Source organism: Streptomyces melanogenes (assembly GCF_014649795.1).
In the GTDB taxonomy this organism is placed as follows: Bacteria; Actinomycetota; Actinomycetes; order Streptomycetales; family Streptomycetaceae; genus Streptomyces; species Streptomyces noboritoensis.
The window spans coordinates 114310-229652 of the sequence record NZ_BMTS01000010.1 but is presented as its reverse complement, the minus strand read 5'-3'; the positions used below and the strand labels follow the sequence as shown (position 1 = coordinate 229652).

Below are 115343 nucleotides of genomic sequence, written 5' to 3'. Positions count from 1 at the left end.
GTTCGCGCCCGCGCACCGGCAAGCCGAAGAGGGTGTCTGCTCCAGCGAAGGGGGGCGCGGCGACCGCCGTGAAGAGGATGTTTGTGGCTCCGGATCCGGGGCTGTTGCGACTGAGGGTCTCCGTACGGGCCGTCCTGGGCATCGGCCTGGCGGTCACCGCCGCCGAGCTCTGCGGGATGTCCCTGCCCGCCTCCATCACCGCGGGCCTCGCAGCCCTCCTCGTGCTCTTCACCGTCGGCGACGCCACCGTCCGGGGCCAGGCGCTCACCACCGCGCTCCTGCCGGCCGTGGGCTTCCCCGTCCTCGCCCTGGCCACGGCGCTGCACGGCACCCCGCCGCTGCGCGACACCGCCTGGCTGGCCGTGGTCTTCGCGGGGGTCTACGCCCGCCGCTGGGGCCCGCGCGGCCACGCGCTCGGCATCTTCGGCTTCATGATGTTCTTCACCACCCAGTTCCTGCACGCGGTCCCGGCGCAGCTGCCCGAGCTGTACGGGGCGATCGCGCTGGCGATCGCCGCCTCGGCGCTGGTCCGCTTCGGCCTGTGGTGCATCGAGCGGCGCACCCCGCCGCCCGCCGCCCCGGCCCCGCTCAGCGGCCGCGGCCTTGCCCGGCCCACCACCCGCCAGGCCTTCCAGGCCACGGCGGCCTGCGCCATCGCGGTCGCGGCGGGCCAGTTCCTCTCCCACGAGCGCTGGTACTGGGCCGTCGGCACGGCCTGGTGGATCTTCGTGAACACCGCGTCGCGCGGCGAGACCCTGGTCCGCGGCTTCCGCCGGGTCCTCGGCACGGTCGCGGGCATCGCCGCCGGCCTGCTCGTCGCCCTGCCCCTGCACGGCGCCCCCGCGCCGACGGCCGCGCTGGTCGCGGTCTGCGTCTTCGGGATCTTCTATACGGCGGCGCCCTCGTACAGCTGGATGATGTTCTTCGTAGTGTCAACCGGGCGGACCGCGAGGGGGGCGGGCCTGAGGCGTGTTTTCGCAGGTCAGGCACGTCTTTCTTGGCGTCGCTCGATGTGCTGGTGCGGGCGTCTTCGGCAGTCTGTGGGTGGACGGATGCTGACCCTTTGCTGACTTTCCTGACTGTCTATCAGTTTCGTGGGTTGATCGTTTCGGGTGTCAGGGGGATGTCGTGCTGAAGCGGGTGTTCGTCGCGCCGGATCCGGGGCGGCTGCGGTTGCGCAGTGCCGCGCGGGGTGTGCTGGGTGTCGCTTTGGCGGTGACGGTGTCGGATCTGGCGACGCATTCGCTGCCGGCAGCGATCGCCGGCGGCCTCGCCGCGCTTCTTGCTTTGTTCACGGTGGCCGATCCGTCGGTGCGCGGGCAGGCGGTCACGACGGCTCTGCTGCCGGTGGCCGGTTTCCCGGTGCTGGCTCTGGCGGCGGTGCTGCACGAATTCCCGTGGGCGCGGGACGGGGCTTTTGTCGCTGTCCTGGGCGCGGGGATGTATGCCCGCCGGTGGGGGCCGCGAGGGCATTCTCTGGGGACGTTCGCGTTCATGATGTTTTTCGCGGCGCAGTTCCTGCACGCGGTGCCGGGTCAGCTGCCGGAGCTTTACGGGGCGGTGGCCCTTGCCCTGGTGGCGTCCTCGGCGGTGCGCTTCGGCCTGTGGTGCTATGAGCGGCGGCTGTCGCCGGCCGCTGTCGCGGTGGTGGCGCCGGGCGGTACGGGTCTGGCCCGCGTGACCACGCGCCAGGCGGTCCAGGGAATGGCGGGCGGGGCTTTCGCTCTGCTGGTGGGGCAGTTGGTGTCGCACGAGCGCTGGTACTGGGCTGTGGGTGCGGTGTGGTGGATCTTCGTGAACACCACCTCACGCGGCGAGACCCTGGTGCGGGGGTTCCGGCGCGTCCTGGGGACCGTGATTGGTATTGCTATCGGTCTGGTGATTGCTGTTCCGCTGGATGGGGCCGGTGCTCCGACCGCGGCGCTCGTCGCGGTCTGCGTGTTCGGCATTTTCTATACGGCTGCGGTGTCGTATACGTGGATGATGCTGGCGGTGACGGTGATGGCCGGGCTGCTGTACGGGCTGCTGGGGGTGCTGAATCCGGGACTGCTTGCTCTGCGTGTGATGGAGACGGGGGTGGGTGCGCTCGGCGCGGCGCTGGCTGTGCTGTTGGTTCTGCCGGTGACCACGCACGCCACCACCGACGCGTGGATCCAGCGCGCCCTGCACTGCGTCCACGCCTGCACGTCTGAAGCCGCGGCCCGCCTGGCCGGCTCGCTGACGGCGGATCCGGCCCGGTATGTCGCTGAACTGGAACTGCTGCTGGGCCGGGTGAGGCTCTCGGTGGCCCCGCTGGTACACCCGTTCACCCCCCTGCGGGCCCGTAAAGCGCGGGCCCGTCAGGTGATCGAATTGCTCGACAGGTGCGCCCAGGAGGTGCGGGGCCTGGCGTCGGTCGCGGCGGATCCGGATGCTTCCCACGACGCGAGACTCGCTGCTGCCTGTTGGCGGGTTGAGGCAGCGGTGAAGGCACTGACCACGCCCGAAGCAGCACGAAGCGAGATCGACGCCCCTGTTGCCGCACCGCATCCTTCCGGCGGAGAACTGGCTCTGGCGCATCTACATGGCCTGGAACAGGCACTGAAAGCACTCGCCGTACCCTTGCGCGGCCCTGTCGCTCCCGCCTGACGGCCTGCATGTGACGTTGATGCTCGCCTGCCTGACCGCAGATTCTTCGTCTGCTGGTGGTACCAGGGTGATCGTGCTTCTGAACTGCGATGACAGGTGAAATCGCCTGACGCAAACGAGTTGGTCTGCCCCTGGTCCGGATCTTGGCCGGTCACACCTGTGAGCGAAGGAGGCGTCCCTCCGGTCCCACATGGCACAGGTAGGCAGAGGTGTCTTATGGCGCCCCCGTGGCCCAGGTCGGGAGCGTTTGCCCTGGTTGTGGCCTTGTGGTTCAGGTGCGTCGACGCTGTTCGTGACACGCGTGTGATGTAGCCCCTGTCGGCCTGTTCCCGCGGGGCCCTGGTGGGTCGGCCTGGGCAAGGGAGTCAGTGCGCTCGACACGCTCGGCCCGGATCCCGACGAGGTCGGCTTCCGCCGCTTCCCGTGGTTGGGCGTTGCCCCTGGCCTGCTCGACTTCCTCACGGGGGCTCGAGTTACTTCCGGCGTCCCGATGCGCCCGTTTGTCCTTCAAGTGGATGGGAGCTGGCGCTCGGCGGGGTGGCCTCAAGGGGCGGTTGACCTTCATGTGAGACAAACCACCACGTAGCGCGTATCTGGGTGGCTCGGATCCATGTTGACCTAAGTACGGCATGAAGCTTAACTGCATACGCAGTTAAGAATTTCATGAGATTTAGGGGTGGGTTCGTGGGGTTGGGGTGGCTGCGTCCTGCACGCAGCACGAAGAAGAGAAGATCGCTTGGAGTTGTATCGGGAACGGCCGCAGCTGCCGCGCTGGCCTCTGTGTCAGTCCTCACGCTGCCCGCCGCCGCAGACAACGCTCGGGGGCTGGACGCTCCGCAGGCGACTACGGGTGAACGGGGCGCAGCTTCCGATGAACCCGTTGAGGTGGTGTCCGAACGCACGGCGTACTCCACTACGTTTGCGAATCCGGACGGCACGTTCACGCTGAAGCAGTCGGCGATTCCTCAGCGAGTGCGCGACAAGGGCGGGGCGTGGCGAGACATCGACACCACGCTGGAGCGTAGAGCCGATGGCTCCATTGCTCCCAAGGCTGCAGTAGTCGACCTGTCGTTCTCAGGGGGAGGCAGCGGGAAAGGATTGATCCATCTCGGCAGCAAGCAGGGTTCGCTGTCGTTCAACTGGGTGAACTCGTTGCCGAAGCCAGCGCTGGACGGCCCGACGGCCACATATCCCGAAGTGCTCAAAGGGGTGGATCTGCAGCTGACGGCAACGCCCGAGGGCTATCGAGAGGTGCTGGTCGTCAAGACCGCCGAGGCCGCTGCGAATCCAGCGTTGAACCAGGTCGCAATGTCCGTGAGTGGTGACGGCCTGACAGTTGCGCCGGGTGCCGGCGGGGGTCTACGTGCGGTTGACGAAGACGGCAATAGCGTTTTCGGCGGGCCGGCCGGGTTGATCTGGGACTCGGCGGGCGAAAGCAAGCCGGCCGCGCGGCAGTTGGTGCGCGCTGCGGTAGCCGGTGCAGTCGAGCCGGGCACAGACAGTCTTCCGGAGTCAGCTCATCCGGACGATGGCGACGCGAGCGCTGTGATGCCGGTTCAGATCCAGGGCAATAGCGTTTCGGTCAAGCCCGATTTGGCCCTGTTGAGGGGGAAGGAGACGGTGTACCCGGTCTACATCGACCCTTCTGTGGGAGCTCAGCTGACCGAGCGAACGGTGCTCTCGTCAGACGGGGACCGCTTCTACAACTTCGACGGCGACTCCTACGGGGTGGGACACTGCAGTCGTTCCGGTCCGTACTACTGCACTGTTGGCGCCAATTACACCAACCGCATGTACTTCCAGTTCGCCCCGGGCAGTCTCATCGGCAAGTACGTTCTGAACGCTTCGTTCCGGGCATATGAGACATGGTCGTTCGACTGTAATCCGCACTGGCTTGAACTGTGGCGCACCGACAACATCTCGGAAGGTTCGCGCTGGCCCGGTCCTGCGGCCAGGGACATGATGGGCGACCGCAATGTTTCTGCGGGGCGTGGCGACAACTGCAGTCCGGCGCAGCCAGATTCGTGGGTCGAGTTCAGCGACAATCCAGCGGAGTCGAACGAGAATCTGACGCCTACCGTGCGCTCGTTCGCGGAGGGACGGTTCTCCAAGCTCACGTTCATGTTGCGTGCCGCCGACGAGGGCGATGCGTCCGCATGGAAGCGGTTCACCAAGAGCGCCACACTTCAGGTGACCTATGCGGTCAATCCGGGGTTTCCCACACGCTTCGGAGTCATTCCGGGGGACGGCACGACTGTCTATTGCTCTACCAACCCGCTGAACCCCACTGTTGTGACGCGCACCGACCCGCTGGTGCAGGCAGCTGTCGAGGCGAACACCCAACCGGCATCCGGTGAGTCCCGTGGCTCGCTGCGCGGTCACATGGTGGTTGAGCGGCCGGATGGCAAGGGGGGTTGGACGTATCACTGGAGTGTCTACACGCCCGATTCGGGTTACGACGCCGACGGGACAGTGCGATCGAAACGGACGGTTTCGCTGACGGACGGCGTGACCTATCGGATGCGGGCGCGGACGCTTTCGTACTACTTCCCCGACAGTCGGACCGAGTACCTTCCGGGGTCGTTCACACCCAACTGCTACTTCAGAATCGACGCGACCGCACCCAAGGCTCCACGGATCACCCTTGGAGAGCACAGCGAGTACACGCAGTGCGGCGAGGTGTGCGAAGGAAAGGGCCGCCCCGGGCAAGCCGGTGAATTCATGCTGGCCCCGAACGCCGCTGACAAGGACATCAAGGGCTACCGGTGGCGACTGCTCTCCGAAAGGTCGGCCCACGAAGAGTCCGGTTCAAGCGTCACGATCCAACCGGTACCGACACTCTCCGGCACGCAGGTGCTCACAGTGGAGGCCAAAGACGTGCGCGACCGGTGGGGAACACCGTCAGAGTTCGCATTCAAGGTGGCACCCACTCCAGGGCCAGTAGGTCGGTGGTCCTTCGCGGACGGTATCCCGGGTTCGACCATCACAACCGCCGTCGATAGTGCGACGGAAGGCATCCGGCACCCTGCCACCTTGCACCCCAATGCGGGCAACACAGCGGCGACCTGGTCCGTGATGGGCAGACGCGGGACAGACGACTACTCGCTGCGCCTCAACGACGATGTGACCGATCCGGCCAAGCAGACTGGATACGCCGCAACGGACGCGCCAGTCCTCAATACGAAAAGCTCCTTCACCGTCTCGGCATGGGCGTTTCTGACCGACGCCTCCAAGACATCAGTGGTGGTCTCCGCTCCGGGCAACTACGGCTCGGCGTTCCATCTCTACTACTCGGCGGGGCTGAAGCGTTGGGCTTTCAATCGGATAGCCGCCGACGCCCCCAACATCGACTACGTCCGCGCGCTGGGGAACACGGAGAACCCACCGATCAACGTATGGACTCATTTGGCGGGCGTCTTCGATGACAAGGGTGATACCGACCCGAAGAACGACACCATCCAACTGTTCGTCAACGGGCGTCCGCAAGGCAACCCTGTCAATCTCTACCAAGCGAACCCCGCCTACACTCCGACGGTTTCCACAGAAGGAACGCTCTTTGGCCGCTCGAAGCTCGGGGAATACTTCACCGGTCGAATCGATGAGGTCGCTGCCTGGCAGACGGCCCTGACGCCGGACGCGGTTCGGGGGGACAGCGCCCTGGCCCAGGAAGGCGTGCCCTTGACCGAACTCGTCGGCTATTGGGACGCAGGCAGTGCGGTGTCGGGCAAAGTGCCGCAGAAGGCCCCGTATCCCGCAGGGGGAATGGCGCTTTCTGCTACAGGGACAGCAACCGATCCAGATGAGCCCGCCGTATCGCTGGACGGTCAGGCAGGTTTCCTCTCCACCTCCGGTCCCGTCGTGGATGAGACGGGCTCCTTCACCGTGACTGCCAAGGTGAAGCTGGACAAGGCGAAGCTCGATTCCAAGCCGCTCGGGTACCGGGCTCAGGTCTTCGGCCAAGCTGCCGCGACCGGCAGCGAGTCGTCCTGGTCCCTGTGGGTCGAGAAGATCGACCCGGACAAGGACGGTGTAGCAAGCTACCTTTGGCGCTTCGGCCGCACCGCGACCGATGCCAATGGCAAGGTGATCGGAACGGCTTCCGTACCTTCGGAGAACGAAGCGGTGCTGGACACGTGGGTGCAAGTCACCGGTGTTTTCGACGGCACTGAGGAATCCGAGGCCGGGTTCGGCAAGACCCATCTGTACATAGGGGCCACTGACCAAGCGGCGGATGGCCAGTCTGCTTTTGCCATCCCCGGCCAGGGCAACGGCGTGCTGGCCTCCGGCCGTGGCTCTGCTGGTGGCACCAGCGGTTACTACCTGCCCGGCAAGGTCGGCGAACTGCGCGTCTGGACTGGCGCGATGAGCGCGGAGCAGGTCAATACGAAGGTCCTGGGAACTCCGGGCGCCGAATAGTCCTCACGCCGGGGCGGTCGCACTTCGCATGTAGCCGCCCCGGCGATGTCTGGCGCGCACAGACGCGCCCCTGCAACACCTTCATCACGTATGCCCCAAGCCCAGCCGAGGGCATCGTCACGCATGCCGCGACAGGCGGCACCACCGAAACGGATGCAGATGAACCGGTTCACGCCGGCCGTCGGAAGAATCGGCCGGAACAGATCACGCACCAGAGAATGGCAGGTGCGACACATAGCAGCCATCGCGGGATTCGCGATGCTTCCGGGGCTTATGACCCCAGCGGCGATGGCTGTCGACGCGGACCCGCTCGGCAGGCCGATGCTCGGGGCCCCGCACTCGGACAAGGTCTCGCCGTTCGCCGCGAAGGTGAACAAGGAGACCGAGGCTGTCATGAAGAAAGCCGAGGCCGCCGACCGCGAGGACGCGGCTCGCGCCAGGGCGGAGCAGGGCAGGACGGTGACCTGGCCGACGGCGGGGAGCGTCACGCTGACCAGCGGCGGGAAGGCCACCGCCACTCCGGGATCACTCCTGCTCACGCTCACCCGGCCCGGCGCTACCAAGCGACAGCAGGTGGCGGCCGAGGCTGTCGGGGTAAGGGTCCTCGATCAGCAGCAGGCAGCTGGGCTGGGGGTGAACGGCGTTGTGCTGTCCGTTCAGGGCCCGCCCACTGGAGGCAACGCCGAACTGGGCATCGACTACGGCAAGTTCGCCTCGGCTTACGGTGGTGACTGGGCGGGCCGTCTCCAGGTGGTCCGGCTGCCGGACTGCGCGCTCACCTCGCCGTCCGAGGCCAAGTGCCGCACCCGCACCCCGCTGGAGTCCACCAACCACCGGGGCAGCAACCGCCTCGACGCCAAGCTGACCTTCAACTCGACGCCCGCCAAGGCGAAGGGCGTCGCGGCTGCGTCCGGGCAGACGATGGTGCTGGCGCTGACGGCCGGGACCAAGTCCGGGTCGGGTGACTACAAGGCGACCCCGCTCGCGGCCTCGTCCACGTGGGAGGCGGGCGGCTCGTCCGGCACCTTCACCTGGTCGTACCCGCTCAGGGTCCCGCCGGCGGCGGCCGGCCCGAAGCCCGATCTGAAGATCTCCTACGACTCGGGCAGCGTGGACGGGCGTACCGCCTCGACCAACAACCAGGGCACGGCCATCGGCGAAGGCTTTGACCTCACCTCCTCCTACATTGAGCGCAAGTACGGCTCCTGCGACGACGACGGGCAGAGCGACAAGTTCGATCTGTGCTGGAAGTACGACAACGCCTCGCTCGTCCTGAACGGCAAGGCCACCGAACTGGTCAAGGACGACACGAGCGGCAAGTGGCGGCTCAAGGACGACGACGCCTCCGCTGTCACCCGCTCGACCGGTGCTGCGAACGGCGACGACGACGGCGAGTACTGGACGGTCGTCACCGGTGAGGGCACCAAGTACGTCTTCGGCCTGAGCAAGCTCGACGGTGCCACCGACGAGCGCACCAACTCGACCTGGACGGTTCCGGTCTTCGGCGACGACAAGGACGAGCCGGGCTACGCGGACGGCTCCGCTTTCGCCGATCGCTGGAAGCGGCAGGCATGGCGGTGGAACCTCGACTACGTCGAGGACACCCACGGCAACGCCATGTCGTACTGGTACACCGCCGAGACCAACAACTACGACCTGCTCGGCGACGACACCACCGGCAACCGCTACATCCGCGGCGGCTACCTCAACGAAATCCGCTACGGCCAGCGCGCCGGCTCTCTCTTCAAGGGCGCCGGAGGACCCGCCGCCTCCGACAAGGTCGTCTTCAGCTACGCCGAGCGCTGCCTGGCCTCCGGCACGGGCTGCGACGAGCTGACCAAGGACAACCGGGACAACTGGCCCGACGTCCCCTTCGACGCCGTCTGCAAGGACGACGGCAAGTGCACCGGCAACGCGGGCCCGACGTTCTTCACCCGCAAGCGGATGACGGCCATCACCGCCTACGCCTGGAACCAGGCCGCCACAACGCCCGACTACGCCAAGGTCGACTCCTGGTCCCTGACCCAGCGCTACCTCGACCCGGGCGACACCGGCGACGCCACCGACCAGTCACTCTGGCTGGACCAGATCCGACACACCGGCCAGCACGGCACAGACATTGCCCTCGACCCGGTGAAGTTCGGCCACGAGTACTACCCCAACCGCGTCGACGGCACCACCGACGACATCCTTCCCCTCAACAAGCCGCGCCTGCGCACCATCACCTCCGAGGCGGGCGCCCAGACCACCGTCAGCTACCTGCCCGCCGACTGCACCGCAGGGCAGACCAAGCCGAAGCTGGATTCGAACACCAAGCGCTGCTACCCGGTCTACTGGTCACCCAACGGTGGCAAGGACCCCATCCTGGACTGGTTTCAGAAGTACCCCGTCCAGGCCGTCACCACGACCGATCCGCACGGCGGCAGCGAGCCCGTCGAGCACAGCTACAGCTACTCCGGCGGCGGTGCCTGGCACTACAACGACGACCCGCTGACCAAGGAGAAGGAGCGCACCTGGTCGATCTGGCGCGGCTTCGGCCAGGTCACCCACCTCACCGGCGCCTCCGACCACACCCAGTCCAAAACCGTCACCGCTTACCTCCGAGGCATGAACGGCGACCGCGTCCTGGGCACAGACGGCAAAACCATCGACCCGGACAAGAGGAAGTCCGTGAGCGTCACCGGCATCAAGGCCGAGGCGATCGCCGACGACGACCAGTACGCCGGGTTTGCACGGGAGACCGTCACCTACAACGGGGCGCAAGAGGTCGGCGGCCAGATCAACGACCCCTGGTCCAAGCGCACCGCCACCCAGCACAAGTCCTACGCCGACATCGAGGCGTACTACGTCCGCACCGGCGCCACCCATGCCCGCACCAACATCACCAGCAGCGGCACCCCCAAGGACCGCGTCCGCACCACGGTGACCCACTACGACGACTACGGCATGTCCTACATGGCCGAGGACCAGGGCGACGACGCCGTCACCGGCGACGAGAAATGCACCCGCACCTGGTACGCACGCAACGACGACCTCGGCATCAACTCTCTCGTCTCTCGCTCCCGTACCTTCGCCACCCGCTGCGGCATCCCGGAGACCCGCGCCGACCTGCCCACCGACCCCAGCCGCCCAGGCGACGTCATCTCCGACACCGCCACCGCCTACGACGACGCCACCACCTGGACCGAGACGCAGAAGCCCACCAAGGGCGAGGCGAAGTGGACCGGACGCGCCAAGGGATACGGCGCGGACACCCAGCCCAGCTGGCAGAAGGTCACCACCAGCGACTACGACACGCTCGGCCGCGTCACAGCGGTCTACGACACCAACGGTCTGAAGAACGCCGCGACCGCCTACGTCCCGGCGGCAGCTGGCCCGCTCACGTCATCGGCTGTCTCCAACGCCAAGGGGCATACGGTGACGACCGCCGTGGACTTTGCCACCGGTGCGCCGACGAAGGTGACCGACCCGAATGGCAAGGTCACCGAATCCGAGTACGACGGCCTCGGTCGGATCGCCAAGGTGTGGCTGGCCAACCGCCCCCGCTCGCTAGGCAAGACACCCAACTACGTCTACGAGTACAGCGTCACCGCAGCCGATCTGCCCTGGGTATCTACCGCAACCCTGAAGGGCGACGCTTCTGGCTACAACACCACGTACGAGATCTACGACGCACAACTGCGCCCCCGGCAGGTCCAGACACCATCGCCCGTGAGCGGCCGAGTCATCTCGCAGACCCTGTACGACGACCGGGGACTCGCTGTTTCGGCTCAGTCGGACATCTGGGATGCAAAGAACGCACCGAACTCAACGTTGGTGGCAACCGACGGCGGTCAGGCTCCGGTGGAGACAGACACCACGTACGACGGCGCGAACCGAGTCATCAATGCGGTCACGAAGAACCACAACATCACTCGCTGGATAACCAAGACGAATTACAGCGGTGACACGGTTACGACCACTGTTCCCAAGGGCGGTCAGGCGACAGCCGTGGTCACCAATGCACTTGGTCAGACGGTCGAGAGGCGTGAATACTCTGGATCGGAGGCATCAGGCGCGTCGTACACCACTACAGCCTTTACATATACCCCGGGCGGAAACCAGGCGACCATTACTGGTCCGGACAAGTCCAGATGGTCATACGATTACGACCTGTATGGGCGTCAGACCAGTTCCACCGACCCGGACAAGGGTAAGAGCAGCACTTCCTACAACGAATTGAACCAGGCGGTCAACACCACCGACGCCCGGGGTAAGACACTGCTCACCGAGTACGACTCCCTCGGCCGTAAAACGGGCCTTTGGGACGGCACCAAGACGGACGCCACCAAGCTGGCTGCTTGGACCTTCGACGCCCTGGCCAAGGGGCAGGGGGACACTTCCGAGCGCTACGAGAACGGAATTAACCAGGCCACCAGCAAGAGCTACGTTCAGAGGGCCACCGGTTACGACAACCTGTACAAGGTCACGGGCAACTCGCTGACCCTGCCCGACAGCGACCCTCTTGTGGCTGCGGGTGTGCCCAAGATGTTGGCGTTCAGTACGGTCTACAACCTGGACGGCACCGTCAAGCAGTCCGGCAGCCCGGCGGTTGCCGGTCTTGCATCCGAGGTCGTCTCCTACACGTACGGGAATTTGGGCCAGCGGCTCACCTCCAAGGGGACAACCGGCTACCTCCAGGGAGCGCTCTACTCTCCTCTCGGTGACCTCCGCCAGCTGACCCTCGGCACTGACCCGACAGCGCCCAAGAGGGCCTACCTGACCTATGACTACGAGGATGGCACCCGCCGCCTGGCGCACTCGTACGTCACTGACGACGTCCACAGCTATAAGCCGCAGGATCTGACCTTTACTCAAGACGACGCGGGTAACGTGACGTCGATCTTTGATAGTTCCGCCCAGGGGGGTACGGGCAAGGCAGACAATCAGTGCTTTGCTTACGACGGGCAGCGCCGCCTCGTCGAAGCCTGGACCCCCAAGACGGCCGACTGCGTGACCGGTGGCCGGACTGCCACCAATATCGACGGTGCGGCTCCCTACTGGACCAGCTACACGTATAACGATGCGGGCCAGCGCAAGACAGAGACACAGCACGCGACGGCAGGCGAAACGACAACGGCGTATGAATACGGCACCGCGGCAAGCCAGCCGCACCCGCTGAGCCGGACGACGTCCGGAAGCAAGACCAGCACGTACGCCTACGACAAGACGGGCAACACCACCAGCCGCCCCGGAGTCCAAGGCCAGCAGTCCCTGTCGTGGGACAGCGAAGGAAACCTCACCTCGACATCTGAACCAGCTGCAGGTAACAAACCCGCCCTAGCAAATAGCTACCTCTACGACGCGAACGGCGCCTTGCTCATTCGCCGGGCCACGGGCGGTGATGGTGAGACCGTCCTCTACCTCGGCTCGACTGAAGTCCGCCTCACCGTCAAGGGGAGCGCAAAGAGTCTAGCCGCCACGCGCTCTTACACCGCCGGCGAACAGGTGATCGCGGTGCGCACCGTCAACGCCGCAACCGGTGTCACCAAGCTCAGCTTCCTCGCTTCCGACCACCACGGCACGGGCACGCTCGCGCTCGACGCCACCACCTTGGCAGTGACGAAGCGCTATACCGCCCCCTTCGGCGGTGCCCGTGGCCCGGCCTCCAGCGCATGGCCCGATGACAAAACATTCCTGGGTAAAAGCTCTGATCAGTCAACAGGGCTAACTCACATCGGCGCCCGCGAGTACGATACGAACACCGGCCAATTCATTAGTGTGGATCCTGCGCTGGAACTCAACAAACATCAATCCCTTAGCGGATACGCGTACGCGGAGAACAACCCGGCCACTTTGTCTGACCCGAGTGGGCAGGGGTCATTCTCCTGTCAGATGGGGGTCTCCTGCGGCGAACAGGCGACGTTCATCGAGTCGCACAATGCCCCTGACCTTCCATCGGGTGGCACCTGGGAATCGACATACTCTGATTTCCCCAAGAGGAATGACCCACCCTTCCTGAAGGCTTTTGCCCCCATGGTCGACTCCCCGTACCTGAATACGGGCAGCCTTCGTGAAATCTTGTCGCGGCCAGTTTTCGGCATTATCGACGAGGGTGATTATAATGGGTGGGAGACTTCGCGTGGACTGTTCCTTGGGTGGCTGTGGGGTGGCGGGTATCCGCTCGGGTCGACCCAGACATTCAGGGGCGGTGACAAGTTCACTGAAGTTCTCGCCGGGGATGAGACGATCACTAAAATGAGGTGGAAGCTCCTTCTGCAGGCTGTAGCCCACGGCATGGATGCCGAGGGGGCCAAGAAAGACATCGCATTCTCTCACCAGGATAAAGGCCCCGAGCCTGGATCGCCTTGGTATAAAGCCAACAGCATCCGAGGCGCTGTCAGCGACGTGGCGGGTGTCCTAACCAATGGAAAACTGGGAACCAGCAACTATGCGGATGCGTTCCTTGGAACCTATTCCGGCACGGCGCGGATCAAGTCGGTCGACCCGAAGAACGGCACAGTACGGATTAAATTCACTGCAACGAATTTGTCTGACTGGAATTCGGCGACGCATGTGATCCCGAGAAGTTGGAATCCTTTGTTCGAGAAACAGCACGGCCAGGCTGTCACGGAGAATTTCTCCTGGGAGGAGAATCTCCCGCTTGACTGTCGGGTGGAGTAGGGTCCACCTGAATGTACATTCTGGGGAGTGGTAGAATCCTCTACCACTCCCCAGAACGCCCTGGAATTATCTTGGAGGTACGTGTGAGGTTTGAGCGTCGCATTTTTGTATCCGCAGGCGTGCTTTTGGCTGCGGCTAGCCTGGCCGCATGTGGGGGCGGCCAGAGAGAGAAATCGACCACGGCGGACTACGTGAATGTCCTGGGTAGCTGGGTTTCGAAGAGTGGAGGTGAAATATCTTTCAAGAAGAACGGAACCTTCGAGGCGAAGTCGCTGATGATCGACTCCCAGCTCTTCACTGCCTGCCCGTCGGGAGCGACTACAGGGACTTGGGGGTTTTTCAAGTCTGATGGGGACATGGATTATGTCTCCGCCGATGCTAAGTCAGGTAAAACGATAGGCCTGACCTTCGATAAGGTTCCGCAAGGGCAATGTGGCGTGCGGGTGAATTTTGTCAAGGACGGCTCTGTGTTCTGCCTTAGTGACGACCCGGAAGTCTTGTGTAGCACGAAAGAGCGCTTCACCAAGAGGTGAACCTGACATTTTCTGTGAGATTGCTTAAGGTCTGTGGGATGGATTCGGCGGTACACAGTGAGGAGCGCCGTAATAGTTAAAAGCGGTTTTCCCTCCGCAAGTTAGCCCTGAGATACCTCTGCCCTGTGAGACCGTAGTGAGAGCCTATGTGGGCCTGTGGCTGTATCCTCATGAAGCTTGGCACAGTTCAGTCCGTAAACGAGGCTCCCCGCTGATGGGCGGCTCCCGCACGTCGCCAGTTGGCCGGTGCGCTTCAGAGTCCTAAAGGACTGCCGCGCCGGGTGGGCGGAGCGTCATCTGGCGTCGACATGGTTTAGCTCGACGCCGTGCACGCAGGTGCGCGGTCGGTCAGCTCCAGGGTGCTCAGGTACCCGCCGGAAGGTCCAGCCAAGGAACGCCTCGTCGTGCTGGTCGGCTCGGCCGCGAGCCAGCGGTCCAGGGTGATCTCGCGCTTCATGCGGGCGCCGTGCACGAGGGCCGCGAGCAGGTGGCGGTGCGCGAGCCGTGCCGGGACTTGCCGTCCACTGTCAGCGCCCGCAGTCCGGCGCCCGGTTCGAGTTGGCCCGCCAGCCAGCCGCCAAAGGCCAGAGTGAACGCCCAGTGTGTGAGCCGGTGTGGGGGCACGCTGCGACCTAATAGGAGGGCCCGGGCCCGAATTCCGATTAGCTGTTCGTGGCCTCAGCTGATCGCACGATCCCGGTCTTCGGAGAGAGCTGTACGGCTCGCGTGTCGAGGAGAGGGTGGGCGTGCGGGAGGCTCGGGCACGATCATGAATGACCTGTCCCAGGCGGTCGATGCTCACTCTGGCGAATGCGGCGGCGGAGCCCTCTGCCTGTGGATAGGGCCTGAGGCCCCGAGCCATGAGGTGGGAGTCATCCGCCGCCGTTCACTGCTCGTGGCAGAACGCGAAGACGGGCCAGACGACCAGGGCCGACCGAACCGCGGAACGAACCTGCCAGGTCATCCGGATCTGCGACTGGCACGATGTTCCCGTGCTGGCTGATCCGGTCTGTCAGTGGGCCGATTGGCGGGCGACGCGGTTTTGGCATGTGTGCCCCAAAGCGCCGCCGCCGAAATATGATCCATTTGCCAACCACGGCCGACCTGCAAGGGGAGTTCCGGCGCAAGGATGCCGAGCCGATGCTGACTTTTTGCTGACCTCGGACGTGTCGCACGGCCCTGACCTGCGGCAACTCCGAATGACAGTTTGATGATGTTCTTCGTCACCGTCATGGCCGGACTCCTCTACGGCCTGCTCGGCGTGCTCCACCCCGGGCTGCTCCTGCTGCGGTTCGAGGAGACCGCGGTGGGCGCCCTCGGCGCGGCGGCGGCCGTCGCGCTCGTCCTGCCGGTCACCACGCACGCGGCGACGAACGCCTGGATCCAGCGCGCGCTGCACTGCGTGCGCGGCTGCACCAGCGCGGCGACCCGACGGCTCGCGGGGGACGAGAGCGCCGACCCCGCGCCGCACGCCGCCGAGCTGGAGCTGCTGCTCGGGCGCGTCCGGCTCGCGCTCGCGCCGCTCGTCCATCCGCTCAGCCCGCTGAAGGGCCGCAGGTCACGGGCCCGGCAGGTGATCGCCCTGCTCGACGACTGCGCCCGCGAGGTGCGTGGCCTGGCCGCCGTGGCCGCCGATCCGGCCGCCTCGCACGACGCCCGGCTGACGGCCGCGTGCGACCGGGTCGAGGCGGCGGTGGAGGCCCTGGTGACCCCGGCGGCGCGCGCGTGCACGGCGACGGCGGCCCCCGCGCCCGCCTTTGAGTCGCACCCGCACCACCACCCGGCGGCCGAGGCGGCCCTGCGCCATCTGCACGCCCTGGAGCACGCGCTGGCCGCCCTGGCCACGCCGCTGCGCACCTCGCCGAGGGCTCCTGCCCTCACGGCAGCCTGACCCGTCCGCGACACGGTCGGCCCCCCACACCCGCCAGTTGGTCTAGACCGCCTGCTACGGTCGCCGCAGTCGGCGCCGGGCCCAGCCCCGGCGCGCAGTCGCGCGGAGAGGGGTAGCACGGTGGCCGAGAGCAGCGCCGGGCGGGCATTCATCGGGTCGTTCACCACGGCGGGCGGGAGGGGCGTGACCGTCGCCGCCGTGGACCCGGCGACCGGCGCGCTCACCCCGCTCGGCGCCACCGACGCGCTGCCCAACCCCTCGTTCCTGGCCCTGTCGCCCGACGCGACCGTGCTGTACGCGGTGGGCGAGAGCGAGCCCGGCACCGCCGCCGCCTTCGACGTCACCGGCGACACCCCGGTCCCGCTCGGCGAGCCCGTCCCGGTGGACGGCGCCGCCCCGACCCACCTCGCCCTCGCCGCCGGCCACCTGGTGACCGCCAACTACACGTCGGGCAGCGTCACCACGCTCCCGCTGCGCCCCGACGGCCGCCCGGGCCCCGCCGCGTACATCCTGAAGCACCACGGCTCGGGCCCCGACCCCAAGCGCCAGAGCGGCCCGCACGCCCACCAGGTGCTGCCCGACCCGAGCGGGCGCTGGCTGGTCAGCGTCGACCTCGGCACCGACTCCGTACGCGTCTGCGCGCTCGACCCGGCGACCGGCGTCCTGCGCCCGCACGGCGAGACCGCGCTGCGCCCCGGCACGGGCCCGCGCCACCTGGCCTTCCACCCCGACGGCCGGCACGCGTACGTCCTGAACGAGCTGGAGCCCACCCTCGTCGTCTGCCGCTGGGACGCCGTCGAGGGCGTCCTGGAGCCGCTGGGGGAGACCCGGGTGATCCACGACGGCGTGACGACCGAGACGTTCCCCTCCGAGGTCGTCGTCGCGCGCGACGGCCGCTTCCTCTGGGTCGCCAACCGGGGCCACGACTCCCTCGCGACGCTCGCGCTCGACCCGGACGGCGAGCACGCGGCCCTGGTGGCCACCGTGGACTGCGGCGGGCGCTGGCCGCGCCATCTGACCCTCGACCCCGCGGGCCGCCGCCTCTACGCGGCCAACGAGCGCTCCGGCGACGTCACCTGGTTCGACCTGTACGAGGAGAGCGGCATCCCGCGCCGGACCGGCTCCGTGCCCGCCCCCGCGGCCTCGTGCGTCGTCTTCGGCTAGGCCGCGCACACGCGAAGGGCCCGCACCGTCATCGGGTGCGGGCCCTTTCGCGTCACGTGTACGCGTGCGAGTACCGGTACGTCAGTGCACCGGGGAGCCCTGCGGCTGCGGCGTGATGCCCAGCGCGGCCGCGTACTGCGACAGCACGAGCTTGCCGATCGCCGGGTAGGCGCCCAGCGGCTCGGCGGCCAGGCAGTCGGCCTCCTTGGCGGCGGCGTCGAGCAGCCCGTCCGCGACCTCGGGGCCGATCAGGTACGGGGCGACCGCGAGCTGCACCGAGCCGGAGCCGCGCAGCTGCTCGGCCATGGCGGCGATGGAGCCCTCTTGGTCGAGCGCGGCGGCCATCACGGGCACCGCGAGGCGGGCGGCCAGCAGCATGCCGGTGATCCCGGCGGCCTGCACGGCCTCCTCGCCGCCGACCGTCGCCAGGATGATGCCGTCGGCGGCGGTGGCGACCGTGAACAGCCGGGCGCGGTCGGCGCGGGCCAGACCGGCCTCGGACAGGCGCACGTGCAGGGCCTCGGCGAGCAGCGGGTGCGGGCCGAGGACGTCGGTCAGCTCGGCGGCGACGCGGCTGTCCATCACGGCCTGGCGCACCCGGCGGATCAGGGCGCTGTCGGGGCCCGCGAGCAGCGGCACGACGACGGCGACGGGGCCGTCGGGGGCGGCCACGTCCTGACCGGCGGCACGGGCCTGCTCGTAGCGGGCGGTGCGCTCGGCGGCGGCGTGCGCGAGCACGGCGTCGAGCGGGGGGAACTCCATGGACGCGGCGTCCGCGTCCAGGTAGCCGATCCGGGCGTCGAGGCCGGGCAGCTCGGAGCGCGCGATGCTGATGACTTCCTCCGCCAGGGCGCGCACGGCGGAGGAGGGAGTGCCGGGAACGGCGAGGACGAGCGCGGGCGCACCCTCGGGAGCGACCACCGGCTCGGGGCGGCGGTGCCGCCCTGGCTGGCGGGGTCGCGGCATTCGTACAGGCAGGCCGTTCGCGGGCCCAGTGGGGGAGCTCATGGCGCCGCATGCTACTGGCTTTGCGGGCGCGGGTGTTCGGGGAGGGTGCAGGTGCGCGGTTTCTGTCCGTATTTATCCCGTGAGTGACATTGTCCTCAACCGTCCCGCTCTGTCGTGACCCACAACATGCGCGGATGGTGCGGCAGTCGCAGCTCCCCGCGGGCCAGCGCGGAGGCGATCAGCAGGGCTCCGGCGAGCGGATCTCCCGCCGCGGGGACCGTCCGCGCGTGCGGCGCCAGGGCCGCCAGCTCCTGCCGTACGGGAGCGAGCAGCGCGTCACCGATGTGGAACAGGCCACCGGTGAGCGCCACTTCGCATTCGCTCACACTTTCGCCCGCGGTTCCATGAGCGCTGTCGCCGCCGTCCGGACCGGTCTCGGGGCACACCGCGGCCGCCGACTCGGCGATGTTCCGGGCCGCTTCCCGCAGGATCGACGCCGCGACCGGGTCGGACGCGGCGCAGCGCGCCACTTCGGGTGCGAACGACGCCAACAGCGCGGGCCGGTCGGTGCGCGGGTACAGCAGCCCGGGCAGCTCCGCCACCGGGCCGAACAGCGCCTCGGCCCGCTCGCGCAGCGCGGCCGAGCCGCCGCGCCGGCCGTCGTGGGCGCGCATCGCCGCCTCCAGCCCCGCGCGGCCGATCCAGGCGCCGCCGCCGCAGTCGCCGAGCAGATGGCCCCAGCCGTCGGCCCGCCGCCAGCGCGTCAGATCCGTGCCGAGCGCGATCATTCCGGTGCCCGCGGCGACCACCGCGCCGGGCCGCTGGCCGAGCGCTCCCGCGTACGCCGTCACGCCGTCGGCGGCCAGCGCCAGGCGCCGCACGTTCAGCGCACCGGCGAGCGCGGCGGGCAGCTTGGCCCGCAGGTCGTCGCCGAGCGAGGCCATCCCGGCGGCGCCCACGGCCACCGCCGCGACCCGGTCCGCGCCGGTCCGGGCCAGCAACTCCATGGCGGCGGGCACCAGGTGGCCGAGGAGGTGCCCGGCGTCGATCCCGGCGGGGCCGGTCCGCACCGGCTCGTCGGACGCCAACACCTCGGCCGGGGAACCCTCTTCGGCCCGGCCGAGCGCGAACCGCACCCCGGAGCCGCCCGAGTCGACCCCGAGCACCCAGGCGTCGGCGCCGGCTGTCACGGCAGGCGCCAGTCGACCGGCTGCGCGCCCTGCCGGACCAGGAGGTCGTTGGCGCGGCTGAACGGCCGCGACCCGAAGAAGCCCCGGTCCGCCGACATCGGCGAGGGGTGCGCGGACTCGATCGCCGGGAGCTCGCCGAGCAGCGGGCGCAGATTGCGGGCGTCGCGCCCCCACAGCACCGAGACCAGCGGGGTCCCGCGCGCGGTCAGCGCGCGGATGGCCTGCTCGGTGACCTCCTCCCAGCCCTTGCCGCGGTGCGCGGCGGGCTTGCGGGGCGCGGTGGTCAGCGCCCTGTTCAGGAGCAGGACGCCCTGCCGCGTCCAGGGCGTCAGGTCCCCGTTGGAGGGCCTGGGCAGCCCCAGGTCGGTGTGCATCTCGCGGAAGATGTTCTCCAGGCTGCCCGGCAGCGGACGCACCTCGGGGGCGACCGAGAAGGAGAGCCCCACGGCGTGCCCCGGCGTCGGATACGGGTCCTGGCCCACGATCAGGACCCGGACGTCCTGGAACGGCTGCTGGAAGGCCCGCAGCACATGCTGTCCGGCCGGGAGGTAGGTGCGCCCCTGCGCGATCTCCTGACGGAGGAAGTCGCCCATCGAGGCGATCCGTCCGGCCACTGGCTCCAGAGCGTCCGCCCACCCGGGCTCGACGATCTCTTTCAACGGTCGTGCTGCCACGGCCGTCACTCTACTGGCGGATCACCGCCGCCCGTACGCACAGGACGTCGGGCAGGTGCGAGGCGAGCAGGCGCCAGGTGTCGCCGTCGTCCGCGCTCGCGTACACCTCGCCGTTGCGGTTTCCGAAGTACACGCCCGCCGGGTCGGCGTCGTCGGTGCACAGGGCGTCGCGCAGCACCGTGCCGTAGTGCGCCTCCGCGGGCAGTCCGGCCGACAGCGGGTCCCAGGTGCGGCCGCCGTCCTCGGTGCGGAAGACCCGGCACTTGTTCTCGGCCGGGACCCGGTCCGAGTCGGCCGTGATCGGGAAGACGTAGGCGGTGTCCGGGCGGCGGGGGTGGGTCGCGGCGGCGAAGCCGAAGGTGGACGGCAGGCCGTCGCCGATGTCCTGCCACCGCTCGCCGCCGTCGTCGCTGCGGTAGACGCCCCAGTGGTTCTGCAGGAACAGCCGGTCGGGGTCGGCCGCGTCCTGCGCGATCTTGTGCACGCACTGGCCGAACTCGGGGTGCTGGTCGGGCAGGAACACCGCCGACACGCCCTTGCTGGCGGGCGCCCAGCTCTCGCCGCCGTCCCGGGTGCGGAAGACCCCGGCCGTGGACACCGCCACGGTCACCGCCCGGGCGTCGCGGGGGTCGGTGACGATGGTGTGCAGACCCTCGCCGCCGCCTCCGGGAACCCACTGCGAGCGCGTCGGGTGCTCCCACAGCGGGCGCACCAGGGCGAAGCTCTCGCCGCCGTCCTCGGAGCGGAAGAGCGCGGCCGGTTCCGTCCCCGCGTAGACCACGTCGGGCGCCTCCGGGCCCGCCGGGTGCAGCTGCCATACTCGCTCCAGCGACCTCCCGGTGAACTCCGGGAACTTCACCGCCGGTTGGGGCGGCTCCACCCAGGTTTCGCCCAGGTCGTCGGAGCGGAAGACGGAGGGTCCCCAGTGCGCGCTGTCCCCGCCGACCAGCAGTCGGGGGACCGCGCGCCGGGTGTCGATCGCGATCGAGTAGACCGCCTGGGCATTGAAGTGCGGGCCGTCGAACCGCCAGTCGCCGCCGTGCCTGCGGCCGATGAACAGTCCCTTGCGCGTCCCCACGGTGAGCAGTACGTCGGTCATCCCGACCCCTCCAAAACGCCGTTGTCCCGGATAGTGGCCAGTCTGCACCCGACCACTGACAGCGGCCCCCGCAGACGGCGTCCGCGCAGGTCGGAGCGCGTGGACGGGCCGCGCGACGCCGTCCGGGAGGTCCGCCGCGCCACCCGGTGGCCCCGCCGGGCCGCCCGGGCCGCATTCACCCGTACGAGAGCGGAGCGACCATGACCGAGGGCGCCACCGGGTTCCTGGCCGGGCGGGGCACGGCCGACATCACCGGGGAGGCCGCCGAGTGCGGCATGCTCGGCTACGGCAAGGCCGACCAGCACACGGCGGGCATCCACACCCGGCAGCGCGCCCGCGCCTTCGCCTTCGCCGACCCGGCGGGGCGCGCCCGGGTGCTCCTGGTGGTGTGCGAGCTGCCGCTGATGGCCGACAGCGTCGTCCGCGAGGTGCTGCGCAGACTGCCCGAGGGGTACGACGCGTCCAACGTCATGCTCACCGCGACCCACACCCACTGCGGCCCCGGCGGCTACTTCCACCACGCGCTGTACAACAGCAACACCGGCGGATTCCGCGAGCGGACCTTCCGGGCGATCACCGACGGCATCACCGAAGCGGCCCTGGCGGCCATCGCGGACCTCGCCCCGACCGTCCTGCGGCTCGCGCACGGCGAGCTGACCGACGCCAGCGTCAACCGCTCCCGACGGGCCTTCGACCGCAACCCCGCCGCCGACCGGGCGCACTTCCCGCGGGCCGTCGACCCGCAGACCACGCTGCTCGCCCTGGAGCGGGACGGCGAACTGGTGGGCGCGGTCAACTGGTTCGCCACCCACAACACCAGCATGACCAACCGCAACCGGCTGATCAGCGCCGACAACAAGGGCTACGCCGCCCACCACTGGGAGCGCCTCGCGGGCGTCGACCACCTCGCCCCCACCGCCCCGGACCTGGTGACCGCGTTCGCCCAGACCAACGCCGGTGACATGTCGCCCAACCTGGGCCTGGCGCCCGGCACCGGCCCGACCGCAGACCAGTTCGAGAACACCAGGATCATCGGCACCCGCCAGTACGAGGCCGCGGCGGCGCTGCGCGGTGAGGAGGTGTCCGGCGCCGTCGACTCACGTACTACGTACGTGCACCTGTCCGCCGTCGAGGTGGGCCCCGAGCACACCGGGGACGGCCGTACGCACCGGACCTCGCCCCCCGTGGGCGGCGCGGCGGCCTTCGCCGGCGCGTGGGTCGACGGCCCCGGCTTCAAGGGCTTCAGGCCCGGCGCCAACCCGCTGTGGGACGCGCTCTCGCGGCGGCTCGTCTACCCGCTGGCGCCCCGGCTGCGCGACGCCCAGTACCCGAAGGCGCTCGTGCTGCCCGCCGGGCCCGTCAACCGCGTCCTGCCCGTGGTCCAGGAGCGCGCGCCCGTACAGCTGCTGCGCATCGGGCCGCTGTATCTGATCGGCATACCCGGCGAGGTGACGATCGTCGCCGGGCTGCGGCTGCGCCGCACCGCCGCGGCCGTCCTCGGAGCGGACCTGAAGGACGTCCTGGTCGCCGGGTACAGCAACGGCTACGTCCACTACGTGACGACGCCCGAGGAGTACGACGCCCAGGAGTACGAGGGCGGCAGCACGCTGTTCGGGCGCTGGGAGCTGCCCGCGCTCTGTCAGACCGTGGCCCACCTCGCCACGGCCCTGCGCGACGGCGTCCCGGTCGAGCGGGGCGTCCCCGAGCCCGCCGTCCCCGTACGCCGCAGACACCGCCACCGGGGCGGGGACGCGCCGCACCCTGGGCGCGCGTTCGGCGACCTGCTCTCGTTCGCCCTGATCGGCCGCCGCGCCACCGCCTCCTTCGTGGCCGCGCACCCCGGCAACGACCTGCGCAGGGGCGGGAGTTATCTGTCCGTGGGGAGGTGGACGGGCGACGGCTGGACGCGGATCGCGGGCGACGGCGACTGGTCGACGCTGTTCCGCTGGGCCCGCTCGGGCGGCTCGACCTCGGTCGCGACCGTCGTCTGGAACGTGCCGCCCGGCACCGCGCCCGGCCGCTACCGCCTCGCGTACCACGGCGACACGGCGAAGGGCCCGTTCACCGGGGTGAGCGGGCCCTTCGAGATCGGCTGAGAGCGGCCGGAGCCGGGCTCAGATCGCCCAGCCGTACGGGTCCGGCACCCGCACCTCGCCGCCCAGCTCACGGGCCGCCTGAAGGGCCCAGGACGGGTTGCGCAGCAGCTCCCGGCCGAGCAGGACCGCGTCCGCCTCGCCGTTGGCCAGGATCTTCTCGGCCTGCGCGGGGTCGGTGATCAGACCGACGGCGGCGACGGGCAGCGGGCTCTCCTTCTTGACCCGGGCCGCGAAGGGAACCTGGTAGCCGGGGCCCGTCGGAATGCGGATCCCCGAGGCGTTGCCGCCGCTCGACGCGTCGAGGACGTCCACGCCGTGCTCCTTGAGCAGCCCGGCGAAGCGCACGGTGTCGTCGACCGTCCAGCCGCCCTCGTCCAGCCAGTCGGTGGCCGAGATCCGGAAGAACAGCGGCAGCTCCTCGGGCCACACCGCCCGTACGGCGTCGGTGACTTCGAGCGCGAACCGCGTGCGGTTCTCGAACGAGCCGCCGTAGGCGTCGGTGCGCTTGTTGGAGTGCGGGGAGAGGAACTCGCCGATCAGATAGCCGTGGGCGCCGTGGAGCTCCACGACCTTGAACCCGGCGTCCCGCGCGCGCCGCGCCGCGTCGGCGAACTGCCCGACGATCTCCTTGATCTGCTCGACCGTCAGCTCGGTCGGTACGGTGTGCCGCTCGCTGAACGGCAGCGGGCTCGGCCCGACCGGCTGCCAGCCCTCTTCCGCGTCCGGGGCGATCGGCGCGCCGCCGCGCCAGGGGCGGTCGGTCGAGGCCTTCCGTCCGGCGTGGGCTATCTGGATGCCGGGCACCGTGCCCCGCTCCTCCAGGAAGCGGACGATCCGGCGGAACGCCTCGACCTGGGTGTCGTTCCAGATGCCGAGGTCGGCCGGGGAGATCCGGCCCTCGGGGGCCACCGCGGTCGCCTCGACGAGGATCAGACCCGTGCCGCCGGCCGCGCGGGCCGCGTAGTGGGCGAAGTGCCAGTCGTGCGCCACGCCCGCGTTCGGCCCGAACGCCTCCGCGCTGTACTGGCACATCGGCGCCATCCAGATCCGGTTCGGAATGGTCAGCGACCGCAGGGTCCAGGGCTCGAACAGGGCACTCGCAGCAGACACGGCAGACTCCGTTTCAGGACGGCCGCGGCGCCACGGGGCGGCGCCGGATCCGCTTCGTACGATACGCATCGTAGTACGGGAGATGTCAAACTACGATGACTCTCGTACAATGAGGGGGTGTCCACAGCAACGAGCAAGCGCGAACTCGACCACCCGGCGCGCGACGAGATCCGCCTGGAGTCGGTGCTGCACGCGCTCTCCGACCCGATCCGGCTGCGGGTGGTGCGCGATCTGGCGGGCACCGAGGGCGAGCTCTCCTGCTCGTACTTCGATCTGCCGGTCACCAAGTCCACGACCACGCACCACTTCCGCGTACTGCGCGAGGCCGGCGTCATCCAGCAGACCTACCGGGGCACCGCCAAGATGAACGGCCTGCGCCGCACGGACCTGGAGGAGCTCTTCCCGGGGCTGCTGGACCGGATCCTGGAGGCGGCGGCCCTGCAAGGGGCGCGGGTCGGCGGCTGAGTCGCGCTCAGTCCTCGCGCGCACCCAGCGCGGCCGTCAGCAGCCCGTCCCAGTCGGCGATCTTCACCGGGCCCCGGCCCAGCGAGCGCCCCAGCTCCGCCTCCGCCGCCTCGATGTCCAGCCAGCCCCGCCACCGGACGGGCCGCAGCCCCGACTCCCGCATGGCGTCCACCGGTTCGCCCTCCACGGGCCGCCGTGCGAGGGCGTCCGCGTCCTGGAGGAGTGAGGTCACCGTCTCCTTGGCGCACGGGCGGTTGGTGCCGATGACGCCCGTCGGGCCGCGCTTGATCCACCCCGCCACGTACTCGCCGGGCGACGGCACGCCGTCGCGCAGGACGCGTCCGGCCGCGTGCGGGACCGTCCCCGTCGCCGGGTCGAACGGCAGGCCCGGGAGCGGCACGCCCAGATAGCCGACCGCCCGCAGCACCAGCTGCGCCTCGATCTCCTCGTACGTGCCGGTGCCGCGCACGCCGCCGGACCCGTCCGGGGCGGTGTGCTCGAACCGGACGCCGCCCACCCGGCCGTCGCGCTCCAGGATCTCCACCGGACGCAGGAAGAACCGCAGCCGCAGCGTGCGCTCCAATGCGCGCGGCTCGCGGTCCGGCGCCGCCCAGCCGCGCAGCACCTCGACGTTGCGGCGCACGGCCGCCGGCAGCCCGGAGGGGTCCGAACAGGCCGGGTCCAGGGCCAGTTCGGCGGCGTCCACCACGGCCTCGGCGCCCGGCAGCGAGCCCAGCTCGCGCAGCTCCTTGGTGGTGAACTTCGCCTGCGAGGGCCCGCGCCGGGCCACCATGTGCACCTCGCGCACCCGGCTCGCCGCAAGCGCCCCGAGCGCCGCGTGCGGCACGTCGGTGGGGCGCAGCTCGTCGGCGCCGCGCGACAGGATGCGGGCCACGTCGACCGCCACGTTGCCCGCGCCGATGACGACGGCCGAGCGGGCGGTGAGCCATTCGAGGGAGAAGCCGCCCGCTCCCGCGTCGGGGTGGGCGCTGTACCAGGAGACGAAGTCGGTGGCCGAGCAGCTGCCCGGCAGGTCCTCGCCGGGAATGCCGAGCCGGCGGTCGGCGGACGCGCCCACGCAGTACACCACCGCGTGGTAGAGCCGCAGCAGCCGCTCCGGAGACACGCCCCCGGGCCCGATCTCGACGTGGCCGAGGAAGTTGATCCGCTCGTCCTCCAGGACGGTGCGCAGGTTGTTCTGGAGCGACTTGATCTTCTCGTGGTCGGGCGCCACCCCGTAGCGCACCAGGCCGTACGGGCAGGGCAGCCGGTCCAGGACGTCGATCCGCAGCCCCGGCACCTCGCTCTGGGCGACCAGGGACTGGGCGGTGTAGACCCCGCTCGGCCCGGAACCTACGACAGCGATGCGCAGCACGAAGGGTGCTCCCTTCCCGCAGGAGGATCCCACCAGGGACTCCAGCATCGCACCGGGGTGCGCGCGGCGTCAGGGGACGGCGAGGGGTTTCCCCTGCGGCGGCGGGTTGCCGAGCTCCCAGTCGAGCCCGAACCGCTGGAACAGCTCGGCCCGCAGCCGGGGCACCTCCATGGGCGCGCCGGGCAGCAGCGCCGCGAAGACCGCGCCCATCAGGAGCGCCCGCAGCATCGGGTAGTCGGCGTCCACGTCCGTCGAGCCGTACCGCTCCATGGTGTCCCTGAGCAGCCAGGAGAGGCGCTGCTGCTCGGGGCACTGCACGAACCCCTCGGCCTGGAGGATCCCGGCCATGTGGGCGCGCATCAGCACGGGGTGGACCTTGGTGAGGCCCAGTATGGCGTCGATGGCCCGGGCCAGCCGCTCCCGGCCGTCGTCGGTACGCGGCTCCTGCTCCAGGCCCGCCTCCAGGGTCAGGTGCATGACCCGGTGGACGGCGGACTGGAGCAGCTGGCGCTTGCCGGGGAAGTAGTACGAGACCAGGCCGCGCGCCGAACCGGCCCGGTCGGCGATGTCGCCGAGGGTCGTCGCCTCGTAGCCGCGCTCCGCCACCAGCTCGACTGTCGCCTGGAGCAGCCGTTCACGGGAACGTCGGCGCAACTCTTCATTGACCGATGCGCTGCGCGGGGACATGCTGTAACTCCTGCGTTGACTGGCTCTGAGCCAATATACTCAGGTCACCGTATGCGGGAACCCCTCCCGGGGGTTCTGGCCTGCGGATTTGCTGCCCTTTCTGGGTGACGCGGGGGATCACCCAGGAGGGGCGGCCCTTCTTTGCCCTGCTCCGGGCCCCGGTCGACGAGATCCAGGACGGGGCCCAGTCCGGCCGGGCGCTCCTCGACCGGCAGATGGTCCACGAAGTGGACGGCGCAGCCGAGTGCCGCGGCGCCGCCGTCCGCCCGGCGGTCGTCGCCGACCATCAGCACCTCGCCCGGCTCCCGCCCGATCGCCTCGCAGGCCGCCCGGAACAGCCGTACGTCCGGCTTCTGCACCCCGTGCTCGTACGACAGGACGTACGCGTCCACCAGGCCGTCCAGGCCGTGGGCGCGCAGGACCGGGCGCAGGTCCCAGCCGATGTTGCTCACCACCGCCACGCGCGCGTGGCGCTCGCGCAGCCCGGTCAGGACCGCCCGCGCGTCGGGATAGGGGTGCCAGGCGGCGGGTGTCATGTGCCGTTCGTAGAGTGCGGTGTACAACTGCGGATCCGGCAGTGTCACCCGCTTCGCGAGCCCTGTGTACGCGGCCCGGTGGAGCTCGGCGCTGCGGTCGCGGGTCGCCCACAGCTCCGCCAGGTGCGGCGGGATGTGCGCCGGGTCCGCGCCGCCGGGCAGCGCTCCCGCCACGGTCAACTCCTCGGCGTACCGGGTGAATTGTTCCTCTGGGAGCGCGATGCCCCGCTCGTCGAGGACGGCGCGCAGCCAGTCCCGTGTGGACTCGACGCGGAACAGCGTCCCGGAGAAGTCGAACAGCACACCCTTGATCGCCATGGCCGCGATCCTTCCCCGCGCGCCCCGGCCGGATCAAGCCCCGTCGGCAGGCCGCGGCCGGTTCGCGCCCCATCTTCCGTACGCCGCCGCCGACAGCGCCACCAGGGCCGCGCCGATCAGCCAGCCGCCGACCACGTCCGAGAGCCAGTGGACGCCGAGATAGACCCGGGTGAAGCCCACTCCCAGCACCGAGACCGCGCCGACGGTGGCCACCGCCCGCCGCACCGCCGGACGCGCGCCACGGGCGGCGGCCAGCCACAGCAGGAGTCCGAATGTCACCGTCACGGTGAGCGCGTGGCCCGACGGGAAGGCCGAGTACGACGCGGAATCGACGGGATCCGGCCAACTGGGCCGCTCCCGTCCGAGCACCGCCTTCAGGCTCTGCTGGACGAAGGTGCCCAGCGCGCTCGTCGCCGCCGCCCACAGCGCGAGGCGCCGTCCGCCGCGTACGAAGAGGGCGACGACCACCACGGCCAGCAGGGCGCGCATCGTCCAGGTGTCCCAGACCCAGTCGGTGAGCACCCGGTTGACGTGGGTGAACCCCCGCTCGGCCACGGCCCGCTTGTGGAGCCCGTCGGCGACCTTGTGGTCCAGAGACATCAGCGGGCCCCATTCGGCCGCCACGAGGGCCAGCAGGAGGCCGGAGAGGGCCGCCAGGGCCGCGCCCGCGCGGGCCGGACCGGTGGCGAGGGCGGGGGCGCGGGTCGGCGCGGGTGCGGTGGGCATGGGCTCGATCCTCGCTGAGGTGCCGACGGGCTCGGGTACGGGGCCTCAGCCCAGGGCGCGCAGGCCCGGGACGAAGGCCACGAGCAGCGGCACCACCGGGACCAGGGCGGCCGCCGCCGTCAGCCGGAGCCGGTGGCCCGCGGTGAGCCGGGGCGAGGCGGCGAGCAGCCGCTCCACCCGCTGCGGGACCTCGCCGTGCGGGGTCGGGCAGGGGCCGAACAGGCCCCGGTCCTCGTTGAGTTCGACCAGGGCGAGCGCGATCGTCAGCCGTCCGTACCGCCGCGAGGCGACGTCGTCCGCGGCAAGTTCCACCAGCCGGTGCATCTCGTCCCGGAAGGCCGCGAACACCGGGATCTTCGGGAACCCGTTGGCCAGCGCGGCCGAGCAGTTCTGCAGCCAGTGGTGACGGGCGCGCGCGTGGCCCTGTTCATGGGCGAGCACCGCATCGAGCTGACGGCCCTTCAGGCGGCGAAGTGCCGCGGTGGTGATGACCAGTTGGGGGCTGGGCCCTGGCAGCCACCAGGCGTCCGGGCGCTGGGCCTCCAGGACCACCAGCGGCGCCCCGCCCGGCTCCTCGCCGGGCAGCAGCGGCGCGCGCACCAGCAGCTCCGAACGCCGGGCCCGGCGCCGCGCCCGCCCGTCGCGGACCTCCCGGGTGAGCATCGCGGCCGTCCAGGCGCCGCCGCAGAACAGCAGGACCGCGAGCGCCGCCGACCACGGGCCGTACGGGCCCAGCGCGTACGCGTCGACCACCGCGCGCGGAGCCGTCGCGAACACCTGCCCCCGTACCGTCTGCCAGGCCGCCGCCGCGCTGAAGACCATCGCCAGGGCGAAGCACAGCAGCACCGCCCCCACCACGCACTGCCAGACCCACAGCGCCACCACCGGCTCGCGCTCGGCCCAGTGGGCGCGCGCGAACAGCCGCGGGGCCACCACGGCGGACACGACGCCGAGCGCCAGCAGCGCGAGGGAGACCATCATGGCTTCAGCCTATGAGCGGGGCCGTCCCCATAGGTACGACCTTGCGCACCAAGTGACGCACGCCACGTTTTGATCACGGCCTGCGCCGGGCGTCGCGGGGTGGACGCCCGGAGAACCGCGGACGGGTCCCGGGCGAACGCCGGGCGGACGTCAGAGGGCGAGCAGCATCGCCAGCATGGCGATCCCCATCGACAACCGGCACGCCAGCGTCAGTTCGGGCCGGGCGCCCCAGCCGCGCGCACCGCCGTCGCCGACCGGTCCGGCCACGGGCAGCAGCCGTACGCCCGTCGTGAGCACATAGCCCACGTAGTAGACCAGCAGCGCGCCGGTGACCAGCGGGATCCCGCTGGCCGGCCCCGTGTGGTCCCCGTGCGCGTGCCCGCCCGGGGTGCTCATCGACAGCGCCATGTAGACCATCGCGAGCGAGCCGATCACATGGTGCAGATGGTGGCCGCCGCCGTTGCCGTGGGCGCGCGCGAGCCAGCCCGCGCGCAGGGCCGCGGCACCGAAGACCCCCGCGTACCCGGCGAAGATCCAGGACGGCGGGCTGGCGATCGCCGCCGGGACGGCCATCGCGGCCATGCCGAAGCCCATCAGCGCCTCGCCCCCGGCCGAACTGCGCGCCCGTGCGCAGTCGCTGCGCAGCCGCATGACGCAGTACGCGCCGGTGGCCGCGCACACCGCCACCAGCAGCCAGCCGGACAGCGCGGTTCCGTGCATGGCACACCTCCCCGCTCGACATGTCGCCCTGCCGAGGGGTCGATTCCCGTACGGGCCGTGGCGCACGCGGGCGCAAGGGCACACAAGGGGGCGCGCAGGGAGCTCGCGTACCGCCGGTCCCAGCGGCCCACGTCACGCGCGGAAGCGCAGCGGATGGTCGGCGGGCACCTCGACCACGACGATCGGCACGCCGTCCGGGTCCTGGAGCCACATCTCGATCAGCCCCCACGGCTCGCGCACCGGGGGCCGCAGGATCTCCACCCCGCGCCCGGTCAGCTCCTCGTACGCCTGCGCCGCGTCCGCGACCTGGAGCCACAGCCGCATACCGGGCGAGGGAGGCGCCTCGGCGCGGCCGGACACCTCAAGGAAGCCGCCGCCGAGGAAGTAGACCGTGCCGCGCTCCGGCCCGGTGCCGAACTCGCGGTAGACGGCGAGCCCCAACTGCCCGCCGTAGAAGGCACGCGAGCGGTCGGGGTCGGTGGGGCGCAGAAGAGTCCTGCTGCTCAGTACATGCACCATGCCGGAGCAGCTTAGGGGCGGGGTTACGCTCGGGGTGCGCCCGCCACGTCATGATGCAGTTGGGAGAACGTTCGCCATGGACACCACCCGCGCCGGAGAGCTGAGCTACCGGGACGCCACCGAGGCCGATGTCGAGGAGCTGGTGCCGCTCATCGAGTCGGCGTACCGCGGGGACTCCAGCCGGACCGGCTGGACCACCGAGGCGGACATCCTCGAAGGGCAGCGCACCGACCCGGACGGGGTGCGCAAGGTGATCACCACGCCCGGCAGCCGACTGCTCACGGTCGAGCGGGACGGCGCCATCGTCGCCTGCTGCCAGCTCGAACACCGCGGCGACGCCGCCTACTTCGGGATGTTCGCGGTCCGCCCCGGCCTCCAGGGCGGCGGCCTCGGCAAGGAGATCATCGCCGAGGCCGAGCGCACCGCGCGCGAGGACTGGGGCGTCACCGAGATGCACATGACGGTGATCTCGGTGCGGGACGAGCTGATCGCCTGGTACGAGCGGCGCGGCTACCGCCGTACGGGAGAGCTGACGCCCTTCCCGTACGGCGACGAGCGCTTCGGCATCCCGCAGCGCGAGGACCTGGCCTTCGAGCTGCTGGTGAAGGAACTGGTCTAAACGAAACCAGCGGGCGCCAAGGGGTTCACGCGGTGAAGCGGCCGGTGCGGCGGATCTCCGGGTAGTCGGTCGTCGCACCGTCCAGGCCCAGCGCGCGCACCAGCCGCAGATGGTCCTGGGTGTTCACCACCCAGCCGATGACCTGCACGGACAGGGCGTGGGCCCGTTCGACGTCCTCCAGCGTGAGGCGGCGGATGTCGAGCGAGAGCGCGTGCGCGCCCACCGCCGTGGCCCGGTCCGCGATGCCGCTGTCCCAGTGGCTCGCGACCAGGACCGTCCGCACCCCCGGCACCAGCGAGGAGATCCGCGCGAGCGCCTCCTCGTGGAACGAGGAGACCGTGACCCGGCCGACGGCGTCGCGCGCGTGGATGACGCGTGCGAGCTCGTCGGCGGCCCTGACGTCCTTGATCTCGGCCTGGAGCGGTGAGGCGACCGCGTCCAGGACCTCCTCGAAGAGCGGGATGCGCTCGCCCTGACCCGCGTCGAGCTCCCGCAGCTCGGCGACCGTCTTGTCGGCCACCGGGCCCTTTCCGTCCGTGGTGCGGTCCACCTCGGCGTCGTGCAGCACGACGAGCGTGCCGTCCTTGCTGAGGTGCAGATCCAGTTCGATGACGTCCATGCCCGAGCGTTCGGCCCGGACGAAGGAACGCAGGGTGTTCTCCGGCTCGACACCCATGACCCCGCGATGACCGATGGTGAGGAACGTCAAGACAGGCCTCGCTTCCGTCGACGGCGGTTCGCGCGCTGCGCAGTCCCGTGCGCACGCGGCAGTGCCGCAGCCTAACGGCCGGGGCGCGCGTCGGACCCCGGCTCGCGCGGGGCAGTGGAGGCGTCCGCCCGTTCGCCACGGGGCGTACGGGGGTCTGGCGGGTCACCCGGAGGTGGGCGAGTCCCCGGGCCCTTGACGCGGGGGAGCACTACGTCCGCGCCGTGGCAGAACCGAGCGCCCCGGCGGAGCGTCACAGAAAAAACAGCGGTCTGTGTGACGGCGCACAGGATAATTTCCCGGTATCCCCCTTGAGCCGGTGAACCGAACACGGATACGGTGTCTTAACGCGAGGTTCTCCTGTGGAGGAAGTGACATGACGGAAATTCTTGTGCAGGACGTGGCTGCCGGTGGCGGGATCGCCGACCCGGCCGTGGTCGAGCACCCTGCCTGGACCGTGCTCAAGAGTTCCGTCGAGGAGATCCGGCCCTGGCAGTCCAAGGACGGCTCCATCGACTTCGACGCCGAGGGCGCACCGGCCCGCGCCGCCGTCGAGGCCGTCGTCGAGCGGATGGCCGGCGCGGTCGAGGAGCTCTCCCCGCTGGTGCCGCACGACGCCGCGTACCACCGCGCGCTCGTCGCCGACCTGCGCAAGTGGGCCGACAGCGCCTTCGACGTGCCGGACTTCCTGGACTCGCTGCTCGCCTTCCACCCGGCCGCGGACCGCGCCGACGGGCTGCAGCGCCTCGTCCTCTTCCCCATGTACACGCAGAACGGCAACCTGGACCGCAACTTCGAAGCGGTCGTGCTGCGCATGGTGTGGCCCGACTGGCTGGCCGAGCTCGAGGCCACCCGCTACGACAACCCGCTCTTCTGCGGCATCGCCTTCGAGGACTTCACCGCCGGGTACGACACCAACTCGGCCGTCCTCTTCCCGGAGACCATCGCCGTGCGTGAGGCGCCCGAGCGGTTCACCTGGGGCGGCATCTTCTGCGACCGCGAGGCCGCCCGCTTCCGCCGCGTCACCGAGGCGGCCGTCGACATCCTGGGCCTGGAGCTGCCCGAGGACATCGCCGCGATGGTCCACGACCAGAAGCGCTGCGAAGAGGCCTTCGTGCTCTGGGACATGGTCCACGACCGCACCCACAGCCACGGCGACCTGCCGTTCGACCCGTTCATGATCAAGCAGCGCCAGCCGTTCTGGATGTACGGCCTGGAGGAGCTGCGCTGCGACCTCACCGCCTTCAAGGAGGCCGTGAAGCTGGAGGCCGAGGGCAACCGGCACGGCCGCGACGTGCAGTACGCGGTGCTCTTCGACCGGATGTTCCGCTTCCCGGTCTCCGGCGACCGCAACCGCAACTACGACGGCCTCGGCGGCCAGCTGCTCTTCGCGTACCTGCACAAGCACGACGTGGTGCGCTGGACCGACAACAAGCTGCACATCGACTGGGAGCAGGCCCCCCGGGTCACCAACGAGCTCTGCGCCGAGATCGAGAAGCTCTACCGGGACGGCATCGACCGCCCGAAGCTGGTGCACTGGTTCGCCGCGTACGACCTGGTCTCCACCTACCTCGCGCCGCACCCGGGCTCCCGCTGGGCCAAGGGCCCGGACGCCCTGGACCTCTCGCTGCCGCCGCGCAAACTGGTCGACGACGTGCTCGCGGACGAGTTTCCCCTGAGCATGTTCTATGAGGCGCTCGCCAAGAAGCTGAAGGACGTGATTGCCTCCACCAAGGGGATCACCGCGGCGAACGCCGAGCGAGCTGCCGCGTGAGCGCTCGTACGGAGGAGACGATCATGAACGGCAACGGGAATGGCAACGGGCCGCTGAGCGGCGCCGTGGTCGCGGTGGCCGGGGCGGCGGGCCCCGCGGGCCGCGCCGCCCTGCTCAGGCTCGCCGAGGCGGGTGCCACCGTGGTGGCGTCCGACGCGGACGCGGCACGGCTGGCCGAGGCCGTCGACGCGGCGCGCTACGCACACGGCGGGGCGACCGTCGTGGGCGACACGGTCGACCTGCTCGACCTGGACGCCACCCGCGAGTGGGCGGCCAGGACCGAGAAGGAGTTCGGCCGGATCGACGGTCTGGTCCACCTCGTGGGCGGCTGGCGCGGCAGCGCCTCCTTCCCGGAGACCGACCTCGCCGACTGGGAGCTGCTCGAGAAGCTGCTCATCAAGACCGTGCAGCACACCTCGCTGGCCTTCCACGACGGGCTGCTGCGCAGCGACCGCGGCCGGTACGTGCTGGTGAGCCAGTCCGGGGCGCACAAGCCCACCGCGAACAACGCCGCGTACAACGCGGGCAAGGCCGCGGCCGAGGCGTGGACCCTGTCGCTCGCCGACGCCTTCCGCAAGGCGGGGGGCGAGGAGGGGCCGAGCGCCGCTGCTGCCATCCTGGTGATCAAGGCACTGGTGCACGACGCGATGCGCGCCGAGCGCCCGAATGCGAAGTTCGCGGGCTTCACCGACGTCAAGGAGCTGGCCGAGGCCATCGCCGGAGTCTGGGACCGGCCCGCCGTGGAAGTGAATGGACAGCGCCTGTGGCTGACCCCCAAGCCGTGAAGACCGACGCGCGACGGCACCACGACCCCGAGGTGCGCGGCTTCGCCAGCGACAACTACGCGGGCGTGCACCCCGAGGTCCTGGCCGCCATCGCCCTCGCCAACGGCGGCCACCAGATCGCGTACGGGGAGGACGACTACACCGACCACCTCCAGCGCGTCATCCACAGCCACTTCGGCGCGAGCGCCGAGGCGTTCCCGGTCTTCAACGGGACGGGCGCCAACGTCGTCGCCCTCCAGGCGCTGACCGACCGTTGGGGTTCGGTGATCTGCGCCGAGTCCGCGCACATCAACGTGGACGAGGGCGGTGCGCCGGAGCGCATGGCGGGCCTGAAGCTGCTCACCGTGCCCACCCCGGACGGCAAGCTCACCCCCGAGCTCATCGACCGGCAGGCCTGGGGCTGGGAGGACGAGCACCGCGCGATGCCGCAGGTCGTCTCGCTCGCCCAGAACACCGAGCTGGGCACGGTCTACACGCCGGACGAGATCCGCGCGATCTGCGACCACGCCCACCAGCACGGCATGAAGGTGCACCTCGACGGCGCCCGGATAGCCAACGCGGCCGCGTCCCTGAACGTGCCGATGCGCGCGTTCACCAACGCCGCGGGCGTCGACGTGATCTCGTACGGCGGCACCAAGAACGGCATGCTCTTCGGCGAGGCCGTCGTGGTGCTCAACCCGGACGCGGTGCGCCGGATGAAGCACATCCGCAAGATGTCGATGCAGCTCGCCTCCAAGATGCGCTTCGTCTCGGTGCAGTTGGAGGCGCTGCTCGCCAAGGACCTGTGGCTGCGCAACGCGCGCCACGCCAACGCGATGGCCCAGCGCCTCGCCGAGGGCGTCCGCTCGGTGGACGGGGTCGAGATCCTCTACCCGGTCCAGGCGAACGCGGTGTTCGCCCGGCTGCCGCACGACGTGAGCGAGCGGCTGCAGAAGCGCTACCGCTTCTACTTCTGGGACGAGGCGGCCGGCGACGTGCGCTGGATGTGCTCGTACGACACCACCGAGGACGACGTGGACGGCTTCCTCACGGCGCTCAAGGAAGAGATGTCCCGGTAGGCACCCCTGAATATCTATGCGGCCGGCCGTAAAGTCATTGACTTGCGGTCGGCCGCTTTCGTACGCTCGCGTGCCATGCGACTCATCCAGCAGTACCCCGAACTCTCCGCGTATCTCGTATCGGACGAGGTCGTCGACCACGAGCATCCGCTCGTACGCGCCATTGCGGCGAAGCTCGCGGCTGACGCGCCCGACGCATACTCATACGCCAAGGTCGCCTATGAGTTCGTCCGCGACACCGTCCCGCACTCCCAGGACTCGGGCGACCTCCGCGTCACCTGGCGGGCCTCCGACGTCCTGGAGCGGCGCACCGGAATCTGCTACGCCAAGTCCCATGCCTACGCCGCGCTGCTGCGGGCCGAGGGGATTCCGGCCGCCCTCTGCTACCAGCGGCTCGCGGACGACGACGGCGCGAACCCCGCCGTCCACGGCCTGGTCGCCCTGAAGCTGCCGGATGAGCGGGAGTGGGTGCGGCAGGATGTGCGCGGGAACAAGCCCGGGCTCGACGCCCGGTTCTCGCTGGGGGAGGAGCGGCTGGCCTGGAAGGCTCGTCCGGAGTTCAGCGAGGTGGACTATCCAGTACTCTATGATGTACCACATCCGGTGGTGCTGGCCGCTCTGAAGGCCGCGCCCGACCGTCCGCACCTCTGGCGGACGCTCCCGACCGAACTGTGAGGCACGACCGACCATGACGCTCACGCTCACCGTGACCGACGAGGTGCGCGCGCTCGCGCCCGGCTTCACCCACGTCGCCGTGGAGGCCCGTGGACTCGTCAACGGCCCCAGCGACGAGGCGAGTTCGGCGCTGCTCGACGAGGCCGCCCGGCGGCTGCGCGAGCGGCTCGGCGCGCTCGCCCCGCACGAGGACCCGCACATGGCCGCCTGGCGCGACGCGTACACCGCGTTCGGCGCCAAGCCCTCACGCACCCGCAACTCGGCCGAGGCGCTCGCCAGGCGCGCCCTCGCCGACGGCGGCCTGCCGCGCATCAACCGGCTCGTCGACGTCTACAACGCGATCAGCGTGGCCCATCTGATCCCGGTCGGCGGCGAGGACACCGACCACATCGTCGGGTCGATGCGGCTGGTGCGGGCCACCGGCGACGAGCCGTTCCCCACCGTCGCGGGCGGCGAGGCGGCCGTCGAGCACCCGGACGCGGGCGAGGTGGTGTGGTGCGACGACGAGGGCGTGACCTGCCGCCGCTGGAACTGGCGCCAGGGCGTGCGGACCCGGCTCACCGAGGAGTCCGTCAACGCCCTCTTCCTGCTGGAGGGCATGGCTCCGCACTGCGACCTGGAAGGGGCGGCGGCGGAGCTCGCCGAGCTCCTGGAGAAGGTGGGCCCCGGGGCGCGGATCACCGTCCACGCCCCGGTCACCGGCGGGGCGTGACGATTCAGCGGCTGGCTTCGCGCTCGCGCACCTCTTCGGGCGTGGGTGCGGTGCCGCCGAGGTGGGCCGGGATCCACCAGGTGTCCGCGGCGTCCTTGGGGCGTACGGGATAGGCGCGCTGGGCGGCCTCCAGGAGCTCCTGGCACCGCTCGCGCAGCCGCCGGGTGATCGCTCCCGCGTACTGGTCGGCGGGGGCCTCGACCGGCTCGCCGACCCGGATGGTGACCGGGATGTGGCTGCGCTTGAAGTTGCGCGGACGGCCCTTGGTCCACACCCGCTGGGTGCCCCACAGCGCCATCGGGATCAGCGGGACCCCGGCCTCCTGGGCGAGCCGGGCCGCGCCCGACTTGAAGCTCTTCAGCGTGAACGACTGCGAGATGGTCGCCTCGGGGAAGACCCCGACGATCTCTCCCGAGCGCAGCGAGTCCAGGGCGTGCGCGTACGCCGCCTCGCCCTGCTTGCGGTCGACCGGGATGTGCTTCATGCCGCGCATCAGCGGGCCCGAGATCCTGTGCCGGAAGACCGACTCCTTGGCCATGAAGCGCACCAGGCGCTTCTGCGGCAGCGCGGCGAGCCCGGTGAAGATGAAGTCCAGATAGCTGATGTGGTTGCTGACGAGCACCGCGCCGCCGGAGCGGGGGATGTTCTCCGAACCCTGGGTGTCGATCTTCAGGTCGAGCGCCTTGAACATCGTGAGGGCGGCGCCGACGACCGGCCGATAGACGAGTTCTGCCATCTGGGGGAGACCCTTCTGTTTCCCGGGGAGGGTTCTCCCGGTGGAAGTTACGCAGCCGTAGGTTTTCGGCGTTGGGCAGATCGTGCCCGATACGCGCCGTGGTGGCCAGTCCTGGGGCCTTGGGACGGGGAGATTCTCATCACGTACGCCCAGGTCGGGGCAGGCGGGAATCTTCCGGGCGACCTTCGGTGCTGAACAGGCGGGATGGCCGGAAGAACGAGAGGGAGCGCGGTGCGCGAGGACGGGCCGAGGCTGGGAGCAGCCCAGTTGGGCGCGGAGCTGGGCGAGCGGGCGACCCTCGTGCAGTTCTCCAGCGCGTTCTGCCAGCCCTGTCGGGCAACTCGGCGCACCCTCGCGGACGTTGCCGCGATGGTGGCGGGGGTGGCGCACGTGGAGATCGACGCCGAGGAGCACCTGGCGCTGGTGCGCGCCCTGGACATCCGGGCCACCCCGACCGTCCTGGTCCTGGACCGCGCCGGCCGGATCGTGCGCCGCGCGGCCGGTCAGCCGCGCCGGGCCGATGTGATCGCCGCGCTGGGGGAGGCGGTGTGAGGGGCGCTGTGAGCGGGGTGGAGCGGGCCGTGATGGATCTCCCACATCGTAGAAGGCACTTGACTGAGGCCACCGGCAATCGTCAATCTGACGATGTGCCGAACAGAATCCTTCTCTTCGGGCGCGTCCATGTGGACCTCGCCCGCAACGCAAGTGCGCGCTGTCCGGGCTGCTGAGCAGCTCCCAGCCCCCTCGCACCCACCGCAGAAGGACAACTCCATGACGGCTTCGCCCGAGCTCGGCACCGCACGCCCTGCCTCCCCCCAGCTGTTCCGCGCGGTCTTCCGCCAGCACGCCGCCGGTGTGGCGGTGATCACCGCGCAGCGTGACGGCCTTCCCGTCGGCTTCACCGCCACCTCCCTCAACTCCGTCGCCGCCGAGCCCCCGTTGCTCTCGTTCGGCATCGGCACCGGCTCCTCCAGCTGGCCGGTCGTCTCCGAGGCCGAGCACATAGGCGTCCACATACTCGGCGAGCACCAGGAAGACCTGGCCGCGACCTTCGCCCGCAGCGGCGCCGACCGCTTCGGCGGTGCCACCCGCTGGCAACCGGGACCCGAGGGCGTGCCGGTGCTCGACGGCGTGCTGGCCTGGCTGGTGTGCCGGGTGGTCGCGCGCATCCCGGCCGGGGACCACCGCATCGTGGTCGGCGAGGCGGTCTACGGCGAGCCCGCCGGGGCGGGCCGTCCGCTCCTCTACCACCAGGGTCGCTTCAACGCTCTGCGTGACTGAATCGTCTCCGTACTCGCCGGTTACTCAGCGTTGGCAACGTCACAGTTCAAAGCGCTTGCTTACGGGGAACACAGTGGGTGTACTGGCGAGTAATATTTCCTTCGGAGCGTCGGTCGCCCCGACCGGAAACCGCCCCATCAGGCGCCTATGCTGCGTGCAACAAGGCAGCCCAGAAATGACGATGCAGTAGGAGAGCCGGCGTGAGCTTGAGGATCGTTGTCTGTGTGAAGTACGTGCCCGACGCCACCGGCGACCGGCACTTCGCCGATGACCTGACCGTCGACCGCGACGACGTCGACGGCCTCCTTTCGGAACTCGACGAGTACGCGGTCGAGCAGGCACTGCAGATCGCCGACGAGGCGGACGACGCGGAGATCACCGTGCTGACCGTCGGCCCCGAGGACGCCAAGGACGCGCTGCGCAAGGCGCTGTCCATGGGTGCCGACAAGGCCGTCCACGTCGAGGACGACGACCTGCACGGCACCGATGTCGTCGGCACCTCGCTGGTGCTCGCCAAGGCCATCGAGAAGACCGGTTACGACCTGGTCGTCTGCGGCATGGCCTCGACCGACGGCACCATGGGCGTGCTGCCGGCGCTGCTCGCCGAGCGTCTGAACGTTCCGCAGGTCACGCTCCTTTCCGAGGTCTCGGTCGACGGTGGCGTGGTCAAGGGCCGCCGTGACGGCGACACCGCCTCGGAGCAGCTGGAGGCGTCCCTGCCGGCCGTCGTGTCCGTGACGGACCAGTCGGGCGAGGCCCGCTACCCGTCCTTCAAGGGCATCATGGCCGCCAAGAAGAAGCCGGTGGAGTCGCTGGACCTGGGCGACCTGGACCTCGACGCCGACGAGGTCGGCCTCGAAGGCGCCTGGACCGCGGTCGACTCGGCCGCCGAGCGTCCGGCCCGTACCGCCGGCACGATCGTCAAGGACGAGGGCGAGGGCGGCAAGCAGCTGGCCGAGTTCCTCGCGAGCCAGAAGTTCATCTAGGGCTCGTCGACAGACTCGTAGCGCCCAACCGCCCCCAGATTCTTCGTACTTCGCAGGAGATTGAGTCCCATGGCTGAAGTTCTCGTCTACGTCGACCACGTCGACGGCGCCGTCCGCAAGCCGACCCTGGAGCTGCTGACGCTGGCCCGCCGCATCGGCGAGCCGGTCGCGGTCGCCGTCGGCGCCGGTGCGGAGGCCACCGCGCCCGCGCTCGCCGAGCACGGTGCCACCCGTGTGCTGACCGCCGACGCCCCGGAGTTCGCCGACTACCTCGTCGTGCCGAAGGTGGACGCGCTCCAGGCCGCGTACGAGGCCGTCTCCCCGGCCGCCGTGCTCGTCCCGTCCTCCGCCGAGGGCAAGGAGATCGCGGCCCGCCTCGCGGTCCGCATCGGCTCCGGCATCATCACCGACGCCGTCGACCTGGAGGCCGGCGACAACGGCCCGGTGGCCACGCAGTCGGCGTTCGCCGCCTCCTTCACCACCAAGTCCCGCGTCTCCAAGGGCACCCCGGTCATCACGGTCAAGCCGAACTCGGCCGCCGTGGAGGCCGCCCCGGCCGCGGGCGCCGTCGAGGCCCTGGCCGTCACCTTCTCCGCGCAGGCCACCGGCACCAAGGTCGTCTCCCGCACCCCGCGCGAGTCGACCGGCCGCCCCGAGCTGACCGAGGCCGCGATCGTGGTCTCCGGCGGCCGCGGCGTCAACGGCGCCGAGAACTTCGCGATCATCGAGGCGCTGGCCGACTCGCTCGGTGCCGCTGTCGGCGCCTCCCGCGCCGCCGTCGACGCCGGCTGGTACCCGCACTCCAACCAGGTCGGCCAGACCGGCAAGTCGGTCTCGCCGCAGCTGTACATCGCGTCCGGCATCTCCGGTGCCATCCAGCACCGCGCCGGTATGCAGACCTCGAAGACGATCGTGGCGATCAACAAGGACGCCGAGGCCCCGATCTTCGACCTGGTCGACTACGGCGTGGTGGGCGACCTGTTCGACGTCGTGCCGCAGCTGACCGACGAGGTCCAGGCACGCAAGGGCTGACCTGCTCGTTCGTACTGCCCCGGGGGCCGCGTGGTGATCTTCACCGCGCGGCCCCCGGCCGTTTCGGGCAACCATTGACGTGAAGGAAGCCCCTAACTAAATTCTGCTATGCGGATCGATGATTCCGGCCAGTGGAAAACAGTCAGTGGAAAACTGAACGTGCGGAGGGTGCAGGATGGGTCAGCAGGAGAAGGTGGCGACGAGCCTCGCGGGCGCGGTCAGCGAGGAGATCAGCGCCTCGCTGGTGGCCGTGGACGAGGAGCTCGCCCGCCGCTACCCGGGAGACCCCGGCACCCGCCAGCCCGTGCACACCGTCTACGTACCCGGTGACCTCTTCGACGCCGACACCCTGCGCGGCTGGGGCGACCAGGCGCTCGCCGCCCTCGACGAGCACGCCCCGGACGCCGCCTCCTTCGCGAAGGTCCTCGGCATCGCCGACGAACTGGCCGCGCCCGTGTACGAGCGGGTGCGCGCCAAGCTGGAGCGCGAGCCGGTGGAGGACCTGCGCGTCGACTTCGAGGACGGCTACGGCCCGCGCCCGGACGCCGAGGAGGACGCGGCCGCCGCCCGCGCCGCCCGGCTGATCGCCGAGGCGTACGCTGGGGGCACCTCCCGGCCGGAGGCTGGGGGAGGCACGGCCGCCCCGTACATGGGCATCCGCATGAAGTGCATGGAGGCGGCGGTACGCGACCGGGGCATCCGCACCACCGACGTCTTCCTCACCGGTCTGATGGAGCACGGCGGTCTGCCCGACGGCCTCGTCCTGACGCTGCCCAAGGTCACCTACCCCGAGCAGGTCTCCGCCTTCGTACGGCTCCTGGAGGCGTTCGAGAAGGCCCACGGCCTGCCCGCCGGGCGGCTCGGCTTCGAGATCCAGATCGAGACCAGCCAGTCGATCCTGGCCGCCGACGGCACCGCCGCCGTGGCCCGGATGATCGACGCCGCCGAGGGCCGCGCGACCGGTCTGCACTACGGCACCTTCGACTACAGCGCGTGCGTGGGCGTCTCCGCCGCCTACCAGGCCAGCGACCACCCCGCCGCCGACCACGCCAAGGCCGTGATGCAGGTCGCGGCCGCGGGCACCGGCGTACGGGTCTCCGACGGCTCCACCAACGTCCTGCCGATCGGCTCCACCGCCCACGTCCACGAGGCCTGGCGGCTGCACTACGGCCTGACCCGCCGGGCCCTGGCCCGCGCCTACTACCAGGGCTGGGACATGCACCCGGGCCACCTGCCGACCCGGTACGCGGCCGTCTACGCCTTCTACCGGGAGGGCCTGGAGCAGGCCGCGGCCCGGCTCGCCGCCTATGTGGCCAAGGCCGGCGGCGACGTCATGGACGAGCCCGCCACCGCCAAGGCGCTCAGCGGGTTCCTGCTGCGCGGCCTGGACTGCGGCGCCCTCGACAACGAGGAGGTCGCCCGCCTCACCGGCCTCACCCGCGCCGACCTGGACGGCTTCGCCTCCCCGCGCCGCGCGGCCCTCACCGTCACCGCCCCGTAGCCCGGGGGCTGTCACCGCCGCCCCTTACCCTGGACGCGACCACAATCGCCACAGGGAACGGGGCAGCGGTGTCTTCGGGGGAGAACGACCGGCTCGCGGGCCGCTACCGGCTGATCGAGCAGCTGGGCCGAGGTGGGATGGGCGTCGTCTGGCGCGCCGTCGACGAGGTGCTCGGCCGCGAGGTCGCGGTCAAGGAACTGCGTACGTATTCGGACATGTCCGCGCCCGAGCTGGGCGATCTGCGGCTGCGCATGCAGCGCGAGGCCCGGGCCGCCGCGCGCGTGCGCCACCCCGGAGTCGTCGCCGTGCACGACGTCACCGAGCACGACGGCCGCCCGGTGATCGTCATGGAGCTCGTCGAGGGACCCTCGCTCGACGGCGTCCTGGCCGAGCGCGGCGCGCTGGACGCGCGCGAGGCGGCCGCCATAGGGGCCCGGGTCCTGGAGGCGCTCGCCGCCGCCCACCGCGCGGGCGTCCTGCACCGCGACGTGAAGCCCGGCAACATCCTCCTGGAGCGCGGCGGCCGGGTCGTCCTCACCGACTTCGGCATCGCCGCCATGGACGACCCGGGCGACGGCTCGGCCACGCATCTGACCCGCAGCGGCGAGCTGGTCGGCTCCCTCGACTACCTGGCGCCCGAGCGCGCCCAGGGCCAGGACCCCGGCCCCGCCTCCGACGTCTGGGCGCTGGGCGCCACGCTGTACGCGGCGGTGGAGGGCTCCTCGCCCTTCCGCCGCACCTCCACCTGGTCGACGCTCTCCGCCATCGTGGCGGAGCCGCTGCCCGAGCCGGTACGGGCGGGGCCGCTCGGGCCCGTACTGCGCGAGCTGATGCACAAGGACCCGGCCCGCCGTCCCGACGCGGACACGGCGGCCCGGCTGTTGGCGGCGGTGGCCGAGGGCCGGGACCCGGGTGTCCCGCACGCGTCTTCCGCGCCCGTGCCGCAGCCCGTCGCGCCGCCGCGCGAGGCGACCGTACGGGACGTGCTGCCGCACCGGCCCCAGGGCTTCGGCCCGGTGGTCACCCAGCAGCCGACCACGACCGTGGAGCCGCCCCGGCGACGCGGGCGCTCCTTCGTCGCGGCGGGCGTCGCGGCCGTCGTCCTCGCGGGCGCCGGTGTCACGTACGCCCTGGTGGGCACCGGGGACGACGACGGCACCCGGCAGCAGGCCGTCGGCTCGGCGTCCGGCGCGAGCCCGTCGGCGTCCGGCGCCCAGGACGGCACGGGCGGCGCGTGGAACGGCGGCGGGGCGAGTGCCGCGAGCCCCGGTCCGACCGGCAAGGACGGCCGCGCCTCCGCCTCGCCCGGTGCGAGCCGCCCCGCCAAGGACGGCAAGGGCGGTACGGGCGACAAGGGATCCGGCGAGAAGGGCGGCACCACTCCGGGCAAGGCGCCGACGGGCGGCCACGCCACCGCCACCCCGGGCGGCGCCGGAGGTGCGGCGGGCGGCGGCACCGGCTCCACACCGGCCCCGTCCTGCCAGCCCATCGGCGGGGGCAAGTCCAACTGCCAGGTGTGGCGCACCGCGAAGAGCTACCGGCACGACGGCGGCGAGATGGGCGTGCTCAACGCGGGCACCAACTACTTCTACTGCCAGGTCGACCTGGGCCGCCGCGAGACGTACGGGAAGTGGACCAACACGTACTGGGCGCGCACCGACGACGACAGCGGCAACACCAACGTCTATGTGAGCGTGGTCTACCTCAAGGGCGGCGCCAACAACGCGCCGGTGCCGGGGCTGCCGGTGTGCTGACCGGCTAGGCGCCGGGCGGGGGAGGGATCTCGCCCGAGCCCCGGGCGATCAGCGTGGTGGGCAGCACCACGCGCGCGGGGGCCTCGTCGACGCCGTCGAGGCGGCGGAAGAGCCGTTCCGCCGCCGTGCGGCCCAGCGTCGCGGAGTCCTGCGAGATGACGGTGATGCCGAGCAGATCGGCCAGCTCGATGTCGTCGAAGCCGACCAGGGCGACCGGGTGCTCGCGGCCCGCCAGGACCCGTACCGCCGTCACGGTCACCCGGTTGTTGCCCGCGAAGATCGCGGTGACGGGCTCGGGGCCGCTGAGCATCGCCTCGGCGGCCGCGCGGACGCGCTCGGGCTCGGTGGAGCCGAGCGCGACCCAGGCGTCCGCCACCTCGAGCCCCGCCTCCTCCATCGCCGCCCGGTAGCCGCGCAGCCGCTCGGTGGCGGTGTGGATGCGCGGCTGGTCGCCGATGAAGCCGATCCTGCGGTGGCCGTGCGCCACCAGGTGCGCGACGCCCTCGCGGGCGCCGCCGAAGCTGTCGGAGAGCACCGCGTCGGCGTCGATCCGCCCGGCCGGACGGTCCACGAACACGGTCGCCACCCCGGCCTTTATCTCGGGCTCCAGATAGCGGTGGTCGCCGCCCGCCGGGATCACGATCAGCCCGTCCACCCGGCGGGCGCAGAACGCGAGCACCAGCTCCTGCTCGCGGTCGGCGTCCTCGGCGCTGGAGCCGTTGATCAGCAGCGCCCCATGCGCCCGGGCGACCTCCTCGATCGCGCGGCTGAGCGGCCCGTAGAACGGGTCGGCCAGATCCTCCAGGACCAGTCCGATCGAGGCGGTGCGCCCCTTGCGCAGCACGCGCGCGCTGTCGTTGCGGCGGAACCCCAGCGCGTCGATGGCCTCCGTCACCCGGCGCTCGGTGTCCGGGGTGACCCCGGCCTCGCCGTTGACCACCCGGGAGACCGTTTTGAGCCCGACACCGGCGCGGGCGGCGACATCCTTCATGGTGGGCCGGATGCCGTAGCGGGGCTCATGGTGGCGGGCGGTCTCGGCCACGTGCGGTGTCCTGTCGTCGTCGGGGGCTCAGCGGGCCCGGGGCGCTGTGCGCGGGGTGTCCGGGGCGGATCCGAGTGGATCGTGGTGTGGCGTCGAGCATAGGCCCTGGACAACGTTGTCAGGTGAATGGAGACTGTTCCTCCGGCCAGCTTGGCACCCTCGCCCACCAGGAGATCCGACACCGATGCAGACCGACCTCGTCGCCGCGCTCGACATCGGCGGCACCAAGATCGCCGGGGCGCTGGTGGACGCCGACGGCCGACTGCTCGTACGGACCCAGCGGGCGACCCCCGCCCAGGAGGACGGCGAGACGGTGGCGCGAGCCGTCGACGAGGTCCTCGCGGAGCTGGCCGGATCCGCCCTGTGGGGGCGGGTCACGGCGCTGGGGATCGGCAGCGCGGGCCCGGTCGACGCGTCCAACGGGACGGTCAGCCCGGTCAACATCCCCGGCTGGCGCGGGTTCCCGCTGGTGGCGCGGGTGCGGGCGGCGACCGGTGCTCTCCCCGTCGAGCTCGTCGGCGACGGGGTGGCGATGACCGCCGCCGAGCACTGGCTGGGCGCGGCCCGCGGCTACGACAACGCGCTGTGCATGGTGGTCTCCACCGGTGTCGGCGGCGGCCTCGTCCTCGGCGGCCGCCTCCACCCGGGCCCCACCGGCAACGCGGGCCACATCGGCCACATCAGCGTGGACCTCGACGGCGACCCCTGTCCGTGCGGGGCGCGCGGCTGCGTGGAGCGGATCGCCAGCGGGCCGAACATCGCCCGCCGCGCCCTTGAGGGCGGCTGGACGCCGGGGCCCGACGGCGACACCTCGGCCGCCGCGGTGGCCGCCGCCGCCCGCGCCGGGCACCCGGTCGCGCTGGCCTCGTTCGAGCGGGCCGCGCAGGCGCTCGCGGCGGGCATCGCGGCGACCGCGACCCTGACGGAGATCGAGATCGCGGTGATCGGCGGGGGAGTGGCCGGAGCGGGCGACATCCTGTTCGCGCCGCTGCGCCGCGCCCTCCACGACTACGCCACGCTCTCCTTCGTCCAGGGCCTCAAGGTCGCCCCCGCCCTGATGGGCACGGACGCGGGCCTGGTCGGCGCCGCGGCCGCCGCGGCCAGCGCTCCGACGACTCCCCGCCGGGCGGTGCGGGCGGGAAGGTAACTCCTCATCACCTTCCTCCGGTTCCGCGTCGGATGAACCGATTCAGCGCCCTCTCTCGCTCTGCTGTGCCGACGCGCGTTTGCGGTAGAGCTTGTTGGAGTCTGTTGGAACAGAACTGGTAACGGTTACTCGGAGTCGCGTCAAAACCCTTGACGTCCCCCTCACTTGGGGGTGTGATCCAAGCCACGCGTTCGGTTGTGTTGGGTTGCACCCCGAAGGAGGGGGACATGGCTCAGTCATCGTTCAAAGGTCCTGCTGTACCCGGGAGCGTGGCGGGACATCGGATGTCCCGACGGGGTCTCCTGCGGAGCGCCGCGTTCGGCGCCGGGGCGGTCACCCTCCCCTCCCTGCTCTCCGCCTGCGACAGCGGGCCCGGGGGCGACGCCAAGACGGTCCGGGTCGGCTCCAACTCCTCGGACGCGGTGCCGAAGAAGGCGTTCGCGGACGCCTTCAAGGCGTACGGGGAGCAGTCCGAGGAAGGCCGCACGGTCAAGGTCAACACCGTCGACCACAACACCTTCCAGGAGAACATCAACCGCTATCTCCAGGGCAAGCCCGACGACGTGTTCATGTGGTTCGCCGGGAACCGCATGCAGTTCTTCGCCAAGAAGGGGCTGCTGCACGACATCAGCGACCTGTGGCAGGACTTCCAGGGCTTCTCGCCGGCGCTGAAGGCGCAGTCGACGGGTGAGGACGGCAAGCAGTACCTCACGCCGTACTACTACTACCCGTGGGCGGTCTTCCACCGCAAAAGCGTCTTTAAGGAGCACGGGTACCAGGCGCCCAAGACGCTCGACGAGTACATCGCGCTCGCCAAGCAGATGCAGAAGGACAAGCTCGTACCGATCGCGTTCTGCGACAAGGACGGCTGGCCCGTCATGGGCACGTTCGACTACATCAACATGCGCACCAACGGTTACGACTTCCACCGCGATCTGATGGCGGGCAAGGAGGCGTGGACGGACAAGCGGGTCAAGGAGGCCTTCGACACCTGGCGCAGGATCCTCCCGTACTGCCAGAAGGGCGCCAACGGCCGCACCTGGCAGGAGGCCGCGCAGAGCCTGCAGAAGAAGGAGTCGGGCATGGCGGTCTTCGGACTGCCGCACGCGGGGCAGCAGTTCCCGGTGTCCGAGCAGGACGACCTCGACTTCTTCCCGTTCCCGGTCATCAACCCGGAGCACGGTCTGGACGCGGTCGAGGCGCCGATCGACGGGTTCCTGCTCGCCAAGAACTCCAAGAACCTGAAGAACGCGAAGAACCTGGCGAGCGCCAAGGACCTCCTGAAGTGGCTCGCGACGCCGAAGGCCGAGGACATCTACCTCGCCAGTGACCCCAACAACATCGCGGTCAACAGCGGGGCGGACACCTCGAAGTACAGCGCGCTCCAGAAGAAGTCCGTGGAGCTGATCTCCGGTGCCAAGCAGATCTCGCAGTTCATGGACCGTGACACCCGGCCGGACTTCTCCTCGACCGTGATGATCCCGGCACTGCAGAAGTTCATCGGCAACCCGAACGACGTGGACGGGCTGGTCAACGACATCGAGCGGCAGCGGAAGACGATCTTCGCCGCGGACTGACAGCCGACCGACGTCGATTGGCCTTCCCCCGCACCGACTTGGAGTACTCAGCCGTGGCGCTCACCTCCGCACGGCGCGCCGGACGACGAGGGCCGCGGCGGTTCACCGCCCGCGACCTCGTCGTCCTCGGCGTGCTGCTGGGCATACCCGTACTGCTCGACCTCGCCATCGTGTGGGGCCCGACCCTCGCCTCCGTCGTCCTCTCCTTCACCAGCTGGGACGGGATCGGCGACATCAAATGGGTCGGTACGGAGAACTACACCAACATCTTCACCAACTACCCGCCGTTCTGGCCGGCGGTCCGCCACAACCTGATGTGGCTGGCGTTCCTCGGCCTCGTCGCCGTCCCGTTCGGGCTGCTGCTCGCCGTGCTGATCGACCGGGGCGTGCGCTTCAGCCGCTTCTACCAGTCGACGCTCTACATGCCGGTCGTGCTGTCGCTCGCCGTCGTCGGTTTCATCGCCCAACTGGTCTTCTCCCGCGACCAGGGCGCGCTGAACGCGCTCGTCGGCGACAAGCAGAACCCGACCGACTGGCTGGGGGACCCGGACCTCAACATCTGGATGATCCTGCTGGCGGCGGCCTGGCGGCACACGGGCTATGTGATGATCCTCTACCTCGCCGGGCTGAAGGCCGTGGACCCCACGCTCAAGGAAGCGGCGGCGATCGACGGCGCCGGCGAGGCCCAGACCTTCTTCCGGGTCGTGCTGCCGACCCTCCGCCCGGTCAACGTGATCGTGGGCGTGATCACCGTCATCGAGTCGCTGCGGGCCTTCGACATCGTGTACGCGGTCAACCACGGCCGCAACGGGCTCGAAGTGCTCTCCGTACTCGTCACCGACAACATCATCGGCGAGGCCAGCCGCATCGGCTTCGGCTCCGCCATCGCCGTCGTGCTGCTGACCGTCTCCCTCGGGTTCGTCGTGACGTACCTGGTCCAGGAGATCCGAGGGGAGAAGAGCCGATGACCGTGGACACCGCACCCGCCGCCCCCGTCACCACCCGGCCCGCGCCGCCCCCGGCCCGGCGCCGCCGGGTGCGCCCCGGCCGCCTGGGCGTGCACGCCTTCCTGATGGCCGTCTCGCTGGCCTTCCTGGCGCCGCTGCTGCTCGCGGTCTACGCGTCGCTGCGCCCGTACGACGAGACGTCGAAGTACGGCTACTTCTCGCTTCCCAAGCACCTCTCCTTCGACTACTACAAACAGGCCTTCAGCGACTCCGGCATGACGAAGTACTTCGTCAACACGATGATCATCGCGGTGCCGGGCGTCCTGGTGACGCTGTTCCTCGCCTCCTTCGTGGCCTTCGCGGTCTCCCGCCTCAGGCTGCGCGGCGGCATCGTCCTGCTGATGCTGTTCACGGCCGGGAACCTGCTGCCCCAACAGGTCATCGTCACCCCGCTGTACGTGCTGTTCAACCGCATCCCGCTGCCGTACTGGATGTCCGACTCGATGACGATGTTCGACTCGTACTGGGCCGTGATCCTCGTCCACATCGGCTTCCAGATCGGCTTCTGCGTCTTCGTCCTGGCCAATTTCATGCGCACCCTGCCGCAGGAGATCCTGGAGGCGGCGATCGTCGACGGCGCGGGCGTGTGGACCCAGTACTGGCGCATCACCCTGCCCCTGTGCCGCCCGGCCCTGGCGGCCCTGGCCACGCTCCAGTTCACCTGGATGTACAACGACTTCCTGTGGGCCCTGGTCTTCATGTCCGACGGCGACAAACTCCCGGTCACCTCGGCCCTGAACAACCTGCGCGGCCAGTTCTTCACGGACTACAACCTGCTGGCGGCGGGCTCGGTGATAGTGGCCCTCCCGACGATCCTGGTGTTCCTGCTGCTCCAGCGGCACTTCATCGCGGGGCTGACGCTGGGGTCGAGCAAGGGGTAGAGCGCACGTCCGCACACAAAGCGAACAACTGTCGGTCAACTGGCTGAATCCATGCGGTAACGAATGCGCAACTACCGTCACCCGCGACTCTCTGTGGCGGTGAGATGGCCGTCTCACCGCCCAGGGGGGCCACATGAAGCACGCACGCATCTCCACCCTCGCCGCCGGGTTCGTCGCGGCCGCCGCGCTCGCCCTGACCGGGTGCGGAGGCGGTGACTCCGGGGACGGGAAGGCGGGTGAGACGGTCGTACCCAGCCAGTCGTCGCAGACCCCGGCGGCCCTCGCCACCAGCGAGAGCCCGACGCCCACTCCCACGCCGACCGATCCGGCTCCGCTGCTGTCGCTCACGACCACGCCGGACAGCGGCGGTACGGGCGGCGGAGGAGACGCGTCCGACGGCTCGGGCGACGTGGACGGCTCCGGGGTGACCGGTGGGTCCAGTACGTCCGGCGGCTCGGACGACTCGGGTGGGTCAGGTGGCTCCGACGACTCCAGTGGCGACGACCACGGTGGGGCCACCGCGCTCTGCAACGACGGTACGTTCTCGTACGCCGCCCACCACCAGGGTGCCTGCTCGCACCACGGGGGCGTCGCGGTCTTCTACCGATAGGCCGGGGCGGGGCTCAGTGCGCCGTCTCCGGGCTGTACTGGTGCACCACCACCAGGAACGTGTCCGACTCCAGGTCCATCACGACCTCCGCCGGGACGCCCTCGTCGCGGCGGTCGCGGGCGAACTCCTCGGCGGGCCAGCTGCCGCGCGGGCCGCCCGCGGGAAAGCGCTCCAGCACAGTACGACGCATTCGTCGCACCCCCTCACTCTCTTCCGGCACTCGCACAACGATGTTCCCATCAGATGCGTTACGGCCCCCCGTGGCCGGTGCTCATGGAGGAGGACGCGTCGCGCGGCCGGAAAGGCTCGGGCAACGTGCAACAGGGGTGCCACAGTTGTGTGCAAGATCAGGACGCCCGGTTCCGCCCCGGGGTTTCCGTGGCACTCTGTTGCGGGCAATCCACTGGGGGCTATGGAAGAGGGGGAAACCGTGATCGTCTGGATCAACGGTGCGTTCGGCGCGGGCAAGACCAGCACCGCGCGCGAACTGGTCGACCTGATCCCGAACAGCACCTTGTACGACCCCGAGGTGATCGGCGGCGCGCTCCGGTACCTGCTGCCGCAGAAGCGGCTCGCCGAGGTCGGCGACTACCAGGACCTGCCCATGTGGCGGCGGCTCGTGGTGGACGGCGCGGCCGCGCTGCTCGCCGAGGTCGGTGGGGTGCTCGTGGTGCCCATGACGCTGCTGCGGCAGGAGTACCGCGACGAGATCTTCGGCGGCCTCGCCTCTCGCCGCATACCGGTGCGGCATGTGCTCCTGACGCATGAGGAAACGATCCTGCGCGACCGGATCGCCGCCCGTGTCGAAGTCCCTGACGACCCCGAGGCCAGCGAGCGCTGCCGCCAGTGGGCGTACGAGCACATCGCGCCCTACCTGGCCGCCCTCGGCTGGCTGACCGGGGACGCCCACGCCGTCGACAACGGCGCGCTCACCCCGCGCGAGACCGCCGAGCGCATCGCCGAGGCCGTACGCACCGGAGCCGCCGCCGTCAGCGAGATCGTCCAGACCCCGGAGCCGACCGCCGAGACGCTCGCCGCCGGGGTGCTGCTCTTCGACGAGAGCGACCGGGTGCTCCTGGTGGATCCGACGTACAAGCCCGGCTGGGAGTTCCCCGGCGGTGTGGTGGAGCGCGGCGAGGCGCCCGCCCGGGCGGGCATGCGTGAGGTCGAGGAGGAGATAGGCATACGGCTCGACCGGGTGCCCCGGCTCCTGGTCGTCGACTGGGAGCCGCCCGCCCCGCCCGGCTACGGCGGGCTGCGGCTGCTCTTCGACGGCGGCCGGCTCGACAGCGCCGGGGCCGGGCAGGTCCTGCTGCCGGGCTCCGAACTGCGCGACTGGCGGTTCGTCGGCGAGGAGGAGGCGTCCCGACTGCTGCCGCCCGCCCGCTACGAACGGCTGCGCTGGGCGCTGCGGGCCCGGGAGAAGTCGACGGTGCTCAACCTGGAGGCGGGGGTGCCGGTGGGCTGAGGCGCCGCAGGCGCCAGTCCCACTCGGTCGCCGTCCGTCAGTCCAGTTCCGCCGTCTCCCTCAGCACCTTCGCCGCGTCCAGCGTCAGCGGGTCCCCGTGCCCGAAGCACGCCACCGACGGGGCGAGCGCGGCGAGACGGCGGAAGGACGCCTGCGCGCGGGCCCGGTCCACGTTGAAGACGCCCAGCATCACCTGGCCCACCCCGGCCACGCAGTCGCCGGTGAAGAGCACGCCGTGGCGCGGCAGATGGATGCCGATCGAGCCGTCGGTGTGGCCGGGGGAGTGGACCACCACCGCGCCGCCGCCGAAGTCGAGCACCTCCCCGTCCTCGACCTCGCGGTCGACCCGCGTCGGGGGTGCCTCCGGCACCGCCAACGCGTGCTCGTACAGCGGAAGTTCCCACTCCAGCAGATCCGGTTCCGGCACCGGCCGCTCGCCCCGGATCACCGGCGCGTCCAGCGGGTGGGCGACCACCTCGGCCCCGTACCGCTCGGCCAGCTCCCCGGCCGCGCCGTAGTGGTCCCGGTGGCCATGGGTGATCACGATCCGGCGGAGGGCGGCCGGGGCGAGCCCCAGGCCGCGTATCGCCTCCTCGATGGGCGCGGCGGCGTTCACATCCCCCGCGTCCACCAGCGTCAACTCGTCCCCGTCGCGCCACAGATACGCCTGGCCGATGGGGAAGCGGAACATGTGCAGTTCATCGGTAATCCGTACGAGATCCATGCGACGAACGTACGGCGGCGGTCGCGTCCGTCGCATGGATCTACGCTCTGCGCGATTCCGCCCAGAGCGTGAGGTGGTCCGTCACGCCCCCGGGAGGGCGTGACGTTTCGTCACGCCTGCTTGGAGGCCGCGTAGTTGACCAGGAAGTGCGCCTCCGCGACCGAGAGCCGCTCCAGCTCCTGCGGCGACACGCTCTCGTTCACCGCGTGGATCTGCGCCTCCGGCTCGCTCAGCCCGATCAGCAGGATCTCGGCCTGCGGGTAGAGCGCGGCCAGGGTGTTGCACAGCGGGATGGAGCCGCCCATGCCGGAGGACTGCATCTCCTCGCCCGGGTACGCGATCCGCATCGCCTCGGCCATCGAGGTGTACGCGGGGCTGGTGATGTCCGCGCGGAACGGCTGGCCCTGGCCGACCTGCTCGAAGGAGACCCGCGCGTTCCACGGGGTGTGCTTCTCGATGTGGGCGAACAGCAGCTTGGTCGCCTCGGCCGCGTCCTGGCCCGGCGGCACCCGCAGGCTGATCTGCGCCCGCGCGCTCGCCGGGATGGACGGGGTCGCGCCCGCCACCGGGTGGCAGTCGATCCCGATCACGGTGACGGCCGGACGCGCCCAGATGCGGTCGGCCACGGTGCCCGCGCCGGGCAGCCCCACCCCGTCCAGGACCCTGGCGTCCTTGCGGAACTCGCCCTCCGGGTACTGCAGCCCGTCCCACGAGGCGTCGGCGGGCAGCCCCTCGACGACCGTCTGCCCGCTCTCGTCCCGCAGCGAGTCCAGTACGCGGATCAGCGCGGCCAGCGCGTCGGGCGCCGCGCCGCCGAACTGGCCCGAGTGCAGGTTGCCTTCGAGCGTGTCGATCCGCACCCGGATCATCGTCATGCCGCGCAGGGTCGCGGTGACCGTCGGCAGACCGACCCGGAAGTTGCCCGTGTCCCCGATGACGATCGCGTCGGCCGTCAGCAGCTCGGGGTGCGCCTCGGCGTACCGCTCGAGACCGCCGGTGCCCTGCTCCTCGGAGCCCTCGACGATCACCTTCACGGAGACCGGGACGCCGCCGTTCGCCTTCAGGGCGCGCAGCGCGAGCAGGTGCATGATGAAGCCGCCCTTGCAGTCGGCGGCCCCGCGTCCGTACCAGCGGCCGTCGCGCTCGGTCAGCTCGAACGGCGGGCTCAGCCACGCGGACTCGTCCAGCATCGGCTGGACGTCGTAGTGCGCGTACAGCAGCACGGTGGGCGCGTCCGCCGGGCCGGGCAGGTAGCCGTAGACCGACTGGGAGCCGTCGGGGGTGTCGAGCAGGGCCACGTCCTGGAAACCCTCGTCGCGCAGCGCCCCGGCCACCCACGCCGCGGCCGCCTCGCACTCGCTCCTGGGCGCCACCGCCTCGTCCGCCACCGACTGGAACGCCACCAGTTCCGTGAGCTCCGCCTGTGCGCGGGGCATCAGTGAGGCGACGGTCTCGGCGATCGGATTCGCGGTCATGGGCACGCTCCTCGTGGGTGCGACGTTGATGTACGTGTACGCAAGTGCACGTGAATGTATGACGAAGGTAGGGCCGATCCTCCCACAGGGTGGCCGGGCCCTACCGCGCCGTAGGATGCCGTCGTCAGCTTGACCACGGGTCGGATCAGGAGCAGAAGCACATCGTGAGCAGCGAGAACGCAGATGCCGGGACGCAGCACGACGAGCCGGGGGCCTCGCCCGTGTGGGATGTCGTCGTGGTCGGTGCCGGACCGGCGGGGGCCTCGGCGGCCTACGCGGCGGCGGTCGCGGGCCGGCGGGTGCTCCTCCTGGAGAAGGCCGAGCTGCCCCGCTACAAGACGTGCGGCGGCGGCATCATCGGACCGTCGCGGGACGCCCTGCCGCCCGGGTTCGAACTGCCTCTGAAGGAGCGGGTGCACGCGGTCACCTTCTCCCTCAACGGCAAACTGACCCGCACCCGCCGCTCCCGGCAGATGCTGTTCGGCCTGATCAATCGGGCGGAGTTCGACGCCGGTCTGGTCGAGGCGGCCCAGAAGGCGGGCGCCGAGCTGCGCACCGGAGTGACCGTCCAGCGCGTCGAGCAGCACGGCTCGGCGGTGCCCGACCGGCGTACGGTGGCGGTCGTCCTGGCCGGCGGCGAGACCGTCCTGGCGCGCGCGGTGGTCGGCGCCGACGGCAGCGCGAGCCGCATAGGAGCCCATGTCGGCGTCAAGCTCGACCAGGTGGACCTCGGCCTGGAGGCGGAGATCCCGGTGCCCGCGACGGTCGCCGAGGACTGGGCGGGCCGGGTGCTCATCGACTGGGGGCCGATGCCCGGGAGTTACGGCTGGGTCTTCCCCAAGGGCGACACTCTCACGGTCGGGGTGATCTCGGCGCGCGGCGAGGGTGCCGGGACCAAGCGGTACCTGGAGGACTTCATCGCCCGGCTCGGCCTGGCCGGCTTCGAGCCCGCGATCTCGTCGGGGCATCTGACCCGGTGCCGCAGCGACGACTCGCCGCTGTCCCGCGGCCGGGTCCTGGTGTGCGGGGACGCGGCGGGGCTGCTGGAGCCGTGGACCCGGGAGGGCATCTCGTTCGCGCTGCGCTCGGGGCGGCTCGCGGGCGAGTGGGCGGTGCGGATCGCGGAGTCCCAGGACGCCGTGGACGCCCGCCGCCAGGCGCTGAACTACGCGTTCGCCATCAAGGCGGGCCTCGGTGTCGAGATGGGCGTGGGCCGCCGGATGCTGACGCTGTTCGAGAAGCGCCCGACGATGCTGCACGCCGCGATCACCGGCTTCCGCCCGGCCTGGAAGGCCTTCGCGGACATCACCCGCGGCTCGACGACCCTGGCGGGCATGGTGCGTACGCACCCGATGGCGCGGCGCGTCCTGGACGCGGTGGACCGTCGTAGCTCCTAGCGGAGAGCACCTGACGGGAGGTCCGGACGCGGGCCCGGGAGGCCGGGCCCGCGTCAGGCGTCGACGGTGATGCGGAAGACCGGGTGGTCGGGCGCGGCGGCGAGCAGCTCGTCGTCGCTCGACTTCGCGGTGACGCCCTTGAAGTACTGGTTGACCTCCCACCCCCAGCGCTCCAGGTAGGTGCGCAGGACGGCGGTCTTCTCGCTGTCCGGGACCTCCGCGACCGTGAAGGCGCGGACCTTGCGGCCGACCCACAGCTCGCCGCCGCCCGCCGCCCGCATGTTGCGCACCCACTGCGAGTGCCCGCGGGCCGAGATGAGGTACTGCGCGCCCTCGTACGTGTGCGGGTTGACCGGCACGCGCTGCATCTTGCCGCTCTTGCGGCCGCGCACCGAGAGCTCGGCGGTGCCGGCCAGGCTGAGGCCGTGGCGGGCCAGCCAGCCGATGACGCTGTTCATCTTGACGGTGAAGCGGCTGCCCTGGAGGTAGTACGGCTGCGACGACATCGGGACTCCCCTGTGGATGCTGACTTCGACTTCGAGAGCACTGCTCTCGCTTAAGAGCAGTGTGCACGGAACCGGTGCTCCAAAGCAAGAGCAGTGCTCTCGAATTTATTCGGAGCTCACTGGCCGGATCAGTGCTCTCATTCCGGGGCGCCGCTCTCGATAGTGGCAGAATGGCCCCATGAGCACCGTTCAGGGCGCCCGAGCCCGCGCGCGTACCGAGATCACCGCGGCCATCAAGGACGAGGCGAGGAAGCAGCTCGCCGCCGAAGGTGCCGCGAAACTGTCGCTGCGCGCCGTCGCCCGCGAGCTCGGCATGGTCTCCTCCGCCCTCTACCGCTACTTCCCGAGCCGCGACGACCTGCTCACCGCGCTGATCGTGGACGCCTACGACGCCGTCGGCGAGGCCGCCGAGCGCGCACTCGCCCAGGCCGCCCCCGCCGACGCGCCCGCCGAGCGCTGGGTCGCCGTCTGCGCGGCCGTACGGACCTGGGCGCTGGCCCACCCGCACGAGTACGCGCTGATCTACGGCTCGCCCGTGCCCGGCTACACCGCGCCCGAAGCCACCGTCGGCCCCGCCTCGCGCGTCGGGCTCGTGCTCATCGGGATCGTCCGCGACGCGCACCAGGCCCGGGGGATCGCCGTCCCCCGGCTCGCCCCTCAGCTGCGGGGGGAGGCCGAGCGGATGGCCGCCGAGTTCGCGCCCGGGCTGCCGCCCGCGGTCGGGCCCGCGCTGGTCGCCGCGTGGGCGCAGCTCTTCGGGCTGATCTCGTTCGAGCTGTTCGGCCAGTTCCACCGCGTCGTCGAGGAGCGGGACGCCTTCTTCGCGCACGCGGCCGCGGGGCTGGCCGCGTCGGTGGGTCTGGTACTCCCCGGGGAGTAGGCGTGATCACCACGCCGGGCTGACGCCCGGGCGCCGTGCCCGGGGCTAGCGTGGCCGGTATGGAAGAGCAGCACTCGGCGCGCCCCGCCCGCGGCGACGGTCCCCCCTGGGCACGGCAGGGGCCGCCGCCGTTCCCGCCCTAGGCGCGGACGTGGGTCCAGGGCGGGAACGGCGTGGGCCCCCGGGTTCGCTCGCGGTTGCCGTGGGCGTCCACCCTGGTGCTGACCGCGGTCGTGGTGGGCGGCTCCACGTTCGCCGGGCACAACCAGACCGAGCGCGCGTCCCTCGACGTCTTCGCCCGGCTGCTGCTCGTCGCGAGCTGCGCGGTGCTGCTGCTGCGCCGCCGCCACCCGGTGCTCGCCGTGTTCGGCTCGGCGGGCGCGGCCATGGTCTACCTCGGCGCCGGATACCCGTACGGGCCGATCTTCCTCGCGGTGGCCGTCGGCTGCTTCGCCGCGATCGTCGCCGGACACCGCCGGGCCGCCTGGTCGGCGGTCGGGATGCTCTGGCTCGGCCATGTGCTCATCGCCCACTGGCTCTACCGCTGGCTGCCCCCGAGCGGCGACCGGGCCGCGCCCTGGGGGCAGGAACTGGCCGTCGCCGCCTGGGTGCTGGCCATCGTGGCGATCGCCGAGCTCACCCGCGTACGCCGGGAGCAGTGGGCCAGGGCGGGGGCCGAGCGGGCCGCCGCCGCGCGGCGGCGCGCCGACGAGGAGCGGCTGCGGATCGCGCGCGAGCTGCACGACGTACTGGCGCACAGCATCTCGGTCATCAACGTCCAGGCGGGCGTGGGCCTCGCGCTGCTCGACTCCGACCCGGAGCAGGCGCGTACCGCGCTGAGCACCATCAAGTCCGCCAGCAAGGAGGCGCTGGGCGAGGTGCGCCAGGTGCTCGACACCCTGCGCGCCCCGGGCGACGCGCCCCGCTCGCCCGCGCCGGGCCTGGACCGGCTGCCCGAGCTCGTCGAACAGGCCGCGGCGGCCGGGCTCACCGTCGAGACGGCGACGACCGGCTCGCCCCGGGCGCTGCCGCCCGGGGCCGATCTCGCCGCCTTCCGCATCGTCCAGGAGGCGCTCACCAACGTGGTGCGCCACTCCGGCTCCCGTACCGCGCGCGTGCTGCTCGCCTACGCGCCGGACGTGCTCGAACTGCGCGTGGACGACGACGGACCGGCCGGTCCCGGGGACGCGGGCGGCAGTGGGAACGGCCTGATCGGCATGCGGGAGCGGGCCGCCGCGCTCGGTGGCACCATCGAGGCGGGCCCGCGCCCCGACGGCGGCTTCCGGGTGGTCGCCCGGCTCCCGCTCACCCGCACCGCACCCGCCGCACCGAGGGAGACCCCGTGATCCGCGTACTGCTCGCCGACGACCAGCTGCTCGTCCGGGCCGGTTTCCGGGCGCTGCTCGACGCCCAGCCGGACATCGAGGTGACGGGCGAGGCCGCCGACGGCGAGGAGGCGGTGCGCCTGGTGCGCGAACTGCGGCCGGACGTCGTCCTGATGGACATCCGCATGCCGCACCTCGACGGGCTCGCCGCCACCCGCCGGATCACCGGCGACGGCGAGCTGGACGGCGTGAAGGTGGTGATGCTGACCACCTTCGAGCTGGACGAGTACGTCTTCGAGGCGATCCGCGCCGGGGCCTCCGGGTTCCTGGTCAAGGACACCGAGCCGGACGAACTGCTGCGGGCGGTACGGGCCGTGGTGGACGGGGACGCGCTGCTCTCGCCCGGGGTGACCCGGCGGCTGATCGCCGAGTTCGCCGCCCGCTCCAAGGAGCCGGCCACGGCGGAGAGTCTGGGCGAGCTGACCGAGCGGGAGCGGGAGGTGATGGCCCTGGTCGGGATCGGGCTCTCCAACGAGGAGATCGCGCGCCGCCTGGTTGTCAGCCCGCTCACCGCCAAGACCCACGTCAGCCGCACCATGGTCAAGCTCGGGGCCCGCGACCGGGCCCAACTGGTGGTGCTGGCCTATGAGTCGGGGCTGGTGCGGCCCGGCTGGCTCGGCTGACGGCGGCCTTCGTCGCCCGCGTACGAGAAGCGCCACAGGACGTGCACGGTCCGGCTGACGAAGGCGAGCACGGCGGCGGCCGACCCGGCCAGGAGCAGCAGGCCCCGGGCGGGATGGCGCAGTTCGAAGAGGAAGACGGGCCCGGCGACCGCGCCGAAGGCGAGCAGGGCTGCCAGCGACGCGGTCACCACGGCGTACATGATCTCGACGGTGAGGGCGTCGCGTTCGCCCTGGCTTCGGTTGCCCATGGGAGCAGTCTCCGTGCAGATGCGGCCGACGGGCAAGGAGCACCCGTCGGCCGCACCCTCCCCCGTGGCGGCGTCAGTCGCGGACGGCGACCTTCGCGGGCTCCGGTGCGGCCGCTTCCTGGGCCGACCCCGCGACGACCAGCGTCTGCCGGTCGGCCTTGGTGCGCAGCCCGGTCAGGGTGATGAGGAGACCGGCGAGCGCGATGCCCGTCACCACGATCAGACCCGGCCGGAAACTGTCGAGCAGGTCCTGCGGGGAGTCGCCCCGGTCGCCCGCGGTGATCACGGCCGTCACCACGGCCAGGAAGATCGCGCCGCCCACCTGGATCGAGGTGTTGAGCAGACCCGAGACCATGCCCTGCTCGCTGTCGTCCACGCCGGTGGTGGCCTGGATGTTGAGCGAGGGGAAGACCAGCGCGCAGGCCGCGCCGAGCAGCAGCATCGACGGCAGGATGACCGCGGCGTACTGCGGGGTGAGGCTGATGCGCAGGAACAGGGCGTACGCGAGGACCAGGGCCGCGAAGCCGGCGGCGAGGATGCGCGGGGTGCCGAAGCGGTCGACGACCGGGCCGATCATCGCGGAGGACAGGGCGACGAGCACACCGGCGGGCAGGAACGCCAGGGCGGTCTGGAGCGCGGTCCAGTCGAGCACCGACTGCATGTACTGCGTGACCATGAACTGGAAGCCGACGTACGAGCCGAAGAAGGCGGCGGCGCCCAGCTGGGTGCGGACCTGGACGCCGGAGCGCAGCACGCCGAGCCGGATCAGCGGGCTCGCGGTGCGCTGCTCGATCCGGACGAACACGGTGAGCAGGACCGCGACGGCGAGGAAGGACAGCAGCGTACGGGCGGAGGCCCAGCCGACCTCGGGCGCCTGGACGACGGTGTAGACGAGGAGCAGCATCGAGCCGGTGCCGGTGATGGCGCCGGGCACGTCGTAGTGGCGCTTGCCCTCGGGGCGGTCGCTGTGCGGGATGAGCTTGAGGCCCGCGACCAGGGCGATCAGGGCGACCGGCGCCGGGAGCAGCATGGTCCAGCGCCAGCTGAGCTCGGTGAGCAGACCGGACAGGACCAGGCCCATGGAGAAGCCGGTGGCGGCGCAGGTGGTGTAGATGGAGAGCGCCCGGTTGCGCTGCGGACCCTCCTTGAAGGTCGTGGTGATGATCGAGAGGCCGGCGGGCGCGGTGAACGCGGCGCTCAGGCCCTTGATGAAGCGGCTGGCGATCAGCAGCGGCCCGGAGTCGACGAGTCCGCCGAGCAGCGAGGCCAGCGCGAAGACGCCGAGCGCGATGAGGAACACCTGGCGGCGGCCCATCAGGTCGGCCGCGCGGCCGCCGAGGAGCAGCAGGCCGCCGTAGCCCAGGATGTAGCCGCTGACGATCCACTGGAGCGTCGAGGTGGTGAGGTTCAGATCGCTCGCGATCGAGGGCAGGGCGACGCCGACCATGGAGACGTCGAGGGCGTCGAGGAACATCGCGGCGCAGAGCACCAGCAGGGTGCCCCACAGCCGGGGGCTCCAACGCTCTTGGCTGGACGGGACGTTGAGCGGAGAGGTCATGCGGAGCAGACTACATGCACATGCATCGAGTGCAAGTGCATTTAATTACGGTGCAACAAAGAGCGACTTCTCTGCTAACGTGCGGACATGGCGGCCAAGAAGTCCGAGCGCATGCTCGTGGACGAGTGGCGCGGCATCCTCGCGGTGCACGCGCGCACGACGTGCGAGCTCGATCGCGAGCTGCACCAGTACGGCATCGGAGCGAGCGACTTCGAGGTGCTCGACGTGCTCGTGGAGGGCCGTGCGGAGGACGGCGGCGCGGCGTACCGCGTCCAGGAGCTCGCCTCGCGGGTCCATCTGAGCCAGAGCGCCCTCTCCCGTCTGATCGGCAGGCTGGAGAAGGAGGACCTGGTCCACCGCGGGATGTGCAGCGAGGACCGGCGGGGCGTCCGGGTCGTGATCACGGACAAGGGCCGGGCGCTCCACACCCAGGTGCGACCGCTGCAACGCGCGGTGCTCTCCCGGATGCTGGCGGACCGGCCCTCGTAACGTCTGGTTCGTGCTCCTGGGCGGCTACCCCCAGGTGATGGCCGAGTTCGCCCGCCACAGCTCGGCGAGCGACGCGTCGCCCGCAAGGGCAACGGACGAGAGCGGCCGTCGGTTCCACAGCGTCAGATACAGCTCGTGCGCGGTGCCGCTCAGCTCGCAGTCCGCGGGCCCGTCGTCGTCCCGGACCGTGCGCGGCACCCCGTCCGACAGGTGCACGGTCCACACCGCGTCGGTGTCCGTCGCCCGTACGCGAAGGGTGCGCGGCGTCCGTGTCCGCACCCGGCTCTTCTCCCGGGCGTGGAAGCCGCGGAGCAGCTCGTCGATGCCGTCGGCGGCGAACTCCGGCTCCGGCGCGGTGAGGTCGCCGCCCCGGGCCGACTCGGCGTCCACCCGGTGGACCGCCGTCTCGTGCGCCTGGCGGCGGGCCCAGAACGCCGGCGGGGATGCCGCGGGCAGGAAGTGCCAGCACTCCAGGTCCTTCGGCGTGCCGGTCAGCGCGTCGACGAGCGCGCGGTGGCCCTCGCGGAACCAGTCGAGCAGCTCGTCGCCGTCGAGATCGGGCTCCTCGCCGCTGGGGTGGAAGGCGGTGTGGCCCTCGGTGAGGTAGGCGGTCGCCCAGCGGTGCACCGTCCCGGTGTGCCGCAGCAGATCCCGCACCTGCCAGCCGGGGCAGGTCGGCACGGCGGCGTCGGGGCCCGCCGCGTCGGCGGCCCCGGCCAGCAACCGGCCCTCGCGGTCGAGGGCGTTGATGAGTTCAGCGGTGTCCATGTCGGGATTCTGCCAGCGGGGCGGGCGGGGTGGTGATCCTGTCCATGGACGCGCATTCACGCGCGCGTGGGCACCCCGGCATTCGCCCTGCGAGCAGGCGATGTGTGCTCACGCCCCCGACCTCTCCCGCCCCTTACACCCCCGCCGTCGCCCGCCGCGACCCGTACGCGATCACGGCCGCCGCCGCCGACAGCGCGGCCACCGTCGTCAGGGCGACGGGCAGCGAGGACCACTGGGCCAGGAAGCCGATCGCGGGCGGGCCGAGGAGCATGCCGCCGTAGCCGAGGGTCGACGCGGCGGCGACCCCGCCGGGTCCGGCCAGCGCGCCCGCGCGGGCCACCGCGACCGGGAAGATGTTGGCGAGGCCCAGGCCCATCACCGCGAAACCGGCGAGCGCGAGCCACACCGTCGGCGCGAGCGCGCCGAGCAGCATCCCGGCCGTGGCCGTCGTGCCGCCCGCGACCAGCGCGCGGGTCTGGCCCAGGCGTTCGAGCAGGAAGGTGCCACTGAGCCGACCCGCCGTCATGGCCAGGGCGAACAGGGAGTAGCCGATGGCCGCGACGCCGGGCGCCGCGTCGAGGTCCTGCTCCAGGTGGAGCGCGCCCCAGTCGGCCATGGCCCCTTCCCCGTACGCCGTGCACAGCGCGATCACGCCGAACAGCAGCACCAGGCGCCGGGCCCGGCCGTCCGGGCGCCGCCCCTGGGCGTGCGGGGTCGCCGTGTGCGCAGGGGCGGGGTGGCGGAGCAGGACCGGACCCGCGAAGGCGGTCACCAGCAGGCCGAACCCGGTCAGCGCGAGCAGGTGCGCGGTGGGGGAGAGGCCGCCCGCCACCAGCGCGCCGACGCCCGCGCCGAGCATGCCGCCGAGGCTGAACGCGGCGTGGAAGCTGGGCATCACCGGGCGCCGCAGGGCCGCGACCAGATCGACGGCCGCGCTGTTCATGGCCACGTTGATGCCGCCGTACGCGGCGCCGAAGACCAGTAGGACCGCTCCCAGCGCGAGCGCCGAACGCGTCTGCGCCGGCAGGGCGATGGCCAGCGCCATCAGGGCGCCGCAGGCCACGGTCACGGGGTGGCTGCCGAAGCGCCGGCAGAGCCGGCCGGTGAGCACCATCGTCACCACGGCGCCCGCCGAGACGCCGAGCAGGGCGAGGCCGAGGTCACCGGCCGAGGCGCCGGTCTGCTGCTTGATGGCCGGGATGCGGACCACCCAGCCGGCGAAGAGGAATCCGTCGAGGGCGAAGAACACGGTCAGAGCGGTGCGGAGGCGGAGCAGGGAGGGCGCGGTGGTGTGCGCGCCGGGTCCCGCCGGCAGGGCCGTCCGTACTTTGTTTAGTAGCGGCACAAACTCAGGATAGGGGGCGGCGGCCCTCGCCGACAAGCCGTCGAGGCCACGGTCGCAGGAGCGCGCGGCGACCGGTGGGTGAGCGGCGAGTGAACGCCGGCCGCCGGCGGAGGGAATGCCTCCGTCCTGGATCATGGGAGACTCGCCCCCATGAACGGCAAGGCGACGCACACCAAGACGAGGCTGGACAGGGGCCGTGGGGCACTCGGCCCCGCGCTCGAACTGGTCCACACGGGCCGCGCGCCCACCCGCGCCGTCCTCACCGCCGAGCTGGGCGTCACCCGGGCCACGGCCGGAGCGGTCGCCGCCGAACTCGAAGCGCTCGGCCTCATCCAGGTCGACTCCCGCCCCGGCGCCGCCGCCGGTTCCCAGGGCCGCCCCTCGCACCGCCTCGCGGTCAACGACTCGGGCCCGGTCGCCCTCGCCGCCCAGGTGCACGCCGACGGATTCCGCGCCGCACTGGTGGGCCTCGGCGGCCGTACGGTCGCGACCGCGCCCGGCTGCGTCACCGTCTCCGCCGACCCGGCCCAGGTCCTCGGCGAGGTTGTCGACGCGGGCGCCGAACTGCTGCGCGGCAGCGGCCTGCGCTGCGTCGGCGCGGGCCTGGCCGTGCCCTCGGCCGTCGCCGAGCCGGACGGCACCGCGCTGAACCCGCTGCACCTGGCCTGGCCCGCGGGCGCCCCGGTGCGCGAGATCTTCGCCGAGCGGGTACGGGCCGCGGGCATCGAGGGTCCCGCCTTCACCGGCAACGACGTCAACCTCGCGGCCCTCGCCGAGCACCGCCACGGCGCCGGGCGCGGCGCGCAGCACCTGCTCTGCGTGGCCACCGGCCACCGGGGCGTCGGCGGCGCGCTCGTCCTCGACGGCCGTCTGCACACCGGGAGTTCGGGCCTCGCCCTGGAGGTCGGCCACCTCACCGTCAGCCCCGAGGGCCGCCCCTGCTACTGCGGCGGCCGGGGCTGCCTCGACGTGGAGACCGACCCGCTCGCCTTCCTGACGGCGGCGGGCCGCGACCCGGGCCCCGAGGTCTCGCTCCTGGAGCAGTCCCGCGAACTGCTGCGCACGGAGTACGAGGACGTGGCCGTGAGCGGGGCCGCCGAGGAGCTCATCGACCGCCTGGGGCTGGGCCTCGCCGGGCTCGTCAACATCCTCAACCCCGACCGGATCATCCTCGGCGGACTGCACAAGGCCCTGCTGGAGGCGGACCCCGACCGGCTGCGGGCCGTCGTCGCCGACCGCAGCCTGTGGGGGCGCAGCGGCGGCGTGCCGATCCTCGCCTGCTCGCTCGACCACAACAGCCTGGTCGGCGCGGCCGAGTTGGCGTGGCAGCCGGTGCTCGACGACCCGCTGGCGGCGCTGGGCTGACGGCGGCCACGCCCGGGGGGAGGCTAACGCCGCAGCGCGAACGCCCCCTGCGGATTGGCCGCCAGGATCCGCTCCACCAGCTCCTCGCCCAGGGCGAGTTCGAGCCCGGGCCGCACCCGGCGCAGCAGATAGGGCATGCCCGGCGTGTCCGGGGTCACCGTGTCGCCGCCGAGCAGCAGCCGGTCCGCGAACCCGGCGTCCGCGAGCGCCTTCAGCGCCTGGGGCATCCGCCAGTCCGTGGCGTGGTTGGCCCGGGACGGCCCGTCGAAGCCCAGATAGGCGCCCGCCGCGGCGGCCTGGAGGTGGACGGTGGCGTCGGGGGAGCGGTTGAGGTGGCCGAGGATCATCCGGTCCGGCGCGACCCCGAGCTCCCCGCAGAGCAGGTCGAGCACGTCGAGGGCACCGGTCCCGAGCTCCAGGTGCACCGCGACGGCCGCGCCCGTACGGCGATGGGCCTCGGCTGCCGCGCGCATCGTCAGCCGCGCGTGCGCGTCGAGCCCGTGGAAGCCGCCCGCGACCTTGATCAGCCCGGCCCGGACACCGCCGCCCTCCTCGATGCCCTCGGTGATCTCGCGCACGAACAGCTCGGCGAGCGAGTCGCGTACGGAGTCGAGCAGTTCGGGCGGGTAGTGGGCCGCCTGGTGCAGACCGGTGGCGGCCACCACCTGGACGCCCGACTCCCTTGACAGCGCGGCCAGTTGGTCCGCCCGGCGGCCCATGCCGTACGGCGTCCACTGCACCACCGTGCCGCCGCCGAGGTCGTGGAAGGCGTGGAGCCGGGCGGCCGCCGCCCCGGTGTCGTCGAGCTCCTGGCCCGGCAGCAGCGGGCTGCGGATGAAGAGGTGGTCGTGGGCGTCCACGACGCCGAGCCGGTCGGCGGGCACATCGCCGAGCACGGTACGGACCACGGGCGCCCCGGTCACCAGTGCCGTCCCCGGGTCAGCTCGCCGCGCTCCGGCGCCGACAGGTGCAGCACCCGGAACCGGTCGCCGGGCGCCTGCGGGGCCTCCTGCTCCCAGAGCGTGAAGCGCAGCAGCTCCCAGCGGCGGGGGTCGACGGCCAGCGTGCTCGCCACCGTCCCGGGACCTGCCGCCCGCGCCAGCTGCTCGGCCACGAAGTCGGCGGGCCGCACACCCTCCGGCACCGCCAGGCGCTCGCGCGTCGCGGCGACCGGCACGGCCCCGGCCGCCGTCCCCTCCTCGTAGGAGAGCCCCATCCAGTGCTGGACCTCCGGGCGGCCGAAGTCGTCCACGATGCCCTGGAAGCCCGCGCCCCAGAGGAAGGAGTTCATGCCCTCGGGCGTGTTCCAGAGGTAGAAGGGCGCATAGGCGTTCACCGGCGAGCCCGCGCCACGCTCGCGGATCAGATACGCCTTGAGGCCGAGGCCGGGGAAGTCGTCGAGGAGATGGCCGCGGGTGGCGACGCGGGTGCGGATGATGTCCATGTCGTAGTCGGCGGGCAGGGGGATCTCGTACTGCAGGGCGTGCACGGCGTACTCCTCAGGAAGTGGACGACGGGTAGGCGTCGGCGGCGACATGGCGGTCCCAGTCGACGGCGGTGCCGTCCTGGGCGGCCTCGACGACCGCGAGATGGGTCATGAACGTGTCCGGTCCGGCGCCGTGCCAGTGCCATTCGTCCGGCTCGATCCAGACGGTGTCGCCCGCCCGGATCGGCTCGACGGGACCGCCCCTGCGCTGCACCAGGCCCTCGCCCTCGGTCACGTGCAGGACCTGGCCGTGCGGGTGGCGGTGCCAGGCCGTATGGGCGCCGGGGGTGAAGTGGACGCTGACCATCCGCAGTCGGGACGGCGACGGGGGCGTGGCGATCTCGTCCAGCCAGACCGTGCCGGTGAAGTGCTCGGCCGGGCCCCGCGCAGTGGCGGGACGCTGACGGGTGACGTGCATGGATGTTCCTCGACTCGTGGTGGTGGTCAGGGGGTGCGGGGCGCGAGCAGGGCGAGCAGGCCGCGGACGCCCGCGTCGAAGGCGGCGGGCGAGCCGGACGCACGGGCCAGGACGTAGCCGCCCTGGACGGTCGCGACCACCGTCGCCGCGATCTCCTCGGGCACCAGGGGAGCGCTGAACTCGCCCGCGTCCAGGCCCTCCTGGACGATCCGGGCGAGCTCCCCGCGCAGCCAGTCGACCGTCTCGGTGACGGGCGCGCGCAGCGCGTCGCTGGCGATCACGTCCGGGTCCATGGTCAGCCGCCCCACCGGGCAGCCGCGCAGCGCGTCGCGCTGGCGCAGCAGATAGCCGCGGATCCGTTCGTACGCGGTGCCCCCGCCCCCGAAGGAGGCCTCGGCGCTCGCGCGCAGCTCGTCGGCGGTGCGCCGGATGGCGGCGAGCGCCAGGTCCGGTTTGCCCGTGAAGTGGTGGTACATACTGCCCTGGCCCGCGCCCGACCGCTGCTGGATCGCCTTGGGGCTGGCGCCGACGTAGCCCCGGTCCCACAGCAGCTCCCGGGTGGCCTCGATCAGACGCTCGGGGGTGCTCATGGCCGTACTATACATACTAGTAGGTACAGAAGCGAGAGCAGTCGCACCGGCCCGGTCTACTCCCCGGGAGGTACGGCAAGTGCCGCTGGCTGTACGACGACCCGGGCCACCCCTCGGCGGGAGTCTCGAAAGCACCACGAGACACCCCCGACCGAGGAGCTGAGCACGATGAACACGCTGGCCTACGACGGACCCGGACCCTGGATCCTGTTCTTCCCGGTGATCTGGGCAGCCGTGATCCTCACGGTCGTCACCCTGCTGCGCCGCACGGTGTGGCGCGGACGGCGCGGCCCCTGGCGCCCGCCCTTCGGCGACCCCCGGTCCTACGACGACCGCCCCTCGCTGGACGAGCGCTCGCCGCTCGCCGTGCTGGGCCGCCGTTTCGCCGCCGGTGAGATCGACGAGGACGAGTACTGGCGCCGGCTCTCCGTCCTGGACGAGGAGTTCGGCCGTCGCAAGGGCGGTGCGGCATGACCACCGCGCTGCGGCCCACCGCCACCGCCGCCGCCCGGGTCGTCGACGCCGTCAAGACGTACGGCGCGGGCGACACCGAGGTGAGGGCCCTGGACGGGGTGAGCGTCGACTTCCCGGCCGGCCGCTTCACCGCGATCATGGGGCCCTCGGGCTCCGGCAAGTCCACCCTGATGCACTGCGCCGCCGGGCTCGACACCCTCACCTCGGGCTCCGCCTTCATCGGCGGCACCGACCTGAGCGGCCTCGACGACCGCGCGCTCACCCTGCTGCGCCGCGAGCGCGTCGGCTTCGTCTTCCAGGCCTTCAACCTGCTCCCGACCCTCACCGTGGCCGAGAACATCACGCTGCCCCTCGACCTCGCGGGGCAGCGCGGCGACCGCGAGTGGATCGACGCGCTCGTCGACACCGTCGGGCTGCGCGACCGCCTCCACCACCGGCCCGCCGAACTCTCCGGCGGCCAGCAGCAACGCGTCGCCGTGGCCCGGGCGTTCGCCGGGCGGCCCGACGTCGTCTTCGCCGACGAGCCGACCGGCAACCTCGACTCCCGCGCGGGCGAGGAGGTGCTGCGGCTGCTCGGCAGCACCGTCCGCCGCACCGCCCGCACGGTCGTGATGGTCACCCACGACCCGGTCGCCGCCGCCCACGCCGACGAGGTGCTCTTCCTCGCCGACGGACGGCTCGTCGACCGGATGCCGGCCCCGACCGCCGAGCGCGTGCTCGACCGGCTGAAGGCCTTCGACGCGCCGGGGGTGACGTCATGAACGCCGCACTGCGCCTCAGCCGCACCTCGCTGCGCTCCCACAAGCGCCGCTTCGCCGGGACCTTCGTCGCCGTCCTGCTCGGCGTCGCCTTCCTCACCGGCACCCTCGTCATGGGCGACACCCTGCGCGCCGGCTTCGACACGCTCTTCGCGGACGCCAACGCGGGTACGGACGCGGTCGTGCGCAGTACGAACGTGGTCACCGTCGCGGGCGAGGGCCAGGGCACCCGCCAGCCCGTGCCCACCGCGCTCGCCACCCGCCTGTCCGCCACCCCGGGCGTCGCCGCGGCCGTCCCCGACCTCCAGGGCTCGGGCCAGCTCGTCGGCTCCGACGGCAAGCCGATCGGCGGCCAGGGCCCGCCCACCCGGGCGGGCAACTGGATCACCGACCCGAAGCTGAACCCGTACCGGCTCGCCGAAGGGCGCGCCCCGAGTGCGCCGGGCGAGGTCGTGGTCAACCGGGGCGCCGCCGGCAAGGGCGGCCTGAAGCTCGGCGACACGACCGTGCTGCGCGTGCCCGACCCCGTACCGGTCCGGATCGTCGGCATCGCCACCTTCGGCGGCGAGGACGGGATGGGCCAGGCCACCTTCGCCGGGCTCACCCTCGGCGACGCCGAGAAGTACCTGGCGCCCAAGCCCGGGGAGGCCTCGTCCCTTTCCGTACGGGCCGGCCCCGGCGTGAGCCAGCAGCGGCTCGTCGACGCGCTGACTCCCGTACTCCCGAAGGGAGTAGAGGCGATCACGGGCAAGGCGGCCGCCGCCGAGAGCCTCGACATGGTCGCCGGGCTCTTCCTCGACCTCTTCACCGCGCTGCTCCTGGTGTTCTCCGGCATCGCGCTGCTCGTCGCCACCTTCTCGATCCACAACACCTTCGCGATCGTCGTCGCCCAGCGCACCCGCGAGAACGCCCTGCTGCGCGCGCTCGGCGCCTCGCGCCGCCAGGTCAGCACGGCCACCCTCGCCGAGGCCGCGGTCGTCGCGCTCGCCGCGTCGACGGCCGGAGTCCTCGCGGGCATCGGCATCGCGGCGGGCCTCCAGGCACTCTTCCCGGCCATCGGATTCCCCTTCCCCGCAGGCGACTTGGTGATCAGCCGGCTCTCCGTCGCGCTGCCGGTCGCCGTGGGCGTGCTCGTCTGCCTCGGCTCGGCGCTGCTGCCCGCGCTGCGGGCGGGCCGGACCGCGCCGCTCGCCGCACTGCGCGAGAGCGCCGTCGACCAGGCGGGCGCCTCCCGCACCCGCAAGCTGGTCGGCGGGGCCCTGCTGCCCGTCGGCGTCGGCGTGACCGTCGCCGGGGTGCTCGCCCCCGGCCTGCTGCTCGCCGGGACCGGGGCGCTGCTCACCGTCGCCGCGTTCGTGGTCCTCGGCCCGGTGGCGTCCTCGTACGCCGTACGGATCCTGGGCGCGCCCCTGGACCGGCTGCGCGGCGTGACCGGCGCGCTGGCCCGGCGCAACGCGCTGCGCAGCCCCCGGCGCACCGCGGCCACCGCCACCGCGCTGATGATCGGCGTCGCGGTGGTGTCGCTGTTCACCGTCTTCGGCGCCTCCCTGAAGGCGACGATGGACCAGACCGTGTCCCGCTCGTTCGCGGGCGACGTGGCCGTCGGCGCCCGGCAGTTCGGCGCGGGTGGCAGTGGCATCAGTCCCCGACTGGCCCCCGCCGTGGCCAGGTTGCCGCAGGTCGAGGCCGCGGTGGGGCTCGGCAAGGGCGTCGCGGACGTCGACGGCGGCGGCCGGAACATCACCGTCACCGACCCCGTGGCCCTCACCGGACTGCTCGACCTCGGCAAGGTCGAGGGCTCGCTCGCGGGCCTGGGCACCGACGGCCTCGCGGTCTCCGCGAACGAGGCCGACAAGCACCACTGGAAGCCCGGCTCGACCACCCGTCTGGCCTTCACCGACGGGAGCGAGCGGACCTTCACCGTACGGGCGGTGTACGCCGAGAAGGACCTGGCGGGCGACTACCTGCTCACCCGCGAGGCCTGGGCGCCGCACCGGGCGCAGGAGTCCGACACGCTGGTCGCGGTCTCCTTCAAGGACGGCGTGTCGGTCGCCGACGGCAAGAAGGCGGTCGAGAGGACGGCCGCCGCGTACGGGAACCCGACCGTCCAGACCCGCGACGAGTACGCGAAGTCCTCGGCGAGCGGCATCGACATGATGCTCACCCTCGTCTACGCGCTCCTCGCGCTCGCCGTCGTCATCGCGCTGCTCGGCATCGCCAACACGCTGACGCTGGCCGTGCACGAGCGCACCCGGGAGCTCGGGCTGCTGCGGGCGGTCGGCCAGACCAGGGCGCAGCTGCGGGCCATGGTCCGCTGGGAGTCGGTTCTGGTCGCGGCCTTCGGCACGGCGGGCGGCCTGGGGCTCGGCGCGTTCCTCGGCTGGGTCCTGGTGCGGGCCTCCGACGCGGACGGGACCGGCGCGTTCGCCCTGCCGCCCGTACAGCTGGCGGTCGTGACGCTGGTGGGGCTGCTCGCGGGCGCCCTGGCCGGCTGGCGCCCGGCCCGCCGCGCGGCCCGGCTCGACGTGCTGCGGGCGATCGCGACGCAGTGAGGCCCCGGTCTGTGACTCCCGCCCGGCTCGCGGATCCCGCCCGGTCAGCCCACCGCGGGCAGCCGGGCGGGAGTGCGCGGAAGACCTCCCCGGCCCTCGGTGCGCACCAGGGCGGGCCGTTTGTGCAGACAGGGGCCGGTCGCCTTGGCGGTGGCCGGTTTCGTCCCGTACGCCGGGCGGGTCGGCAGGGCGACCGCGGGCGGCGGCGCGGGGAGCGTGAACCACACGGTCTTGCCCGAGGTCCCCAGCGGACGCACCCCCCAGCTCTCGCTGACCGCCGCGATCATCGCGAGGCCGCGGCCGTTGGTGGCGAAGGGGTCCGCGCTGCGCACCGTGGGCATCCGCGGGTCGTGGTCGTGGACGGACACCGTGAGCCGGTCGCGCAACAGCTCGATCTCCACGGTGCAGAGCTTGTCCGGCTGGGCGTGCCGGTGGACATTGGTCAGCAACTCGGTGACGCCGAGCGCCGCCTCGTCTATCAGAGGATCGAGATGCCAGTAACGCAACTGTGCTGAAACGATTCTGCGGACTTGCCCGATCCGCGACGGCAGGGCTTGGAGCTCCACCGTGCAATGCCTGCTCGACTGGCTGATCACGGCTGCGACTCCCCGATTGAGGTCCGGAAGAAGCTTTTCTGGTCCGGCGGGCTGGATCGCAGCGTGACCGCCGGTAAACCCTGAGTGATGTGAGACCAGGGTGGCGCAGGGGTCGGCGCTCCGCAACTCGCGCCCCACCAGCCCCTCAGCCGCGCGGTTCACCCGCCGGGCGCACGGCCTTCAGGAAGCGCTGGGCGAGCTCCGCCCCGCGCGGCCTGCCGCTCTGCTGGCCCATGGTCAGCCGGTAGCGGTGGCCGTTGAGCTTGGCCACGGTCCGGTCGGCCTTGGCGGCCCACGGCAGCAGCGGCTTGCCCGCGCTCACCGCGCGCAGCGGGGCGCTGTCGATCTCCCGCCCGCTGCTGGTGAGCAGGGCGAGCCGGCCGTCCTTGATCAGGACCTGCCCCGCCCTGGTCAGCGAACGCGTCCACCGTTCGATCCGTACGCCCCTGGCGCTGAACTCGGGCTCGCTCATGGCCGCTGTGCCCCCTTCGTGCCGTTCCTGCTGGGCAGTCTGCACAACGATGGCCGTACGCACCAGGGCGCGCGGAGGATCGGCCGTCACCCGCCGCCGTACGCCGCTCCACCTGCGTCCCACAAGCCACCCCTATGGATCCTCAAAGGGAATGTTTGTGCAGGTGAGGGCGGTATTGTCAAGTGAGGGAGTGGTGCTTTTCCAGCCGACTTCGGCGACCCGCTCCACGACCTTTCCAGCCCGGGCGCCCTCGTCCCCGGGGCACCCGAGACTTGGAGGAGTGGCATGGAGACCATCGACGTGGACCGCAGCGACGCGGCCTACCGGGCGTGGCTCAAGGACGCCGTGCGCAAGGTCCAGGCCGACGCCAACCGCTCCGCCGACACGCATCTGCTGCGCTTCCCGCTGCCCGAGCGGTGGGGCATCGACCTGTACCTCAAGGACGAGTCCACCCACCCCACCGGCAGCCTCAAGCACCGGCTCGCCCGCTCGCTCTTCCTGTACGGCCTGTGCAACGGCTGGATCCGTCCCGGCAAGCCGGTCATCGAGGCGTCCAGCGGCTCGACCGCCGTCTCCGAGGCGTACTTCGCCAAGCTCATCGGTGTGCCGTTCATCGCCGTCATGCCCCGCACCACCAGCCCCGAGAAGTGCCGCCTGATCGAATTCCACGGCGGCCAGTGCCACTTCGTGGACGACTCGATGAAGATGTACGAGGAGTCGGCCGCGCTCGCCGCCGAGACCGGCGGCCACTACATGGACCAGTTCACGTACGCGGAGCGGGCCACCGACTGGCGCGGCAACAACAACATCGCAGAATCGATTTACCAGCAGCTGAAGCTGGAGCGCTACCCGGAGCCCGCCTGGATCGTGGCGACCGCGGGCACCGGCGGCACCTCGGCGACCATCGCCCGCTATGTGCACTACATGCAGTACGACACCCGCATCTGCGTCCCGGACCCGGAGAACTCCTGTTTCTTCGACGGCTGGACGCGCGGCGACGCGTCGGCGACCTCCGACTGCGGCTCGCGCATCGAGGGCATCGGGCGGCCCCGGATGGAGCCGAGCTTCCTGCCCGGTGCCATCGACCGGATGATGAAGGTCCCGGACGCGGCGAGCGTCGCGGCCGTGCGCGCCCTCGAAGCGGCCATCGGCCGCAAGGCGGGCGGCTCCACCGGCACCGGCCTGTGGTCCGCCCTGAAGATCATCTCCGAGATGGTGGCCGCCGGGCGCACCGGCAGCGTCGTCACCCTGCTCTGCGACCCGGGCGACCGCTACCTCGACAAGTACTACTCCGACGCCTGGCTGGCCGAACAGGGCCTGGACATCGCGCCGTACACGAAGGCGATCGACGCGTTCCTGGCCGACGGGGTGTGGCCGGAGTAGGACGGTCGGCCGGGGGGTGCGCGGCGGGAAGCGGCCAGTCGGGCGGGAAGAGGCGGGTGCGGTCGGTCCGGGCCGGGTGGTCCGGGTTTACGAGGCCGCTGTCCCCGGGGCGTCGCCCGGCGCGGCCAGGCGGCGGTCCAGCGCCGTCACCGCGTCGCGGAACGCCCGGCCCAGGCCCGGCTTCCCCATCCGCAGCGCGAACCGCAACGGCGCGCCGCCGGCGGCCGCGAAGGTCCACTGCACCCGGGTGCCGCCGGCTGTCGGGGTGAGCCGCCACTCCTCCAACAGGGCGTGCAAGCCCGGGGCGTTGGTGACGTCGACCCGGTAGGCGTAGCGCGCGGAGGGCTCGGCGGCCATCACCGTCTCCTCGAACCGGGTGCCGCCCTTCAGCCGGACCTCCCGGCCGCCGTCGGTGGCCCGCGAGTGGGTCACGGCCGCGAACCACTCGGGCCACGTCTCGGTCTCCACGGCGAGCGCGCGGTAGAGGGCGTCCGCAGGGGCGGCCGCCTCGGCGGCGAAGACGAGGCGCAGGGGCGCGGTCTCGACGAAGTCGAGCTCCACGGGACGGAGTCGGCGAGCCATCGGGCCGCACCTCCAGCGGTCGGTGTGGACGGGCACGAGCGGTCAACAGCGAGCCCGCACACCTTAACTGGCGGTCCGTCAGATGTCTTCGGCGGGGGTCGCGTCCACCTCGGCGTCGTCCTCGCCCGCCACGAGCAGCCCCGGCAGGTGCTCGGCCATCTCCTCGCGCGCGGCGTCGGAGAGCCCCGAGTCCGTCACCAGCGTGTGCACCTCGTCCAGCGAGGCGAACGAACTCAGCCCCACCGTCCCCCACTTGGTGTGGTCCGCGACCACCACGACCCGCCGCGCGGACTGCACGAACCGGCGGTTGGTCTCCGCCTCCGCCAGGTTCGGCGTGGACAGGCCCGCCTCCACCGAGATGCCGTGCACCCCGAGGAAGAGCACGTCGAAGTGGAGCGAGCGGATCGCCTGGTCCGCGACCGGCCCCACGAGCGAGTCCGACGGGGTACGCACCCCGCCGGTGAGCACCACGGTCGCGGCCCCCGGCCGGTTGCCGCCGTTGCCCGCGGCCCGCTGCGCCGCGTGGAAGACGTCCGCGACCCGCACCGAGTTGGTCACCACCGTCAGATCCGGCACGTCCAGGAGCCGGTGCGCCAGGGCGTACGTCGTCGTACCGCCGGAGAGCGCGATGGCGCTGCCCGGCACGGCCATCGCGGCCGCCGCGCGCGCGATGTCCTCCTTGGCGCTCAGCTCCAGGCCCGACTTGGCCTCGAAGCCGGGCTCGTGCGTGGAGGCCTCGACCACCGGCACCGCACCGCCGTGCACCTTCTCGATCACGCCCTGCCGGGCCAGCGCGTCCAGGTCCCGGCGCACCGTCATGTCCGAGACGTTGAGCTTCCGGGTGAGCTCATTGACCCGGACACCGCCACGCCGTCTGACCTCGTCGAGGATCAGGGCGCGACGCTGCTCCGCGAGCAGATTCTGGTTGTCGGTCACTGCCGGGTCGGTCCTTCCGCGTCGCCGTACATGTGGTCGCCGTACATCCGAATCCTGTCACGGGGAGATTCCGTGAGGACACCGCACTCCGGCCCGTGATCCGAGATCCTGAAGAACCCGCACGCCGGGGCCCCCGCGCCGGGGCCCGCGCACGACGTCAGACCCGCACGATCCGCGATCCGCACGACCGCCCCCGCCGTGTCCCGCCGCCGATCCTCCCACCATGAGAGCGAGTCACAGAAGTGTCCCGTGCCACACCGGCCGCCGACGACGGCGGGCCCGCGCTCGAACTGCTCGTCCACGGCGTCGGTGGTGCCACCCCGCAGTCCATGCTCGACGACCCGCGTACGGTCCGGGTCACCGGCGACGAGACCGCCGCCGTCTTCCGCCGCACCGAGGACGCCGACGCCGAGGACCACCCCGAGCGCTACCGCGACCGGCCGGTGCCCGAGGCGTACTGCTGGGCCAACCTCACCTCCGGCAACGGCGCCCGCGCCCTGTGGCTGCTGCTCCTGCCGTTCATGGTGGTCAACCTCGCCCACTGGATGCGCCCGCCGGCCCGCGACTCGGCGCGCGCGGTGCGGCTCTACGGGGTGCTCGTGCGGCTCGTCGCGCTCAGCCTGACCGTGCTGCTCACCGCCGCCGCCTGCGAGGTGGCGCTCGACCTGGCCGCCTGGCAGTGCGCGGGCTCGGCACAGTGCGCCGACGGGAAGTCCTGGCTCGGCTTCCTGTCGCCCGAGCGGCACGGCTGGTGGAGCCCGCCCGGCCGCCGCCTCGCGCTGGCCGCGCTGGTCCCCGCCGCCCTGACCGGGCTGCTCTGGTACCTCTCCAACCGCACCTGGAGCGCGTACGAGTCCCAGCAGCCGCTCGGCGCCGTCGGCGGCGACGACGAGCCGGACGCACCCGCCCTGAGCCGCCCCGGCTTCTGGTACGGGCGGCGCCTGGTCGCCCGGCTGCGCGCCGCGCACACCGCCGCCGGGTTCCTCACCGTCGCCGCGGCCGTCACCGGGGCCGCCGCCCGCCGCGACCGGGCCGCCGAGGGCACCGCGCTCGACGCCCTCGGCTGGCTCCTGACGGCGGCCCTCCTCGTGGGCGCGGCCGTCGTGGTGGCCGTGGTGTGCGGCCGGGGCCGCAGCGAGTCGCGCCTCGACGAGCACCTGGACCGGGCCGTCATCGCGTTCCTGCCCGCCACCGCCCTCGGCCTGCTCGCCCTGTCGATGGTGTACGCGTCGTGGGAGCGGCCCGGCTGGGCCTCGCACTCCACGCTCCCGGGCGACCGCACCTTCGGGATCATCGCGCTTGCCCAGGGCGTCCTGGTCGTGCTGCTCGCTGCGGTCGCGCTCGCGCTGCGGCGCCGCGCGCACGACTCCCGTACCGCGCTGTCCGGACTCGGCGGCCCCGCCGTCGCGCTCCTTGCGTGCGCGCTCGGGGGAGTGATGACCGGCGGCGTCGCCCAGCGGGTGGCCGACTGGCTGGACGGCTCCGGCACGCCCGGCGCGGCCCGCGACGTCTTCACCGGGCCGCCGCCGCTGCTGACTTGGCAGGCCTCGGTGATCCCGGCCCTGCTCGCGCTCCTCGTCCCGGCCGTCGCCTGGTTCGCGTGGCGCACCTGGCGCACCGCGCGCGCCGAGGAGCCGGGGCTGCTCGCGGACTACCCGGGCGAGCGCCCGGACGCCGCCCGCTCCCGGCGGATCGCCAACGCCCGTGCGAGGGCCGGGCTCACCGACCGCGCGCCCGCCTTCCTCGGCATCGTCGGCGCGGCCACACTGGTGCTCGGCGCGGGCGCGCTCGCGGGCTCCTGGACCACCGGGGAGGTGCCCGGCCGGGCGGCGGCCGACGCGCCGGGCGCACTCGCCTCGGCCGCCGACACCGCGCAGGCGCTCGGCTCCTGGTTCACCGGCCTCGGCTTCCTGCTCTTCGTCACCTGGGGGCGGCGCGCCTACAAGGACGCCTCGGCCCGGCGCACCATCGGCATCCTGTGGGACGTGGGCACGTTCTGGCCGCGCGCGGCCCATCCGTTCGCCCCGCCCTGCTACGCCGAGCGGGCCGTGCCCGACCTCGCCTGGCGGATGAACACCTGGACCGGACGCACCGCCGGCGGCCGCCTGGTCATCTCCGGCCACTCCCAGGGCAGCGTCCTGGCGGCGGCCGCCGTGTGGCAGCTGCCCGCCCGCACCCGCCGCAGCGTCGCCCTGCTCACCTACGGCTCGCCCCTGGAGCGGCTGTACGGGCGCTGGTTCCCCGCGTACTTCGGGCGCCCGGAGCTGAACGCACTCCACCGGGAGCTGCACTGCTGGCGCAACCTGTGGCGGGCCACCGACCCGATAGGCGGTCCGGTCCTGCCCGGCACCAACGTGGACCGGGGCCCGCTCCTCGACCCGCTCGCCTTCGGCCGGACGAAGCGGCACCCGCTGCCCGCGCCGATCCTGGCCCACTCGGACTACCAGGCCGACCCGGTCTTCGCCGAGGAGCGCACCGCCCTCCTCGACGAACTGGCACCGGCGCTCCCGCACCAGCGCTGACACCTGTTCGTCAGGGCAGTTCGGGCAGGTCGTCCGGGTAGAGGAGGCTCAGGTCGTCCGGGCTTGCGTCGGCGAACTGGGCGACCCGGCCCGCGTGCCGCTCCACCATCGACTCGAACGTCTGCCGCGCGGTGCGGCCGTTGCCGAACGCCGGGCCCTTGGGCAGCGCCGTGAAGTACTTCAGGAGTGCCTCGGCCGTCCCACCCCCCAGCCGGTACTCGTGCTCCTCCGCCTGCTGCTCCACGATCCGCAGCAGCTCGTCCGGGTCGTAGTCGCTGAAGGTGATGGTCCGTGAGAAACGGGACGCCACCCCGGGGTTGACGCTGAGGAAGCGTTCCATCTCCGCCGTGTACCCCGCGACGATCACCACCACCGCCTCGCGGTGGTCCTCCATCAGCTTCACCAAGGTGTCGATGGCCTCGCGGCCGAAGTCCCGTCCGGAGTCCTCGGGCGACAGCGCGTACGCCTCGTCGATGAACAGCACTCCGCCGCGCGCCCGGTCGAACGCCTCCTGGGTGCGGATCGCGGTCGACCCGATGTGCTCGCCCACCAGGTCGACCCGGGACACCTCGACGAGGTGCCCGCGCTCCAGGACGCCGAGCGAGGCCAGGATCTCCCCGTAGAGCCGGGCGACCGTGGTCTTGCCGGTGCCGGGGGAGCCGGTGAACACCAGATGGCGGCGGACCGAGGCGGCCTTGAGTCCGGCCCGCTGCCGCTTGCGGCCCACCTCGATCATGTCGGTGAGCGCCCGCACCTCGCGCTTGACGCTCTCCAGGCCCACCAGCGCGTCCAGTTCGCCCAGCACGTCCTGCGAGGAGCGGGCGGGCTCCTCGACGGACACCGCCGGGGCTTCGGTCGGGCGCTGCCCCGGGACCGTGGAGAGCAGGCCCATGGTCTGGGTGGCGGTCTGGACGGCGGGCGGCTCCGGCGCCCCGGGCCGCACCCCGCTCTCGTCGCTGGTGCACTCCTCGGCGACCGGCCCGTCCTCGCCGAACTCGTACCCACCGCGCGCGCAGCGCTCGGTGCGGCAGCGCGTCAGTGTCGTACGGCAGCCGTCCACCACATGGAAGCCGTAGCCCCCGCTGCCGGTCACCCGGCAGCCGTGGAAGGTGCCCCGGCCCTCGGCCGACACATAGAACCCGGCCTCGGCGGGCGCGGTGACCGTGCAGCGCTCGATGCGCGGGTCGGCGCCCTTGGTGACGATCACGCCGGTCTGCGCCGCGTCGATGGTGCAGTTGGCGAGCGTGCCGCCGCTGCCGTGGTCGCGGAACCAGGCGCCCGTGGACACCTCTCTGATCCGGCAGTCGTCGAGCTGCGCGGTGGCGCCGTCGCTCACCGACACCGCCGTGTTGCGCACCTGCGAGATGTCGCTGTCGACGACGTCCGCGCGCGAGCCCCGGTCCAGGACGAACAGCGCGTCCGGCACGTCGTGGACGCGGCACGCCTCCAGGACCGCCGTGGCGCCGTCGCTGACCCACACCGCCGGATAGTCGCCCGTACTGTCGTGGATCTCGCACTGGTTGGCGTCCACCCGGGTGCCCGGGTCCCACACCGACAGGCCGTTGCGGCCGAAGCTGCGCACCGCCGAGCGAGTGAGGGTGAGCACCGAGCGGGAACGCAGGTCCACCGCGTTCTCGGGGATGTCGTGGATGTCGCAGTCGGCGAGCGTGAGCACCGCGTCCGTGTCGAGCGTGACGCCGTCCGCCGAGGTGCGGTGCACCGTGCAGTCGGTGAGGTGGGCGGCGGCGCGCGCGGCGATCTGCACCCCGGCGCCCTTGATCTCGTACACCTCGCAGCCCAGTGCCTCCAGGCCGGTGCCCTCGCCGGTCACCGACAGGCCCGCGCCCGAGGCGTGGTGCACCCGGCAGCGCTCAAGGCGGGGGTGGGCGCCCGCGCGGACCGAGACGCCCGACTGGCCGGCCGCGACCACCTCGCACTCCTCGAACAGCCCGCCCGCGCCGTCCAGTACGCCGATGCCGACCCCGCCCGGGTTGTCCACCGTGCAGCGCCGGACCGTGGGGCGGGCCGCGCCACGCACCTCGATGCCGACCGCCGAACGGGTCACCACCCGCAGGTCGCACAGCTCGGGTGCGCCGTCCTCGATCAGCAGGGCGGGCGCCGCCGCGTCCTGCCCCTCGATCTGGAGGTCGAGCACGGTGGCGGAGGCGCGCACGGTCAGCGGGACGCCGTCGACCGGCGCGATCCGCACCGAACCGGCCGAGCCCTCCGGGCCGCGCAGGGTCACGGCCCGGCGCAGGACCAGGTTCTCGCGGTAGGTGCCGGGCGCGACCGTGAGGACGTCGCCGTCCGCGGCGGCCTCCAGGGCAGCGGCGAGCGAGGCGTATTCGCCGGTGCGGCGCCGCCACCTCGAAGTGCCGGTGTGGGTTACCTGGACCGTGCCCTGAGCCATGGCGCTGCTGTGCCCCCACCTCGTGCGTGCGAACGCTGTACGTGCGACTGATGGTCCACCGTAGCGCGCGCGGGGCCGGTGAGTTGACCGGTCAGCTGCCTGCTCCCGCACGGCCCCAGTCCGGACCGTATCCGGCCCAGGCGCGGTCGAGACGGGCATACCGCCGTCGCATCAGGCGCCATACGACCAGCCGTCGTATGCCCTCGACGAGGCCGGCCGCGGCCAGGGCCGCGCCTATCCCGGCGAACACCGCGTGCGCGTGCGCGGTGGTGGAGTCCAGGGGGCGGCTGGTGCGCATGCCCCGGTCGTCCGTCCACATGCGGAAGGTGGAGCCCGCGGGGGCCGATCGCCGGGGGGCGGCGACCGTGCCGGTATGGAGCGTGCCGTCGTACGCCGTCCAGTTGGCCACCACCCGGATCCGGCCCTCGCGGCCGCCCACTCCCTCGGCGTCGGCGAGCGCGCTGCGCTCGTGCGCCTGGCGGAGCACCACGGCCGTCGTCGAGTGGCGCTCGCGCTGCTCCCTGGTCACCGTGCGCTGCAGCACACGGTCGGTACGCGCCCCGCACAGGCTGCCGAGCACCGGCGTGGCCAGCACCATCAGCACCAGGGCGGCCAGCGCCACCCATGCCTCCACGAGATCCGTACGGCGGCGTAAGGGGTTCTGCCGCCAACGCCACACCCCCACTGCGGATCGCACTGAATCGCACCCCCTTCCGCTTGCGTCCTGGCCCCCTGCGGTGCGCCCTACGCGCGAGCGGGCCCAAGAGAGAGCAACGTCACCCGAGCCCCCTCCCGCACAACGCGTCCGCTGTCCCCACGAGTTCCCGCGGACGGGCGGCTTACGCGAGAACGCGCACGGGATCACCGGTGCGGATGACGCCGGTGCCCTCGGGGACGACGTTCTGCCCGAAAACGAGCTTGGTGCCGAAGCGGCGGTGGCGGCCCAGGGTGCGCAGCGGCTCGCGGCCGCGCTCGGCCGTCTCCTGGTTCGTGGTGGTGACGACACAGCGCCCGCAGGGCTTGGCGACCCGGAAGACGACCTCGCCGATCGCGATTCGCGACCAGTGGTCCTCGGCCCACGCCTCGGTGCCGTCGACGACGACGTTGGGGCGGAACCGGTTCATCGGGAGCGGGCCCTCGTGCGGCTGACCGCCCTGCGCGATCAGCGAGTTCAGCGCCTCCAGCGAGGCGGTGGTGGCGATCAGGAGCGGGAAGCCGTCGGCGAAGCTCACCGTCTCGCCGGGCAGCGCGAAGTCCGGGTCGATCGGCCGCCGGGTCGCGGGATCGTCGAGGTGGACCAGCCCGACCTCCACCCCGAGGTACTCGCTGAGCCACTGGTGCGCGCTCTCGTCGGCGGCTATCGCCTCGACCTTCTTGCCGAAGAGCGTCACCGCGCTCGCGCCGATCGGCTCCGGCACGGCGACGGTCAGATCCTCCCGGCCCGGCGCGGACAGCCGGACGGAGCCGTCCGGCAGCGCACGGGCGGCGGCCAACGCGAGCCGCGCCTGCTCGCGTTGGGTCACGGCCTTCCCGGCGGCGTCGACGACCATCCAGCGGCGGTCGCCGGCCGGGCCCCACGGTTCGACCGGCACCTCGTCGAGTCGGTACCCCCCGACCGACTTGACGGGGTAGACGTTGATGTGGCGCACGACGGGCTGAATCGGACTCTCCATGAGCCAATCCTGCCAGCCGCCTCGGACATCCGGTCGAACGCGGTGGAGCGGCGGGCGGCCCCGCTCAGTACCCCGTGTTCTGGTACGGCTGGTTGTAGCCGTCGTACGGCGCCGGGGCGGGCGCGGGGCGCGGGGCCGCCGGGCGCATCGCCTCGTAGCCGGTCGGGCCCATCGGGCGCTGCTGCTGGGCCTGCGGGCCCGGGTAGCCGCGCGGGGCCGCGGTCTGCTGCGGGATGTAGGGCGCGGGCGCCTGCTGCAGCGGCATCGGCTGCGGCGCCTGCTGGTAGCCGTACGACGAGGCGTACGCGGGCTGCTGGGAGGGACCGGCGGGCAGGGCGGGGAGCGCGGCCGGGAGGGCCGGCAGATAGCTGCTGCCGGTGTCGTACAGGGAAGGCACTCGGATCGGGGCGATCTGAGGCGTGCCCCGCTCTGCGACGAGGGAGTCGTAGATGGGGGTGTCCGGGAAGGACGGCGCGGAGTAGTAACCGCCGCCATAGGTGGAGCGGGGGGAGGTCATGGCACATAAGTTAAGCCCACGATGTGGTCGTTGTGGAGCCCGATAAGAGGGTTGTTTTACGGGTTCGGAGTGACCGCACGTCCCCAATGCGAGCGAACATGGGAAAATCGGTCGCCCGGGAGCGTACGGATCCTGTAAAGGGCGAGCTCGGGAGGGGTTACCGGCGGGTGCCGGAAGGTCCGCCGGGGTTTAGGTTGACGGTGCGGAAAATCTTTCGGCACCCCGACTCGCGATGGGGGCGAGCATGTCCATGCTTAAAGGGTCCAATGTTCCGGTGCCGGCGCCGGCCGTACGCGTCGAATTGGCCTGGCGTTTTGGTCCCGGGGTGCCGGACGCCGACGCCTCGGCCCTGCTGATCGCGTCGGGCACCGGGAAGGTCCGCTCCGACGCGGACTTCGTCTTCTACAACCAGCCCGCGCACGCCTCCGGCGCGGTGCGGCACGAGGGCAAGCGGAGCTCGCCGGACGGTGTCACGGACACGCTCTTCGTCGACCTCGCGCGCGTGGAGCCCGATGTGGAGCGCGTGGTGCTGGCCGCCTCCGCCGACGGCGGAACGTTTGGCCGCGTGCCGGGGCTGAGCATCCGGGTCCTGGACGCGGCGAGCGGCGCGGAGCTCGCCCGCTTCGACAGCGCGGACGCGACCGTGGAGACGGCGTTCATCCTGGGCGAGCTCTACCGGCGCCAGGGCGCGTGGAAGTTCCGCGCGGTGGGCCAGGGATACGACTCCGGACTCGAAGGGCTGGCAACGGACTTCGGCATCACGGTCGACCGGCCGGTCCCGGCGCCGGCCCCCGTCCCGGCGACCGCCCCGCCGACTCCACCCGCCCCCGCCCCCGCCCCCGCGACGACCGTCCCCGCCTTCCCGGCAGCCGCCCCGCCGCCCCCCGCCGCGCCGCCCGCGCCCACCCCCGTACGCCTGTCCAAGGTGACCCTGACCAAGGCGGCCCCCACGGTCTCGCTGGCCAAGCAGGGCGGCAGCTCGGGGGCGCTGCGGGTCAACCTCAACTGGCAGATGCGCAAGCAGTTCAGCGGCTGGGGCGCCAAGCTCGGGCGGGCCGTCGCCAACCACGCCGATCTCGACCTCGACCTGTGCGCCCTCTACGAGCTCGCGGACGGCCGCAAGGGCGTCGTGCAGGCGCTGGGCAACGCCTTCGGCTCGCTCAGCCGCCCCCCGTACATCCACCTCGACGGCGACGACCGCACCGGCGCCGTCACCTCCGGCGAGAACCTCACGGTCAACCTCGACCACAAGGACCAGCTCCGCCGCGTACTGATCTTCGTGACGATCTACGAGGGGGCGCGCAGCTTCGCCGACCTGCACGCCACGGTCACCCTCCAGCCCCAGCACGGGGCGGCGATCGACTTCTCGCTCGACGAGTGCACCGTGCCCTCCACGGTCTGCGCCCTCGCGCTGCTCACCAACAACGGGGGCGACCTCGTCGTCCAGCGCGAGGCCCGCTATCTGGTGCCCGCGCGCGGCGTCAGCCCGCAGCGCACCATCGACAAGGAGTACGGGTGGGGAATGAACTGGACACCCGGGCGCAAATGACGCGCGCGTGGGCGCGGTTCGGGCGGTCGGAACGAGTTGGAGCGCGGCGGCCCGGCCCGGCTCACTGGTTCGGTGTCGCCTCCGGGCGCGCATAAGTGCGCCCCTTCCACGCTGCCCCGCGCCCCCGGTAGTGCTGGACGGCGGAGTCCACCGTCATCAACAGATACAGCAGCGCGGTGAACGGCAGCAGCGGCGCGAGCAGCAGCGGCTGCCGGTAGTACCGCAGTATCGGTACGTACGTCCCGGCCATCACCAGCCACGCGAGCCCGCCCGCCCAGCCCGCCACGGCGTCGTGCCGCGCCATCCCGACGAAGAGCGCGACCGGGGGAGCTAGATAGATCAGCGCGAGCCCCGCCACCGTCCCGAGCAGCAGGGCCGGACTGTGCCGCAGCTGGGCGTACGCGCTGCGCGCGACCATCCGCCACAGGTCGGCGAGGCGCGGGTAGGGGCGCACGCTGTCGACGCGCTCCGCCAGGCCGAGCCAGATCCGCCCGCCCGAGCGGCTCACCGCGCGCGCCACCGACACGTCGTCGATGACCGCCTGGCGCACCGACTCCGGGATCCGCGCCCGCTCGGCGGCCTCCGTCCGCAGCAGCACGCAGCCGCCCGCCGCGGCCGCCGTGCGCGCCCCCGGGGTGTTGATCCAGCGGAAGGGGTACAGCTGCGCGAAGAAGTAGACGAAGGCGGGCACCACCAGCCGCTCCCAGCCGCTGGCCACGCGCAGCCGCGCCATCTGCGACACCAGGTCGAGCCCGTTGGAGCGGGCGGCGGCCACCAACTCCCGCAGGCTGTCCGGCTCATGGGCGATGTCGGCGTCGGTGAGCAGCAGGTACTCGGGCTCGCGCGCGCGGGCCAGCGCGATGCCCTGGCGCAGCGCCCACAGCTTCCCGGTCCAGCCTGGCTCGGGCTCGCCGGGCTCGACCACGGTCAGCGGCAGCGCGCACGCCTCGCGCGCGGCCAGCGCCCGCGCCAGCTCGGCCGTGCCGTCCGAACTGCCGTCGTCGACCAGGAAGATCTCCGCCTCGCCCGGATAGTCCTGGGCGAGCAGGGTGGGCAGGCTGCGCGGCAGCACCTGCGCCTCGTCCCTGGCCGGTACGACGACGGCGACATACGGCCAGTCCACCGGGGCGGAACGGGCGGGCAGCCGCTGGTCCGTGCGCCAGAAGAAGCCCTGTCCGAGCAGCAGCCAGAGCCAGCAGGCCAGTGACACCACGGCGATCCATGCGAGGGCGCTCATCCGCCGCAGTCTGCACCACCTGAGCGGGTGCGCAAGGGCGGTCGACTATGGTGACCGGGTGAAGATCGCGCTCATGGACTCCGGAATCGGCCTGCTGGCGGCCGCCGCCGCCGTGCGCCGGCTGCGGCCGGACGCCGACCTCGTCCTCTCCTCCGCCCCGGACACCATGCCGTGGGGCCCGCACACGCCGGAGGAGGTCACCGAGCGCGCGCTCGCCGTGGCACGCGCCGCCGCCGAGCTCGGTCCGGACGCCCTGATCGTGGCCTGCAACACCGCCTCGGTGCACGCGCTTGTGGCGCTGCGCGCCGAACTGGAGCCGCGGATCCCGGTGATCGGCACCGTACCGGCGATCAAGCCGGCCGCCGCCGCGGGCGGCCCCGTCGCCATCTGGGCCACCCCGGCCACCACCGGCAGCCCCTACCAGCGCGGGCTGATCCGTGAGTTCGCCGACGGCGTCGAGGTCACCGAGGTCCCCTGCCCCGGGCTCGCGGACGCGATCGAGCACGGCGACGAGCCCGCCATCGAGCTGGCCATCGCCGCGGCGGCCGATCGGACCCCCCAGGATGTAAGGGACGTCGTCCTGGGCTGCACCCATTACGAGCTGGTCGCCGAGCGGGTGCGTGCCGCCGTGCGGCAGCCCGGTCTGCCCGCGCCCGGTCTGTACGGCAGCGCGTCGGCGGTCGCCGCCCAGGCGCTGCGCCGGATCGGCGCGGAAGCCGCCCCCGACGCGGCGCCCACCGGCAGCGTGACCGTGCTGCTCAGCGGGAGGACCGCCGCGCTCCCGGACCCCGCGCTCGGCTACCCGGAAGGCCTGCTGCTCCAGGCGGTCACGCCCGCTCACTGAACGTGGTTCCGCTCACTGAGAGTGGGGTCACTGCCGCTTCTGTGGATTCTGAGTAGTCTGCTAGGCATGAGGGAATTCCCCCCCGAGCCCCCGGCGCACGACAGTGGTGCTCCGGCGCTCGCCCCGCAGCCGGCGCTCTGGACCGGTCGCGCGACCAACCGCGTCCAGTGGCTGCTCGCCGCCGGTGGCGCGGCCTGTGTGGCGCTCGGCGTCGAGCTCGCCGTCGACTCCAATTGGACGTCCGGCACCGCCCCGCTGCTGATGTCGGTGATCGGCTGCGTCGCGGCCGGGCTCCTGGTGATCTACGGAACGCTCGCCTTCGTCCATGTGGCCGTGAAGGTCGACGACGACTCCCTCGAAGTGCGCTGCGGCCACATCGGCCTGCCGCGCCGCCGGATCCCGCTCGACGACGTGGTGGGCGCGGACTTCGCGCCCCGCGTCACCCCGCGCCAGTGGGGCGGCTGGGGCTACCGCTGGCGCCCCGAGAAGGGCACCGCGGTCGTCGTACGCCGAGGCGAGGGCCTGGTGCTGCGGCTCGGCGACGGCCGTGTCTTCACCGTGACGGTGGACGACGCCGAGGCGGCGGTCCGTGTCATCCGCGACCGCCTGAGCCTGCTGGGCACCACCAAGCACGCCGAGGCCTGATCACCTCGCGGTCTTCAGCCACGCGCGCGTAGGCCTTCTCCTCAGACTGCTTCACCCACGCGCGTGCACGACGCCCACACCCGGCTCCGCCCCTTGCTGCCCGTCCCCCGGCGGCCGTGCCGTGGCCAGGCCCGCCAGCAGGCCCGCGCCCATCGTCACCGGGGTGAAGCTCAGTGCGTTGCCGACGCAGGCGAAGGCGGCCAGCGCGGTGAGCGCGGCCCCCGCCGTGAGGACGACGGGTGCGGACCGGGGCGAGCGCCACAGCGCGTACAGGATCCAGCCGTAGGTGGCCCCGAGCAGCGTGGCTCCCACCACGCCCTGCTCCGCCGCCTGCTGGAGCAGGGCGGAGTGCGGCTTGCCGGCGGCGACCGGGGACTGCCGCGCCACCGGGCTGAGGCCGCCGAACCGGTCGGGCCCGGTTCCCCGTACGGGATGGTCCTCGGCCAGCTGCACCGCGTCCCGCCACAGCAGCACGCGCTCCGGAGTGAGCTGGCCCTCCAGAGAGACGGTGAGCCCGTCGGGCAGTACGTCCTCGGCCACGGCGACCGACCCCACCGCGACCAGCGCGGCGACCGCCGCGAGCCCCGCGAGGCCCACGGTCCGGTGCCGCATCCGGGCCGCCGCCAGAGAGCACAGCAGGACGCCGAGCGCCGCCGCGCAGCCCGCCGCCGACCCGAGCGCGAGGGCCGTGCCCGCGCACCCCACGGCGAGCAGCCGCAGCGCGAGGCGGACGACCGCCGTACGGGCCGCCCAGGCGCCGCAGCAGGCCGCGCCCGCGGCGAGTGCGGGAAGCGCGGCCGAGACGCCGATGTGGCCCGGGAGCGGGTCCACGGTGGCGCCGGGGACGCCGTCCCTGGAGGCGTACGCCAGGAGCAGGCCCGCCGTCGCGGCGCAGGTCGCGGCCGCCACCGGCACCAGACTGCCGCTGATCCGGCCCAGCGCGTACCCGGCGGCCACCGCGAGCACCGCGAGGAGCACGCCCTCGGGCCGGGCCTCCCGTCCCGCCGCCGCGACCAGTGACCAGCCCGCGCAGGCGCCCAGCACCAGGACGCCGACGAGATCGGGCCCGGCCCGGCGCTCGGGTGCGGCGGACCGGCCTGTCGATGCGCTCATCCCCGCCCCCCGGCCGTCTGACGGACTTCGCACACCGTAGTGGCGCCGGGCACGATCTGGGTACAGATCGTGCGGAAACGTTCCGGCAGGGGTGCGCTCCGATGTCCGTACGCGTGCGGACGTAGCAATCGCCCGCACATCGACGGTGATCGTGCGCATATGGACGGTTACTGTACGAACCGGTCTGACGCAGGCACAGCGCGCGGCCGTAGACTCCGCCGGGTGAGCACGACCACCACCCCCACAGCCGAGCCAGAGCAGCTCGAACCGCAGCCCGCCACCGCCTCGCGCGGCCGTCGGCTGCTGCACCGGCTCGTACGGCCCGCGACGGCCGCGCTGTCCGGTGTGCTCCTGTACCTGAGCTTCCCGCCCCGGCCCCTGTGGTGGCTGGCGGTGCCCGCGTTCGCGCTGTTCGGCTGGTGTCTGCGCGGCCGGGCCTGGAAGGCCGGATTCGGCCTCGGCTACCTCTTCGGGCTCGGCTTCCTGCTGCCGCTGCTCGTCTGGACGGGCGTGGAGGTAGGCCCCGGCCCGTGGCTGGCCCTGGCGGCCATCGAGGCGATCGGGGTCGCCGCCGCCGGCGCCGGGATCGCGGTGGTCTCGCGGCTGCCCGGATGGCCGGTGTGGGGCGCGGCCATGTGGATCGCCTCCGAGGCGGCACGCGCGCGTGTGCCGTTCGGCGGCTTCCCCTGGGGCAAGCTCGCCTTCGGCCAGGCGGACGGGGTGTTCCTGCCGCTCGCCGCCCTGGGCGGCACGCCCGTCCTCGGCTTCGCCGTCGTGCTCTGCGGCTTCGGGCTGTACGAGTGCGTGCGCCAGGCGCTGCGCCTGCGCGCCACCGGAGTCGTACGCAAGGGGGCCGCGGCGGCCGCCCTGGCCACCCTGCTCGCCCCGGTCGCCGCCGCCTTCGCCGCGACCCCGCTGGTCAGCGACGCGGCCGAGAACGGCACCGCCACCGTCGCCGTCATCCAGGGCAATGTGCCGCGCCTGGGCCTGGACTTCAACGAGCAGCGCCGCGCGGTGCTCGACTACCACGTGAAGGAGACCCTGCGGCTCGCCGACCGGGTCAAGGCGGGCAAGGCCGCCAAGCCCGACTTCGTGCTCTGGCCGGAGAACTCCTCGGACGTCGACCCGTACACCGACGCCCAGGCGTACACCGACATCGACCGGGCCGCCAAGGCGATCGGCGCGCCCATCTCGGTGGGCGCGGTTGTCGAGCGCCCCGACGGACAGCTCTTCAACGAACAGGTGCTGTGGGACCCGAAGACGGGCCCCGGAGCCACCTACGACAAGCGGCAGATCCAGCCCTTCGGCGAGTACATCCCGCTGCGCGGCTTCATCAAGCAGTTCAGCCCCGGCTACGTCTCCATGGTCCGCCAGGACTTCAGCCGAGGCACCGAGCCCGGCGTGTTCGACATGGCGGGCACCAAGGTCGGCATCGCCACCTGCTACGAGGCGGCGTTCGACTGGGCGGTGCGCGACACCGTCACCCACGGCGCGCAGATCCTCTCCGTACCGAGCAACAACGCGACCTTCGACCGCAGCGAGATGACCTACCAGCAGCTCGCCATGTCGCGCGTGCGCGCGGTCGAGCACAGCCGGACCGTCACCGTCCCGGTCACCAGCGGGGTCAGCGCGGTGATCATGCCCGACGGGGAAGTCGTCCAGAAGACCAGGATGTTCACGCCCGACTCGCTCGTCGCCAAGGTGCCGCTGCGCTCCTCCGAGACCCCGGCGACCCGGCTCGGCACCGCGCCCGAGTGGACCCTGGTGGCGCTCGCGGCCGCGGGCCTGGGCTGGGCGGTGAGCCGTGCCGTACGCGCGCGTCGCGAGCCGGAGACCGACACCGCGAGTCCCGCAAGGGCCGAGGTCTCGTAGGGTCGAAGGTATGGCGACACCTGACTTCATCCGCGAGATCCGGGCCTCGGCCGGCCACCAGCTGCTGTTCCTGCCGGGAGTGAGCGTGGTCGTGTTCGACGACGAGGGCCGGGTGCTGCTCGGCCGGCGCGTGGACTCCGGCGAGTGGTCGATCATCGGCGGGATCCCGGAACCCGGCGAGCAGCCCGCCGAGACCGCCGTGCGCGAGGTGTACGAGGAGACCGCCGTGCGGTGCGTCGTGGAGCGGGTCGTCCTGGTGGACGCGCTGCGCCCGGTCACCTACCCCAACGGCGACCGCTGCCAGTTCATGGACATCTGCCTCAAGTGCCGGGCCGTGGGCGGCGAGGCGCGCGTCAACGACGACGAGTCCCTGGAGGTCGGCTGGTTCCCCGTCGACGCGCTGCCGGCCCTGGACGAGTTCGCGCTCTTCCGGATCAAACAGGCGATGACCGATGAACCGACGTGGTTCGCGCCTATGACCGAGCACTGAAGTGTGGGCCCGGACCACATGGGTGGTGGGCCACCGCACTGCCTAGGGTCGAGAACATGACCACGCCCACCACACCTGGTCCCGTCCCCCCGTCCGTCGAACTCGACCTGGGCGGCCGCACCGCCCTGGTCACCGGGGCCGCCGGCGGCATCGGCCGGGCCTGCGCCCTGCGCCTGGCGGCCGCCGGCGCCAAGGTGCGGGCCGTCGACCGGGACGCCGAAGGCCTCGACGCCCTGGCCGGACAGGGCGCGGGCCTCGCCGGATCCGTAGAGCCGCTGGTCCTGGACCTGACCGACCTCGAAGCCGCCGAGCAGGCCGCCACCGGCACCGACGTCCTGGTGAACAACGCCGGGCTGCAACTCGTGCGCCCCATCGAGCAGTTCCCGCCCGAGGTGTTCCACACCGTCCTCACGGTGATGCTGGAAGCGCCGTTCCGGCTGATCAGAGGGTCGCTGCCGCACATGTACGGGCAGGGCTGGGGCCGCATCGTCAACATCTCCTCGGTGCACGGGCTGCGGGCCTCCGCCTACAAGTCGGCCTACGTCGCGGCCAAGCACGGCCTCGAAGGGCTCTCCAAGACCGCCGCCCTGGAAAGTGCCCCGCACGGCGTCACCTCGAACTGCGTCAGCCCCGGCTATGTCCGCACCCCGCTCGTCGAGCGGCAGATCGCCGACCAGGCGGCCGCCCACGGCATCCCCGAGGAGCGCGTCCTGACCGAGGTGCTCCTCAAGGACTCGGCCCTCAAACGGCTGGTCGAGCCGGACGAGGTCGCCGAGGCCGTCGCCTACCTCTGCGCCCCGCAAGCCTCCTTCATCACCGGCATCTCGCTCGCGCTGGACGGCGGCTGGACCGCGCACTGACGCACCACGACCGCACCTCCGCTCCTTGACCGGCGCCTGCCAACAGTTGTCCACAGGGCTGGCGCGGCCGCCCGTACGGCAGGTATCCCTGTGAACATGTCCCACGATCACCCGCAGTCCACCGAGTTCGCGGAGGCCCCCTACCTGGAGCTTCTGGCGCGCGGCGCGGCGGCCGAGGCGTACGACCGGCCCGCGCTGCTCGCCCGTGCCGACGGCGCCGGACCCGAGGCGCTGGCCGCCCTGGAGTCCGCCCGGCAGCTCGCCCTGCGGGTCCGCGCCGACCTGGAGGGCAGACGGCGCAGGGAGGCCGAGCTGTCCGCGCTCTTCGAGACCGCCCACGACCTCGCGGGGCTGCGCGATCTGGACGCGGTGCTGCGGGCGATCGTGCAGCGCGCGCGTTCCCTCCTCGGCACCGAGGTCGCCTACCTCAGCCTCAACGACCCGGTGGCGGGCGACACTTACATGCGCGTCACCGAAGGGTCGGTGGCGGCGCGCTTCCAGCAGCTGCGGCTCGGCATGGGCGAGGGCCTAGGCGGCCTGGTCGCCCAGACCGCCAGGCCGTACGTGACGTCGAGCTACTTCGACGACGAGCGCTTCCAGCACACCCGGACCATCGACACCGGGGTGCGCGACGAGGGCCTGGTCGCGATCCTCGGCGTACCGCTGATGCTCGGCAGCAGTGTGATCGGCGTGCTGTTCGCCGCCGACCGGCACAGCAGGGTCTTCGCGCGCGAGGAGATCGCCCTGCTCGGCTCCTTCGCCGCGCACGCCGCCGTCGCCATCGACACCGCCAACCTGCTCGCCGAGACCAGGTCGGCGCTGGCCGAGCTGGAGCGGGCCACCGAGATCATCCGGGACCACAGCGCGGTCCTGGAGCGCGCCTCCGAGGTTCACGACCGGCTCAGCGAACTGGTGCTGCGCGGCGGCGGGGTGCACGACGTGGCGAGCGCGGTCTCCGAAGTCCTGGACGGCACGGTCGAGTTCGCCGACGCCGACTCGGCGGCCTTCGCCGCCTTGGAGCTGACCGGCACGGACGGCCACGCGGTCCGTGCCGGACGGGACTGGGTGGCCACGGTGGCGGCGGGCGACGAGGTGCTGGGCGCGTTGGTGCTGCGCGGCCACCCGGCGCTCGACCCGGTGGACCGGCGCACCCTGGAGCGGGCCGCGATGGTCACCTCGCTGCTGCTGCTCGCCCGGCGCTCGGCGGGAGAGGCCGAACAGCGGGTGCGCGGCGAGCTCCTGGACGACCTGCTGGACGCGCCGGGCCGCGACCCCCGGCTGCTGCGCGACCGGGCCGCCCGGCTGCGGGCCGACCTGGACGCGCCGCACGTGGTCCTCGCCGCCCGCACCGAGAGCCCCGAGGACGGCACGGCCGAGCGACAGACCGCCGACCGGCAGCGGATGGGCTCGGCCGCCGCGCACCTGGCGGCGACCCGGCACGGCCTGGCCGCGACCCGTGACGGCGGGACCGTGCTGCTGCTGCCGCTGGGCCCGGCCGACACCCCGGCCGAGGTCGCCCGGCAGCTGGCCAAGCAGCTCGGCGGCGCCCTGCACGAGCGGGTCACGGTGGGCGCGTCGGCCCCTGTCGAAGCCCCGGCGGCCCGGCCCGGCGCGATAGCCGAGGCGTACGCGGAGGCGCGCCGCTGCCTGGAGGCGCTGCGGCTGCTCGGCCGCCCCGGCGAGGGCGCGGCCGCCCAGGACCTCGGCTTCCTCGGGCTGCTCCTGGCCGACACCCGGGACATCGAGGGCTTCGTCGACCGGACGCTCGGCGCGGTCGTGGCGTACGACGAAAGGCGCGGCACCGACCTGGTGCGCACCCTCGACGCGTACTTCGCGAGCGGGATGAGCCCGGCGCGCACCAAGGACGACCTGCACGTCCATGTGAACACGGTGGCCCAGCGGCTGGAGCGGATAGGCAGGCTGCTCGGGCCGGACTGGCAGTGCCCGGCCCGAGCGCTGGAGATCCAGCTTGCGCTGCGGCTCCATCTGATGTCGGCGGCGGTCAGACGCTGACGGAGTCCTGGGAGCGGCTGTCGGCGTCGACCTCCGCCAGGTCGCGGTGGCGGGTCTCCTGGGCGCAGATCAGCGCGATCACCGTGAGGAGCGCGGCCGCGATCACATAGAGGGCGATGGGGGTGGAGCTGTCGTAGTCCTTCAGGAGGGCGGTGGCGATGAGCGGTGCGGGCGCGCCGGCGGCGACCGAGGCGAACTGGGCGCCGATCGACGCTCCCGAGTAGCGCATCCGGGTCGCGAACATCTCGGTGAAGAAGGCGGCCTGGGGTGCGTACATCGCCCCGTGGAAGACCAGCCCGACGGTGACGGCGAGGACGAGGTTCCCGAAGTCGGCCGTGTCGATCAGCGAGAAGAAGGGGAACATCCAGGCGCCGACACCCACCGCACCGATCAGATAGACGGGCCGCCGCCCGACCCGGTCGGAGAGCGCGCCCCAGGCGGGGATCACGGCGAAGTGCACGGCGGAGGCGATCAGTACGGCGTTGAGCGCGGTCTGCTTGGCCATCCCGGCGGAGGTCGTCGCGTACACGAGGATGAACGCGGTGATCACGTAGTAGCTGATGTTCTCCGCCATCCGGGCGCCCATCGCGACCAGCACGTCGCGCCAGTGGTCGCGCAGGACGGCGACGAGCGGCAGCTTCTCCGCGACCCGGTCGGGCTCGGCGGCCTTACGTGCCTCCGCACGCTCCAACGCGGCCTTGAACAGGGGGGATTCATCGACCGACAGCCGTATCCAGAGCCCGACGAGCACCAGCACCCCGGACAGGAGGAACGGCACGCGCCAGCCCCAGGAGAGGAAGGCGTCGTCCGAGAGAAGCGCGGTGAGCGCCGAGAGGACACCGGTGGCGAGCAACTGCCCGGCGGGCGCCCCGGTCTGCGGCCACGACGCCCAGAACCCGCGCCGCCGCGCGTCCCCGTGCTCCGACACCAGCAGGACGGCCCCGCCCCACTCCCCGCCGAGCGCGAACCCCTGCACCAGCCGCAGGGCGGTGAGCAGCACGGGCGCGGCGGAGCCGACCGTGGCGTGCGTCGGCAGCAGCCCGATCGAGAAGGTCGCCCCGCCCATCATGAGCAGACTCAGCACGAGCAGCTTCTTGCGCCCGACCCGGTCCCCGAAGTGCCCGAAGACCAACGCCCCGAGCGGCCGCGCCGCGAACCCGACGGCATACGTCAGAAACGACAGCAACGTGCCGACGAGCGGGTCGGAACCGGGAAAGAACAGCTTGTTGAAGACGAGCGCGGCGGCCGCCCCGTAGAGAAAGAAGTCGTACCACTCGATGGTCGTCCCGATGAGGCTGGCGGCGACGATGCGGGGGAGGCTGGTGGGGGGTGGGGGAGCGGTCGCGGGGGAGGACATCTGCACCACTTCCTGGTGTGCGACGGGGGACGGTTGGGTGTCGCCACACCGTAGGAAGGCGCAGGTCAGGGGCGTATATGGTGGGACGCCATAGTTCGGGGGGTGGGTGTGCGTGGGGGCACCATGAGGGGGCTATCGGTGCTAGTTCTGGGGCCGTTGTGGAGGGGAGAGAGGATCAGGACGTCGACACGTTCGTGGCGCTCGCGGTGTCCGGGGCATTCGGCCGTCGGGCGAGCAGCACGCTGGCGGCGATGATCCACAGCCCCGACACCAGGAAGGCGAAGAAGCCGACCCAGGGGATGAATACCAGCACACCGAGGACGATTCCGGCCCAGCCCAGCCAGCGCGGCAAGGGGGTTCCTGTGTATGCCGTGCACAGGCCGGCGGCGAGCATCATGACGCCGATTCCGCCGACGAAGGGAATGAAGAGGTCGTTGCTGATGGCATTCATGGCCTGGAGGGCCGGACCGCCGACTCTCTGTTCGTCGCTGGCGTCGATCAGCGCGAGTGTCACACCCGACGCGACCCAGAAGCCCCCGGCCGACAATATCCCTCCCGCGAAGGCGATTTGGGGCAGCCAGCCGTGCCGGTCGAGCACGGCGAGGTGGTGCCGCAGGCTACCGGCGAAGAAGACCAGGAAGACCCCCGCCAGGACCAGCAGGTACACGGAGACCGCCTGCTGTGTGTCGTGCTCCTGGAAGAACAGCTTGATCTGCAGCCCGGAATCCCCGACGTCCGGCGTATCGCCGCCCACGCAGAAAGCGACGGCGATCAGAACAACGGCCACCAGGCCGGTCAGCGGTCCGAGGCGCATCGGAATCCTCCGATCCGGGCATTCGGATACCTGTACTCACCGTTACACGCATCGCGGGGGCCAGCAACTCGACCAATGACGCCTCTGTCCGTGGTGGTGCACGATGGTGTGTAATCGTTCGGACGCGGACCCTTTGATCTCCCGTCTACCGGTCCTGCGAAAGCGCATGCAATTCGCTGAACAGACCCCCCGAGTGCAGCAGGTCCTCGTACGTGCCCTGTTCCGTGATGCGGCCCTGTTCCATCACCACGATGCGGTCCGCCATGCGGGTGTTCTCGATGCGGTGGGTGACCACGATCGTGATGCGGTCGTGGGCCATGTTCTTGAGGACCGTGAACATGCGGTGTTCGCCGCGTGCGTCCATCTCCGAGGTCGGTTCGTCCAGGATCAGGACCGGTGGGCGGCGGTAGAGCGCGCGGGAGCAGGCGATGCGCTGCCACTGGCCGCCGGAGAGTTCGCTGCCGCCCCACAGCTCGCGGGCCAGCAAGGTGTCCAGGCCGTGGGGGAGTTCCTCGACCGCCGTGCGCATCCCCACCGCGTCCACCGCGTCCCAGACCGGTGTGTCGTGGTGCGTGCGGGGCTGGCCCAGGGTGACGTTCTCCCGTACGGCCAGCGGCCATTGGCCGAAGAACTGCGGGACCAGGCCGGTGCGGCGCCACACCGTCTCCGGGTCGGCGGCCGCCACGTCGACGCCGTCCCAGGCCACCCGGCCCTTGTCGGGAAGGTAGAGGCCGGTGATCAGACGGGTGAGGGTGGACTTTCCCGAGCCGTTCTCGCCGACCACCGCGACGACCTCGCCCCGGCGCAGGGTGAGCGAGACCCCGTTCACGGCGGGCGCCTCCTTGTTGGGGTACTGGTAGACGACCTCGTCGAGGCGGATCTCCTCCGGTTGCTCGGGGGCGGTCAACGCACCCCGTTTCGGGGCGCGTTCGGCGGCGAAGTCGAGGAAGGTGCGCATGTCCGCCAGGTACAGGCTGGTGTGGAACATCGCCGCCCCGTAGACCACGACCTGCGACAGCGCGCTCAGGGAGCTCTGCACGGCGACCACCGCCGTCGCCGCCACCCCCAGCTCCACCCGGCCGGTGACGGCCAGCCAGGCCAGGGTGGCCCAGGTGGCGAGGAGGAAGGCGCCGCCGAGCGCCGAGGTGGTGAGGGCGATCCGCAGCAGCCGGGGGGCCATCGCGAGGGTGCGGCGGTCGATGCGCTCGGACAGGGAGCGGTACCAGAACATCAGATAGCCGGTCATGCCGTTCGCCCGGACCTCGTCCGCGAGCTTGGGCGTCGTCGCCCACCAGCGCATCATCCCGCGCACATTGCGGTCGCCCACATTGGCGTAGTGCGTCTCGTAGTCCACCCGCGCCGCCATCACCGCGCCCGCGCCCGCGGGCAGCACGGCGAGCACGAGCAGGGCGAGCATCAACGGATGCAGCACCGTGAGGACGCCCGCCGCGGCGGCCATGCGGATCACCGCCGCCATGAACTGCTGGGCGTCGCGCACCATCAAGTTGGTGCGCATCACGCCCATTTCGGCCGCCTCCTGGCGGTCCGCGAAGCCCTCCTCGCCGTACGCGGCCGCCTCCACGCGGCACACCGCCTCGACCATGTCGGCGTCGGCCGCCGTCGTCAGCAGCGGGGTGATCCTGCCCTCCGCGTACGACGCGAGCGCGGACGTCACGCGCGCGACGCCGACCGCGACGGCGATGACCACCAGCGCCGGTAACGCCGCGTCGATCCGGTCCGCCGCCCGGCCCTCGCCCAGGATCGGCGCCATGGCCCGGGAGGTGGCGCCGAGCAGCACGGCCGCCGCGAGCCCGATCACGAGCTGGCAGACCAGCAGCAGGAGGACGGAGCCCCGGTCGATGCGCCACGCCATCCGGCAGGTCTGCCCCAGCACGGACGGCAGCCGCCCGCACATCTGCCGGAACGAGGCCCCGCCGAGCGGGTTCTTCCCGTAGCGCCCCGCGAACGTGATCTCGGCGGGTGGGGGCGGCGGCACCGGGGCCGCCGACGGCGTCGCGTCGCTGCTCACGCCCGCCTCCCGGTGTTCGTACGGTCCCATTCCGTGCGATCGTGCTCGGCCGGACCGAGTTCCGACCGATCGGACTCCGTTTGATCGAACATCAGGTGAACGTCTAAGGCCTGAGTACAGGCATTCACGGCGACTCCTCGGGCAGCGGGTGCGGGACCTGACGTATGCACAACGCTGCTGATCAGCGCGGGGTCACGGCCGAGTCGTCGAGAAAAAGTTCGATTGTCGAGGTGAAACGTTGTAGCGGCTGAATTGGGCGGCCGTGATCCGTCGTTCGAATCAATCGGGAGTAGACCGGGACTCCTCAGTAACCGCCCGGCGCCGACGGCGCGGTGCTCGTCACCGGTGCGTACGGGGTCGACGTCTCCGGCTGCGGCGCCATCGTCGGGGACTCGGACCGCGCGGTCTCGCCGGTCGTGGGCGACGAGCTGTACGGCGTCGAAGTCCCCGGCGGTGTCGTCTTCTTGTCGCCCTCGCCCGTGTCGCCCTTGGGGCGCGAGAACCACTCGTCGTGGTCCGGGTCGAACACGACGAACTTGTCGACCGCACGGGTGGCGGGGGCGACGACGGCCACGTTCGACGGCCGGTACGCGGGCCACGCGTCCCCGGTCGGCTTGGGCGTGCCCTTCTGGGCGACCGCCGGCAGCAGCGGGTTGCCGCAGGCGCAGCGCACCCTCGGCACACCCCGGTCGTCCACGAGCACGGCCGTACCGGCCTGCAGAACCGCCTGGTAGGGGGCCGCCGAACCGTTTCGGTAGCCGTGGTTGGTGACCCTGGTGTCGATGCGCAGCTGTACGGGAGTGAGGGAGCGCAGATACGTGGGCACGGCGTCGGGGGCGATGCCCTCGGCGGACGCGAACGCCTTGTTCTTGGCCGGGTCCGCCGTCAGCGCGTCGATCTGCTTCTCCACGTCGCAGCTCGCCTTGTTGCGCGTACCGCCGTAGAGGCCGGGGGCCGAACCGTCCACGCCGCGCGTCACATTGGCCGAGGCCGGTGCCGACGCGCTGGGCAGGGACGGCGGGGACGGGGGCGGGGAGCTGTAGCGCGCGCTCGACGCGGTGAACGGCTCCGGGCCGTCCTTGCCCGCCGCCTGGAGGAACACCTCGCTGCCCGCGCCCTTCTTGCCGGACGAGCCGTCGGGGCGGGTGAAGACGATGATCAGGGCCACGGCGGCGACGATCGCGCCGGTGGTGAGAGCGATACGGGGGGCCGAGCGCCACCAGGGGCGGTCGGGGCCGTCGTCCTTGCCGGGGGTGCCGCCGTCGCCCGGGCCCTGGGGACCTTCGCCGGAGCCGGAGGGTCCGCCTCCGCCAGCCGAGCCACCCGAGCCGCCTCCGCCCGTACCTCCCGGGCCCGACACCCCACCGCCCCCACCCGTACCGACCGCGATCGTCTCGTCGTGGCCACCCCCGCCGCCCCCGCCGCCCTCACTCCCGTCGCCCCGGCCCGTACCGCCCCGGTCGCCGCCGCTCGGCGGACCCGTCGGCGGGCCGGGCTGGGAGGGGCCCGAGAGGGGGCCGGACGGGGGGCCGGTGGGGCGGCCGCCGGACGGGGGAGGTTCGACGCTCACGAGCTCTTCTTCCCGGCGTTGGGGTCCCGCGGGGGTGCGGGGCACTCGGCCGAGGACCCGCGCCACCGTGGGCCCGCCACGGCACGGAGGCGGCAGCGGCGGCACACGGGCGGGCGGTCCGGCTCGTCCTGCTGCTTCGTACGCGACGAGCTCCGTGCTGCATGCTCCGTGCTTCGTACGCGACGAGTCCGGGTGCGTCCTCGACCTGCCCATTGTGTGCTCCGGTCCCGGCGGGCCCGCAAGCTGACGCGGTCGGCCCCCCATGACGGGCGGTCCGCCCCGGTGCTGCTTAGCGTGACAGCGTGAGCGACGTGAGTCCGGACAAACCGCCCGACGAGTCCACGGGGACGCGACGCGCGCGCCACGGCTGGGCCGAGGCCCTCGTGGCGGTGCTGACGGGGCTGATCGCCATGGCCGTCGTCGCCGCGCTCGGGCTGCTCGCGGCCGGTGCGGCGGACCTGCCCGACAACGCCTTCCCGCAGGTCGTCGCGGCCGTCGTCGTCATGGCGGTCGGCGGCTCCGTCGACATCAAGGGCGACGCCGGTTTCCTCGGCGACACCAAAGCCGATCTGACCGTGCTCCCGCTCTCCGTCACGCTCGTCGGCGCGCTGCTGGTCGCCGCCGGATTCCTGCGGCCGCTGCGGCACCGGGCCGTGGCGAGCGCCCGCGAACTGGCGCTCTGGGCCGCCCGGGTGGCCGTGCTGTGGCTGCTCGCGCTCCTCGGCCTGTCGTTCCTCGCCCGCAAACGTTTCACCGTCGGGCTCGGCAACGGGGCCATCGGCGACATCGGGGATCTGCTGGGCGCCTCGCCCAAGGTCGGGTTCGAGACCGATGTGCCGCTCACCCTGCTCTTCGGGCTGCTCTGGCTCGCGGGGCTGCTCTTCCTCGCCCTGGTGGTCTCCCGCAAGGCCCCGCTGCCCGCCCGGCTGCTGCGCTTCCAGGAGTCGGTACGCCCGGCCGCCTTCGCGATGGTCGTGCTGCTGCTGGCGTACGTGGCGCTCGGCATCGTGGTGGGACTCGCGGTCGCGGTGGTCAAGGGACATACGGCCGAGACCTTCGCGGTGATCCTGCTCGGCCTGCCGAACCTCGTCTGGCTGGCCTTCACGCTCGGGCTCGGCGCCTCCTGGGAGGGCCGGGTGGACGGGCCGTTCGGGCTGCCCATGCCGCACGTACTGGACCAGGTGCTGCGTACGCCCGACCTCGCCACGCTCAATCTGAGCACCCTCGCGGACTACGACGGGCGGGTGTGGTGGCTGCTCGTGGTGGCCGCGGTGCTGGTCCTGGCCGCCGCGTTCCTGATGGCGGCCCGGTCACCCGCTCGCGTACGGGCGTGGCAGCACGCCCTGCACATGGCCCTGGCGCTCGCCCTCACCGTGCTGGCCGTGTCCCTGCTCGCCCGGATCTTCGCGCACTACGGCCTGTCGCTGCTCGGCATCGGAGACCTCGGCGGCGGCCTCTCCGGCCAGGTGTCGCTCAAGCCGCGTCTGTGGACGGGGCTTGGCTTCGCCGTGCTGTGGGGGCTGGTCGCGGGCTTCCTCGGCAGCCTGCTCGCCCGGCGGGTGCGGCGGCGCGGGGAGGTGGCGCCGGAGGGAGACCGGGCGTCCGGCTGACCGCGCCCACGTGCCCTCACCGCAGCCCGGAGACCCTCACCGCACCCCCGGAAACACCGGCCGCGCCCACTCCGGCGGCTCGGGCGGCGGTGCGGGCGGTTCCGGGGTGCCCGCCACCCGCAGGTCCACCCGCGTCGGGGGATGCCCTCCCGGCCCCACGCCCTTCGCCGCCTGGCGCAGTGCGGCCACGAACGCCAGGCACGAGTCGTACCGGTCGTCCGGGAGCTTGGCCAGCGCCTTCGCCATCACACCGTCGACCCCGGCGGCGATGTCGGGGCGCTTCTCGGTCAGTGCCGGCGGCTGGTCGTACTGGTGGGCCCACAGCAGCGCCATGTCGTCGTCGCGCTGGAACGGCGGGGCGCCCGCCATCGTCTCGTAGACCACGCACGCGAGGCTGTAGACGTCGCAGCGGCCGTCCACCGGGCGGCCGGAGATCTGTTCCGGCGCCACGTAGTCGAGCGTGCCGACGAACTGGCCGACCGTGGTGAACCCGGTCAGCGACAGCGACTTCTTCGTCAGCCCGAAGTCGGTGAGGTAGACGTGCTCGGGATGGTCGCTGTCGGTGCCCTGCGCCACCAGGATGTTGCCCGGTTTCACGTCCCGGTGGACGAGGTCGTGCTCGTGGGCGGCGTCCAGCGCGGACGCCACCTGGGCCGCGATCCTGGCCGCCGTGGCGACCGGCAGCGGACCCTCCTGGTCGAGCAGCGCCCGCAGATCGCGCCCGGCGACGTACCGCATGGCGATGTACAGGACGCCGTCGGTCTCCCCGGCCTCGAAGACCGGCACGATGTGCGGGTGGTCGATCGCGGCGGCCACCCGCGACTCGTGCGTGAAGCGCTGGCGGAACGTGTCGTTGCGGGCGAGTTCCGGGGCGAGCAGCTTCAGCGCGACCGTCCGTTCCAGGCGCAGGTCGCGGGCCCGGTACACCACGGCCATCCCGCCGCGCCCGATCTCGCTCTCGATGCGGTACCCGGCGATCCGCCGCCCGACCAGGTCGGAGGGGCGGCCGGCGTACAGGTCGCTCTCCGGGGCCATCAGCCGTCACCGGACCCGTCACCGTTCGGGCCGACCACCCGGGTCTCGTCGGACGGGGCCGCGCCGGGCGGCACCGCGCTCGCCCGCGCCCCGGACGGCGGCCCGGACGCGGCGAACGTGCTCAGCCGCGTCCCGTCGCAGTACACCCACCGCTCGTGCTCCGCGTCGTACAGCCACACCGCCTCGCCGTCGACGACCATTCCGGCCCGCAGCCCCTGGGTGCGCTGGCGGAACGCCTCGCCGTCGAGGCGGCCCGCGGCCAGGTCCTCCGCCGCGCTGCGGTAGCGGCTCAGCATGTCCTGGACCCGGGCGAGGAGCGGGCGCGGGTCGGCGGTACGGGCAAGCGGCGCGCCCGGCACTGGCGGCCCCTGCGGGACGGTCACCAGAAGGCGGCCGTCGACCCACGCCGACCAGGCGTTGGCGCACAGGATCCGGGCCCAGTCGCCGCGCCGGTCGATCAGCTGCACCGGCAGCAGCGCGTCCAGCGGCACCGTGGGGCGCCCGGTGTCCGGGCTCTCCCAGGCGGCGAGTCCGCCGGGCGGGACGACATGGGTGGGACGGAAGTCCACGGGAGCGCTCATCGCGGCCGCCTACTTCCGCATCACGGCGGGTTCGTGCCGCCGCAGCAGCCGGGCCACCAGGTAGCCGAAGAGCACCGACAGGACCACCAGCATGCCCATGTTGAGCAGCCACACGCCCGTCTCGTGCTTGAACAGCGGGTCGCCGGTCAGCTCGCCCGGCACGATCCTGGAGAGCCCGATCGTGCCCGCCATCCCGCCGAGCGCCCACCGGGACGGGACCAGCCAGGCCAGCTGCTCGATTCCCGGCACGCCGTGCAGCTTCAACAGCGCGCCGCAGAACACCACTTGGACGATGGCGAGCAGCACAAGGAGTGGCATCGTCACCTCCTCCTTGCGCACCAGCGCCGAGACGAGCAGGCCGAGCATCATCGCCGTGAACGCGAGCAGCGCCACCGCCACCGTGATCTCCACCAGCGGTGGCATCACCACGCCCTTGCCGCCCGGGGCGCCCAGGTTCACGCCGAGCAGCGCGACCAGCGTCAGGACGACGGCCTGGAGCACGGTGATCGTGCCCAGGACCACCACCTTGGACATCAGATACGCCGATCTGGACAGGCCGACGGCCCGTTCGCGCTGGTAGATCACCCGCTCCTTGACCAGCTCCCGTACGGCGTTGGCCGCGCCCGTGAGCACACCGCCGACGCACAGGATGAGCAGCGCGTTCATCGCCGTCTCCTGGGTCAGCCTGCCGCCCGCCAGCGCCCGCGCCATGGCGCCCATCACGAAGGGCAGCGCGATCATGATGGCGAGGAAGGTCCGGTCGGCGCCGAGCGCGGCCGCGTACCGGCGCACCAGGGTGCCCAGCTGGGCACCCCAGCTCTGCGCCTTGGGCGGGCGGCCCACCACCCGGGCGGCGGCGCCCTGGTGCAGGTGCGGCTGGGCGCTGGAGCTGACCACGTACCGCTGGTGGAAGGGCGAGCGGGCGTACTCGCCCGCCCAGTCCCGCTCGCGGTCCCGCTCGAAGGCCTCGAAGGCCTCCGGCCACTCGCCGAAGCCGAAGAAGCCCAGGGTGTCGCGGGGCGGTCCGTAGTACGCGATGTGGCCGCCGGGGGCCAGGACGAGGATCCGGTCGCAGACGTCGAGGCTGAGGACGCTGTGGGTGACCACGATGACGGTGCGGCCGTCGTCCGCGAGGCCGCGCAGCATGTGCATCACCGAGCGGTCCATGCCCGGGTCGAGCCCGGAGGTGGGCTCGTCGAGGAAGAGCAGCGACGGCTTGGTCAGCAGCTCCAGGGCGACGCTCACGCGTTTGCGCTGGCCGCCGGAGAGGCTGTGGATGGGCTGGCCCGCGCGCTGCTCCAGGCCGAGCTCGCCGATCACCTCGTCGACCCGGGCGCGGCGCTCGGACTTGGCGGTGTCCTGCGGGAAGCGCAGTTCGGCGGCGTAGCCGAGCGCCCGGCGCACGGTGAGCTGGGCGTGCAGGATGTCGTCCTGCGGGACGAGCCCGATGCGCTGGCGCAGCTCCGCGTAGTCCCGGTAGAGGTCGCGGCCGTCGTACAGGACCGTGCCCCGGTCGGCGGGGCGCAGCCCGGTCAGGGCGTTGAGCAGGGTGGACTTCCCGGCGCCGCTCGGGCCCACCACGGCGAGCAGGCACTTCTCGCCGACCGGGAACGACACCTGGTGGAGGAGGGTCTTGCGGCCCCGGTCGACGGCGACGGTGAGGTCCTGGACGTCGAGCGAGACCTCGCCGGTGTCGACGTACTCCTGGAGCTCGTCCCCGACCAGGCAGAACGCCGAGTGGCCGACGCCGACGATGTCGCCGGGGGAGACCCGGGCGCGGGCGACGGGCTGGCCGTTGAGGAAGGTGCCGTTGTGGCTGCCGAGGTCGACGATCTCGTGGCCGCCGTCGGGCAGGGCGCGCAGTTCGGCGTGCCGGCGCGAGACGACCAGATCGTCGACGACCAGGTCGTTGTCGGCGGCGCGGCCGATCCGTACGGTACGGGCGGGCAGCGGCCGCACCGAGGTGGGCTGCCGGAAGGCGCCGGTCGCGGACGGCATCGACACGGCGGACAGCCGCTCCGGTGCGCGGACCGGCGGCGGGGCGCGGTCCACCAGGACGGCGCGGGGGCCGTCGGCGGGGCTGCCGAACCGGATGACGCTGCCGGGGCCCACGCCCCACTCGTGGACGCGGCGGCCGTCGGCGTACGTGCCGTTGGTGCTGCCCTCGTCCTCGACCGTCCAGTGGTCGCCCGCCACGCGCAGCACGGCGTGGTGCCAGGAGACGCGGGCGTCGTCGATGACGATCTCGCTGAGGGGGTCGCGCCCTACGTGGTAGTCCCGGCTCGGACTCATCACCGTGGAGCCGGTATCGGTCTCCAGGACGAGCTCGGGCGCTGTCGGTGCGGCAGACCGCTCTCCCATGGGGTGAATTCTACCGATCGGCACCTGATCGTGCCCTTTGCGCGCGATGCCGGGCGGCTACCGCCAGGGTTTACCCCCCCACCGGAACTGCGGCGCCGGGATGACGGCGGTCTCCGCCACCGGCTGGATGTGCGCGCGAGCGCGCGGACCTAGGTTTCGGGGCGGAAGCAGAGCGCCACCGGCACATCCCGCACCGCACCACCGACGGAGAGGACCCGTGCCCGATGTTGTGGATCCGTACGAGGAGAAGACGCGCGGCGAACCTGCGCGCCCGGGCGGTCTCAATGGCCGCCGTGGCCGCCACCGCCCTCGGCGCGCTCACCCTGGCCCCGCAGCCGGCCGCCGCCGCGCCCAACTACAGCGGCGATCCCGTGCAGTACTGGAACAACGTCCTGAACGGCGCGATCCGCACGGCCGGCGGGGCCCCGGGCCCGCTGTCCCGGGCGGCCGCCATGATGAACACGGCGATCTACGACGCCGAGAGCTCCTACCAGCTCCGCTGGCACACCATGACCTCCGACCCGTACCTGAAGGCGATCAACTACTCGGCGGGCTGGGGGGTCGAGGGGCCGGGCGAGGAGGAGCGGGTGATCGGGCGGACCGCCTACAACATCCTGCTCAAGCTGTTCCCGGACCAGACGACGTACCTGGACAACAAGTTCAAGGAGCGGTTCGGCACCGACCCCACGGGCTTCGACCTCCTCGACCTCACGGTGGTCGGCACCATCGTCAAGAACACGCAGGACAACCGGACCGCCGACGGCTCCGACGACAGGGCCGTCTACACCCCCGACGCCAAGCCCGGCGCCTGGCTGCCGACCAGCTACCCGGACCTGCCGGACCCCGCCTGCTCGCAGGGCAGCCAGGCGGCCGGTCCCAACTGGGGCCTGGTGAAGCCGTGGGCGCTGGACTCCGGCTCCCAGTTCCGCCCGTCGACCCCGGGTACCTACGCGTCGTACGAGAACCTGCTCGCCAGCCCGGCCTACGCCGACCAGGTCGCCAAGGTGCGCTCGCTGGGCGCCGCGGGCTCCACCACGCGGACGACGGACCAGACCGCGGCCGCCTGGTTCTGGGCCAATGACGCCAACGGCACCTACAAGCCGCCGGGTCAGCTGCTCGACATCACCGCGCGCGTGGCGAAGGACCGGGGGCTGACGCCGTACCAGAACGCCCGGCTGTTCGCGCTCGTCTCCGTCGCGATGGCGGACGCGGCGATCGGGGAGTGGGACGTCAAATACCGCACGCCCATCGACCTCTGGCGGCCGGTGTCGGCGATCCGCGAAGGCGGTCTCGACCCCGCCTGGAAGCCGCTGTCGGGCACCACGCCCTGCTTCCCCGCGTGGGCCTCGGGCCACTCCGCGTTCGGCGCCGCGTGGGCGGGGATCATGCGGCAGTACTTCAAGAGCGACAACGTGAGCTTCACGGCGTCCACCGACGATCCGCATTCACCGGTGAGGACGCGCGCGTTCACCAGCTTCAGCCAGGCCGCGCACGAGGACGCGGACAGCAGGATCTGGCTCGGCGTGCACTACCCGTGGGACGCGAGCGACGGGTACGCGCTCGGCGACTCCATCGCCACCTGGGTGTTCACGCACAAGATGAGGGCCGCGGGGTCCTGACCGCCGCGAGCACCCGACAGGGCAGGGCCCGCCCCCGGTGATGCCGGGGGCGGGCCCTGCCCGCGTCCGTGCGTCAGCCGTCGTCCTCGGGCGGCAGGTGAGAGGTCGGGCGGGCCTCCGCCGCCGGGTCCAGGATGCGGTTGAGGAAGTTCCTGGTCCGCTCCTCCCGTGGGGCGCCCACGACCTGCGCCGCCGGGCCCTGCTCGACGATGACGCCGCCGTCCATGAACACCACCCGGTCCGCGACCTCCCGGGCGAAGCTCATCTCGTGGGTGACCACCATCATCGTCATGCCCTCGCCCGCGAGCACCCGCATCACCGCGAGGACGTCCCCGACGAGTTCGGGGTCGAGCGCCGAGGTCGGCTCGTCGAAGAGCATCACCTCGGGACCCATGGCGAGCGCCCGGGCGATGGCGACGCGCTGCTGCTGCCCGCCGGAGAGCTGCGCCGGATACGCGTCGGCCTTCTCGGCGAGCCCGACCCGGTCCAGGTTCTCCCGGGCCACGGCCGCCGCCTTCGCCTTGTCCCGGCGCAGCACCCGGCGCTGCGGCAGGACCAGGTTCTCGGTGACCGTGATGTGCGGGAACAGGTTGAACTGCTGGAAGACCATGCCGATGCGGCGGCGCACCGCGTCGATGTCGACGTCCAGGTCGGTGACCTCGGTGCCGCCGACGAACACCTGGCCCGCGCTCGGCTCCTCCAGCAGGTTCACACAGCGCAGCAGCGTCGACTTGCCCGACCCCGAGGGGCCGATGACGCACACCACCTCGCCGCGGGCGACCTCCAGGTCGATGCCGCGCAGCACCTCGTTGTCCCCGAAGGACTTGCGCAGGCCGCGGATCTCGATCTCGTTCTGTGGCATCGCTTCCTCACCTCGCCCGGTCGGCGCGGGCTTCGAGGCGGCGCACCACGAAGCTCAGGGGCACGGTCACCATCAGGTAGCAGAGCCCGGCGACCAGGATCGGGGTGGAGTTGGCGCTCTGGCTGGCCAGGTCCCTGCCGTACTTGGTCAGCTCCCGCTCCTCCAGGGTGACCCCGAGGAACAGCACGAGCGAGGAGTCCTTGAAGAGCAGCACCAGTTCGTTGGTCAGCGGCGGGATGACGATCCGGAACGCCTGCGGGATGATCACCGACACCATGGCCCGGGCGTGCGAGAACCCCAGCGAGCGGGCCGCCTCCATCTGGCCCTTGGGCACGGCCTGGATGCCCGCCCTGATCGTCTCGGCCATGTAGGCCGCGGCGACCAGACCGAGCCCGAGGGCGACCTTTCCGTACGTACCGCCGGGGATCTCCGTGCCGGGGAAGGCCAGCGGCACCGCCACGCCCACGAAGATGAAGATCAGCAGGGCGGGCAGCCCCCGGAACAGCTCGATGTAGATGCCCGCCACCCAGCGGTAGGGCGCCACGGACGAGAGCCGCATCAGCGCGACCACCAGACCGAGCACCAGGCCGAAGGCGAAGCCGGAGAGCGTGTACACCACGGTGTTGCGCAGGGCGATGGTGATGATGTCCGGGAAGAGCTTGCCGATCAGGTCGGTCTGCGCGAACTGGTTCTGCAGCCGGTCCCAGTCGGCGAGGACCCCGATGGTGACGAGCACCCCGACGAAGACCGCGTACTGGATGCCCTGCGAGACGCGCCTTCGTTGACGCCTCGTCAGGCGCGAGGTCACGACTGTGCCTTGGGCAGTGGTCCGATCCACTGTTCGTAGATCTTCTTGTACGTGCCGTCCGCCTTGGCGTCGGTGATGGCCTTGTCGATGGCGGCGAGCAGCTTGGTGTTGCCCTTCTTGACCGAGAAGCCGTACTGCTCGCCGGTCGAGATGTTCTCCACCAGGGCGAACTGGTCGGCGTTGGCCTTGTCCTTGAGCCAGCCCTGGACCACCGGGTAGTCGATCACCACGGCGTCGACCTGGCCGGTGCGCAGACCGTTGATCACCGCGTCGGAGCTCTCGAAGGCGACCGGGTTGAAGCCCTTGCCCGTGGCGTAGCTCTCGCCGGTGGTCTCGGCCTGGGCGCCGAGCTTCTTGCCCTTGGCCTTGAGGTCGGCCAGCGAGGTGACCCCGCTCTTCTTGGTGGCGAGGAGCGCCTGGGTGGCGTCGAAGTAGGGGACGGAGAAGTCGACGTTCTTCTTGCGCTCGTCGGTGATGGTCATGCCGGCGGCGGCGAGGTCGCACTCGCCGGAGTTGAGGAAGGCGCCGGTCTTGAAGTTCTCGAACGGAGTGTCGAGGATTTTCTGTTCGACCTTGAGGTTCTTGGCGACGAGATCGATCAGGGACACGTCGAAGCCCACGACCTTGCCGTTCTGCTCCGACTGGAACGGCGGATACGGCAGGTGGGTGCAGGTGGTGAGCTTGCCCTTCTTGACCACCGGCACCCCGCCGGCGGCCTCCCCGGCGCCGTCACCGCCCGACGAGCAGCCGGTGGCGACGAGCAGCAGCCCTGCCGCAGCGGCTGCGGCGGTGGTCAGATTGCGGATACGGTGAGCCGTCCTGGTCACGGTTGACCTCCATCGATACGGGGGTGGCTGAGGAGCGGAACCGTTCAGCCATGATCGTATGAGACTGGGGGTGACTTCGCCCCCGAACGCGTCAGGCGCGCCGATGACGTCATCCGGACACCCGCCCGCCCGGGGCACCGGGCGACGGGGTTCCGGGACGCGGGTCAACTTGGCCATCTAGGCTGATCATTGACAGTTCCACCAGGCCCCAGGAGACGAAGCCCGTGACCGAGAACCCGGCCCACCTCGACGCTCCCGAGCACGTTCGGAGCAGAATCAACACCTCGCAGCCGCACACGGCCCGGATCTGGAACTACTGGCTCGGCGGCAAGGACAACTACGAGGTCGACCGCGCGGTCGGCGACCAGATCCGCCAGCTCCACCCCGGCATCGGCGACTACGCGCGCGCGGACCGCCTCTTCCTCGGCCGCGCCGTGCGCCACCTGGTGGCCGACCGGGGCATCCGGCAGTTCCTCGACATCGGCACCGGCCTGCCCACCGCCGACAACACCCACGAGGTGGCGCAGCGCATCGCGCCCGAGTCCCGCATCGTGTACGTCGACAACGACCCGCTGGTGCTCGCCCACGCCCGCGCGCTGCTGACCAGCACGCCCGAGGGGCGGACCGACTACCTCGACGCGGACCTGCGCGACGTGGACTCGATCCTGGAACACGCCTCGAAGACGCTGGACTTGACCCAGCCGGTCGCGCTGATGCTGCTCGGCGTGGTCATCTTCATCGAGGACGACGCCCAGGCGTACGGCCTGGTGCGCGAGCTGATGGACAGGCTGGCCCCGGGCAGCTACCTGGTCCTGTCGCACACGGTGACCCACCCCGAGATGCCGGACGTCGACCAGGCGGTGGCGTTCTGGAACGAGCACGGCACCCCCAAGCTCACCCAGCGCACCCCCGAGCAGACCGCCCGCTTCTTCGACGGCCTGGAGGTCCTGGAGCCCGGCGTGGTGTCCTGCTCGCGCTGGCGGCCCGAGGACGCGACGGGCGGCGAGCCGGCCGAGGTGGCCATGTTCGGTGGCGTCGGCCGCAAGGGCTGACCTGCGCGGCAGCCCTCTCCTGGGACGAAAATGGACCCGCCTTTGCCATTGCGGGGACCTCCCGCCAGGATGTCCCCGCAATGCGCCCTTCGTCATGGAGTGGGGCTTCACCGCACCTTGAAACAAGGTTGACCAACTCACGGACGGCGACACAGGGTTACGGACGTAGGTTCGGCCGCATGGCCCCCAACCCCTCCTCGCTCCCGGTCCTGCCGTACCGCAAACCCACCCGCGGCCGGGACTACTGGGTCCTCGACGACGTCCTGCCCAACGTCGACGAGGTCCGCGCGCGCTGCCTCGCCAAGGACGACTGGGTCGAGGGATACCCGCGCACCACCGAGACCTGGCCGGGGCTGCGCACCATGCCGGGCCTGGAGCCCGCCGAACTCGCCCGGGTGGAGCGGCTGGTCAAGAAGGCGACCGGGGCGCGCGAGCTGTGGCTGCAGAAGGCGCCCGGCGGCGCCACGCTCAACCACAACTGCGTCCAGGTCGTCGGCAGGGACGAGAGCGAGCCGCGCCCGCACACCGACTCGCGCGCGCTGTGCCGGTACGCGGCCGTGCTCTACCTCAACCCGGGCGTGCCCAAGGACTGCGGCACCAGCTTCTACCGGCAGAGCCTGCCCGGCGGTGTGCTCGGCGGCAATCTGGTCGCGGCCCCGCACACCAACCTCGTCGAGGCGCTCGGCACCCGGTTCGTGCCGGCGGACTCCTTCACCGAGGACGTCCGCGTCCCGCACCGCTACAACCGGCTGCTCCTCTACAACGCCAATATGATCCACACCGCCACCGGCTACTGGGGCAGCACCCTTGAGGACAGCCGGATGACGGCCGTCTTCTTCTGGATGGCGTGACTACCCGGCCGGGATCGGCAGGGTGGCGACGACGACCGTGGCGTACCGCTCCTCGCAGGTCGCCACCCGCGGAACGAGGCCGCCCCCGGTGACGGCGGCGAGGGCCAGAGGCACTTGGTGCTCGCTCGTCTCGAAGAGCAGATGGCCGCCGGGCGCCAGCCAGTGGGCCGCCTCGGCGGTCACCCGGCGCAGCACGTCGAGCCCGTCGGCGCCGCCGTCGAGCGCCACCCGAGCCTCGTGGACGCGCGCCTCCGAGGGGAGCAGTGCGATCTCCTCGCTGGGTACGTACGGCACATTGGCGAGCAGGACGTCGACACGGCCCCGCAGCCCGGCGGGCAGCGCGGCGAACAGATCGCCCTGGTAGGCCACGCCCCCGGCGGCGGCGACATTGCGCCGGGCGCACTCCACGGCGGCCGGGTCGATGTCGGCCGCGTGCAGCTCCGCCCCGCCGAGCCCCGCCACCAGCGCCGCGCCTAGCGCGCCCGAGCCGCAGCACAGGTCCACCACGACCGCGCCCGCCGAGGCGAGCGGAACGGCCTGCTCCACCAGGAACTCCGTACGGCGCCGGGGCACGAACACACCCGGGTCCACCGCGACCCGTACACCCGCGAACTCGGCCCAGCCCAGGACGTGTTCGAGCGGCAGGCCCTCGGCGCGCCGCTCCACCATGGCGTCCAGCTCGGCCGGGGTGCGGGCGGTGGCGACCAGCAACTCGGCCTCGTCCTCGGCGAAGACGCATCCGGCCGCGCGGAGGCGGGCGACGACGGTGGCGGGGGGAGGGGTGGTAATGAGTCTCACCTGCGGTTTTCATGGCCGGATCGGTTCTGGGCGCGGCCACCCTACCCTCGGCCCGGTCAGGCCGCCGAGTGATTAAAAGCGTGCATAGAATGACGCAATGATCTTTATCGTCGTCAAGTTCCCCGTGAAGCCCGAATACGTCGAGGAGTGGCCCCAGCACGTCGCGGACTTCACCGCCGCGACCCGGGCCGAGCCGGGCAACCTCTGGTACGAGTGGTCCCGCAGCCTGGAGGACCCGGACACCTATGTGCTGGTCGAGGCCTTCCAGGACGGCACCGGCGAGGCGCACGTGAACTCCGACCACTTCCGGGCCGCCATGGAGACGATGCGCCCGCTCCTGCGCCGCACCCCCGACATCGTGAGCACGACGATCGAGGGTGCGACGGGGTGGAGCGCGATGGGCGAGCTGCAGATCGACTAGCCCTTCGCGGTGCGGTGACGCCACTTCGCGGTGGCGTCACCTCAGGGTGGCGTCACTTCACGTTGACGGTCACCGTCGGGGAGACGGTCTTGCCGTCCATCACCCGCAGCTCCTCCTTGCCCTTGGTGTTCACCTTGTAGTCCAGGGAGTAGCTGCTGCCCTGCTTGATGGTGGTGTCGGCGTGCAGGGTCGTCCACTTGCTCCCCTTCTTGTGCTGAAGCACGACCTTGCTGCCGATGGCCAGGCCCTTGGACCGGCCGGTGAAGGTGACCTTGTCGCCCACCTTCGCCTCGGTGACGCTGGCCTTGATGGTCAGCGAACCCGGCGCCGCCGACGCGTACTTGCTGCCGCTCGGCGACGGTTTGGGGGTGGGGCTCGCGGCCGACGCGACGGCGGCGGACCCACCGGCGAGCAGGGCTATGGACAGGGCACCCGCCGCGGCCATCCGGGCGCAGCGGCGTGTCAGAGTGGAATTCACGATGGCTCTCTCCCGTCTCGGCGGCTCCCCATCCGCTCGATTGGTACCTTTTCCGAGGCTATAGGCTAAGGTCGATGTCCGCTTCCCAGGGCCCTACGCTGCGTGAACTCGCCGTCCAGGCGCTGTCGTCGGTCGAGCACGGCTACGACCTGCTGGCGCCCAAGTTCGACCACACTCCGTACCGGACGCCCCCGCAGGTCCTCGACGCCGTCACGCGCACCCTCCGTGAGCTCGGCTCCTTCGGGCGCGGGCTCGACCTGTGCTGCGGCACCGGCGCGGGCATCCCCGTGCTGCGCGCGGTGTGCCGGGACCGGGTCGCCGGGGTCGACTTCAGCGCCGGGATGCTGGCGGTCGGGCGGGCCCGTACGGACGAGGCCGTCGACTGGATCCGGGCGGACGTCCGCGCCCTGCCGTTCGCACCGGCCGCCTTCGACCTGGTCGTGAGCTTCGGCGCGTTCGGCCACTTCCTGCCCGGTGAGCGGCCCGGGCTGTTCGCGCAGGTCCGCTCGGTGCTCGGGCCCGGCGGCCGCTTCGCGTTCCCGGCCGCGGCGCCCGCCCGCCCCGGCTCCCTCGGCTACTGGACGCTGCTCGGCTTCGACACCGCGATGCGGGTGCGCAACGCGGTGTGGCGGCCCCGATTCGTCATGTACTACCGGGACTTCAGGCTGGCGGAGGCGACGCGGGAGCTCGCCGACGCCGGGTTCAAGGTCGACCTGTACGCCCTGGACGAGCTCGGCCGGCGGCCCGATGGCAGCCCCCGCTGCCGTCTGGTCGTCGCCACCGCCGTGTGACGTCGGCCCGCCCGAGCTGCGGCGATGACGGCCGGTGACCGGCCGTGTGGCGACGGGTGAGCAACGGTCGTAGCGTGACGGAGGTGCTTTCCACCGGCCCACCGCCGTTCCGTGCGGCGGGCCGGTGCTCGACAGACTCGGGGTCACGAGGTGAAACACCGTGCCCTCCGTGCACTTTCCCCTGATGCTCGCGCTCGCCGTGGGCGCGTTCTTCCTCTGCCGCAAGGGCGGCACCAAGATCTCGCACGCCGTGATCTGCGCGGCCTTCGGCTTCTACTTCGCGGACACGGCCGCCGCCCCCTCACTGCACAGCGCGGTCAACTCGGTGATGGGCATGCTCAGTCAGCTCGGCTGAGCTCACGCGTCCGCCACCCAGCTGCCGTGGAAGCCGAGCGGAACCCGGCCCGGCAGATGGATCCGGGCCACCGGACGTCCGGTGAAGTCCTGCGCCGCCAGGATCAGCAGATCGGCGGCGCCCCGCTCCGGGTTGTGGACGTACGCCAGGGTGTAGCCGTCGTCCTCCGCCGCCCCCGGGGCCGGGTCCGGCCCGTGCGCGGGCACGAACACCGCCTCGCCGACGGCGGCGCCGCGCGGCAGGCGGTGCAGCTGCGAGGTGCCGCGCAGGAAGTCGTGCTTGATCAGGGCGTTGCCGAAGGAGCGGTCCGGCGGCACGCCGTCGGCCGTCAGATACGCGGTGGACATCTCGGCGGCGGCCGCCGTGTACCCGTACCGGTGGCGCCGGGACACCAGCGCCTCGTTGACGCGCGGGAACTCCTGCGGCCGGTCGTCGAGGCGCCGGGTGCGGACCCTGCCGTGCGCCAGGTCGACGGTCCAGCGGTCCAGTGAGGCGGTGCCGAGCGCGGTGGGCCCGTCGGAGCCCTTCCCCGCGACGAAGAACGGCGCCGGGAACGTGGTGACGTCGACGACCACCGAGTCCCCGTCGTCGTAGGCGTTCATGGTGTGCGAGTAGAACACCGGGTCCATCTCGAACCACCGCACGCTGCCGCCCGCGCGCGGCAGCACGCCCACCCGCGCCGGATGCCGGTCGTTCCACACGTACGGCACGACCGCGCCCGCCTCGGCCGCCGCCGCGTCGAAGGTGACGGGCAGGTCGAAGAGGACCACGTACCGCTCGGTGAGCGCGAAGTCGTGCATCATCGGGCTGTCGGCGACGGGGATCCGCGTGGTGCGGGCGACCCGCCCGGTCCGGTCGACCACGAGGTGGCGGACGTGGTCCCAGGTCGGATAGTAGGCGACGGCGTGCAGCTCGTCGGCGCGGGCGTCGTACTTGGTGTGCGCGGTGAACGCGCCGCTCAGGGTGGAGCGGAAGTCGTACGGGCGCAGGGTGCCCAGCTCCCCGTCGAGTTCGTACGGCAGCGGTCCGCTCTCCTGCAGGGCGAGGACGCGGCCCTTGTACGGGATGACGTGGGTGTTGCAGGCGAAGTCGTCCTCGGGGACGGGCCCGTGGTGCGGTTCGCCGAGCTTGCGGCTGACGGCGGCCGAGCGCACCCACCGGTTGCGATACCACTCGGCCCGCCCGTTCCTCAGCCGCACCCCGTGGACCATGCCGTCGCCGAGCATCCAGTGGTGTGCCCGGGGGTCCTCCAGGCCGAGCGCATTGGGGCCGGTGCGCAGATAGCGCCCGTTGAGCGAGCGCGGGATGCGGCCGGTGACGGGGAGGTCGAAGGCGGTGAGCTCCTCGGTGACGGGGGTGAAGGCCCCGTGCAGGAACGGCTGGCTCGTGGCGGACGGCGCCGGTGTGTGCGGCTTCGGTGCGGGCGGTGTGCCGTGTCCGGCGGCGGTCGCCACCGCCCCGCCGTGTGCCGCGAGAAATCCCCCTGCCGCCGCGCCCGCCGCGCCGCGCAGCACGTTCCGCCGAGTGTGATCGTTCATGTCCGAGCCCCCTGCTCCCACGTTCGTACGACCTGTCGCCGACGATCGTCCGCCCCGGCAGGGGTCCAGGTCAGGAGGCCTGGGCCCCGGACCGGGGTGGTGCCAGGCCCCCTTTTCCGCCGGGCCCGGCGGTCTGCGGTGAAACCCCATTCGGGGTATTCGCACGAAATCCCAAGGAAGGTGTTGAATATGCGACTAGTGAGATGATGTGATGCGGGTCACAGATCGGGAGTGGCAGCAAGGAGCGAGTCGATGTCCACCACCGTCGAACAATCCGTCCTGGCCCGCCTCGTCACCGACGCACCCCACGGCGTCCCCGTCCCCGTCACGCTCAGCTACGACGGATCCGACCCCCTGGCCGTCCGCATGATCTTCCCGCCCGAGGTCTCCCTCCACGACGGGGGCGTGACCTGGGTCTTCGCCCGCAACCTCATCGACCGGGGACTGCGCGCCCCGGCCGGCACCGGCGATGTGCACGTATGGCCGCTCGGGCGGGCCCAGACCATGGTGGAGCTGCGCTCCCCGGATGGCCTGGCGCTCCTCGAATTCGGCACGGCGGCCCTGCGCCGCTTCCTCTTCCTCACCTACGCGGCCGTCTCCGCCGAGGTCGAGAACCAGGACCTCGACATGGACAGCGCCCTGGCCGAGCTGCTGGGGGAGACCCGGTGAGCACCCGGCCGGTCAGCCCGCGTACGGATCCGGCACCCGCCCCGGCGCGGCCAGGAAGGCGAAGTCGCAGCC

Annotated in this window: 100 protein-coding genes and 4 pseudogenes (1 of these 104 running past the window's edge); 53 read left to right on the top strand and 51 right to left on the bottom strand. The window is 71.9% G+C overall.

Translation table 11 applies throughout. The features are described 5' to 3' along the window. Positions 1-77: 77 nt before the first annotated feature. From IE252_RS22760 to IE252_RS22730, 7 genes and pseudogenes are all read left to right on the top strand, one after another. Positions 78-929: pseudogene (locus tag IE252_RS22760) on the top strand (FUSC family protein); the annotation flags it as partial. Between the two features lie 199 nt (positions 930-1128). Continuing rightward, positions 1129-2628, top strand: a complete 1500-nt coding sequence (locus IE252_RS22755) for an FUSC family protein (RefSeq protein WP_190091292.1) — start codon at positions 1129-1131, stop codon at positions 2626-2628. A gap of 780 nt (positions 2629-3408) precedes the next feature. Beyond that, positions 3409-7044 carry a LamG domain-containing protein gene (locus IE252_RS22750; protein WP_229848734.1) on the top strand — a complete coding sequence of 1212 codons (3636 nt, stop codon included), beginning with the start codon at positions 3409-3411 and terminating at the stop codon, positions 7042-7044. Between the two features lie 288 nt (positions 7045-7332). Next, the gene (locus IE252_RS22745; RefSeq protein WP_229848732.1) at positions 7333-13707 is read left to right on the top strand and encodes an RHS repeat-associated core domain-containing protein; all 6375 of its coding nucleotides are present in this window, start codon (positions 7333-7335) and stop codon (positions 13705-13707) included. Between the two features lie 83 nt (positions 13708-13790). Continuing rightward, positions 13791-14240, top strand: coding sequence for a hypothetical protein (locus IE252_RS22740; protein ID WP_190091289.1), 450 nt, complete (start codon positions 13791-13793; stop codon positions 14238-14240). A gap of 1189 nt (positions 14241-15429) precedes the next feature. After that, positions 15430-16131: pseudogene (locus IE252_RS22735) on the top strand (FUSC family protein); the annotation flags it as partial. Between the two features lie 120 nt (positions 16132-16251). After that, on the top strand, positions 16252-17295 hold the full coding sequence (locus tag IE252_RS22730; RefSeq protein ID WP_190091288.1) for a lactonase family protein: 1044 nt from the start codon (positions 16252-16254) through the stop codon (positions 17293-17295). A gap of 81 nt (positions 17296-17376) precedes the next feature. Here the strand turns inward: IE252_RS22730 and IE252_RS22725 are convergent, their stop codons facing one another. The 4 genes from IE252_RS22725 to IE252_RS22710 all read right to left on the bottom strand — a co-directional run bounded on the left by IE252_RS22725 (position 17377) and on the right by IE252_RS22710 (position 21206). Further along, a complete protein-coding gene (locus tag IE252_RS22725; RefSeq protein WP_190091287.1) occupies positions 17377-18303 on the bottom strand; it encodes a sirohydrochlorin chelatase in 927 nt (308 codons plus the stop codon). Positions 18304-18398: 95 nt separating this feature from the next. Further along, positions 18399-19433, bottom strand: coding sequence for an N-acetylglucosamine kinase (locus tag IE252_RS22720; protein WP_229848730.1), 1035 nt, complete (start codon positions 19431-19433; stop codon positions 18399-18401). Next, positions 19430-20107 (bottom strand): uracil-DNA glycosylase, encoded by a 678-nt coding sequence (locus tag IE252_RS22715; RefSeq protein ID WP_101392222.1) that lies wholly within the window; start codon positions 20105-20107, stop codon positions 19430-19432. Before IE252_RS22715 ends, IE252_RS22720 begins: the two co-directional genes overlap by 4 nt. A 10-nt stretch (positions 20108-20117) precedes the next feature. After that, positions 20118-21206, bottom strand: coding sequence for a WD40/YVTN/BNR-like repeat-containing protein (locus tag IE252_RS22710; RefSeq protein WP_190091286.1), 1089 nt, complete (start codon positions 21204-21206; stop codon positions 20118-20120). Positions 21207-21406: 200 nt separating this feature from the next. Here IE252_RS22710 and IE252_RS22705 point away from each other — a divergent pair, with 200 nt between their 5' ends. After that, entirely contained in the window at positions 21407-23302 is a 1896-nt protein-coding gene (locus tag IE252_RS22705; protein ID WP_190091285.1) for a neutral/alkaline non-lysosomal ceramidase N-terminal domain-containing protein, read from the top strand. Positions 23303-23320: 18 nt separating this feature from the next. Here the strand turns inward: IE252_RS22705 and IE252_RS22700 are convergent, their stop codons facing one another. Then, positions 23321-24412 (bottom strand): NADH:flavin oxidoreductase/NADH oxidase, encoded by a 1092-nt coding sequence (locus tag IE252_RS22700; RefSeq protein ID WP_268248421.1) that lies wholly within the window; start codon positions 24410-24412, stop codon positions 23321-23323. Positions 24413-24529: 117 nt separating this feature from the next. On the opposite strand from IE252_RS22700, the gene IE252_RS22695 reads away from it, so the two are divergent. Next, positions 24530-24877, top strand: a complete 348-nt coding sequence (locus tag IE252_RS22695) for an ArsR/SmtB family transcription factor (RefSeq protein WP_190091283.1) — start codon at positions 24530-24532, stop codon at positions 24875-24877. Positions 24878-24884: 7 nt separating this feature from the next. On the opposite strand, the gene IE252_RS22690 is transcribed toward IE252_RS22695, so the two are convergent. The 7 genes and pseudogenes from IE252_RS22690 to IE252_RS22660 form a co-directional block, all read right to left on the bottom strand. Next, positions 24885-26252, bottom strand: a complete 1368-nt coding sequence (locus tag IE252_RS22690; RefSeq protein ID WP_190091282.1) for an FAD-dependent oxidoreductase — start codon at positions 26250-26252, stop codon at positions 24885-24887. Positions 26253-26321: 69 nt separating this feature from the next. After that, on the bottom strand, positions 26322-26939 hold the full coding sequence (locus tag IE252_RS22685) for a TetR/AcrR family transcriptional regulator (protein WP_190091281.1): 618 nt from the start codon (positions 26937-26939) through the stop codon (positions 26322-26324). A gap of 164 nt (positions 26940-27103) precedes the next feature. Continuing rightward, positions 27104-27793: pseudogene (locus tag IE252_RS22680) on the bottom strand (HAD family hydrolase); the annotation flags it as partial. Positions 27794-27826: 33 nt separating this feature from the next. Then, positions 27827-28519 (bottom strand): phosphatase PAP2 family protein, encoded by a 693-nt coding sequence (locus tag IE252_RS22675; RefSeq protein WP_190091279.1) that lies wholly within the window; start codon positions 28517-28519, stop codon positions 27827-27829. Between the two features lie 45 nt (positions 28520-28564). Continuing rightward, positions 28565-29500, bottom strand: coding sequence for a M56 family metallopeptidase (locus tag IE252_RS22670; RefSeq protein ID WP_190091278.1), 936 nt, complete (start codon positions 29498-29500; stop codon positions 28565-28567). A 150-nt stretch (positions 29501-29650) separates the two neighbouring features. Next, positions 29651-30220, bottom strand: a complete 570-nt coding sequence (locus IE252_RS22665) for a DUF5134 domain-containing protein (RefSeq protein WP_190091277.1) — start codon at positions 30218-30220, stop codon at positions 29651-29653. 132 nt (positions 30221-30352) lie between these two features. Next, positions 30353-30739 (bottom strand): VOC family protein, encoded by a 387-nt coding sequence (locus IE252_RS22660; protein ID WP_190091276.1) that lies wholly within the window; start codon positions 30737-30739, stop codon positions 30353-30355. A 76-nt stretch (positions 30740-30815) separates the two neighbouring features. On the opposite strand from IE252_RS22660, the gene IE252_RS22655 reads away from it, so the two are divergent. Further along, complete coding sequence (locus tag IE252_RS22655; protein WP_101387001.1) at positions 30816-31358, top strand: GNAT family N-acetyltransferase; 543 nt, start codon at positions 30816-30818, stop codon at positions 31356-31358. A 25-nt stretch (positions 31359-31383) separates the two neighbouring features. On the opposite strand, the gene IE252_RS22650 is transcribed toward IE252_RS22655, so the two are convergent. Beyond that, complete coding sequence (locus IE252_RS22650) at positions 31384-32067, bottom strand: glycerophosphodiester phosphodiesterase (protein ID WP_190091275.1); 684 nt, start codon at positions 32065-32067, stop codon at positions 31384-31386. A gap of 373 nt (positions 32068-32440) precedes the next feature. Here IE252_RS22650 and IE252_RS22645 point away from each other — a divergent pair, with 373 nt between their 5' ends. From IE252_RS22645 to IE252_RS22625, 5 genes are all read left to right on the top strand, one after another. Then, positions 32441-33838 carry a DUF6421 family protein gene (locus IE252_RS22645; RefSeq protein WP_190091274.1) on the top strand — a complete coding sequence of 466 codons (1398 nt, stop codon included), beginning with the start codon at positions 32441-32443 and terminating at the stop codon, positions 33836-33838. A gap of 23 nt (positions 33839-33861) precedes the next feature. After that, on the top strand, positions 33862-34623 hold the full coding sequence (locus tag IE252_RS22640; protein ID WP_190091422.1) for an SDR family NAD(P)-dependent oxidoreductase: 762 nt from the start codon (positions 33862-33864) through the stop codon (positions 34621-34623). After that, positions 34620-35681: a threonine aldolase family protein gene (locus IE252_RS22635; protein ID WP_190091423.1), complete on the top strand. Its 1062-nt coding sequence runs from the start codon at positions 34620-34622 to the stop codon at positions 35679-35681. Before IE252_RS22640 ends, IE252_RS22635 begins: the two co-directional genes overlap by 4 nt. A 75-nt stretch (positions 35682-35756) precedes the next feature. After that, complete coding sequence (locus IE252_RS22630; RefSeq protein ID WP_190091273.1) at positions 35757-36356, top strand: transglutaminase-like domain-containing protein; 600 nt, start codon at positions 35757-35759, stop codon at positions 36354-36356. 13 nt (positions 36357-36369) lie between these two features. Then, on the top strand, positions 36370-37068 hold the full coding sequence (locus tag IE252_RS22625; RefSeq protein WP_190091272.1) for a B3/B4 domain-containing protein: 699 nt from the start codon (positions 36370-36372) through the stop codon (positions 37066-37068). Between the two features lie 4 nt (positions 37069-37072). On the opposite strand, the gene IE252_RS22620 is transcribed toward IE252_RS22625, so the two are convergent. After that, positions 37073-37804: a lysophospholipid acyltransferase family protein gene (locus IE252_RS22620; RefSeq protein WP_190091271.1), complete on the bottom strand. Its 732-nt coding sequence runs from the start codon at positions 37802-37804 to the stop codon at positions 37073-37075. A gap of 204 nt (positions 37805-38008) precedes the next feature. Here IE252_RS22620 and IE252_RS22615 point away from each other — a divergent pair, with 204 nt between their 5' ends. The 6 genes from IE252_RS22615 (at position 38009) to IE252_RS22590 (ending at position 44358) form a co-directional block, all read left to right on the top strand. After that, complete coding sequence (locus IE252_RS22615; RefSeq protein WP_190091270.1) at positions 38009-38356, top strand: TlpA family protein disulfide reductase; 348 nt, start codon at positions 38009-38011, stop codon at positions 38354-38356. Positions 38357-38575: 219 nt separating this feature from the next. Then, positions 38576-39085 carry a flavin reductase family protein gene (locus tag IE252_RS22610; RefSeq protein ID WP_190091269.1) on the top strand — a complete coding sequence of 170 codons (510 nt, stop codon included), beginning with the start codon at positions 38576-38578 and terminating at the stop codon, positions 39083-39085. 200 nt (positions 39086-39285) lie between these two features. Then, entirely contained in the window at positions 39286-40071 is a 786-nt protein-coding gene (locus tag IE252_RS22605; protein ID WP_067154787.1) for an electron transfer flavoprotein subunit beta/FixA family protein, read from the top strand. 69 nt (positions 40072-40140) lie between these two features. Continuing rightward, complete coding sequence (locus tag IE252_RS22600; RefSeq protein ID WP_190091268.1) at positions 40141-41103, top strand: electron transfer flavoprotein subunit alpha/FixB family protein; 963 nt, start codon at positions 40141-40143, stop codon at positions 41101-41103. 175 nt (positions 41104-41278) lie between these two features. Then, a complete protein-coding gene (locus IE252_RS22595; protein WP_190091267.1) occupies positions 41279-42604 on the top strand; it encodes a DUF6986 family protein in 1326 nt (441 codons plus the stop codon). Positions 42605-42672: 68 nt separating this feature from the next. Next, positions 42673-44358 carry a serine/threonine-protein kinase gene (locus IE252_RS22590; RefSeq protein ID WP_190091266.1) on the top strand — a complete coding sequence of 562 codons (1686 nt, stop codon included), beginning with the start codon at positions 42673-42675 and terminating at the stop codon, positions 44356-44358. A gap of 4 nt (positions 44359-44362) precedes the next feature. Here IE252_RS22590 and IE252_RS22585 read toward each other — a convergent pair whose 3' ends face one another. Beyond that, positions 44363-45400, bottom strand: a complete 1038-nt coding sequence (locus IE252_RS22585; RefSeq protein ID WP_190091265.1) for a LacI family DNA-binding transcriptional regulator — start codon at positions 45398-45400, stop codon at positions 44363-44365. Positions 45401-45584: 184 nt separating this feature from the next. Here IE252_RS22585 and IE252_RS22580 point away from each other — a divergent pair, with 184 nt between their 5' ends. From IE252_RS22580 to IE252_RS22560, 5 genes are all read left to right on the top strand, one after another. Next, positions 45585-46547 (top strand): ROK family protein, encoded by a 963-nt coding sequence (locus tag IE252_RS22580; RefSeq protein WP_190091264.1) that lies wholly within the window; start codon positions 45585-45587, stop codon positions 46545-46547. A 284-nt stretch (positions 46548-46831) separates the two neighbouring features. After that, the gene (locus IE252_RS22575; protein WP_190091263.1) at positions 46832-48124 is read left to right on the top strand and encodes an ABC transporter substrate-binding protein; all 1293 of its coding nucleotides are present in this window, start codon (positions 46832-46834) and stop codon (positions 48122-48124) included. A gap of 53 nt (positions 48125-48177) precedes the next feature. Further along, positions 48178-49092: a carbohydrate ABC transporter permease gene (locus tag IE252_RS22570; RefSeq protein WP_190091262.1), complete on the top strand. Its 915-nt coding sequence runs from the start codon at positions 48178-48180 to the stop codon at positions 49090-49092. Further along, positions 49089-50012, top strand: a complete 924-nt coding sequence (locus IE252_RS22565) for a carbohydrate ABC transporter permease (protein WP_190091261.1) — start codon at positions 49089-49091, stop codon at positions 50010-50012. Before IE252_RS22570 ends, IE252_RS22565 begins: the two co-directional genes overlap by 4 nt. Before the next feature lie 133 nt (positions 50013-50145). Beyond that, a complete protein-coding gene (locus IE252_RS22560) occupies positions 50146-50622 on the top strand; it encodes a DUF3761 domain-containing protein (protein ID WP_190091260.1) in 477 nt (158 codons plus the stop codon). Positions 50623-50635: 13 nt separating this feature from the next. Here the strand turns inward: IE252_RS22560 and IE252_RS22555 are convergent, their stop codons facing one another. Continuing rightward, entirely contained in the window at positions 50636-50812 is a 177-nt protein-coding gene (locus IE252_RS22555; RefSeq protein WP_190091259.1) for a DUF8839 family protein, read from the bottom strand. Positions 50813-51052: 240 nt separating this feature from the next. Between IE252_RS22555 and IE252_RS22550 the strand changes: the two genes are divergently transcribed. Then, positions 51053-52090, top strand: a complete 1038-nt coding sequence (locus IE252_RS22550) for an NUDIX hydrolase (protein ID WP_190091421.1) — start codon at positions 51053-51055, stop codon at positions 52088-52090. A 37-nt stretch (positions 52091-52127) separates the two neighbouring features. Here the strand turns inward: IE252_RS22550 and IE252_RS22545 are convergent, their stop codons facing one another. Both IE252_RS22545 and IE252_RS22540 read right to left on the bottom strand, forming a co-directional pair. Then, positions 52128-52814: an MBL fold metallo-hydrolase gene (locus IE252_RS22545; RefSeq protein ID WP_190091258.1), complete on the bottom strand. Its 687-nt coding sequence runs from the start codon at positions 52812-52814 to the stop codon at positions 52128-52130. A gap of 110 nt (positions 52815-52924) precedes the next feature. Next, entirely contained in the window at positions 52925-54289 is a 1365-nt protein-coding gene (locus IE252_RS22540; RefSeq protein WP_190091257.1) for a dipeptidase, read from the bottom strand. Positions 54290-54453: 164 nt separating this feature from the next. Here IE252_RS22540 and IE252_RS22535 point away from each other — a divergent pair, with 164 nt between their 5' ends. After that, complete coding sequence (locus IE252_RS22535; protein WP_190091256.1) at positions 54454-55686, top strand: geranylgeranyl reductase family protein; 1233 nt, start codon at positions 54454-54456, stop codon at positions 55684-55686. 53 nt (positions 55687-55739) lie between these two features. Here IE252_RS22535 and IE252_RS22530 read toward each other — a convergent pair whose 3' ends face one another. After that, entirely contained in the window at positions 55740-56192 is a 453-nt protein-coding gene (locus IE252_RS22530; RefSeq protein WP_190091255.1) for a nitroreductase family deazaflavin-dependent oxidoreductase, read from the bottom strand. 178 nt (positions 56193-56370) lie between these two features. Between IE252_RS22530 and IE252_RS22525 the strand changes: the two genes are divergently transcribed. From IE252_RS22525 to IE252_RS22515, 3 genes are all read left to right on the top strand, one after another. Further along, positions 56371-57072, top strand: coding sequence for a TetR/AcrR family transcriptional regulator (locus tag IE252_RS22525; protein ID WP_190091254.1), 702 nt, complete (start codon positions 56371-56373; stop codon positions 57070-57072). 173 nt (positions 57073-57245) lie between these two features. Then, positions 57246-58418 (top strand): sensor histidine kinase, encoded by a 1173-nt coding sequence (locus IE252_RS22520; RefSeq protein ID WP_229848728.1) that lies wholly within the window; start codon positions 57246-57248, stop codon positions 58416-58418. Beyond that, positions 58415-59080: a response regulator transcription factor gene (locus IE252_RS22515; protein WP_190091253.1), complete on the top strand. Its 666-nt coding sequence runs from the start codon at positions 58415-58417 to the stop codon at positions 59078-59080. The genes IE252_RS22520 and IE252_RS22515 overlap by 4 nt, the downstream gene beginning before the upstream one ends. Here IE252_RS22515 and IE252_RS22510 read toward each other — a convergent pair. Then, positions 59041-59328: a DUF6332 family protein gene (locus tag IE252_RS22510; RefSeq protein WP_190091252.1), complete on the bottom strand. Its 288-nt coding sequence runs from the start codon at positions 59326-59328 to the stop codon at positions 59041-59043. The two genes, IE252_RS22515 and IE252_RS22510, sit on opposite strands and share 40 nt — an antisense overlap. Positions 59329-59401: 73 nt before the next feature. Beyond that, a complete protein-coding gene (locus IE252_RS22505; RefSeq protein ID WP_190091251.1) occupies positions 59402-60886 on the bottom strand; it encodes an MFS transporter in 1485 nt (494 codons plus the stop codon). A gap of 87 nt (positions 60887-60973) precedes the next feature. Here IE252_RS22505 and IE252_RS22500 point away from each other — a divergent pair, with 87 nt between their 5' ends. Beyond that, a complete protein-coding gene (locus IE252_RS22500; RefSeq protein ID WP_190091250.1) occupies positions 60974-61375 on the top strand; it encodes a MarR family winged helix-turn-helix transcriptional regulator in 402 nt (133 codons plus the stop codon). A 24-nt stretch (positions 61376-61399) separates the two neighbouring features. Here the strand turns inward: IE252_RS22500 and IE252_RS22495 are convergent, their stop codons facing one another. Together IE252_RS22495 and IE252_RS22490 are read right to left on the bottom strand one after the other, a co-directional pair. Further along, positions 61400-62143 (bottom strand): maleylpyruvate isomerase family mycothiol-dependent enzyme, encoded by a 744-nt coding sequence (locus tag IE252_RS22495; RefSeq protein WP_190091249.1) that lies wholly within the window; start codon positions 62141-62143, stop codon positions 61400-61402. A gap of 133 nt (positions 62144-62276) precedes the next feature. Beyond that, positions 62277-63488 carry an MFS transporter gene (locus tag IE252_RS22490; protein ID WP_190091248.1) on the bottom strand — a complete coding sequence of 404 codons (1212 nt, stop codon included), beginning with the start codon at positions 63486-63488 and terminating at the stop codon, positions 62277-62279. A gap of 150 nt (positions 63489-63638) precedes the next feature. On the opposite strand from IE252_RS22490, the gene IE252_RS22485 reads away from it, so the two are divergent. Beyond that, positions 63639-64853, top strand: a complete 1215-nt coding sequence (locus IE252_RS22485) for an ROK family protein (RefSeq protein WP_190091247.1) — start codon at positions 63639-63641, stop codon at positions 64851-64853. A 23-nt stretch (positions 64854-64876) separates the two neighbouring features. On the opposite strand, the gene IE252_RS22480 is transcribed toward IE252_RS22485, so the two are convergent. From IE252_RS22480 to IE252_RS22465, 4 genes are read right to left on the bottom strand one after another with little or no spacing between them, the layout of a single operon-like run. Continuing rightward, the gene (locus tag IE252_RS22480) at positions 64877-65779 is read right to left on the bottom strand and encodes a phosphotriesterase family protein (protein ID WP_190091419.1); all 903 of its coding nucleotides are present in this window, start codon (positions 65777-65779) and stop codon (positions 64877-64879) included. Further along, on the bottom strand, positions 65773-66342 hold the full coding sequence (locus tag IE252_RS22475; protein ID WP_190091246.1) for a DUF4865 family protein: 570 nt from the start codon (positions 66340-66342) through the stop codon (positions 65773-65775). Before IE252_RS22475 ends, IE252_RS22480 begins: the two co-directional genes overlap by 7 nt. 10 nt (positions 66343-66352) lie before the next feature. Then, positions 66353-66757: a (R)-mandelonitrile lyase gene (locus tag IE252_RS22470; RefSeq protein ID WP_190091245.1), complete on the bottom strand. Its 405-nt coding sequence runs from the start codon at positions 66755-66757 to the stop codon at positions 66353-66355. A gap of 26 nt (positions 66758-66783) precedes the next feature. Then, the gene (locus tag IE252_RS22465) at positions 66784-67362 is read right to left on the bottom strand and encodes a TetR/AcrR family transcriptional regulator (protein ID WP_190091244.1); all 579 of its coding nucleotides are present in this window, start codon (positions 67360-67362) and stop codon (positions 66784-66786) included. A gap of 153 nt (positions 67363-67515) precedes the next feature. On the opposite strand from IE252_RS22465, the gene IE252_RS22460 reads away from it, so the two are divergent. From IE252_RS22460 to IE252_RS22450, 3 genes are read left to right on the top strand one after another with little or no spacing between them, the layout of a single operon-like run. Continuing rightward, positions 67516-67821 (top strand): SHOCT domain-containing protein, encoded by a 306-nt coding sequence (locus IE252_RS22460; RefSeq protein WP_190091243.1) that lies wholly within the window; start codon positions 67516-67518, stop codon positions 67819-67821. Further along, complete coding sequence (locus IE252_RS22455) at positions 67818-68582, top strand: ABC transporter ATP-binding protein (protein ID WP_190091242.1); 765 nt, start codon at positions 67818-67820, stop codon at positions 68580-68582. The genes IE252_RS22460 and IE252_RS22455 overlap by 4 nt, the downstream gene beginning before the upstream one ends. Continuing rightward, positions 68579-71131, top strand: a complete 2553-nt coding sequence (locus tag IE252_RS22450; protein ID WP_190091241.1) for an ABC transporter permease — start codon at positions 68579-68581, stop codon at positions 71129-71131. Before IE252_RS22455 ends, IE252_RS22450 begins: the two co-directional genes overlap by 4 nt. 44 nt (positions 71132-71175) lie before the next feature. Here IE252_RS22450 and IE252_RS22445 read toward each other — a convergent pair whose 3' ends face one another. Both IE252_RS22445 and IE252_RS22440 read right to left on the bottom strand, forming a co-directional pair. After that, complete coding sequence (locus tag IE252_RS22445) at positions 71176-71727, bottom strand: ATP-binding protein (protein ID WP_190091240.1); 552 nt, start codon at positions 71725-71727, stop codon at positions 71176-71178. A 145-nt stretch (positions 71728-71872) separates the two neighbouring features. Continuing rightward, positions 71873-72199, bottom strand: coding sequence for a hypothetical protein (locus IE252_RS22440; protein ID WP_190091239.1), 327 nt, complete (start codon positions 72197-72199; stop codon positions 71873-71875). Positions 72200-72484: 285 nt separating this feature from the next. Between IE252_RS22440 and cds1 the strand changes: the two genes are divergently transcribed. Beyond that, positions 72485-73582 carry an L-cysteine desulfhydrase Cds1 gene (gene cds1 / locus IE252_RS22435; RefSeq protein ID WP_190091238.1) on the top strand — a complete coding sequence of 366 codons (1098 nt, stop codon included), beginning with the start codon at positions 72485-72487 and terminating at the stop codon, positions 73580-73582. Between the two features lie 87 nt (positions 73583-73669). Here cds1 and IE252_RS22430 read toward each other — a convergent pair whose 3' ends face one another. Together IE252_RS22430 and IE252_RS22425 are read right to left on the bottom strand one after the other, a co-directional pair. Next, entirely contained in the window at positions 73670-74164 is a 495-nt protein-coding gene (locus IE252_RS22430; protein ID WP_190091237.1) for an SRPBCC family protein, read from the bottom strand. 78 nt (positions 74165-74242) lie between these two features. Further along, the gene (locus tag IE252_RS22425; RefSeq protein WP_190091236.1) at positions 74243-75100 is read right to left on the bottom strand and encodes a DeoR/GlpR family DNA-binding transcription regulator; all 858 of its coding nucleotides are present in this window, start codon (positions 75098-75100) and stop codon (positions 74243-74245) included. Positions 75101-75342: 242 nt separating this feature from the next. On the opposite strand from IE252_RS22425, the pseudogene IE252_RS22420 reads away from it, so the two are divergent. Then, positions 75343-77663 (top strand): annotated as a pseudogene (locus tag IE252_RS22420) (hypothetical protein). On the opposite strand, the gene IE252_RS22415 reads toward IE252_RS22420, so the two are convergent. The 4 genes from IE252_RS22415 to IE252_RS22400 form a co-directional block, all read right to left on the bottom strand. Beyond that, entirely contained in the window at positions 77633-80032 is a 2400-nt protein-coding gene (locus tag IE252_RS22415; RefSeq protein WP_190091234.1) for a right-handed parallel beta-helix repeat-containing protein, read from the bottom strand. The pseudogene IE252_RS22420 and the gene IE252_RS22415 sit on opposite strands and share 31 nt — an antisense overlap. Positions 80033-80123: 91 nt before the next feature. Then, on the bottom strand, positions 80124-80729 hold the full coding sequence (locus tag IE252_RS22410; protein ID WP_190091233.1) for an Rv1733c family protein: 606 nt from the start codon (positions 80727-80729) through the stop codon (positions 80124-80126). A gap of 142 nt (positions 80730-80871) precedes the next feature. Then, the gene (locus IE252_RS22405) at positions 80872-81705 is read right to left on the bottom strand and encodes an MOSC domain-containing protein (RefSeq protein WP_190091232.1); all 834 of its coding nucleotides are present in this window, start codon (positions 81703-81705) and stop codon (positions 80872-80874) included. Between the two features lie 64 nt (positions 81706-81769). Further along, positions 81770-82222, bottom strand: a complete 453-nt coding sequence (locus tag IE252_RS22400) for a DUF6643 family protein (RefSeq protein WP_190091231.1) — start codon at positions 82220-82222, stop codon at positions 81770-81772. Positions 82223-82454: 232 nt separating this feature from the next. Here IE252_RS22400 and IE252_RS22395 point away from each other — a divergent pair, with 232 nt between their 5' ends. Next, entirely contained in the window at positions 82455-83771 is a 1317-nt protein-coding gene (locus IE252_RS22395; protein WP_190091230.1) for a TerD family protein, read from the top strand. A gap of 61 nt (positions 83772-83832) precedes the next feature. On the opposite strand, the gene IE252_RS22390 is transcribed toward IE252_RS22395, so the two are convergent. Continuing rightward, complete coding sequence (locus IE252_RS22390) at positions 83833-85008, bottom strand: glycosyltransferase (RefSeq protein WP_190091229.1); 1176 nt, start codon at positions 85006-85008, stop codon at positions 83833-83835. A gap of 58 nt (positions 85009-85066) precedes the next feature. Here IE252_RS22390 and IE252_RS22385 point away from each other — a divergent pair, with 58 nt between their 5' ends. Then, positions 85067-85852 (top strand): glutamate racemase, encoded by a 786-nt coding sequence (locus IE252_RS22385; RefSeq protein WP_190091228.1) that lies wholly within the window; start codon positions 85067-85069, stop codon positions 85850-85852. Positions 85853-85918: 66 nt separating this feature from the next. After that, positions 85919-86497: a hypothetical protein gene (locus tag IE252_RS22380; protein ID WP_190091227.1), complete on the top strand. Its 579-nt coding sequence runs from the start codon at positions 85919-85921 to the stop codon at positions 86495-86497. Between the two features lie 51 nt (positions 86498-86548). Here IE252_RS22380 and IE252_RS22375 read toward each other — a convergent pair whose 3' ends face one another. Beyond that, the gene (locus IE252_RS22375; RefSeq protein ID WP_190091226.1) at positions 86549-87610 is read right to left on the bottom strand and encodes an O-antigen ligase family protein; all 1062 of its coding nucleotides are present in this window, start codon (positions 87608-87610) and stop codon (positions 86549-86551) included. Between the two features lie 222 nt (positions 87611-87832). Here IE252_RS22375 and lnt point away from each other — a divergent pair, with 222 nt between their 5' ends. The 4 genes from lnt to IE252_RS22355 all read left to right on the top strand — a co-directional run bounded on the left by lnt (position 87833) and on the right by IE252_RS22355 (position 92845). Further along, complete coding sequence (gene lnt / locus IE252_RS22370; RefSeq protein WP_229848727.1) at positions 87833-89482, top strand: apolipoprotein N-acyltransferase; 1650 nt, start codon at positions 87833-87835, stop codon at positions 89480-89482. A 10-nt stretch (positions 89483-89492) separates the two neighbouring features. Further along, positions 89493-89972, top strand: a complete 480-nt coding sequence (locus IE252_RS22365; protein WP_190091224.1) for an NUDIX hydrolase — start codon at positions 89493-89495, stop codon at positions 89970-89972. A 56-nt stretch (positions 89973-90028) separates the two neighbouring features. Continuing rightward, entirely contained in the window at positions 90029-90832 is an 804-nt protein-coding gene (locus tag IE252_RS22360) for a 3-hydroxybutyrate dehydrogenase (protein WP_190091223.1), read from the top strand. A gap of 96 nt (positions 90833-90928) precedes the next feature. Continuing rightward, the gene (locus IE252_RS22355) at positions 90929-92845 is read left to right on the top strand and encodes a helix-turn-helix domain-containing protein (protein WP_190091222.1); all 1917 of its coding nucleotides are present in this window, start codon (positions 90929-90931) and stop codon (positions 92843-92845) included. Here the strand turns inward: IE252_RS22355 and IE252_RS22350 are convergent. The 4 genes from IE252_RS22350 to IE252_RS22335 form a co-directional block, all read right to left on the bottom strand. Continuing rightward, entirely contained in the window at positions 92835-94202 is a 1368-nt protein-coding gene (locus IE252_RS22350; protein ID WP_190091221.1) for an MFS transporter, read from the bottom strand. The genes IE252_RS22355 and IE252_RS22350 overlap by 11 nt on opposite strands. A 175-nt stretch (positions 94203-94377) precedes the next feature. Further along, complete coding sequence (locus IE252_RS22345) at positions 94378-95016, bottom strand: hypothetical protein (RefSeq protein WP_190091220.1); 639 nt, start codon at positions 95014-95016, stop codon at positions 94378-94380. A gap of 145 nt (positions 95017-95161) precedes the next feature. After that, on the bottom strand, positions 95162-97075 hold the full coding sequence (locus IE252_RS22340) for an ABC transporter ATP-binding protein (RefSeq protein WP_190091219.1): 1914 nt from the start codon (positions 97073-97075) through the stop codon (positions 95162-95164). 274 nt (positions 97076-97349) lie between these two features. Beyond that, positions 97350-98615 (bottom strand): DUF6777 domain-containing protein, encoded by a 1266-nt coding sequence (locus IE252_RS22335; protein WP_190091438.1) that lies wholly within the window; start codon positions 98613-98615, stop codon positions 97350-97352. A 410-nt stretch (positions 98616-99025) separates the two neighbouring features. Between IE252_RS22335 and IE252_RS22330 the strand changes: the two genes are divergently transcribed. Continuing rightward, entirely contained in the window at positions 99026-100225 is a 1200-nt protein-coding gene (locus tag IE252_RS22330; protein WP_229848748.1) for a streptophobe family protein, read from the top strand. A 36-nt stretch (positions 100226-100261) separates the two neighbouring features. On the opposite strand, the gene IE252_RS22325 is transcribed toward IE252_RS22330, so the two are convergent. Genes IE252_RS22325 through IE252_RS22315 form a run of 3 tightly spaced genes read right to left on the bottom strand, consistent with a single transcriptional unit; the run spans position 100262 to position 104202 of the window. Beyond that, the gene (locus tag IE252_RS22325) at positions 100262-101260 is read right to left on the bottom strand and encodes a serine/threonine-protein kinase (protein ID WP_190091218.1); all 999 of its coding nucleotides are present in this window, start codon (positions 101258-101260) and stop codon (positions 100262-100264) included. Further along, positions 101260-101841 (bottom strand): hypothetical protein, encoded by a 582-nt coding sequence (locus IE252_RS22320; protein ID WP_190091217.1) that lies wholly within the window; start codon positions 101839-101841, stop codon positions 101260-101262. The genes IE252_RS22325 and IE252_RS22320 overlap by 1 nt, the downstream gene beginning before the upstream one ends. Before the next feature lie 9 nt (positions 101842-101850). Then, positions 101851-104202 carry an ABC transporter ATP-binding protein/permease gene (locus IE252_RS22315; RefSeq protein WP_190091216.1) on the bottom strand — a complete coding sequence of 784 codons (2352 nt, stop codon included), beginning with the start codon at positions 104200-104202 and terminating at the stop codon, positions 101851-101853. 284 nt (positions 104203-104486) lie between these two features. Here IE252_RS22315 and IE252_RS22310 point away from each other — a divergent pair, with 284 nt between their 5' ends. Then, on the top strand, positions 104487-105821 hold the full coding sequence (locus IE252_RS22310; RefSeq protein ID WP_229848724.1) for a vanadium-dependent haloperoxidase: 1335 nt from the start codon (positions 104487-104489) through the stop codon (positions 105819-105821). 73 nt (positions 105822-105894) lie between these two features. Here IE252_RS22310 and IE252_RS22305 read toward each other — a convergent pair whose 3' ends face one another. From IE252_RS22305 to IE252_RS22295, 3 genes are read right to left on the bottom strand one after another with little or no spacing between them, the layout of a single operon-like run. After that, positions 105895-106683: an amino acid ABC transporter ATP-binding protein gene (locus IE252_RS22305; RefSeq protein ID WP_190091214.1), complete on the bottom strand. Its 789-nt coding sequence runs from the start codon at positions 106681-106683 to the stop codon at positions 105895-105897. 7 nt (positions 106684-106690) lie between these two features. Further along, positions 106691-107491 (bottom strand): amino acid ABC transporter permease, encoded by an 801-nt coding sequence (locus IE252_RS22300; protein WP_229848722.1) that lies wholly within the window; start codon positions 107489-107491, stop codon positions 106691-106693. After that, positions 107488-108318, bottom strand: coding sequence for a transporter substrate-binding domain-containing protein (locus IE252_RS22295; protein WP_190091212.1), 831 nt, complete (start codon positions 108316-108318; stop codon positions 107488-107490). The genes IE252_RS22300 and IE252_RS22295 overlap by 4 nt, the downstream gene beginning before the upstream one ends. A 224-nt stretch (positions 108319-108542) precedes the next feature. Here IE252_RS22295 and IE252_RS22290 point away from each other — a divergent pair, with 224 nt between their 5' ends. Both IE252_RS22290 and IE252_RS22285 read left to right on the top strand, forming a co-directional pair. Further along, positions 108543-109370, top strand: coding sequence for an SAM-dependent methyltransferase (locus IE252_RS22290; protein WP_190091211.1), 828 nt, complete (start codon positions 108543-108545; stop codon positions 109368-109370). Positions 109371-109549: 179 nt separating this feature from the next. Further along, positions 109550-110221, top strand: a complete 672-nt coding sequence (locus tag IE252_RS22285; RefSeq protein WP_190091210.1) for a DUF6445 family protein — start codon at positions 109550-109552, stop codon at positions 110219-110221. Here IE252_RS22285 and IE252_RS22280 read toward each other — a convergent pair whose 3' ends face one another. Next, positions 110222-111019, bottom strand: a complete 798-nt coding sequence (locus IE252_RS22280; protein ID WP_190091209.1) for a putative protein N(5)-glutamine methyltransferase — start codon at positions 111017-111019, stop codon at positions 110222-110224. Between the two features lie 97 nt (positions 111020-111116). Here IE252_RS22280 and IE252_RS22275 point away from each other — a divergent pair, with 97 nt between their 5' ends. Next, complete coding sequence (locus IE252_RS22275) at positions 111117-111440, top strand: putative quinol monooxygenase (protein WP_190091208.1); 324 nt, start codon at positions 111117-111119, stop codon at positions 111438-111440. 52 nt (positions 111441-111492) lie between these two features. Here IE252_RS22275 and IE252_RS22270 read toward each other — a convergent pair whose 3' ends face one another. Further along, the gene (locus IE252_RS22270; protein WP_229848720.1) at positions 111493-111918 is read right to left on the bottom strand and encodes a hypothetical protein; all 426 of its coding nucleotides are present in this window, start codon (positions 111916-111918) and stop codon (positions 111493-111495) included. A 74-nt stretch (positions 111919-111992) separates the two neighbouring features. On the opposite strand from IE252_RS22270, the gene IE252_RS22265 reads away from it, so the two are divergent. Together IE252_RS22265 and IE252_RS22260 are read left to right on the top strand one after the other, a co-directional pair. Continuing rightward, entirely contained in the window at positions 111993-112709 is a 717-nt protein-coding gene (locus IE252_RS22265; protein ID WP_190091207.1) for a class I SAM-dependent methyltransferase, read from the top strand. Between the two features lie 169 nt (positions 112710-112878). Then, complete coding sequence (locus IE252_RS22260) at positions 112879-113064, top strand: DUF2304 domain-containing protein (RefSeq protein WP_229848718.1); 186 nt, start codon at positions 112879-112881, stop codon at positions 113062-113064. Positions 113065-113066: 2 nt separating this feature from the next. Here IE252_RS22260 and IE252_RS22255 read toward each other — a convergent pair whose 3' ends face one another. Next, positions 113067-114602: a carotenoid oxygenase family protein gene (locus IE252_RS22255; RefSeq protein WP_190091206.1), complete on the bottom strand. Its 1536-nt coding sequence runs from the start codon at positions 114600-114602 to the stop codon at positions 113067-113069. A 252-nt stretch (positions 114603-114854) separates the two neighbouring features. Between IE252_RS22255 and IE252_RS22250 the strand changes: the two genes are divergently transcribed. Then, positions 114855-115271 carry an SsgA family sporulation/cell division regulator gene (locus IE252_RS22250; RefSeq protein ID WP_190091205.1) on the top strand — a complete coding sequence of 139 codons (417 nt, stop codon included), beginning with the start codon at positions 114855-114857 and terminating at the stop codon, positions 115269-115271. Between the two features lie 12 nt (positions 115272-115283). Here the strand turns inward: IE252_RS22250 and araD are convergent, their stop codons facing one another. Further along, positions 115284-115343, bottom strand: partial view of an L-arabinonate dehydratase gene (gene araD, locus IE252_RS22245; protein ID WP_229848715.1) — the final stretch only. It continues 1662 nt past the right edge of the window; 60 of the gene's 1722 nt are visible here — the last part of the coding sequence; its start codon lies beyond the right edge, outside the window; the stop codon is at positions 115284-115286.

What these genes read in the sequence shown, in the direction of transcription:
- IE252_RS22710 (WP_190091286.1), bottom strand. Translation starts at nt 21,206, where the DNA reads ATGACCGACGTACTGCTCACCGTGGGGACGCGCAAGGGACTGTTCATC.
- IE252_RS22685 (WP_190091281.1), bottom strand. Translation starts at nt 26,939, where the DNA reads ATGTCCCCGCGCAGCGCATCGGTCAATGAAGAGTTGCGCCGACGTTCC.
- IE252_RS22655 (WP_101387001.1), top strand. Translation starts at nt 30,816, where the DNA reads ATGGACACCACCCGCGCCGGAGAGCTGAGCTACCGGGACGCCACCGAG.
- IE252_RS22610 (WP_190091269.1), top strand. Translation starts at nt 38,576, where the DNA reads ATGACGGCTTCGCCCGAGCTCGGCACCGCACGCCCTGCCTCCCCCCAG.
- IE252_RS22705 (WP_190091285.1), top strand. Translation starts at nt 21,407, where the DNA reads ATGACCGAGGGCGCCACCGGGTTCCTGGCCGGGCGGGGCACGGCCGAC.
- IE252_RS22500 (WP_190091250.1), top strand. Translation starts at nt 60,974, where the DNA reads ATGGCGGCCAAGAAGTCCGAGCGCATGCTCGTGGACGAGTGGCGCGGC.
- IE252_RS22340 (WP_190091219.1), bottom strand. Translation starts at nt 97,075, where the DNA reads ATGGGACCGTACGAACACCGGGAGGCGGGCGTGAGCAGCGACGCGACG.
- IE252_RS22285 (WP_190091210.1), top strand. Translation starts at nt 109,550, where the DNA reads ATGGCCCCCAACCCCTCCTCGCTCCCGGTCCTGCCGTACCGCAAACCC.
- IE252_RS22620 (WP_190091271.1), bottom strand. Translation starts at nt 37,804, where the DNA reads ATGGCAGAACTCGTCTATCGGCCGGTCGTCGGCGCCGCCCTCACGATG.
- IE252_RS22675 (WP_190091279.1), bottom strand. Translation starts at nt 28,519, where the DNA reads ATGCCCACCGCACCCGCGCCGACCCGCGCCCCCGCCCTCGCCACCGGT.
- IE252_RS22495 (WP_190091249.1), bottom strand. Translation starts at nt 62,143, where the DNA reads ATGGACACCGCTGAACTCATCAACGCCCTCGACCGCGAGGGCCGGTTG.
- cds1 (WP_190091238.1), top strand. Translation starts at nt 72,485, where the DNA reads ATGGAGACCATCGACGTGGACCGCAGCGACGCGGCCTACCGGGCGTGG.
- IE252_RS22325 (WP_190091218.1), bottom strand. Translation starts at nt 101,260, where the DNA reads ATGGCCCCGGAGAGCGACCTGTACGCCGGCCGCCCCTCCGACCTGGTC.
- IE252_RS22380 (WP_190091227.1), top strand. Translation starts at nt 85,919, where the DNA reads ATGAGGGAATTCCCCCCCGAGCCCCCGGCGCACGACAGTGGTGCTCCG.
- IE252_RS22630 (WP_190091273.1), top strand. Translation starts at nt 35,757, where the DNA reads ATGCGACTCATCCAGCAGTACCCCGAACTCTCCGCGTATCTCGTATCG.
- IE252_RS22575 (WP_190091263.1), top strand. Translation starts at nt 46,832, where the DNA reads ATGTCCCGACGGGGTCTCCTGCGGAGCGCCGCGTTCGGCGCCGGGGCG.
- IE252_RS22400 (WP_190091231.1), bottom strand. Translation starts at nt 82,222, where the DNA reads ATGACCTCCCCCCGCTCCACCTATGGCGGCGGTTACTACTCCGCGCCG.
- IE252_RS22310 (WP_229848724.1), top strand. Translation starts at nt 104,487, where the DNA reads ATGGCCGCCGTGGCCGCCACCGCCCTCGGCGCGCTCACCCTGGCCCCG.
- IE252_RS22540 (WP_190091257.1), bottom strand. Translation starts at nt 54,289, where the DNA reads ATGACCGCGAATCCGATCGCCGAGACCGTCGCCTCACTGATGCCCCGC.
- IE252_RS22670 (WP_190091278.1), bottom strand. Translation starts at nt 29,500, where the DNA reads ATGATGGTCTCCCTCGCGCTGCTGGCGCTCGGCGTCGTGTCCGCCGTG.
- IE252_RS22375 (WP_190091226.1), bottom strand. Translation starts at nt 87,610, where the DNA reads ATGAGCGCATCGACAGGCCGGTCCGCCGCACCCGAGCGCCGGGCCGGG.
- IE252_RS22430 (WP_190091237.1), bottom strand. Translation starts at nt 74,164, where the DNA reads ATGGCTCGCCGACTCCGTCCCGTGGAGCTCGACTTCGTCGAGACCGCG.
- IE252_RS22560 (WP_190091260.1), top strand. Translation starts at nt 50,146, where the DNA reads ATGAAGCACGCACGCATCTCCACCCTCGCCGCCGGGTTCGTCGCGGCC.
- IE252_RS22725 (WP_190091287.1), bottom strand. Translation starts at nt 18,303, where the DNA reads ATGAGCTCCCCCACTGGGCCCGCGAACGGCCTGCCTGTACGAATGCCG.
- IE252_RS22450 (WP_190091241.1), top strand. Translation starts at nt 68,579, where the DNA reads ATGAACGCCGCACTGCGCCTCAGCCGCACCTCGCTGCGCTCCCACAAG.
- IE252_RS22390 (WP_190091229.1), bottom strand. Translation starts at nt 85,008, where the DNA reads ATGAGCGCCCTCGCATGGATCGCCGTGGTGTCACTGGCCTGCTGGCTC.
- IE252_RS22580 (WP_190091264.1), top strand. Translation starts at nt 45,585, where the DNA reads ATGCAGACCGACCTCGTCGCCGCGCTCGACATCGGCGGCACCAAGATC.
- IE252_RS22405 (WP_190091232.1), bottom strand. Translation starts at nt 81,705, where the DNA reads ATGGAGAGTCCGATTCAGCCCGTCGTGCGCCACATCAACGTCTACCCC.
- IE252_RS22625 (WP_190091272.1), top strand. Translation starts at nt 36,370, where the DNA reads ATGACGCTCACGCTCACCGTGACCGACGAGGTGCGCGCGCTCGCGCCC.
- IE252_RS22470 (WP_190091245.1), bottom strand. Translation starts at nt 66,757, where the DNA reads ATGCACGTCACCCGTCAGCGTCCCGCCACTGCGCGGGGCCCGGCCGAG.
- IE252_RS22345 (WP_190091220.1), bottom strand. Translation starts at nt 95,016, where the DNA reads ATGCGCCTCGGACCGCTGACCGGCCTGGTGGCCGTTGTTCTGATCGCC.
- IE252_RS22440 (WP_190091239.1), bottom strand. Translation starts at nt 72,199, where the DNA reads ATGAGCGAGCCCGAGTTCAGCGCCAGGGGCGTACGGATCGAACGGTGG.
- IE252_RS22460 (WP_190091243.1), top strand. Translation starts at nt 67,516, where the DNA reads ATGAACACGCTGGCCTACGACGGACCCGGACCCTGGATCCTGTTCTTC.
- IE252_RS22330 (WP_229848748.1), top strand. Translation starts at nt 99,026, where the DNA reads ATGGCCGTCGTCGCCGCGCTCGGGCTGCTCGCGGCCGGTGCGGCGGAC.
- IE252_RS22545 (WP_190091258.1), bottom strand. Translation starts at nt 52,814, where the DNA reads ATGGATCTCGTACGGATTACCGATGAACTGCACATGTTCCGCTTCCCC.
- IE252_RS22510 (WP_190091252.1), bottom strand. Translation starts at nt 59,328, where the DNA reads ATGGGCAACCGAAGCCAGGGCGAACGCGACGCCCTCACCGTCGAGATC.
- IE252_RS22465 (WP_190091244.1), bottom strand. Translation starts at nt 67,362, where the DNA reads ATGTATAGTACGGCCATGAGCACCCCCGAGCGTCTGATCGAGGCCACC.
- IE252_RS22365 (WP_190091224.1), top strand. Translation starts at nt 89,493, where the DNA reads ATGGCGACACCTGACTTCATCCGCGAGATCCGGGCCTCGGCCGGCCAC.
- IE252_RS22355 (WP_190091222.1), top strand. Translation starts at nt 90,929, where the DNA reads ATGTCCCACGATCACCCGCAGTCCACCGAGTTCGCGGAGGCCCCCTAC.
- IE252_RS22665 (WP_190091277.1), bottom strand. Translation starts at nt 30,220, where the DNA reads ATGCACGGAACCGCGCTGTCCGGCTGGCTGCTGGTGGCGGTGTGCGCG.
- IE252_RS22315 (WP_190091216.1), bottom strand. Translation starts at nt 104,202, where the DNA reads ATGGGAGAGCGGTCTGCCGCACCGACAGCGCCCGAGCTCGTCCTGGAG.
- IE252_RS22350 (WP_190091221.1), bottom strand. Translation starts at nt 94,202, where the DNA reads ATGTCCTCCCCCGCGACCGCTCCCCCACCCCCCACCAGCCTCCCCCGC.
- IE252_RS22645 (WP_190091274.1), top strand. Translation starts at nt 32,441, where the DNA reads ATGACGGAAATTCTTGTGCAGGACGTGGCTGCCGGTGGCGGGATCGCC.
- IE252_RS22415 (WP_190091234.1), bottom strand. Translation starts at nt 80,032, where the DNA reads ATGGCTCAGGGCACGGTCCAGGTAACCCACACCGGCACTTCGAGGTGG.
- IE252_RS22530 (WP_190091255.1), bottom strand. Translation starts at nt 56,192, where the DNA reads ATGTCGTCGCAGCCGTACTACCTCCAGGGCAGCCGCTTCACCGTCAAG.
- IE252_RS22600 (WP_190091268.1), top strand. Translation starts at nt 40,141, where the DNA reads ATGGCTGAAGTTCTCGTCTACGTCGACCACGTCGACGGCGCCGTCCGC.
- IE252_RS22320 (WP_190091217.1), bottom strand. Translation starts at nt 101,841, where the DNA reads ATGAGCGCTCCCGTGGACTTCCGTCCCACCCATGTCGTCCCGCCCGGC.
- IE252_RS22250 (WP_190091205.1), top strand. Translation starts at nt 114,855, where the DNA reads ATGTCCACCACCGTCGAACAATCCGTCCTGGCCCGCCTCGTCACCGAC.
- IE252_RS22615 (WP_190091270.1), top strand. Translation starts at nt 38,009, where the DNA reads ATGGCCGGAAGAACGAGAGGGAGCGCGGTGCGCGAGGACGGGCCGAGG.
- IE252_RS22505 (WP_190091251.1), bottom strand. Translation starts at nt 60,886, where the DNA reads ATGACCTCTCCGCTCAACGTCCCGTCCAGCCAAGAGCGTTGGAGCCCC.
- IE252_RS22555 (WP_190091259.1), bottom strand. Translation starts at nt 50,812, where the DNA reads ATGCGTCGTACTGTGCTGGAGCGCTTTCCCGCGGGCGGCCCGCGCGGC.
- IE252_RS22275 (WP_190091208.1), top strand. Translation starts at nt 111,117, where the DNA reads ATGATCTTTATCGTCGTCAAGTTCCCCGTGAAGCCCGAATACGTCGAG.
- IE252_RS22640 (WP_190091422.1), top strand. Translation starts at nt 33,862, where the DNA reads ATGAACGGCAACGGGAATGGCAACGGGCCGCTGAGCGGCGCCGTGGTC.
- IE252_RS22525 (WP_190091254.1), top strand. Translation starts at nt 56,371, where the DNA reads ATGAGCACCGTTCAGGGCGCCCGAGCCCGCGCGCGTACCGAGATCACC.
- IE252_RS22265 (WP_190091207.1), top strand. Translation starts at nt 111,993, where the DNA reads ATGTCCGCTTCCCAGGGCCCTACGCTGCGTGAACTCGCCGTCCAGGCG.
- IE252_RS22305 (WP_190091214.1), bottom strand. Translation starts at nt 106,683, where the DNA reads ATGCCACAGAACGAGATCGAGATCCGCGGCCTGCGCAAGTCCTTCGGG.
- IE252_RS22455 (WP_190091242.1), top strand. Translation starts at nt 67,818, where the DNA reads ATGACCACCGCGCTGCGGCCCACCGCCACCGCCGCCGCCCGGGTCGTC.
- IE252_RS22485 (WP_190091247.1), top strand. Translation starts at nt 63,639, where the DNA reads ATGAACGGCAAGGCGACGCACACCAAGACGAGGCTGGACAGGGGCCGT.
- IE252_RS22565 (WP_190091261.1), top strand. Translation starts at nt 49,089, where the DNA reads ATGACCGTGGACACCGCACCCGCCGCCCCCGTCACCACCCGGCCCGCG.
- IE252_RS22360 (WP_190091223.1), top strand. Translation starts at nt 90,029, where the DNA reads ATGACCACGCCCACCACACCTGGTCCCGTCCCCCCGTCCGTCGAACTC.
- IE252_RS22395 (WP_190091230.1), top strand. Translation starts at nt 82,455, where the DNA reads ATGGGGGCGAGCATGTCCATGCTTAAAGGGTCCAATGTTCCGGTGCCG.
- IE252_RS22660 (WP_190091276.1), bottom strand. Translation starts at nt 30,739, where the DNA reads ATGGTGCATGTACTGAGCAGCAGGACTCTTCTGCGCCCCACCGACCCC.
- IE252_RS22745 (WP_229848732.1), top strand. Translation starts at nt 7,333, where the DNA reads ATGGCTGTCGACGCGGACCCGCTCGGCAGGCCGATGCTCGGGGCCCCG.
- IE252_RS22255 (WP_190091206.1), bottom strand. Translation starts at nt 114,602, where the DNA reads ATGAACGATCACACTCGGCGGAACGTGCTGCGCGGCGCGGCGGGCGCG.
- IE252_RS22595 (WP_190091267.1), top strand. Translation starts at nt 41,279, where the DNA reads ATGGGTCAGCAGGAGAAGGTGGCGACGAGCCTCGCGGGCGCGGTCAGC.